The sequence below is a fragment of the Butyricicoccus porcorum genome (assembly GCF_051246315.1).
Lineage (GTDB): Bacteria > Bacillota > Clostridia > Oscillospirales > Butyricicoccaceae > Butyricicoccus_A > Butyricicoccus_A porcorum.
The window spans coordinates 2,297,125-2,411,381 of the sequence record NZ_CP178353.1 but is presented as its reverse complement, the minus strand read 5'-3'; the positions used below and the strand labels follow the sequence as shown (position 1 = coordinate 2,411,381).

Here is a 114,257-nt window from a genome sequence, read left to right as displayed (position 1 = left end):
CCTGTCAAAAGGTATCAGCAGTATTGAGCTGTCCATTGTGGACGAGTCGCTCACGGGCGCGGATATCGACGACATTCACGCCAGACAGTACGTGGTCTGCAAGTCCCCGCCCCATGGGCTGGATGATACTTTCTTGTGCACCGGAAGGACACGGGATTACCTGAACGCTTCGGGAAACACCATCACCATTGGCGCGGAGCGCGCCGGAATTGCGTCCGTTACAGCGAAGCAGAATCCGGAAAAGCTCGTGCAAAACGTAAAAATCGAGCTGGAAGAACAGATTTCCTCGATAGAGCGCAAACATCTGTACCGGGTCGAAATCACCACCAAAGGCTCGTATATCTTCACGGATAAAGGCATGGCAGCGGTACTGTCTGCCCATGTGTATGCGTGGAATACAGATGTCACTGCAAAGCTGGATGCGTCCTGTTTTGCCTGGCATCGCAGTTCTTCGGATGAAGCCGCCGACGCGGAATGGGACAGCTATCATGTCGGCATGAAATCCATCACAGTCACAACGGAGGATGTACAGGACAATGCGTCTTTCCGGTGTGAAGTCAATATTCAGGAGTGAAAATATGGCAGTTTTAACCTCATCTCAGCAGACATTCGTGGACATCACCGATCAGCGGAAGCTGTCCGCGTATATCACGTCCAACCTTCCGAAAACACAGGTGGAAGACCCGAATGTTTTGCCGCACACCTATGCGCCGAGCTGGGACTCCGGCAATCTCAAGCTGACACCGGTTATATTTCTCGATCAGACCAGCGTTGCGCTCGGATCGACCGGATTGACCATCACATGGAAGCGCAAAGACGGTGCGGGCGCGGAATCGGCGCTTGCGTCCGGGGAATCGGCATCCGGCGGTATTTTAACCGTCAGTGAAAACAAGCTGTCTGCGGCGGCTTCCGGCATGCTGACCTATCTCTGTTACATCAGCTATTACGATGCAGAGACGAAAAATACCGTCAATATTACCTCGGATATCACGTTTACGCTGGTTAAAAATGCGGAAAATGCACGGCTTGCCTATGTTACAGCGGACACTTATGTATTCAAATACAACACCAGCTCCACCCTCGTCGGCGCAACGCAGGCAACTCTGACCGCACAGGTGCAGGGCGTTTCCATCAGCAAGTGGCAGTACAAAAACAGCGCGGATGCTTGGGCGGATTATCCGACTACCACGGATAACACCAGCATTACCGGCGGCACGCTGGTAGTCAAGCCGTCCCACGCGGTATTTGTGGATAATGTCGCACAGATCCGATTAGTAACTGATGATGCGGATGTGTATGATACCGTCACGATCACGAAAATTTATGACGGCGCGAAGGGAGATACCGGTGCGACAGGGGACAAGGGAGATACCGGAACAGGCGGCCTTTCCGTCATCCTCGGCAACGAATCACAGACCATTGCCTGCACGAATGGAGGTCTGGTGCAGTCAGCTGTTGATGTGACCATCCCGTTTGTCGGGTATATCGGCATCACGCAGACCGCGTGCACCTGTGCCGTGGGCACCCTGCCGTCCGGCGTAACCACCAAATCCAACACAGCGGCAACGGCGAGTGCCGCAGGCTCTGTTGTGCTGACCTTTGCCGCAAATGGTACGCTGGGCGGCGCGAGCGTGATGAACGGCACGATTGACCTGACCTTTACTATCTCCGGCAAATCGGTAGTGAAGAAATTCGGCTGGTCAAAGTCCGTCAAGGGCAACACCGGTGCGAATGCCATTGTGTTTTCCGTCTATGCGCCGAACGGCACAGTCGTACAGAACCAGTCCGGCACGCTGACGCTGGCAACTGCGGCATACAACGGCAGTACGGAAATCACCAGCGGTGCGGCTTATCAATGGGCGAAATATGTATCCGGCAATTGGCAGGATATCTCCGGCGCTACCTCTTCCACATACACGGTCAGCGGCGCGGATATTGTGAATATCCAGTCATACCGCTGTACGATGACATACAACAGCAAGGCCTATGTCGATGTCATTACCGTGGAGGACAAATCCGACCCGTATGTGTCCGAAATGCTCTCCATTGGCGGCTTTACGGTCAAAAATAATCTCGGTGGTGTCGTGCCATACGTGATTGTGCGCACTAACCAGCAGGAGGTTGATGCTTTGAAGGGTGCGATTTCAGAAACTGCCCCGTCCAGCCCGGCATCTGGCGCGTTCTGGTACAAAATTGACCATACAGCAAAGACCGTCACCCTGATGAAATACAACGGCTCCGCGTGGGCGGCGGCAACCGAAACACAGGAGCTGACCTACACCTGGTACAAGCAGGACAAGGACGGCAATGCCGCCGCTTTCGATAAAACCGGGAAGGTCATCTATCTGTCCGCGGATGAGATCGACAGCCTTGCGACGCTGCAATGCGATGTGTCGAAGTAGGTGATTGGCGTGGCAATTTTAACCTCCTGCCAGTCGACCTTTACAGACATGACAGATATTGAAATCGGTGGCAGAAATTTGGTTCTGAACTCTGACACTGAGCTTTCAGTGAAAAATATGTACCGAACCTATGCACTTTCAGAGTATGGCAAAAAAGCTGTTTCCGGCAGGACAGTGACTGTTTCACTGGATACCTGCTCTGATATCGATGGAGTGACGATTGACGTATATATTCGGAAGGTCATAGACGGCACCGGAAGCAGCTGTAACAAAAAAGCAAGCATTCGGAATGTCGGGATGGAATATCAGCGTTTTTCCGTCGTGATTGATGTACAAACGAGTGATTTTATTGAACAGGTTGCTGTCCGCAGTAATTCCGCCAGCGGAACAGGATACAGCACCACTGCGACGGTATACGCTAAGAATATTAAAGTGGAAATCGGCAATGTACCGTCTGACTGGACGCCCGCTCCGGAGGATACCAGGCAGGTCATTGATACAACCGCAGAAGAACTCCGCGAAAGTATTGTGGAACAGAGCACCTCTCTGGTTAACACCTGTCAGGAAATACTTTTTTCTGCTCTGACGGATTACACCGAAACAGGTGATTTTACACAGTTCCGGGAATCCACCGAAGCACAGCTGAAGATTCTGTCAGATCAGATTTCATTGAATTTCTCTGATGTCACTTCGGAGCTGACCAGAATCAACGGTGATTTACAGGAGAAGTTCAATACAATCACGAAATATTTCACATTCAGCGTCAATGGTCTGACGATAGGACAGGTAGATAACCCATATAAGGTCATTATCGACAATGACCGCTACAGCATGACAGTCAATGATATGGAAGTGCTATGGATTGCAGGCGGCGAAGTGCATACGCCGGAGCTGACGGTCACAGACCGGCTCAAGCTGTTCGGCTATCAGCTTATGCTGGACAGCTCCGGCAATCTGAACTGCGAATATGTAGGAGTGTGATTGATATGGCAGCATCAGGAAGTTTTTCTAAGGTGTTCAGCACAGGCTATACGCTGCTTGTGGAGTGGACGGAAAGTAATGTGGACGCACCGAACAATCAGAGTGATATCACGGTTACGGCAAAGCTGAAAGCCACAGGATCATATCATATTTCTTCCTCTGCATCCAAAAGCATCAGCCTGACAATTAACGGAACAAAATATTCAGGCACCTGCACAGTGGGCATCAGTGGCGGCGAAACAAAGACGCTGATGACCAGGACAGTAGCAGATATCACACACGGCACAGATGGCAGCAAAACAATTTCCATCTCATGTTCTCTTGATATTCAGGTAACGCTGTCCGGCAGCTATGTATCGAATGTGTCAACCTCCGGCTCGGCAACTCTGACAAAAATTGCACGATCCAACACGTTATCTGCCAGCAACGGCACATTGGGAACAGCGCAGACATTGACTGTGACCAAGGCGGATTCCAGCTTTACACACACGATCACATATACGTGTGGTTCCGCATCCGGTACCGTCTGTACACAATCCGGCAGTACGAGTATCTCATGGACACCTCCGCTCACACTGGCTTCTCAGGCACCGTCCGGTACATCAGTGTCTGTGACGTTTACCATCCAGACCTATTCCGGCAGCACAGCACTGGGAAGCTCATCGAAAACAATTACCTGTGCTATTCCGGCGAGTGTGAAGCCGTCGATTTCCATCGCAGTTTCAGACAATAACGGCTATGCATCGACATATGGCGCCTATATTCAGGGATTGTCCTGTGTGAAGGTCACAGCAACGGTTACGATGCAGTACAGCGCGACAGCATCCGGCTATGACGTGACAATTGACGGGAAGAAGTATACAGCAGGAACGTCTGCGTCAGTGGTTTCTGATGCACTGACGAGTACGGGCAGTCTGACGATTACAGCCTCTGTCACGGATTCCCGTGGGCGCACGGCGAATACAACACAATCAATTACGGTTCTTGCATATTCGCCGCCGTCTATTACGGCATTTACCGCAAAGCGGTGTGATTCGTCTGGAAATTTGTCTGCTACAGGCACATATCTTAAGGTCACATTTTCGGCATCCATCACAGACTTTGGTGCTGCTGCAGGCAAGGCAAATACAGCCTCTTATGTGCTGAAATATAAAAAGACCTCCGCGTCCGCTTTCACATCCACCACTCTGTCGAGCTATTCCGGTAAATTCGCTGTCACGAGCGGCTCGTACCGGTTCTCTGCCGATAAAGCATCTGCATATGACATTGTGCTGACTGCAACCGATGCGTTTCGGTCTTTCACCTATGCTGGCAAAGGCCCGGCGGCGATGACGTTGTTTTCCTTCCTGAAGGGCGGCATGGGAATTGCATTCGGCAAGGTTGCGGATACAGAGGGCTTTGACGTCAATCTGCCTGCCATCTTTCGCGGAAAACTGGCGTTTGATTCCGATGCGGCAACCTCCATGCTGGATTACTGCCATCCGGTCGGCACGATCTATGAAACGGTGGATGAAAATTTCGATCCGGCAGACACTTGGGGCGGTAAATGGGAGCGCATCAAGGATAAATTTCTGCTTTCTGCCGGTGACACGTACACAGCCGGAAGCACAGGCGGCGAAGCGACACACAAGCTGACCACCTCTGAAATGCCGTCACATTCCCATCGGTCTTACGTGTACAACAGCTCCGGCACAACGAGCTGGACACCGACCTATGGAAGCTATGCGCTCACGGTAGGTTCTGTCAATAATTCGTCTCCGGTCAAAACATGGGGTGCGACGGTTGCGCTGGACAAAACCGGAGGGTCTTCTGCGCACAACAACATGCCACCGTATCTCGCGGTCTACGTCTGGAAGCGCACGGCATAACAACACAGGCGGCTGTCTTCGGATAGCCGCTTTTCAGATAGAAGAAATCAAATAATGAAGGAATTTTGGAATGGAATCCAGCTGGTATTCGCCGTCATTGGCGGCTGGCTGGGCTGGTTTCTGGGCGAATGCGATGGGCTGATGTATGCGCTGATTGCATTTGTCATTGCGGACCACGTCACCGGCGTGATGTGCGCCGTTTCAGACAAACGGCTGTCCAGCGAGGTCGGATTCAAAGGAATCTGCCGGAAGGTACTGATTTTTGTTCTGGTGGGCATGGCAAATATTCTGGATATGCATGTGATTGGCACCGGCTGCGTTCTTCGCACGGCGGTGCTGTTTTTCTATATCTCGAATGAAGGCGTGTCTGTGCTCGAGAACGCCGGTCACTTAGGCCTGCCGGTTCCGGCAAGGCTGCTGAATGTACTGGAACAGCTGCATGAGGACGCGGAACAGGAGGATATTGACAATGAGTAAAACAATTACAACTGGATGGATTTCGGATAAAATCAATGGAATCGCGGTGACACAGTCTGCCTGCTCGTCTCAGAATTATGCGGCTTGCGCGAGCCGCGTGGTTTCCTATATCGTGATTCATTACACGGGAAATTCCAGTGATACCGCAGCCGCGAACTGTAATTATTTCAAAACAGGCAGACGCGGCGCATCAGCACATTTCTTTGCGGATGATACGCATATTATGCAGTCCGTCAAGCTGAAGGATCGTGCATGGCATGTCGGCGCAAATTCTTATAAGCACAAGACCTGCCGCAACACGAATTCCATTGGTATTGAGATGTGCACCAGCGGCAGTTATAAAGTGAGCGCGAAAACAAAACAGAACGCGGCATATCTCTGTGCTTATCTTTGCAAGCTGCTGAGCATTACGGCAGGGCAGGTAGATACCTATGTGCTCCGCCACTGGGATGTCACCGGCAAAAACTGCCCGGCACAGATGGCAGGAAACGGCAATATGGAGTGGACGGCATTCAAGGCGGAAGTGAAATCGATTCTGAACGGTAAGCCGAATGCATCCAACAGCGCTCCCGTCTCAGCGTCGTCGTTCAAGGTTCAGGTCTCTATTTCGAATTTGAACATCCGCAAGGGACCGGGCACGAACTATGCCAGGACCGGAAAAAAGACGGGCAAGGGCGTGTTCACGATCACCGAAACAAAGTCCGGCACAGGATCAAAAGCCGGATGGGGCAAGCTGAAATCCGGCGCAGGCTGGATCTCGCTGGACTATTGCACCAGAGTATAGCCATAAACAAAACTTTACAAAAATAACCAGAAGAATATGATTGTTCTTCTGATTATAGGATTGATGGCCTGTGAGGGGATTTTTTTCCTTGCAGGCCCTTTTCCTTGCTCTTTTTCGTCCATAGACACTTCTAATGTCCAGAATGTAGTGAGGAAAGACCTTAGAACGGAGGAAATCATGAATACTACGGAAACAAAATCCATATTACACGAAGCTAATATTACAGATCATTTAAACCTCGCTTCAAGATCTATCACGCAGGAGGAATTGCAGCGAGACTATAACTACTACAGAGCCCAGAAGACGGCAGAAACCATGCTGGAGCGTGGACTTATTTCCTTGTCGGAATTCAACAAATTAACTCAGATAAATCGGGATACTTTCTCACCATTTTTGGCCGAAATCATGCCGGAAATTCGTTGATAATACACGATTTTAGAGCTAAAATGTGACACTGATCAAGGAGGTGAACGACCATGAAAAGGATTAGTAAAATCGAAGGTGTGCAGGGAACGCGGATCAAAAAGCGTAAGCTCCGTGTGGCCGCTTACTGCCGCGTTTCCACCGACAGCGACGCACAGCTGGAAAGTCTGGAAGCACAGAAAAAACACTATGAAAATTATATCACTGTTCGTGATGACTGGGAATTTGCTGGGCTTTATTACGACGAGGGCATCACCGGAACCAAGAAGGAGAAGCGTCCTGAGCTGATGCGTCTGATTGCGGACTGTGAGGCGAAGAAAATAGATTTCGTTATCACCAAGTCCATCAGCCGATTTTCCCGAAACACAACGGACTGCTTGGAACTGGTGCGAAAGCTGCAAACTCTGAACATCTCCATCTTTTTCGAGAAGGAAAACCTTAACACCGGATCGATGGAAAGCGAGCTGTTTCTTGCTATCCTCAGCAGTATGGCGGAATGTGAATCGGTATCCATTTCCGAGAACAGCAAATGGTCTGTGGAGCGCCGTTTCCAGAATGGCACATTTAAGCTCAGCTACCCGCCCTATGGCTATGATTGGGACGGAACAAATCTGGTTATCAATGCGGAACAGGCTGAGATTGTAAAGCGTATCTTTGCGGAAGCACTCTCCGGAAAGGGCGCTGATGCGATTGCTGCCGGATTGAACGCGGAAGGTATTCTGGCAAAGAAGGGGAGCCACTGGACGTCAACTACCATTCTGGGAATGCTGGCCAATGAGAAATATACCGGTGATGCGATCTTCCAGAAAACCTACACGGATTCCGGATTTAATCGCCATCGGAACATGGGGCAAAAGGATCAGTATATGGTAGCAAATCATCATGAAGCCATCATCAGCAAAGAGGACTTTGAAGCGACTGCTGCCATTATAGCCCAGCGCAGAGCAGAAAAGGGTGTAGTCAAAGGTTCCCGAAAATACCAGAATCGATACGCTTTTTCCGGCAAAATCTTCTGCGGCGAATGCGGTGGCAGTTTTAAGCGCAGAGTTCACAGCAGTATCGGTGGAAAATATGTAGCATGGTGCTGCGCAACCCACATCCAAGACAAGGATAAATGCTCCATGCTTTTCATCCGGGATGATGACCTGAAGCTGGCCTTTGTTACCATGCTCAACAAACTTATCTACAGCCACAAGCTGGTCTTGAGACCGTACCTGAAGGCCATTCAGGAGAATTCCAGTGACGAAAACCTGCACCGTATTCAGCATCTGGAGCACCTGTTGGAGCAGAACACCGAGCAGCGTGAAACGTTGACAAAGCTCATAGCGCAAGACTATATTGACCAGATTCTCTACAACAGAGAAAACAATGCACTGCTGTCACAAGCTGACGGTTTCCGGGCAGATATCGAAGCATTGAGAACGAACATGACCGGAGACATGTCACGGGTTAGGGAAGCAGAGCGCCTGCTGCACTTTACAGAAAAGGAACATATGCTGACAGCCTTTGACGATATTTTGTTTGCAAGATTTGTTGACCACATTGATGTGTACTCCCGACAGAAAATCGGTTTTGTCATGAAATGCGGTCTTACTTTTCAAGAAAGGCTTGGTGATTAAATAGCACATACACCGTTTGGCTACCGGATTCGGAAGGGAAAAGCGATAATTGACGAGCCTGCCGCAGAAAAAATCCGACAGCTCTATAAGAACTACCTGAGCGGAATGTCCATGGTGGCAGCCGCCAAAGAAGCCGGCATCGATACTTATCACGGAACCGTCAAGCGCATGATGGAGAATCGTCATTATATGGGAGATGATTTTTACCCAGCAATCATCGATGTGAACACCTTCACGGAGGCCATGCTGGAGCGCCAGCGCAGAGCAAAGAAGCTGGGACGCACGGATCGCATCAAGCCACCGGTCAAGAAAACCTCACCGACAACCTTCACACTTGGGACAATCAAGGAATTTTACGATGATCCAGCAAAACAGGCTGAGTACCTGTACAGCTTGATAGAAAGCGAGGCAACATAATGGGAAATGTAATGGTGATTCCTGCAAAACGACAAGTCGGAAACACCGCCCGACAGCAGGATATAAAGCCAAAACTCCGAGTCGCAGCATACTGCCGTGTCAGTACCGACAGCGATGAGCAGGCGACAAGCTATGAGGCACAGGTAGAGCACTACACAGATTACATTCAGAAAAATCCGGAGTGGGAATTTGCCGGGATATTTGCAGATGATGGAATCTCCGGTACCAACACCAAAAAGCGAGAGGAATTCAACCGCATGATAGGGGAGTGCATGTCGGGGCAAATTGATATGATTATCACCAAATCCATCAGCCGCTTCGCACGCAATACACTGGACTGCCTGAAATACATTCGTCAGCTCAAGGAAAAGAACATTCCGGTCTATTTTGAAAAGGAGTCCATCAACACGATGGACGCCAAGGGCGAGGTCCTGATTACCATCATGGCATCGCTTGCCCAGCAGGAAAGTCAGTCATTGAGCCAGAATGTGAAGCTGGGACTGCAGTTCCGCTACCAGAATGGGCAGGTGCAGGTCAATCACAATCGATTTCTCGGCTACACGAAGGATGCAGAAGGCCATCTGATCATTGACCCTGCGCAGGCTGAAGTGGTCAAACGCATTTACCGAGAATATCTGGAAGGGTACAGCATGGACAAGATTGCCGCCGGTCTGGAGCGTGATGGTATTTTGACTGGCGCAGGGAAAACAAAATGGTGGACAAGCACCATCAACAAGATTCTCCGCAATGAGAAGTATATCGGTGATGCGCTGCTTCAGAAAACCTACACTACAGATTTTCTGAACAAGACCAGAGTGAAGAACACAGGCATTGTTCCGCAGTACTATGTGGAAGCTGACCACGAGGCGATTATTCCAAAGGACATCTTCATGCGGGTGCAGGAAGAGCTGGTGCGCAGGCGAGTAGTCAAAGTGAGCGCCAATGGGAAAAAACGCACCTACAGCAGTAACCACTGCTTTTCACAGATTGTCATCTGTGGAGAATGCGGTGAAATGTTCCGCAGAATCCACTGGAACAATCGTGGCTGCAAATCCATCGTATGGCGCTGCATCAGCAGGCTGGAAGCAACCGGTTTGGAATGCCATGCGCGGACAGTCAATGAGCAGGAACTGGAACGGGTGGTAGTTGCTGCTCTGAATGAGCTGCTTGGTGACAGAGAAGGATACCAGCGCCAGCTCCAGAAGAACATCGCCGCAGTCATCCGCGCCGATGCTATTGCTCCGAACGATTCCATTGACGAGAAGCTGATAGAACTCCAACAGGAATTGTTGAAGAAGGCCAACAGCAAGGAAGCCTACGATGAGATTGCCGATGAAATCTTCCGGCTCCGGGAGCTGAAACAACAGACGGCGGTGGACACTGTCACAAGAGACGAGCAGATTGCCCGCATCACAGCGCTTCAGGATTTTATCTGTAGCCAGCCTGCTGAACTGACGGAATTCGATGAGGCACTGGTACGGCGCTGGTTCAAGCAGATCACGGTTTATGAGGACCATTACACGGTCGAGTTGAAATCTGACCTTAAAGTGGACATAGATGCGGAATAGTGATGTGGGAACAACAAAGCCCTCCTGACCACCATGATTGATGGCCGGGAGGGCTACTATTTTATTCAAAAATGACTATTCCCTTTGGCGTAATAATATTTCTCTCATGCTGGTAGAAAAGATTCTTCCCACAGCACTTTTTAAATTTGATCCCGCTACCACATGAACACAGGTGATTTCTGCCGACCTTAATAATATCGTTTCTCTCACGCGTTTCCATTACCGTTTCTATAGAAAATTTTTGAAGATGCGGAAGACTCAGCGTAAGAAACTGGTCGAGCTTTTCAAATTTCTCAGCTTCACTCCTATTATCGTCTGCTAATTCAATTATGCAGCGCTTGTCTTCTGGATGACTGACTAAACAGGCAGCCTGAAATTCCTGAATTTCATCAATAATCTCTATCGCAATATCCCCATAATATAGGTTTCCTTTGATATGTGGACATGCTAAGCTCTGCATAGAATTCCCACAAATGCTGCAGTGTGATTTGCTAATTATGTACTCACTACTAACAAACACTTTATATGGATAAAGTGTTTCGTAGTTTTCTAACAATTCATATAAGTCAGGGAGTTCTTTACGGGCATCGATTGCTAAAAACTTTCCAACAAACTTTATTTCATCAAAACAATCTTGCAATATATTCCAAGACGATTTATATTTATGTTCTTCTAATAGTCTAAAATAAGCAGAAAGATCACAAAACAGCTGAAAATAGTGTTTGTAAATAAGTTGCGCGTTAGCCAGCTGTTCATCATCGTTCCCGATAGCTTGTTGTTTTACAGCATCAAATAGGTCCTTGCATTCATCGTATTCTTTGCGTGGATTCTCATAGTTTCCAGACATGATGCGATGTTTTAACGTATCCAATTGAGAGCAAATGGCAGACACTTCAGGGATCGTCTGACGTTCATGAAAATAATTAAGCATCGTTTCCTCACAGTTTATTTAGGTCTATCTTTTCAAAACTCTCCTTGAAGGTTTTTGCATCTCCAGAATAATGGATGTATTTTTCTTCGTCACCTTTCTTTGTCAGGAAAGTCACATCCACTTGAGCAGGTTCATTTTCACGGCCTTTTAATTTTTCCCCAATATAGTTACTTACCATATTGATAGCAAATGGTAGCAATACGCTGGAAGCGACCCATACAACTGGCATCCATATGTCAAACGAATGAAGAGAACGAATTTGAATATCGTCTTTTGCCAATATATCGAAAGTGTGCTCAGAAGAAGTTTTTCTGCAGTACTTTAAGAAGTCGATAGTTTCCTGCGCGAAGTAAAATTCATGATTTTCATAAGCGGTAGGAACCGCCAAGATATCGACGCTTCCCAATTTTGACTGAACATCACATGGAATGCCCTTGCTTGTATAATAATCAGAAAAATCAATGTTTGTGTTCCTAATAGTAATTTTGTTATCCATTTTTCTTCCTTTCCTATGTCTGTCACTAGATCCGAACACTCAGTTTCCCAAACAGTCGGGTGTGCTGAACTGCTGTCAATCTGTGACATCTAATCCACTAACTCAATTTTTCTGCCAATTTTCCACTTCGGCAGATATGTTCTCTCGCACATTTCCGAACAGGTGAGTTGGTGATTTGGATGTCAGCCAATATTGCCGAAAATGCCGGAAATAAGCGGATTTCCGCACTTTATTCCTCAATTGTTAGAGAATAAATAATAATGCAATGGAAATAATATATAATACAATAAATATTATAAGCCAAATTTAAAAAGAGATGTTAGAATGTAAAAATATATTGCAATTATTTGCAAGCGGTGCTGTCAACAGATAATACAGCTGGACTGGAGGATGCAAAGCCGAAGCGTTTAGTTGCAGCGTATTGCTGCGTCATACTGATATTGTCAATATTGGTTGACACATTTATCTCAAAGATGTCAATACATACGCTGCCTGCATCAGTGATTCATAGTATCTCTGCCGCTTAACCATTGGAGGAAGACCATCATTGGTGGTGAATATTCTCCTATTGTTCCAGTAACTGATGAAATGCCTCCATATCAAAACCTTTAGTTCAGCGATGGTCATGCTTTCTGTATCATCGCGGTCGTAGAGCAATTCACTCTTCATGCGTGCCCACATGCTTTCACAGCGGGCATTATCGTGGCACCGTCCTCCGGCGCTGTTCATACTCTGTTGTATGCCATATTTAGCGATAGTTTTTCTGTATTGTTTACTGGTGTACTGTGTTCCGCGATCACTGTGGATAATCGCTCCTCTGAGATTCGGATATGCCAGCATAGCATTATCCAGGGTGTGTTCGCAGAGAGTTGCTTTCATATTCTTTTCCATGGCAAGGCAAGGACACCGGAATCAAAGCAGTCGAAGATGGCCGAAACATAGAGTTTTCCATCCTTAGTCTTGATCTCAGTTATGTCGGTAACACATTTTTTGAGAGGTTCGTCAGAACGGAAATCTCTCTTGAGGAGATCATCAGATTTTCTCGCTTCCCGATCTGCTTTGGTAATACCATTAGGCTTTCTCTTCGAGCAGTGAGTAAAGCCAATTTTATCCATTATGCGGTAGACTGTCCGTTCGCTCGGAATAGATATCCCTTCAGGCTGTTTAAGCTGTAATAGCTGATACATACGGAACCGTCCATACGTATCATTATCATTATGCGGTATTGCCCTAAATATCATGAAACCCTAATCCCTGCGTGAGATATTAGGGTTTTTCTACAGGCTGAAACTCCCTCTCATCGAGGGAGTTTCCAAATAAATCTTCTCATGCGAGTACCATCTGTACCGCGCCATAGATACCGGCATCATTTCCCAGCTCAGCAAGAACGAATCTCGTATCCTCTGTAGCAGGGAACGCATATTGCAGGAAATACTTGCGAATCCCGTCTGTAATGATGCTGCCGGCGCGGGAGACACCGCCGCCGATGACAACGACTTCGGGATCGGCAACACAGGAAACCATAGCCAAAGCCTTACCGAGCATACGGGTCATCAAATCAACGACCTGCATCGCCGCCTCATCGCCTTCCTTTGCACAGTCGATGACATCCTTGCAGGTAAGCGGATCAAAGCTGTTCATTTTGGAGGAAATGCTGTCATCTTCAAGCAGCTTTTTCGCGCGCAGAACGACACCGGTAGCCGAGGAAAAACGTTCTAAGCAGCCGGACTTGCCGCAGCCGCAAACATCGTCACCCGGCTCAGCGACCTTGATGTGCCCGATCTCACCGCCCGCACCATGTACACCGGCGATCAGCTTGCCATCGACGATGACGGCACCGCCGACACCGGTGCCAAGCGTGATCATAACGAGGTTCTTGTATCCCTTACCGCTGCCGTTTGCCATTTCACCGAGAGCCGCGGCATTGGCATCGTTAACAATCTTGACGGGCAGATCATGACAAAGAGCGGATAACTGTGCCGCAATCTCTCCTCCCCACTGGTCGAGATTGACGCAAGGCTTGACATAGCTGTCATGGAGCACCGCACCGGGAACGCCCATGCCGACACCGGCGACCTCATCCAAAGAAATGGACTTTTCGAGCATTTTCTCATGAATCGACTGTGCAATATCAGGCAGTAAATGCTCGCCATGATTTTCGGTACGGGTGACGATCTCCCACTTTTCGATGAGAGTGCTGTCGGTGCGAAACAGACCGAGCTTTACGGTAGTGCCACCCAAATCGACACCAAATGCATATGTTTTCATGTTGTTCAGACCTCCTGTGATTTTTGTGTCCTATCAGTTTTCGTTGTCGGATGCGCGCTGTGTGGTATGCCATTGCATACAACTGTTCCGTTTGAGCAAATAATGGGGAACGATAATTTTGGTTGCGGCTAGATTGGGATTTTCGATATGATTGATGAGCTGAGACGCGGCTTCGATGCCGAGCTGCAGGGAGTTGATGTCCATGGTAGTGAGCGGCGGGAGCGTCAGCCGCGAGAACAGCGAATTGTTAAATGCTACAACCGATATATCCTGCGGAATGGAATACCCGAGCTTGCTGCATAAGCAGAGAAAGGTGGTAGCGAGAATATCATCACTTGCGACGATGGCAGTCGGTCTGTCGGGATGAGAGAGCATTGCAGCGATATTTTGTTCTGTTTCCTGTGATAAGCAGCTCATTTCGATGCAGAGAGTAGGATCCGGCATAATATCATGGCGGAGCAAAGCGGTCTGATAGCCGGCTTTGCGGTCAGCAGAAAAAGCGAGTGAGGTGTCACTGCCGAGATATGCAATGCGGCGATGACCTAATTGATAGAGATATTCTGTTGCCTCCTGACCGGCGAGAACGTTGTCATTGTCGACGCAAATAGTCTGATTGGCATATTTTTGCGGCTTGCCGATGAGGACATAAAGCAAGCCCTCATCATAGAGCGCATCGACGATTTTGTCGTCCTGTCTGGAATAGAGGAGGATAAAACCATCGACCTTGTCATTTTGCGCGGCGAAATGGATGGCAGCCAGTGTCTCATCATCGTTTTGACCGGTGATGACAGAGGCAGAGTATTGTCTCGCGTTGCAGAACTGCGTGATGCCGCGGATGGTCTCGAGGTAGAAGGAATTCTCATAGACCTCGCGTGCGGAAGGCGGCAGAATGATGCCGATGTTTTTTAGCTCCTGACGAGAATGATTTCCTGTCGGAGGAGCTGCTTCATATCCAAGCTCAAGCATGGCTTGGCGGACGCGTTTTTTTGTTTCGGCACTGATCGAGGGATGGTCATTGCAGGTGCGCGATACCGTAGAGGGTGAAACGCCGGCATAAGCGGCGACATCTTTGATGGTAACAGACATAAGTATTTGCACTCCATTTGGAAAAAACAGTATATAGTGTGAGGTAATAAACATGCTAGGGAACCTCTGATTTAATTCTCACCACCATATAGGTTGGGGATATGATAAAATAAGACTATCAAAACAAAGGTGGTGCATGACAATAAAACAGGAAACATTTACAGACATGGAATACAGCTTCCGCAAGAAGAAAACCAAGCGGGAGGAATTTCTGGAAATCATGGACGAGATCATCCCCTGGAATGAGTGGGTAGGTGTCATTGCACCCTACTACCCCAAGGGAAAACGAGGCCGTCCTCCTATGGGAATTGAGAAAATGCTGCGGATGTATCTGCTTCAGATCTGGTTCAACCTGTCTGACCCGGCAACCGAGGATGCCATTTACGACAGCTATGCCATGCGGAAATTTACAGGCATTGACTTCATGACGGAAGCGGTGCCGGATGAAACGATGCTGTGTAAATTCCGCCATCTTCTGGAAGAAAATGGGCTGAATAAGCTGTTTTTTGACGCAATCAACCGGGTTATCGAAAACCGCAAATCCTCGGTGCGGTGCAAAGTAGAGCATGTGTTTCGGATCATCAAGTGTCAGTTCGGCTACAAGAAAACGATGTATCATGGAATGATGAAAAACGAGAATCGGCTGTACGCCATGTTCGCCTGTGCCAATTTGTACGCACTCGCCATCGCCGGGCGAAAACTTTCCACAACCTGATATAGGGGTAGTCTGCCCTTTTTCGGAAAAAGGAGCAGAAAAGCAGAAGAATAACGGCTATTTCGCTATGAAATCGCCTTAACCAAGCGCAAAAACGGCAATGTATCGAGTGGGAACAGAATAAAGGCTATTTATTCAGAGGTTCCCTAGTTATGACAAATCACAATAGTTTGATATAATTATACGAAGTCATAGTCGGAATGTCAAACAGAAGCGCAAATAAGTTGCGCAAAATTTACGCAATAAATTTTGGACGTTGTGCACATGATCGAAAATGTTACTATAAGTAATGCACAAAAAGTCGAATTAAATTTGTAAATAACGTAGAAATATGAAATATCTGTGAATTTTGCTTGAAAATAGAGAAAAAAAGAGCTATAGTAAACGCAACAGGAGCACAACTAAGCGCAATCACAGCGCAAACAAAGTGCAAACAATTGCGCCAATCAAGCAAAAGGAGTTGAGAAGGAATGAAAGGCAACAAGAAGGAGATTCTATCGCCGCTGAACGGACGAATCATTCCGCTCGAGAAGGTTCCGGATCCGGTATTTGCCGGAAAGGTTCTGGGCGACGGAATTGCGATCGAGCCGACAGACGGAAAGATCTACAGTCCGGTGGATGGCGAGCTTACGTCAGTGGCGGCAACCCAGCACGCATTCGGCTTTTGCACGGACGATGACGTAGAGGTACTGGTTCATTTCGGACTGGAGACAGTCAGCTTAAAGGGTGAAGGCTTCAAGGTCCATGTCACGGAAGGCACGAAGGTAAAGAAAGGTCAGCTGATTGCAGAGGCTGACATGAAGCTGCTCAAGGAAAAGGGCATCTGCACGACGACGCCGGTTTTGATCTGCAGCGACCTGGAGAATACCAAGCTCACGTGCGGAACGGGCACGGTCAAGGCAGGCAAGAGCACGGTTCTGACACTGGAGGAGTGTGCATCGGCAGCAGCACCGGTAAAGGCAGCATCCTCCACTCCTGCCGCACCGCAGCAGACGGAGGAGCCGAAGAAAAAGGGAATCAACTTTGATTTTCTGCAAAAGCTGGGCAAAGTGTTGATGACGGTTATCGCAGTTATGCCGGCGGCAGGACTGATGCTGTCACTCGGCAAGCTGTTGGAGATCGTGGGAGCAGATCTGCCTCTGATTATGACGATAGGCAGTACCATGGAGCAGATCGGCTGGGCGATCATCACGAATCTGCACATACTGTTTGCGGCAGCGATTGGCGGCTCGTGGGCAAAGGAACGTGCAGGCGGCGCATTTGCGGCAGTCATCGCATTTATTCTGATTAACCGAATCACCGGTGCTGTATTCGGCGTAACGAATGATATGCTCGCATCGAGCGACGCGGTGGTACATTCCCTGTTCGGACAGGAAATGCTGGTATCGAACTACTTCACCTCAATCCTGGGTGCACCGGCACTGAATATGGGCGTATTCATCGGCATCATCGCAGGCTTTGTAGGCGGTGTTGTATATAATAAGTTTTATAACTTCCGCAAGCTGCCGGATGCGCTATCGTTCTTCAACGGCAAGCGTTTTGTACCGTTGGCAGTCATTGCATACTCGGTAGTCATTTCGATGATTATGGCAGTTGTATGGCCGGTCGTCCAGTCGGGCATCAATGCCTTTGGCGTATGGATTGCAAACTCGTCGGATACCTCACCGATTCTGGCACCGTTCATCTATGGTACCTTGGAGCGATTGCTCCTGCCGTTTGGTCTGCATCATATGCTGACCATTCCGATGAACTATACATCCTTTGGCGGAACGTATACCATCATGACAGGCGTCAATGCCGGTTCACAGGTATTCGGACAGGATCCGCTGTGGCTCGCATGGGTCACTGACCTGATCAACTTCAAGGATGCAGGCGACATGGCAGCATATCAGAATCTGCTGACCACAGTCACACCGGCGCGCTTCAAGGTCGGTCAGATGATCGGCGCAACCGGAATGCTTCTGGGCTTTGCACTGGCGATGTATCGCCGTGTCGATGCCGATAAGCGTAAGAATTACCGTTCCATGTTCTTCTCGACAGCACTGGCAGTATTTCTGACGGGTGTTACCGAGCCGTTGGAATTCATGTTCATGTTCTGTGCATTGCCGCTGTATGTGGTCTATGCAGTTCTGCAGGGCTGTGCTTTTGCGATGGCAGGTGTCATCCCTCTGCGACTGCATTCGTTCGGCAATCTGGAATTCATCACGCGTGTTCCGATGTCGCTCAAGGCAGGACTTGGCGGAGACATCATCAATTTCATCCTCTGTTGTATCGCATTCTTTGTCATCGGCTATTTTGTCGCATATTTTATGATCGGCAAGTTCAAGTATGCAACACCGGGCAGACTGGGCAACTATACGGATGACAGCGACGAGAATGAGGAAAGCACATCCGCAGGCGCCTCTGCAGGCAAGGGCGGCAGCGGTCAGCCGGAGCGCATCATCGCTCTGCTTGGCGGACGCGAAAACATCATACTGGTCGATGCTTGTATGACCAGACTGCGCGTGACGGTAAAGGATGCGAGCCTAGTAGCCGACACAGCGGCATGGAAGGCAGAGGGTGCACTGGGACTGGTCAAGAAGGATACCGGTATTCAGGCGATCTACGGCCCGAAGGCAGACGTTCTCAAATCAGACATCAACGATATTCTGTAAGACCATTGTGCAGACTGAAAAAAAAGAAACTGTAATGTAACCTGCAATGCCGGAGGGAGTGAACACCTTCCGGCTTGCAGAGCATTTAAGGAGAGGTGCGTATGAAAATACTGACGATCAACACACATAGCCTTGTCGAGCAGGATTATGAGCACAAACTGATTCAATTTGTTGCATTCATCCTCAAGGAGCAGCCGGACATCATCGCGATGCAGGAGGTAAACCAGTCGATAGACGCACCGATTGCAGAAGAGCTTGCGGGATATTGTCCGTGTCCGAATGCTGCAGTGCCGGTTCGTGCGGATAATCATGCATTACAGGTTGCGCTGCGACTGCAGAACGTAGGAATCTCGTGCAGTTGGACGTGGGTATCCGCAAAAATCGGATATGGGAAATATGATGAAGGCGTGGCAATTGTCAGTCTGAGTCATGAGTTAGAGCATCCGCATTACCGATATATCAGCCGGATCACGGACTATGAGAATTGGAAATCTCGAACGATATTAGGTGCAAAGATTGCGAACGAATGGTATTATACGGTGCACATGGGCTGGTGGAACGATGAGGACGATCCATTTCAGCAGCAGTGGGAGGCAGCGCAGCAGACGCTGCGTCACGCGGAGACGGTGTGGCTGATGGGCGACTTCAATAATCCGGCAGAGCTGCCGCGCCAGGGCTATGAGCTGGTGCAGCAATCGGGCTGGTATGATACGTATTTGTTAGCGGAGGAAAAGGACAGCGGGATCACGGTACAGGAGGCAATCGACGGCTGGCGCAATCAGTTAGAGAATCCGGCATTGTGCGGCAACGGAATGCGGATCGACCAGATATGGAGCAGCCGCAAGGTACCGATTGCAAAATCGGAGGTTGTATTCAGCGGAGAGGATAAGATCTCGGATCATTTTGGTGTAATGATCACGTTAAAAAAGTAAGTGCTGGGAAAACGCAGCTAAGGACTGGAAAACCGCAGAGATAAGAAAAGGAGTGTAACGCAGCATGAACAGAGCAGCAGGAATATTGTTAGCAGTGAGCAGTCTGCCGTCGAAATATGGCATCGGCTGTTTTGATGAGGCAGCCTATCATTTTGTCGACTGGCTGAAGGAGGCGGGACAGACCTATTGGCAGATCCTTCCGGTTGGACCGACGAGCTATGGAGATTCCCCGTACCAGTCGTTCTCGACCTTTGCAGGCAACCCGTATTTCATCAGTCTGGACGCATTGATTGACGAGGGTGTCCTGACGCGCGAGGAATGTGATGCAGCAGATTTTGGCAAAAAGCCGCATGACATTGATTATAAAAAGCTGTATGAAAACCGTTATCCGTTGCTGCGCAAGGCATATGAGCGCAGTGACATCAGCAGGAACGAGGATTATCAGAACTTTGTGCGTGAGAACGAATGGTGGCTTTCGGACTATGCACTGTTCATGGCAGTAAAGGATCGCTTTGAGGGCAAGCCATGGACGGAATGGGCGCAGGATATTCGTCTGCGTTACCCGCCTGCGATGGATTATTACCGCAGAGAGCTGTATTTTGACATTGAATTTCATCAGTATTTGCAGTATAAATTTTTCCGTCAGTATGAGGCATTGCGTGCCTATGCGAATCAAAACGGAATTCAGTTGATCGGCGACATTCCGATCTATGTGGCGATGGACAGTGCGGATACCTGGGCACATCCGGAGCTGTTCCAGTTGGACGAGAACAATGTTCCGACCGCAGTTGCAGGCTGTCCGCCGGACGGTTTTTCGGCGACGGGACAGCTTTGGGGCAATCCGTTGTATCGTTGGGAGTACCATGCGCAGACGGGCTATGAATGGTGGGTCACTCGCCTGTGGCATTGTTTCCGTCTGTACGATGTGGTGCGCATCGACCATTTCCGCGGCTTTGACGAATATTATTCGATCCCATACGGCTCAGACAATGCCATTAACGGTTGGTGGAGCAAAGGTCCGGGCATAGATCTGTTCCGCACCGTGGAGCGGAAGCTGGGATGGCACGAGGTCATTGCAGAGGATCTGGGCTATGTCACAGATTCGGTGCGTCAGCTCGTGCGCGAGAGCGGTTTCCCGGGCATGAAGGTACTGGAATTTGCATTTGACTCCCGCGATACCGGATCGGCGAACGATTATCTGCCGCATAACTATCCGGAGAATAGCATTGCGTATACCGGCACACATGACAATGAAACGATCAACGGCTGGCTGGACAGCATCCTGCCGGAGGAGCGCGACATGGTGCGCGACTATCTGTGTGATTACCGCACCCCGAAAAAGCAGCTGCATCATTCGCTGATCGCACTGGTCATGCGCAGCAATGCAAAGACATGCATGATCCCGCTGCAGGATTATCTCGGCTTAAACAATCGAAGCCGCATGAATCAGCCGTCTACACTGGGCAAGAATTGGCGTTGGCGCGTCACAGCGGATGCCCTTTCGGACGAGTTAAAGGAGCACATACTGACAGTCACCAAGCGTTACGGCAGAATGAATTGGACAAATTCTTAAACTTCCCCTATTCCATTTCCGGTGCACGTTGTTCGGCGTGTACCGGAAAAACACCTCAGAACCTCCCCCGCGGAGGCAATAATCGTACTACCCTATAAGAGACGTGAGACTTGTCCTCTCACGTCTTTTTTTGTAGGTGTGGGACTGCGTGCTACGCACCTGCGAATCATTCCCTAATATCGCATAAATTTGTCCATTTAACAAAGATAGGCCGAAAAACGGGATGACAAACGGTTGCCGCTGTTGTCTAATGTACATAGAAGAGAACGGAAAGCTGGAGGGAATCACCATGAAGAGTACGCTGTTAAAGAGTACGATCATATATGTCATCGTGACGCTGTTTGCGATGTATGCAACGTATTACCAATATACATTAAATAGTGTCTACACGAGATCATGCCAAAATGGTGCACCAAATAGCGATGCACCGAATTTGAACAGCAGCAAGGAATGAAGCCGTATTTTTGGCGTATCGAGTGGCAATTCCGCGCCAGCGTTTCAAGTGCAAGGGGAGAATCCCCCCAGTTTGTGTAAACACCGTATAGAATATCAATGTTTTGTGTTATCCATTCCACATACTCAATCTACAAAACAGTTGTGACTGCGGAATTGTTGTCAAACCCGACATCTATTCCGAACACTCAATTCTTTCGTTATGTTAGAGGGCGCATAGATATGTTTCCATATACTGCGACCGATTGGTGAGTGGTATTGCTATCAGTCCTCAAAAGTATGTGAAAATACCGGAAATAGGCAGTTTTCCGCACTTTATTCCTCGATGCGAGACATCAACGCTACCGTCTCGACGTGCCCATACATAAAATGGCTATACTGAATTGCGCAACACAGGGGGAAACGGAGTGATTCAAAATTATCGACAAGCGGGCAACTGTATGAAAAAACAGGGACGATTTTGTGAGTAAAATTATATAGCGTTTCCATACAACAATCCAGAACAAATTAACTTGACATTGATCCTGACCAGAGTTTATATAGGGGTGTCAAAACAACCCGAAATGAGGTCGATATGTATGGAAAAGAAACAGATGCCGAGAGAAATGGTCTGCCGCCAGTGCGGAAAACCATTGGTGCAGAACAGGACAGGACGAAGACGATACTTTTGCTGTGATCCATGCCGGAGAGCATGGTGGCGGGAACATCCGGAAGAATTATACCACTCACCAGAAGCAACCTACATAATCACTTGCAGGCAATGTGGGAAAAAGTTTACTTCGTATGGAAACAGAAATCGAAAGTATTGTAGTCATAAGTGTTACATTTATCACCGCTTTTATCTGGAGCCGGAGGTAACAGAAGATGTTAAAAACGCGCTTGAGAATAAAAAGCTGTCTGAATTACCGGAGGAACTGAAGGAACAGATGATGAGAATACTCGAAGACAGCGGACATTAGTCGGTTGTCTTTTTTTGCAAATATTTTTCGGGAATAATGTCAAAACATTCGGGTATTTGCATAAAAGTTGTTAAAAAGAGTATAAATTGCAGAAATATATTGAAAAAATCGACATTATTGCTAGAAAAGGTTTGGCAAAGAGGATATTAAGTGCTATAATCAATAGAAGAACTGACAGAGTTAAAGGTAAAATGTGATGATAATTCACATTAGTATATAAATTTTAGCAGTTTATTCTTGGAAACTGCTGATCGAGGAAGTGGGATGTTTGTGACACTGACAAATTATTGGTGGTTGTTAATATGGATGTTTACCGGCGGCCTTTTTCTGAAGGTCTTTTCTTCAAGAAAGAGGGAATTGGTCGGCGGACAGGTTGAAACCCGGTGGCGGATGTTGCCAGCCATTATTATGGTTGTGCCATATATCATTTGGGCTGGCTATCGTAATGATATTGGAGATACTTATGCGTACCGCGAGGTTTTTAAGAACGCTCCTGCAACATTAGAACAGTTACCTATTTATTTAGATGAAATAACAAAGGACAAGGGCTTTTCTGCTCTTGTTGTATTGATAAAAGCTACTTTAGGAAATTCGGATGTGCTGTTTTTCTTGGTTCTTGCAGCTGTTCAAATTTTATGTATTTCAGTTATTTTTCGTAAATATTCTTCTGATTATTGGTTGAGTATTTTTTTGTTTATTGCATCTACAGATTACCTTTCTTGGGTATTTAATGGGATTCGGCAGTTTACTGCTGTTACTATTATATTTGCGGCTACTGGATTGATACTCAAGAGAAAGTATTTGCTATTGATTGTTGTCATTTTGCTTGCTTCAACAATACACGGTTCTGCTTTATTAATGCTTCCAGTGGTTTTTATTATACAAGGAAAGGCATGGAATAAGAAGACTGTTTTATGTGTTCTTATTGGTATTGGGGCACTAATATTTGTAGATCAATTTACTAATATTTTAGATATATTACTTTCTGATACACAATATAAAAATGTGGTAAGTGACTGGGAGACGTGGGGAGATGATGGTACAAATCCTCTTCGTATACTGGTATACTCGATTCCGATGTTATTGTCTTTGATTGGTTACAGGAAGATTAAGCAAGATAATAATGCGGTTATTAATATGTGTGTTAACGCCAGCATTATCTCGACTGTAATTGGTGCGCTTTCGATTGTAACATCAGGCATTTTTATTGGCAGACTACCGATTTATTGTAGTCTGTATTCCTATATTCTTCTTCCATGGGAAATTCGGCATCTTTTTAGAAAGCATACAGCAGAAATGATCTATGTAGCAACAATTATATGTTATATTATTTTCTTCTATTATCAGACTGTTATAACATGGGGTACATTTTGAGCAAACAGATTAAGTATGAAGCGTTGACATATTCGTAATATGTACTGGTTGCTTGTGAAAATCACTTTGAATTTGATTCCTCATTTTGGGTTGATAATAGAGCAGTATTTAATAAATCAGGAGATATATATGCCAATTTTCAGTATAGTAGTGCCTGTATATAATGCGGAGCAATATGTAGACAAATGCATAAATAGTATTCTTTATCAAACGTTCACAGATTTAGAGTTAATTCTTGTAGATGATGGTTCAAAAGATGATAGTTGTTCTCTCTGCAATGCTATAGCAAAGAATGACAAGCGTGTAAAGATCTTACGGCAAGAAAACCAAGGAGCTTCTGCTGCAAGAAATAATGGAATTACAGCTGCAGAAGGAGAGTATATTATTTTCTTGGATTCCGATGATTATTGGTTGCATTTAGATGCTCTTGACATAATATGGAAAAGATTATCTAAGACAACGCCAGATGTTTTAAGTTTCAATTACCGAAAAAACTACGGAACTAATATGAGCAAACCATATTTTTCGGAATGTGTTCCAATGCCTAAAGGATTATTAGGAATCGATTCATTGAAATATATAGTTTCTCATGATCTATGGGTTTCGTGCTCCTGGAATAAGGTGATTAAGCGTCAATTCTTTTTTGACAATCAATTAAATTTTTCTGAGGGCGTAACTTCAGAAGATATTGACTGGTGTGTTAGACTTGCGCTCTTGGCTAATAACTTTGATTACATCCCACTTGATGTTGTTGCTTATTTACAACAAAGTTCATCAGTATCTAAAACTGTTACAGTGAGTAAGGTTGAGTGCCTGATTGCAAATATAAAAAAGTCAATTGATATTCTAAATCAAAGTAAGAGCAAATCTAATAAAAATACTTTACTGTGGCCTTATATTGGTTATCAAGTTGGAACGCTCTTATTTACCTTGGCGCAGTTAGACAATAGAGTTCAACGACGCAAAATGACTGAGTTGGTCAATCCATTACTAACTTATATTCAGTATTCAAACAACAAAAAAGTTACGGCATTACGCTTTACCTCTTCGTTGATTGGAATCAATAGTACTGTAGAACTATTAAGAGCAAAGGGGCGGATACAGCATTAATAGAGCTGGAGGTGATAGAGATGAACCGCATTACAGTGTTTACACCAACATATAATCGCGCATACTGCCTTCATCAGTGTTATGAAAGCATGAAAAGACAGTCGTGCCAAGACTTTGATTGGTTAATTGTTGATGATGGCTCCATTGACGAAACTGAGAAATTAGTACGACAGTGGATGAGTGAAGATCATGGTTTTACAATTCGATATATATATAAGGAAAATGGTGGTATGCATACTGCTTACAACACAGCTTATGATATAATTGAAACAGAATTGGCAATGAATATTGATTCAGATGATTATCTAACAGACACGGCTATTGAAGATATTTTGGAGTTTTGGGACTCAAACAAAAGAGTAGGTGTTGGCGGTATATATGCACTTGACCAGTATAAAGATGGTACGATTGTTGGTTGCGCTTTCCCAAAAGACTTGACAGAATTTCATGGTTGGGGATATAAGACAATTTTTTATGATAGAAATGGTGTAAAAAAATGTCATGCTAATCAAGGCGATAAAAAATTTATAGGGGTTACAAATATAATTAAAAAATACCCACCTATTCCGGTTTTTGAAGGAGAAAAGTACTATAGTTTATATTATAAGCAGCATTTGATTGAAAGAGATTATACTATACTTATTATGAATAAGCCTGTTTGTGTTGTAGAATACATGGATGACGGAAGTTCAAAAAATATGTATTTTCAATATATTAAGAATCCTAAGGGATTTTGTGACGAACGAAAGTTTGTTATGAAGTACGCTCCAACTTTAAAGTTGCGTGTCGAGGCAGCAATTCATTATGTAGCAGAAAGTATGATTGCGGGTAATAAAAGATTCATTTCGGAATCCACAAATAAAGTTGTGACACTTGCTGCGACTCCTGCTGGGGCTTTACTCTATACATGGATAAGGAAGAAAACAAAAAGATGAAAGTAGCAATTATCGTTCCATATTTCGGTAAGCTGCCGAATTATTTTCAGGTATTCTTAGATTCGTGTAGCTATAATTCTGGATTTGACTGGATTATTTTTACTAACGATAGTACAAATTATAAGTATCCTACGAATGTGCATCCTATTACGATGACATTTGAGGAGTGTAGGGCTATTGTGCAGGATCATTTTGATTTCGTGGTGTCCTTATCATCACCGCAGAAATTGTGTGATTACAAGTGTGCGTACGGTTATATATTTCAAGCGTATCTAGCTGGTTTTGACTGGTGGGGATATTGTGATTTAGATCAGATTTTTGGCAATCTGGGAGCTTTTATTACCGAAGAAATGCTGAAGAAATACGACAAAATCGGTTCTCTAGGCCACTTGACTTTATATCGTAATACATCAGGAAATAATCTAATGTTTTTGTCGGATTTAAATGGACGCCCGCGCTATAGAGAGGTTTTTACCACTGAGAGAGGATGCGCTTTTGATGAGTGGTTGCCAGATAATATCAACGAGATATACTTGGAAAGTGGTCGCCCGGTGATGTTGGACAGTATAGGTGCGGATGTTAATGCCTATCGGACAACTTTCCAACTGTTTGATTTGGATGTGCAGAATAGATGTTATATTCAGAGCACAATAAAAAATTCTGTTTTTCTTTGGAATAATGGGCAGTTAACGCAGATTTATATGGAGAACAACGTCCTTCAGCAACGGGAATTTCCATATGTTCATTTGCAAAAGCGGCAGATGAAAGACTGTCGTACTGATAAAAATGCGGATTGCTTTTATATTGTGCCAAATCGACTTGTGGATGGAAAAGCGGATGTTAAACAACTTATTAGAAACAGCCGATATAAAGGAATTGTGAATATTCAGTATTTCAAGGTAAAGTGGAAGAGTTTGAAATACAGACTAAAAAGCGGAAACTGGAAATTTGATAATATATTTTGAAGATGATGTTAGAAGGAGAAACGGAGTATGGCATTAATTAACGTAATTATTCCAGTGTATAACGCACAGAAGTATTTGTACGATGCCGTAAATTCTGTTTTGGATCAGCCGTATAAGGGAATTGATATCATACTGGTGGATGATGGTTCCACGGATGATTCCAAGTACATTGTGTGATCAAATCGCTATGCACGAGAGCTGTGTAGCTGTAATCCATCAAGAAAACAGAGGTGTATCTGCTGCCAGAAATGCTGGAATTGAATATGTTCTGGCACACAATGCTGATAATCCCGAAGGATATATTGCATTCTTAGATGCAGATGATTTGTGGATTCCGAATACGATAACGACAAATATTAAGAAAATGCTTCTGAGTGATAATAAGATTGATGTATATGCGTTTGGGGGTGTGGGATGCGATCAATATGTCAATCGCTTTTCGGTACCGAAAACATATACCAAAAGACAATGTAATGGAGATTCACAGGTGATTTGGCAAATGGAGTGCCACTTTTGTGCGAATTTCTATTCAATTCGACTTTTTTTGAAATGGGATATTCGCTTTTTTAATGGGCTTAAATATAGCGAGGATAAAATATTTCAGATGCAATGCGTTTTTCTATCAGAAAAGGTACAGTTTATGCCGCAATTGTTGCATATTTACCGCAATAGCCTTGATTCTGCCATGGATAAAGCACGTTCAATTTCGCGCATAACATACTATATTCCGATTATTGACGGATGGATTAAGTCTGATGAGTTTATAAATAGTTGGGAAGGCATCTCACACAAGCATCTTCGCGCAGGGCACATTTTAGCAGGTATCTATTTTATGGATATGGCAGCAGACCACTATAAAACATATGGAAAACACGAAGATATTATGACAGTATTTCAAGAACATCCGTACTATTATTTGTTTGAACAGATGAAGCCTGAGGATGTTTCTGCTAAGCAGTATAAAAATCATTATTTATTATTGAAACATCCTCAGATATTCAAGTTAAAGTACAATATAATTGGAATGGCTGAATATGCATTTAGACTGATTCTAAAAATCCCCCTAATTAATAGCTTAAGAATGCAAAAGAAATACCCATTGCTGGTGTTACCATCTGATAAGTAAAAGGTAAGTCGAATGATAAAAATTTTATTTTTAATCCATGACTTGGGACATGGAGGAGCGGAAAAAGTTTTAGTGAATCTAGTTAACAATATGGAGCCGCGGCGATTTGATATTACGGTAATGGCACTCTTTGGCGGAGGTGTGAATGAGCAATTTCTGAAGCCTCATATTCGTTTTAAAACAGTGTTCCAGAAGTCATTTCCGGGTAATAGCTATGTTATGAAGTTGTTTTCTCCGAAGAAACTTTATGCTTTACTTATAAGAGACAATTATGATATTATTGTGTCTTTTTTAGAAGGCCCTTCTGCGCGAATTGTGAGCGGATGCCCGAAAAGTGAGACAAGAGTTGTTTCATGGATTCACTGCACTATGCATTCAGAGAATGAACTGGCAGCTTCTTTTCGAAGTTTTGCAGAAGCCAAGAAGTGCTATCAACGGTCAGATGCTGTGGTATTTGTATCAAATGAAGTGAAAACTTCGTTTCTTAATATATGTCCTGTTTCTTGTCGGACTGAGGTATTATATAATACAAATGAAAGTGCTAAAATTCGAAACAAGGCAATGCAAAATCCTAATTTAATTGCTCGGGAAGACGGGGTATTTTATTGGTGCGGTGTTGGAAAAATTGTTCCCAATAAAGGGTTTGATCGAATGATTCGAATTCAAAAACGGCTGATTGATAATGGATACAAGGTTCGGTTTTATGCACTTGGAAGTGGACATCAACAAGAAGCACTAAGCCTTTGGTGTAAGAAAAACGGGATACAAGATAGTGTTACATTTTTGGGGTATCAGACAAATCCGTATCAATATATTTCGAGATGTGATTTATATGTTTGCGCGAGTCATACAGAGGGCTTTTCGACGGCCGCAACAGAGGCATTATTACTTGGGATTCCTGTTTTGACCACAGATGTGTCTGGAATGGCAGAGATGTTAGGTGAAAATAACGAATATGGAATCATTGTAGAAAATAATGAGGAAGCACTATATAACGGGATTAAAGAACTAATTGAGAGACCTGAAATGCTTGCTTACTATCGAGAACAATCACGCATTCGAGGAAATGTTTTCCGTACTGAAAACACGGTGAAATCAACACAGGAATTCTTTGAATCTCTATTAGCGGGAAGAAATATAGTGCGATTTAAGCGTATACAAGATATGATATGAGAAAATGGTTTTGTCAAGCATGGTGTTGATAATAAAATTGTTGCAGCAGAAAAATTTGGATTGAACTGAATCGAGTGCTTTAATATTGAAGAGTTGACGGTAGCTAGTTATTGTAAACAAAACTAACTTTTGAACTCATATCAGCGGTAGAGTGTGTAAGAAATTGGGTATTCCAATTGATGTATTACAGTGCTTGCAAAATCGATTTGTCATTTATCAAGATTTTAGTCTCATGTTCTTTCATGTATATATAATTGTTACTTCCTTTTGGTGGAGACTAAAATTCTGTTTGAGCTCCCCAAAGTTGGCGTGACTGCAATATTCTTAAATTTTAGGAATGAGGAGCGTGTTATGAGATTTGAAAGAGTACGATATATGTTCCTTAGAAATTCAGCTGTAAAACGTGATGTTGATAATAAGATTATACGCGCTGAAAGGAACAAGGTAAATTTGAATACATGGACTGAGCCAGGAAGATCCATTCAAAATGTTGGAGATTGCTTGTCTGAGGTTGTCGTTAGAGATACAGCTGACTATTATGGAATTAATTATGACAAATATTTGACAAAAACCAAGCATCTGTATGCAATAGGATCAATTTTATTAGGCTATCAGGATGCAACTATTTGGGGATCTGGATTTCTTAATGATCCTACTAAATCTAAATCTTTTGGAATATACAAAACAATTCATAGAGTGTGGCATTCTACAGATGTTCGGGCAGTGCGAGGACCTGCAACCAAGAAGATTTTTGATACAATCGGAATTAAATGTCCTGCCATATATGGAGATCCCGCAATTTTAATGCCGTTATTTTATCAGCCAAGGATATCATACCCGAATAGAGAATATGTTATCATACCACATTTTAATGAGTTTTATAAATACAAAGATCAAGATAATGTTTTGTCTACATTCAGCAATAGTTATGAGAATTTTATTGATATGATAGTATCAGCAGAAGTTGTAGTTAGTTCAAGCTTACATGGAATTATACTGGCCGAAGCATATGGACGGCCAGCGGTACTGTTAAAACCTTCTATCACTGAAAATATGTTCAAGTATCAAGATTACTATGAATCTACACAACGAAATAGTTTTTTGACAGTTTCCACACTCAAAGAGGCGTTAAGCTTACATATTGAGAAACCGGATGACAAGATAATGAAATTAATGCAGCATAGCATTCTTCAGGCATTTCCATGTGATTTGTGGGATAACTGAGATTAATATATGAGGAAAATAAAAATGAAAATTCAAAATACCCCACTCTTTGCAGAAAGTTGGAATGCTGCCTATAGGAAAAAATCAATAGGCACAATTTTAGAGGATCATGACACACCATTTCACATTATCAAAAACTCATCGCGATTTTGGGCTGCAGATACGATGGTATACGAATACAATGGAGAGACATACCTTTTTGCAGAGTTGTATGACTATAAACTTTGTAGAGGAACATTAGGTGTTGCACTTTTTGATGGCATACAGTTTGGCGCTTGGAAACAAATCATTGTTGAACCGTTTCATCTGTCATATCCGTTGGTATTTGAAAGAGAAAATTGTATTTATATGCTACCAGAAACTAGTGAAGTTGGTCAACTAAGATTATATAAAGCTGTTCAATTTCCATATAAGTGGGAATTGTATAAGGTTATAAAAGATGGCGTTCATTGGGTTGATACGACTTTGTTTAAACAGAGAGATATTTTTATAGGATTCACACAGTCGTTGGATGGAGAAAGAGGAAATTTAAGGTTTGAACTTGATCAGAATTTTGATATTTACGATATTCAGAAGTTGCCTACAGAAAAAATAGAAACATATAGAAATGGTGGACGGTTTTTTGAACTACCAGATGGAATGATTCGGGTATGTCAAGATTGTGTTGATGACTATGGAGCAGCTTTGTTTTTTCGCAAATATGACAACCACTGTCACCATGAATTGAAAAATATACATATTTCTCCACAAGATTTGAAATTTGATCGCCATATTTTTCTCCAAGGAATGCATACATATACAGCAACAGATAAGTTCGAAGTTATAGATGTGAAAACTCGAAGGCTTAATTTGATAAATCTATTTTTTAGATTGAAAAATAAGATTTACAAATAGAATCAGCAACAATACGCAAGAAAGAAGTGAGTCTTGAGAATGATAAGTATAATTGTACCTGCGTACAATGTAGAGCTGACACTCCCAAAAACAATAGACAGTATTTTATTGCAATCATATCGAGATTTTGAAATTATTATTGTTGATGATGGGTCAACAGATATGACGCCAAAGATTGCAGATAAATATCAAGAAAAGTATCCCAATCAAATTAGAGTTATTCATTCGGTAAATCAAGGTGTTACTCATGCTCGATTAAAAGGAATCGATAATGCAATGGGCGAATGGATTGGTTTTGTTGATGCAGATGACTTTCTTGAACCCGATATGTATGAAATTCTTATCAAAAATGCAGAAGAATATGATGCGGATATCTCACACTGTGGTTATCAAATGAATTTTTCGGATGGTCGTACACACTATTTTTATAATACAGGTGTTCTACTGATTCAGAATTCACATGAAGCCCTTGCAACACTGTTAGAGGGTACGTTAGTTGAACCCGGTCTCTGGAATAAAATATATCGTAAACAACTTATTATATCGGCACTTGACAGCGAGCAAATGGATTGCTCACTGAAACAAAATGAAGATTTCCTGATGAATTTTCTTATATTTAAAGAAGCTAGATGTATTGTTTTTTTAGATGTTTGCAAGTATCATTATGTTGTTAGAGAAGGATCTGCAACGCGAACGGCATTAAATAAAAACATGATCTATGATCCGATTATTGTGAGAAAGCAAATTGTGCAAATAGCAGATGAATTATTAATAGATCAAGCCAAACGCACCTATATTAGCACCTGCTTGGATGTATATAACTTGATTCTAATGTCAGGAACAAAGGAGAATCGCGAAGATTTGAATGCTGTTTGGAATGAAATCCAGGTTCATAAGGAATGGGGAAACCTGCTAAATAGAAAGAGAAAGCTGCTCTTATGGACATTGCTTCACAGCAGAGTATTGTACAAAATTCTATATAGAGGTTATTCTAATTACATTCAGGTGAAACCGTATGAATGATTTAATAAGTGTTGTAGTACCTGTTTATAATATAGAACAATACATTGATAAATGTATTTCAAGCATTCTTAATCAAACATATAGGAATCTTGAAGTGATATTAGTTGATGATGGCTCTCCTGATAACTGCCCGATGATTTGTGACGCATGGGCAGTTAAGGATAACCGGATTACGGTTATCCATAAAGAAAATGGAGGGCTGTCTGATGCACGAAATGCAGGCATGGCTGCTTCATCGGGCAAGTATATCGCCTTTGTTGATGGTGATGATTATATCGAAGTTGAGTTATATCAACGACTTTTGCAGGCAATTCAGAACAATAATGCCCAGATTGCTATATGTTCCATTCGTAAAGAATGGTCAGATGGAAAAACAGAATTATTTGGTGACCAAGATTTTCATATATACGAAGCTGACGATGGCTTGAGAGCACTAATACAAGAGGAGATTCGACAAGTTGTTTGGAATAAGTTGTATATTCGTGATATGGTTAAAAATATTCCGTTTGCTGTAGGAAAATATCACGAAGATGAATTCTGGAGTTATCAGGTTATTGGTGAGGTGACGCGCATAGTTAAAATAGACTATGTGGGTTATTGTTATATGCAACGGGATAACAGTATTATGGGAGAAAACTTTTCACTTAAACGCTTAGATGCCATTGAAGCCAAGCGCCAACGTCAGGAGTACTTGGAGAACAACCATAAAGAGTTTGCGGAATTAGGGAAAAAGGACCTTCTTTTTTCGTGTCTTTATAGTGGACAGCATTCTTTGTTGGAGATGAAAGGTCAGGAACGTGATGAAGCAGTTATAAGCCTACGAAGAGTGGTAAAAGAGTGTTCCATAGACAAGGATTTGCTTAAAAAATGTAAAATAAAGCATAGGATTTGGCTGAGGTTAGAAAAAATTTGTTTTGTTGCTACATGTAGATTAAGAAATGCTTTAAAAATTGGTTTATAATCAAAAAATAGGAGTATCACATGGAATCATTGGTAAGTATCGTGTTGCCAGTTTATAATGGTGAAAAATATTTGAGAGAAAGTATTGACAGCATTTGTGCGCAAACATGGAGAAATTGGGAGCTCATCATTGTAGATGATGGATCAACAGACAAAACAGCTGAAATCGCAAAAGAGTATGCAGCAAAAGATCAGCGCATTTTCTATTATAAAAATGAACAAAATCTCCGCCTTCCTAAAAACTTGAATCGTGGATTTTCCTTGGCAAAAGGAGAATATTTAACATGGACTTCAGATGATAATATGTATTTGCCAATCGCTATAGAGAAAATGGTCAAGCAGTTGGAAGTATCTCATGCTGAATTTGTATTCGCTTCTTGCCGTATTATCGATAGTGATGGTAGAGAAGTTGAGTATAACATGGTGAATGAATCTAGTTTAAAAAGAATTGTTGGAAACAATCCGGTTGGTGCATGTTTCATGTATACCCGAAAGGTTTATCAAGAGATTGGAAAATATGATCCAGATTATACTCTTGTTGAAGATTTTGATTATTGGCAACGAATTGCTATGAAGTTCCCAATTACTACTATTGAAGAGATTCTTTACAAGTATCGTTGGCATAGTGGAGCATTGACTAGCACCATGAAGAAGGATACGTTTAATCGTATCTTAGAAAAGATGCTTCTAAAAAACCGTCCTGGTTTTGGCAAATTGGACTGGGAACAAAATTATTATTACTATAGCAGTTTGTCTTCATGTCGCAAGAACCTAGACGAAGAAAATCCGTATATATTGAAAGAAAAATGGTATTCATTTTTGTATTTTATTAAAAAGCGTGTGCCAAATAAGTTTAAGCGGATATTAGGAAGGATTTAGTATGTTGTGTTTTGCTATTGCGCTTAGAAGTAAAAGGACAACTAGAAACTGGAAGCAAGTGGTGAAGGACTTTAATTCTACTTTAAATTCCATATTCAATCAAAAAAATTCCAATTTTAGAGTTTTAGTTGCGTGTCATGAAATCCCTCCTTTGGAAAGAGAATATGATGACCGACTTAAATTCATCACGGTTGATTTTCCTGTTCCAAACGAGTGGGTTCAATATTGCAGAGACAGAGCAATGAAACTTATGGCATGCACTATGGAAATAAAAAAGCATTATTCCGATTATAGTGAAGAGGATGGGGGAGCTTTTGTGTTTCCTGTTGATGCGGATGATTTAATTAGTAATAGGGTATCGGAATTTGTGAATACACATCTTAATGCCAATGGATTTAGATCAAAAAAAGGGCTGGTTTGGAACAGAAGTAAAAATAGAAAAATAGTAATCAAGTCACCTTATTTTGGTGGAAGTTGCAATGTAATGAAATTGTATTACGATGAATTGCCAGATGCACTTCCTGAAGAATCAAAGTTTTTCCTGAAAGAAACAGGAGAATACTTGATAAAAAATTATAAAATATGTTGGGATGATCATGAAGTTGCAGAAAAATTTAGACAATTAGGTCGGCCTTTTACTATGTTCCCCTTTGCCTCTACTATATATGTGTTGGGTGCGGGAGAAAATATTTCAGATATTGATCCTAGAGAACAGAAATTAGATGGGAGTTTTTCGAAGCTAACAGGTATTAATTTTCATCCGGGAATTTTAGTTAAAAGAATAAACCCTTTAAATAAAAAAATATTATCCCCAAAATTAAAAAGGGAATTCTCTATTTATAGGGGGTATAAATGATGTTTCTATTGTATTATCACGGCGGTAGTACTAACCACGGCTGCGAGGCCATTGTTCGTTCGACTGCAAAGATTCTGAATACAGATCTGACTTTGTTCACAACTAGAATTGAATCTGACCGTTACTATGGTTTGGACAATATTGTCACAATAAAAGAAGATGCTCATATTCCTCCTAAAGGATTCAAATGGTTGAGAGCGGCAGTTGACTTTAAATTGTACAAGAATGATAAACGCTTTATTCGGTATGCTCGAGATACATTTTTCTCTCAGGTAAAGTGCGGAAGCGTAAATCTGTCAATTGGTGGCGATAACTACTGTTACACTGGCCAGGATATTCTGGGATATTACAATGAAATTATCCATCAAAAGGGAGGAAAAACCGTTCTCTGGGGGTGCTCTTTCGATCCGAAGTATCTGACTTCTGCTGTAGAAAGGGACATTGCATGCTATGATCTAATTGTTGCCCGGGAGCAACTGAGTTATGAGTGCCTAAAGAAAGTTAATCCCAATACAGTACTTTTTCCTGATCCTGCCTTTCAGTTGGATCAAGTAAAATTGCCGCTGCCGGATGGTTTTGCTGATGGAAATACAATTGGAATTAATGTTAGTCCATTGATTATGAAAGAAGAGGCATTTCAGGGAATTACAGAAGAAAACTATATTCACTTAATACAACACATCGTAGATATTACAGACTGCCAAATAGCGTTGATTCCTCATGTAGTTGAACCTGATAATGATGATAGAGAACTTTTAAATGTTTTGTTTCGGCGCTTTGCAAGAACAGGGCGTGTTGTAATGATTGGTGATTGTCGCGCACCAGAATTGAAAGGATATATTTCTAGGTGTCGTATCTTTATTGGGGCGCGAACTCATGCAACGATTGCGGCTTATTCTACTTGTGTTCCTACGCTGGCTGTGGGATATTCTATAAAAGCTAGAGGGATTGCCAGAGAACTCTTTGGTGAAGAAGAACACTATGTGTTGCCTGTTCAATCGATGAAGACTCCTGACGATTTGTCAAATGAGTTTGACTGGATTTATGCACATGAAACTAAAATTCGAAATCATCTACAAACATTTATTCCTGCTTATGTTGAGCGCTGTTGGGAAGCAGGAAAACTCGTTCGGGAAATGGAGCGGAGATGACTTTTATATTTTTTATTCTCGTTAGCATTATTTCATTTTGTGCATTAGTATTATGGGGGGTAGATTTTTATTATTTTATAATTAACCGCTATTGCCGATTTCATATTGGACGATGGGAATCGACGCAAGAGTGGCAACGTGCTGTTATCAAACGGGCCATTAAATGGACAAAAAAAACGCCAACAGTAAAAATTACAGATAATTCACGGTATTTGTTATTGGACATGATTCAGGGAAAATATAGGAGTCAAACTATTCAATCATGGCAGAATGCGTCTCTGATTTTGGGGCTGATGACTCTGGCTCCCCACGAAGCCAGAGAAAGTGCGAAGAAATATCTTAATGCTGAGGGGAACTGGAGAAAAAAACCTGTTGCTGTAGATGCTGGGATGCTTGCATATGCGGTGCTAAAAGTAGCAGATGAACCAGAATATGAATATGTGAAGCCTGCAATGGATGAGATTACCAATATTATTAAGAGGAATACAGATAAAAATGGCCTAATCTCTTATTGTGGTGGTATCCAAAATCCGGAACGATATGTAGATACATTGGGGTTGACTTGTCCTTTTTTGGCCCTCTATGCAAGAGTATATGATTGCCCGGAATATGCTAAATTAGCTTTTCGACAACTCGAATTCTATCATGATTTTGGACTGTACAAAGATACAGCACTTCCAAATCATGCAATTGACTGTGAAAGCAAGTTGCCCTTGGGCGTTTATGGTTGGGGGCGTGGGACGGTATGGTATGCACTTGGACTAATAGACACTTATCAAGAATTGCCAGATGGGAAGGATAAAAAGACTTTGAAACAGTGGATTTCAGAAGCAGCTAATTCTTACCTTAGATTTCAAAAAGAAGATGGTGGATTTGGAAGTAGCTTACATCGAATAAGTACATATGACAGTTCTGCGACTGCAGGTATGGCGTATTTTTTCCGAAGCTGTGCGCATGTGTTAAAAAATGATGAGTACCAACTGTATGCCGATTTATGTTTAGAATGTTTGAAACGAGTGACACGTATTACAGGAAGCATTGATTGGTGCCAGGGAGATACTAAAGGAATTGGAATTTTTGCACAGACTTATGATGTTATGCCTTTTGCACAAGGATTGGCAATTAGGGCCTTTAAATAAGATTACAATTGAGGAAAACTAGAATTGACATGGGAAAGAAAACAAGAACAGAATATTCGATTATAAATATTGTGACAGGCCTAGGAGGCTATGCGGTGAATACCCTCCTAGGTTTAATCTGTCGAATAGTTTTTACCCATACACTTGTGAGCGAGTATCTAGGGGTTAGTGGACTGTTTACAAACATCTTATCTATGCTTAGCCTAGCCGAATTAGGAATTGGCAGTGCAATTGTTTATGCTTTGTATAAGCCATTAGCAAAGCAGAATCATGAAAAAATAGCATCTCTGGTTAAATTTTACGGAAAATGCTATCAGGCAGTTGGAGTATTAATTGGAATACTGGGTGTTTTATTAATGCCATTTCTTCGCCTGTTGATTCATGACGTGCCCTCAATTCATGAGAATATCTATCTGATTTATGTAATTTTTCTTTTCAACACAGCAAGTAGCTATTTTTTTAGTTATAGAAGCTCTCTGTTAACGGCAGCACAGCAGAATTATTTAGTGATTGGGCTTAATTATGCAATAACTATTCTAGAAAGTGTTATACAAATGATTTGGTTGATAGCAACTCATAATTACCTAGGATATTTAATTATTCAAACAATAGGGACTTTGATCTATAATATTGTAATTTCGCATATTGCAGCAAAAAAATTCCCATATATCGCTAAAAAAAACATTAAACCTTTGGAAAAAGAAGAAAAGTTTGGACTGATAAAGAATATCCAAGCGTTGATTATTTGGAAACTTTCGGGTTTGCTCGTCAATAGTACAGATAATATTATCATTACATACTTTAGTGGACTGACGGCGGTTGGATTATCATCGAACTATACGTTGCTTTCAACTACAATCAACTCCTTACTTAATCAATTGTTTAGTGGAATTACGGCTAGCGTAGGAAATATGAATGCAATTGAGAGTAAAGAAAAGAAAATGGATATGTTCTACGCAATCAATTTAGCAAATTTTTGGCTTTTTGGCTGGTCTGCAATTGGAATCTTTGTTTGTTCTACAGATATGGTGCATCTTATGTTTGGCCAAAACTATATTTTACCAATTACTATCCCTTTCGTAATTGCATTGAACTTTTATATGGTAGGTATGCAAAATGCAGTATGGACTTATAAAAATACAATGGGCTTGTTTAGGCCAGGGAGATATCTATTAATTTTAACCGCTATAATTAATCTTGTTTGTTCAATATGGCTTGGAAAAGTATGGGGGCTTTTTGGTATTCTATTCGCTACAGCAATATCTAGAGCTTTTACAAACACTTGGTATGATCCGTATGCTGTCTTTAAATATGGATTTGGCGAAAAAGCATCGCTATATTTCTTTCGATATTTGTATTATGCCATAATCCTTGTACTAACCGGAGGAATATGTTACTGGAGTTGCTCGTTTGTTCGACTTTCGCTGCTTGCAACTGTTGTGGTAAAGTTTTTGATTTGCTGTATAATACCTAATGTGGTTTTCTTGTTGTGTTTTTATCGAAAAAAAGAATTCTTAATTATTAGAGAATTTTCACAACGAGTGGTCAATAAATTAAAAGAAAAGATTAAACGATGAGTGTTGTGGTCAAGCATTTTTGTAACGCCACCACCTAATTATATCAATCCATATCGCTTCTCAAATGGTGTCATGTAATCATGATATGAGTGAGGCCGAATCTGGTTGTACCATAGATATGCAAACTCCTGAACAGCATGATCCAATTCCTGATCTGTATGGAAATAATACTGATTGAATTAGCGGGAGTGTGAAAACTTTTCTGTAAATAGCCTTCTATGCTAAAGATTGGTTGTGGCTGACAGCAGAAACTGCTGTCAGCTCATGCTTAATGATTAACAAAAGGGTGTACGTAGATCTCGGTGCCTGCGATAGCAGGAAAATATTTCCGTTGGCATAAAGGCTTTTGTTATTCGGGCAGACGACCTTCGTACATGATGGCCAGTTCTCCATAGACTTTTCCCCAGTTTCGAATCGGCATCTTCCACTTTTTAGTGGCTTCGAATGTTGCCAGATAAAGGGCTTTCAGCAGCGCCTGATCGCTCGGAAATACACTTCTCTGGCGATTCAGCTTGCGGTAAGTAGAATTCAGGCTCTCAATAGCATTCGTTGTGTAAATGACGGTTCTGACGTCCGCAGAGAACTTGAAAATTGGCGTCAGAGCATCCCAGTTTGTGAACCAGGATTTCATAGCACGGGGGTATTTTTCGTCCCATTTTTCTGCAACATTATCGCGGATTTCCTGAGCTTTGGCCTCGGTCGGCGCTGAATAAATCTTCTTCAGATCAGCCGAGAACAGTTTTCTATCCTTGTCCGCTACATACTTGAGCGTATTGCGGACCTGATGAACGATGCAGCGCTGGTATTCTGTCTTAGGAAAGGCGGTTCCAATGGCTTCTCCGATGCCGGTCAGACCATCAGCGCAGATGATAAGCACGTCCTTCACACCTCGGTTTTTAAGGCCATTCATAACAGAAAGCCAATACTTTGCGCTTTCGTTGTCACCGACTTCAATCATCAACACTTCTTTCTTACCTTCAGTGTTGATGCCAAGAATGACATATGCCGCAAGCTTCCGGATGATACCATTGTCACGAACGGAGTAATGGATTGCATCAATAAACAGTACCGGATAAACCTCGTCGAGAGGGCGATTCTGCCATTCTTCAATCTGCGGCAGAATCTTATCTGTAACGTCTGAAATAAATCCTTCAGAGGCTTCAAATCCGTAGATTTCCTCCAAAGTTTCAGATATCTGGCGCGTAGTCATTCCCTTTGCATACATGGAGATAATTTTCTGATCAATAGAAGAAATATCCTTCTGACGTTTTTTGACTACCTTAGGCTGGAAAGTTGATTTACGATCCTGCGGCACATTGATATCCAAGCTGCCATAGCTGGAATTCACTTCTTTGGATTTGTATCCGTTGCGATAGTTTCGATCACTCTCTTCATCATGCGTGCGTTCAGATTTCGAGTAGCCGAGATGCGCATCCATTTCTGATTCCATCATTTCTTTGATTGTGCCACCAAGCAGATCCTTGAGTGCGTCCTGAATATCTTCAGCGGTCTGAATATCGTATTCCTCAAGTAATCCCTGGATGATAGCACGCTTACCATCGGTCATCTGGACACGATGTGCTGGTTTCTTCTTTCCTCTAGGCATAAAATCGACCTCCTGTGAATTGATCATATCATAAAAGACTATCTTTGGCGACTTTTACAGAGATTTTTTCACAGGCTCTGATTAGCTCCTGCTTCAATGTATTATAATAACGCTCCATCGGTGCATTATCATACGGACAACCGGCATGACTCATACTCTGAGTGATGCCATGATCCTGACAGAATAAAATAAATTCCAGAGATGTAAACTGACTCCCCTGATCAGAATGCAATATTAAATTCTGAGCGATACAACCGGTTGCTTTTAAAGCCTTTTTAAGGGTGCGAATTGCAAGCTCGCTGGTCATCCATTTTCCATTTTCACTGGCGACGACACTCCTGTCGTATAAATCAATGATTGTACAATTAAAGCGCGTAGTACCATTGGTAAGAAATAAATATGTAAAGTCTGTACACCAGACCTGATTGATCTTTTCAACTCTGAAGTTTTGCTCAAGAAGATTTGGAAATATTTTATGAGCATGCCCCTTTTTATATCCAGGTTTCTTTCGCCGACAGACACACTGCAGCTTGAGCTCTTTGTTCATATACTTATAAACTGTAGTTTTGCTGAGACGGATATCTTTTCTGGAAAGAAATACTCTCATAGGACGATGACCGATTATGCCACCCAGTTCATGATAGATATTTCTTATCTCGTTACAGATAAACTGTTTCTTTTCCAAATATGCAGCCTTAGAATGCTTTAGATAGTTATAATAAGCATTCGGACAGATTTTCATATGAGACAATAACCACCTGAGTCCAAATTCATTCTGATTTTCTTCAATAAATCGATAAGCCACTAATCGATTTCCTTCGCAAAGAATGCCGCTGCTTTTTTTAGGAACTGATTTTCCTTTTCAAGTTCAGCTTTTTCCTGACGGAGACGACGAATCTCCTGCATCAGTTCATATTGATTCATGGCTTCGTCATTTGTTTGGCATTCTTCGCGGTATGCACGTACCCAATTAGAAATAGTAGCTTTAGATACGCCATATTCAGCAGCCAGGCTGGCAAGTGTTCTGCCATCCTGAATATGCTGCCGGACAACTTTTTTCCGTGTTTCTGTGGTAATCTGTTGCATGTCTTTCTTCCTTTCCTAATAGTCATTATAACCTATTAGACGGAAGCGTTACAAATTTAATATACCACTACAAGTCCTGGTATCGGGTGTTTCCGATATCAGTTTTTCAGAACTGGTTACAAGGATGTTTTTGATACTCTTATAACTTGGCGATGCTGTATAGGATAATGCCTTTTTACAGGCAGCTTCAAGCAATGAATCTGAATACTTCTCAGCAAGCTTTAGAAGTCCCAAACAACTCCGATAGGTCTGCTGTTCCACACCTTTGAAGGTTAATATCGCGTTGACTGCAGTGTATGTATTTATACCAATCCGCTCAGCCCATTTACGGAATCGGTCGCCGTTCCATTCCAGATATTTCTGGTGATCTTCCGGCATATGCTCTGTAATGGTGCTGTACTGCCCGGGACGCCCTTTCAGGCGGCGATGGGAAGCAATGCGGTTATGGTTATAAAAAATCTCAATAGTGGTATCTGTTATCTTTACATCAACTTTCTTTTTGATGTATTCATATGGAACGGAGTATAGCATTCTGTCCACAGATATGTGATAATGGAACTGAACAGTGGCTGTTTTCCAGTCGCTCAGTTCAAAACGGGTAGCAGGTAATGGTGCCAACAATGGTTTTTCTTCCCCAAGAAATAAGCTTCGCCGACTACCCTCTTTCTTTTGAAAGAGCCTTTGGTTAAACAGTTCCAGCTTATCTCTGATTGCGCGGTTTAATTCGGCAAGGGAGAAGAACTGTTCATCCCGAAGTGCTGCTGTAATCCAGGTAGATATATTTCCTACCGTTCCTTCAGCATTCGGCTTATCCTTGGGTGCTCTGATACGTGCCGGAATAATAGCAGTACCGTAGTGTTCAGCCATTTCCTGATAAGTTTCATTGATCTGCTGGCCTTTAAAACCACCATTGTGAACAACAGCTGTTTTGCAGTTGTCCGATACGAGAATCCTGGCAACTCCGCCAAAGAATTCGTACATGTGGACATGAGCAGTGATCCATGATTTTTGCTTCATATCCAGAAAGGCTTCAACATAGGTGTACTGACTGTATGTCATTACACCTACAAAAATGTACGCTTTCATGGTTTCCCCGGTATCCGGGTCAATCATTATTGCAGGATCTCCTGCCCAGTCAACCTCAACCTGCTCTCCGGGCTTCCGGTTGATATGCATGGTTGCACGATGTTTCTGCTCATCCTGCTGGATGTGATAGCAGAACTGGGAATACATAAGTGGTTCTTCACCGTTAGCTCGGCAGTCCTCCATGTATTCGGTCCACAGGAGCTTCTTAGTGACTCCATTACGGAGCAGCTCCTTGCGGATGTAAGCGTAGTCAGGTTCTCTTTTGTGAGAGGTGACTTGCTTCGCAGAGGGAAATAGCTTTTCTGCGAGGACAGCATCAGTATCGTTTTCGTCAAGCGGCCAGGAAATATCTAACTCTTCGGCGCGCTTTAGAACACGATTGACAGTTTTCTTGGATACATTGCAGCTGTCAGCAATGTTCTGTTGGCTGAGACCTAAACTTTTAAGTCTAAGGATCTCTCGATATTTGGTCATAGTCATGACCTCCTTAGAATGTATTTACACTAAACAGTGCATGATTACATTCTAAGGGATTTATGGTAGGGGTTTCCACCACCGGAATGGCGGTTTCCTTAAAAACGGATTTGCGGTTTCCTGTCGCCGGACAGCAGCGACACGGGTGCCGGATTATTCAACAACAACTATTGCTTATACCATCATTTTGTATTATCATATAATCAGTATTTTATATAGATAAAGGAGAGAGTTTCAATGCCCGTTTGTTCTGCTTGTGGAAAAAGAACCATATTTCCAATGACTATCAAGGATAAAGTCTATTGTCAAAAATGCTTTCAATCGCTTGGCGTCAAAGGCATGATTTCTACCTGTAAAAATGATAATAAATCCTCTGATGAGATACACGCACAAATTACAGAAAATGCATCGGATCGAATTGTTGCTTCAAATGCTGCTGCTGAAATTAAAAGAAAACTTAAATCAACAGGAGTCGATATGGGTCCATTTTCTGGAATGAAAGTGGGCCCGCTTTCTGGTGGAAGCATAAAAGCAGTTGCTTCAATGGTTAGAAACGATGAAACAATTATTGGAGCACTCGATACATTTGCATCTATCGGAGAACCATCCGGAAGATTCAAAGGAAAATCTTTTACGCATAAAGGCAGAGATACTGGAGTTGTAGTTATTACTGATAAACGTGTTCTCTTTGCTTCCAGAGAAGCTGGTTTATCATCGTCTATATCTATGAATCTTTCTGATATCAATTCTATAACCGATACAAATAATACTGGGTTTAGTCTTCACGCTGGCCTTAATCTTCTTGAAACAAAAATGTTAATATCCACTTCCTCAACTTCATTAGCTATTTACAATACAAATGCATTTCTTAAACCTTTTAAGAAAGTTCTCATTGAAGCAATGGGTAATGTACAGGCCTACAAGCAAGCAGATACTGTTGTGATCAAGGAAAGTTTCTCAGCCGCAGATGAAATCGAAAAGTTCAAACAGCTGCTGGATCAAGGTATTATCACAGAAGAAGAATTTGATGCGAAGAAAAAACAATTGTTGGGATTATAAGCATATCTATTTTAGTGAAAAATAGATTGCAGAGAGCCACTAATCGCTAATTTGAACTGTACCCTATTTGTTAGATAGTATCATATACTATTTAACAAGTGGGGTATTTAACTACGTCAAAAGGAAAACGAAATAAACGATATTTACCAAGATTGTCAGCGTCGGGAATTTCGGGGAATATCCCATTATAAGCTGCTAAATTGAATAAATTACTTACTTTTTTACATCATAAATATCCTCAATATTTATCCTGATATCCCCGATCTGCGAAATTCTCCGATCTGGCTTGTAAATACCGGCTGCACCTTGCCATCTGCACGGACTTTTTCTGCCACCTCTCCGGAGAAATCCAGCCACCTTACCGCAGTTGTTTTCCACTTGTGGGATGATATTCTATAATGAAGTCAGCGCATGATATTGTCATGTGACTTCATCATAGGAGGTCCAAAATATGGATTACAGAGAAATCCTCAGGCGTCGTAGTATGGGGTGCAGTCAAAGGCAAATGGAACGCGATAAGCTCGTTTCAAGAGAGAAATCGAAAGCTATCTTTGCGGCGGCAGATCGTGTTGGTATACACTGGCCTATCGACCCAGAGATAACAAATCAGGAGCTTGAATTGTTACTTTTTCCGGACAAGTACAGAACTGTCAACATGTACGTTGAGCCAGATTATGTATACATCCATAAAGAGTTAGCAAAAACTGGTGTTACCATGACGCTGCTCTGGGAAGAATACTGTCAGAAGTGCTATGAAAATGGTCAAACGCCCTATATGAGTACGCAATTCAGTGAGAAATACCGCAAATGGGCCAAGGTGACCAAGGCAACTATGCGTATCCAACATAAGCCAGGTGATGCTATGGAGGTTGATTGGGCTGGTGATACAATTCCAGTATTTGATCCGGTAACGGGCGAAGAAACAGCAGCCTATCTGTTTGTTGCTGTGCTGCCCTGCAGTTGCATGATATATGCGGAAGCCTGCTCAGATATGAAGATGGAAAACTGGTTACTGTGTCATGTACATGCCTACAACTATTTTGGCGGTGTTACTCGGCTGTTAATTTCGGACAATTGCAAAACTGCAACGATTTCCAATACTCGATATGATACGATTCTGAACCGCAGCTATCAAGAGCTGGCAGAGCACTATGGCACAGCGATTGTTCCTGCTCGGGTTCGCAAGCCTAAAGATAAGAGTCATGCAGAAGGTTCTGTTCGATTTGCCGAAACGTGGATCATTGCTGCACTGCGTGATCAGAAATTCTTCTCTATCATTGAGGTTAAGGATGCGGTTGCACAGAAACTTGATGAATTGAATGACCGCAAGTTTAAGCAGAGAGTCGGTACTCGGCGCAGTGCCTATCAGGAAGAAGAAAAAGCATATATGCTGCCCCTTCCTGCCAGTGATTTTGAACCGGCAGTCTGGTCTGTATCAAAGGTCGGTGTGGACTATCTCATCTCGGATGGCCGTAATAAATATTCTGTTCCATCCAATTTGATTGGAGAACAGGTGGATATTCGCACAACCAGCACAATGATTGAAGTATTCTACCACGGCAGTCGTGTAGCAGCTCACCGCCGTTTTCAGACAAGACAACATGATCCAATTGTGAAGCCAGAGCATATGCCTCCGGAACATCGGAAATACCTGAACTACAACGCAGAAACCTTTACCAAATGGGCAACTGCCGTAGGGCCTATGACCACCAAAGTTATCCAGCATTTTCTGACTTCAGGAAAGGTTCCTGAACAGGGCTACAAGGCCTGTGCAAGTCTGACTAAACTAGCGAATCGCTACGGCGATTCCCGGCTGGAGAATGCCTGCAGACGGATTCTATCTTACAGTTCCACGCCCTCTGTACGCAATATTAGCAGCATTTTGAAAAACGGACAGGACAAACTGGAACTAAGAAAAGCAGAACCCAAACCAACCTCACTCAATAGCTATGGAATAACCCGTGGCGCCGCTTACTTCCGCAAGGCAGGTGAGCAAAAGTGATCTCTCAGGCAACTGTTGATATGCTGAAAGGTATGAAAATGAGCGCTATGGCCGCTGAATTGGAGCGTCAGTTGACTGATGCGTCCTACCGGGAACTCGGATTTGAAGACCGCCTGGGGCTGCTTGTGACAGCCGAATGGAATCGTCGCCAGACAAACAAAGTGAATCGATTCATTCGAAATGCTCATTTCTCTGCACCTTCTGCTGCTGTGGAATCGATTGAATACTATGAAGACCGCCAATTGGACAAATCTCAGATATTACGTTTCTCCACCTGTAAGTACATTGAGGAAGGTCACCATATTATTTTAAAAGGGGCCTCTGGAAACGGAAAAACTTACATTGCCTGTGCGCTTGGAAATGCTGCCTGCCGCCGATTTAAGTCGGTGCAGTACATCCGAATGCCAGAATTGCTGGATGAACTGAGCATTGCCAGAGGCTGCGGTGATCTACAGAAAATACTGAAATCTTACAAAAAATGTGATCTGCTTATCATCGATGAATGGCTAATCCGTTGTTTAACTCCTCAGGAAAGCTACGATTTACTGGAAATCATGGAAACCAGATGTGGGCAAACTCCCAGCAGATCTATGATCCTCTGCACCCAGTACGAACCGGAAGGTTGGTATCGACGAATCAATCCTGACCCGGAAAGCGATAGCCCTATTTCTGAAGCAATCATGGACCGTATTATCCATAATGCCTACGATGTGACGGTCGCTGGGCGAATTTCCATGCGCGAACGTCACGGGCTGAACAGTACCACACAGGACTGTGCTGAATAATAAATCATGATGAGATGATCCCTCCAGAACAGAGTTGCATTGTTGACATATACGACGATGCTGCGGGGTGAATCTTACAAGTGTATGACTTAACGAAGTCCATCCGATCTGCTGAGACTGGTTTTGCTGGTCTCGGCAGATTGCGATGAAGCGTAGCTCCACTCCAGAAAAGTAGGGCTCAAATACGGTTGGGTGTGGCCGAACCTCCGGCGAGGTGGAAAGAAAAGTCCGGCAGGGTGGCAAGTTTTTTCCGTGCAGGTGGCAAACCGACGCCGGTTTTTACATATGGGGACAGCGGCATAAACGCTACTTGAAAGAGCATAAACGGCTGTTTTATTCTAATTTGTTGACAAGCGGAAAACTGAACAGTTACCTTGCTGATATTGATCGACAGGCAGAGGAAATGTTTTCTCGGCTGGTAAAACAGATGGCAGAATGTGAGGGCGTGACAGAACAGCTAAAGGCAGAAAATCAGCTTGAATGGGTCGGGAAAATGAATAATATTCGTAGCAGAGCAGTAGAGATTATAGATGTAGAATTGATTTGTGTTTAGGAGGACAAAGCGGCAGATATAATGTTAAAAGGTGGTTGCGTGCGCACGCATATTGTGTTATAATACTGGTGGTTAGGAGGAATATATCTATGAAACTATTAAAATGGCTTTCAGTAACAGACCGATTTTACAAAATCTATTTGGACAAGCAACTTGCCCCCTATGGAATCAACAACAGTCAATATATGTTCTTAATCAAAATCTGTCGTTCGCCCGGTATTCTACAAGATTCTTTGTTGAATATGTTCTATGTTCATCCAAGCAATATTGTACGGACGGTTGCGACATTGGAAAAGCAGGGAATGATTACACGTTCTCCCAATGATAATGATAAGCGGACATGTAAATTGTATCCTACAGAAAGAGCATTGTCTATTATTGACGAGATACAGATGATATGCGAAAAGACAGAAGCTCTTTTATTGCAGGGTATGAGCGAATCCGAGCAGAACCTTTTTATGGATTTCTTAATACAGGCGGGCAGAAATATCACATCGGAACTCCATATAGAGAGAAAGGGGGAGGAGTTCAATGACTGAAAATCCTCTGGGCTATGAAAAAATTCCAAAGCTGTTGAAAAATTTTGCTGTTCCCAGTATTGTGGCGTCTCTTGTCGGTTCAATCTACAATATTGTGGATCAGATTTTTATTGGTCAAGGGGTCGGTTATTTGGGAAATGCAGCAACCAATGTTGCCTACCCGTTTTCTACCATCTGCCTTGCCATTGCACTACTGGTCGGAATTGGCAGTTCTTCCCGTGTTTCCCTCTGTCTTGGATGCAAAGAGCCGAAAGCTGCCGCCAAAGCAGCGGGAAATGGTATTGTTCTGATGGGAATTTTCGGAATTATTTATTTGCTGGTTGGAGAAACTTTTCTGCCTTTGCTCCTAAAGGCATTTGGGGCAACGACAGCTGTATTTCCATATGCAAAGCAGTATGCCAGCATAACATTGATTGGAATGCCGTTTCTCATTGTAACGAATGGTATGAGCAATTTGATTCGAGCAGATGGAAAACCAAAGTATTCAATGGCCTGCATGGTTGTGGGAGCTATTATCAATACCATTCTTGACCCCATTTTTATTTTTGTTTGCGATTGGGGAATTGCCGGCGGAGCTTGGGCAACGGTTATTGGGCAAATTTTTTCTTTCACACTCGCACTCCGTTATCTATGGCGTTTCCAAACAATCCATTTTGAAAAAAAGTCGTTTTTATTTGACATTAAAGAAAGCCTGAAAATTTGCAGCATGGGGATAAGCAGCTGCTCAAATCAGATTGCAATTACCGTGATTCAAATCATTCAGTACAATTCGTTGACTTATTACGGCGCATTAACAAAATATGGAACGGATATTCCCTTGGCAGCTTGCGGAATTGTTATGAAAACAAATGCCATAATCCTTGCGATTGTTACAGGAATCTCGCAAGGGATGCAGCCGATTATCGGTTTCAACTATGGAGCAAGGCAATATCATCGGGTACGGGAGGCTTACATGCTTGCAATAAAGTGGAATCTTGTTGTTTCCACTATTGCTTTTATCGCATTTCAATTTTTCCCGCGATCTATCATTTCACTATTCGGAGACGGGGACGAGCTGTATTTTGAATTTGCTGTTTTGTTCATGCGTACCTATATTTTCATGGTGTTGGTAAATGGTGTGCAGTTGCTTTCTTCCGACTTTTTTACCGCAATAGGAAAAGCGTTAAAAGGTGCTCTGTTGGCATTAACAAGGCAGACCTTTTTCTTGATTCCGCTTACCCTGCTGCTCCCGCTTCGTTTCGGAATTATGGGAGTATTGCTAGCGGGGCCTGTTGCTGATTTTTCAGCGTTTGTGCTATCTGTTGTACTGGTCGGTATAGAATTTAAAAAACAAAAAAAACTCGCTTATAATTTAAGCCATAGCATATAACTATTATCCACAGCTACTGAGCAAGTGTTATCAATACCGATAACAAAATGATAACATTAGCTTATATAGGCAGGATAATATGGATATATCAAATAATCAAAGGATTTACATACTCGGCAGAGAATAAATTCTAAACAAAATCAGTTAGGAAAAGTCGAATTTGAACAAAGGAACGGTGAGAAATCATGGCAAGAAGCTACGACAAACATTTTAAAGAAGAAGCATTGAAGCTCTCAGATGAAATCGGAGCAAAGAAGGCGGCGGACCAGCTTGGAATCCCCTACAATACAGTCACAACCTGGCGAGGTAAGCGAAAGAAATACGGAGATCAGGCATTTGTAGGAAGTGGACATAAACAGCTGACGGCAAGCGAGCAGGAACGAAGAATGCTTGAACTGGAGAAGGAAGTCAAAGAGCTCCAACGAGCTAACGATATACTTCAGGAGGCTCTTGTTTTTTTCGCAGCGCGCCGAAAGAAGTCAAAGCGCATGAGCGATACCGCTTTATCCACTCTATACAGACAGATTCACATAAAGAGTGGAGTGTGGAACTATTATGCAGAATTCTTCATGTAAGCGAATCCGGATATTATCGATATCTGAAGAATCTCAGTAAGCCGTCTAAGCACGCGCTTCTTTCGGCGGCAATAGACAGGATTATGAATGAATCCGATTATAATGACAATTATGGAGTGAAACGAATGCAGCTTGCTTTGGCGCAGAACAGATTCCACACAGGAAAACGTAGAATCAGGCGAATTGTGCACGAAAAAGGTCTGATTCACGGCAGACCCAGACGTCCACATGGTTTAACACACGCTGCCACCGAAATTCAAGAGAAGGAAAATCTGATCAAGCAGGATTTTCAGGCTGATGCTCCGTATCAAAAACTACTGGCGGATATCACGCAGATCGGCTGCCTGGACGGAAAACTCTATATTTCCCCGATTATGGATTGCTTTAACGGTGAGATTCTTTCTCTTCAGATGGATGACAATATGCGAAAAGAACTCTGTATCAATACACTCAAGGCAGTTGCCTGCTGGTATCCGATTCGAGGCGCGATACTTCATAGCGATCGCGGAAGCCAGTATACCAGCGAGGCGTTCAAGAAAAAACTCTCTGAATATGGTATGCTGCAGAGCTTAAGCGGTGTGGCACACTGCTACGATAACGCCCGAATGGAAAGCTTTTTCGCAACTTTGAAGAAGGAACTGCTCTATAGAATTCCTACTTACCGAATGCCAATGGCGGAGGTTAAATCTATTATCTTTCGATATGTGTTTATCTACTATAATCGGAAGCGAGTATATACGTCGAATCCCTTAGGACTTCCACCCGCTGTTTATAAGACACATTACCACAATATGTATCATTCATCTGCTGCTTAAAATTTGTGAGTTTTTAGACTGCACTTTTCTTGACAATTCCACAGGCTGACTTGAACGATTAATGTCAAACTTACATTTTGGATTGTCCTTGGGTAAATGGATACCAGAATGATTCAGTCTGAATTTATTGATATAAATATGAGGAGAAAATATTATGTTGCGATTCAAGCCAACAGAGCACCTGACCGGTGTTACCATTCAAGGAGACTTACAGGATTTCTATGAGCTTACGGAATCTATCTACCGTATAACAGGGATAGTAGATGATCCGACTTCTGCATATTATGGAGTGAGGAATACTCTGCTGGCGATTTGCTATGGTATTCGTCATGCTTATATGGGCGATCGCGATATTTTTACGGTTGAAAATGGAATGAATCAGGAAATAATGCGATGGCATAAAATGATTACTCCAACCAATAATGTTTATTACAGTGTAAATGTGCTGTTTCCACTGGCAATTTTTGCTGCTGTCTCTATGCAACAGGCGTTCCCAAGTGCAAGGAAGTTTTATGAATCGAAGAATATGAAAGAGGGAGAACATTTGCCGCCGTACTCTGATTATGTTCATGATAAGGCATATCTGAATCAGTTTGCTGCGGGAGTCTGGCAGGCGTTAGGTGAAGTAATCGGTGGCCTTGAATTAGAAAAGATCATTCGTTCATGGGAGAATTCTTATGATAGTTATGCCTGCTATGCGACACAGTATATTGATAAATGCAACATAGAATTATTGAAAGCACCGTTGGAAAAACGCAAAGATAAACTACGTAATATTGCGAAACGATTGGTGAAAGCACCACAGGCATATTATACGTTATTAAGAGATTTGCATGCTGCAGCGAAAGAGTATAACACAGATATTTATTCTCTCCATGATTCCAGACTGGAATATCCGGAGGAGATTGAGTGGTAACTGCAGTCAGTACAGGATTTTACATATACTGATATTACTCTACTGTGGTTAGCATCAGGAAAATACAGGCATATTTTTATGCGTGTCGACATTCCAGCGGAAAGAAGAGTTCACTTTTGAGACTACGAATATCGTTAATAGATATGGTGGTATTCGCAATTTGAAGAATCCTCCTTTCAGGCTCCAGCCTTGAAACCCTTCCGGTGATCTGCAAATATTCTCCGACATCAGAGCTGGCAAAGCGATGGAAATAATTGACTGTGACCAAATCGCCTTTTGCAATCATGTGAAGTTTTCGGTCTAATTCGGCCTGTGCTTCCTCGGATAGTTCGATGCGTGGAACAAGCACTTTCTCTTTAACCCGGAGCGCAGTTTCATATCCTTTGAGTGCGGCGAAGGGGGAGAACTGTTTTGCACGGTCTAAACGGCTCATTTTTGCATGTGATTTCATAATTTCCTCCATGTCAATCGCGTTATGCCTTGTGCCCACCGATCTGGCGGTTCCGATCCATTGTTGTGGCAGCGGCCTGCAGATTCATCCCTTTCAGGATGGCGTTTTTTCCATACCGTTTTTTGATGTTCAACACAGCCAGTTGCATGTTTCGCTCCCGTTCCAGCTTAATGGGATCGGAAAACAGGTCACACTGCTGGAAAGTTTCTTCGGATATATTGTTGAAGGTAAGATTGATCCGTCGAAGGGGAGCGGTTCGGCTCATAATTCTGCTGTACAGGTTGTCTACTGCGTACATAATTTTAGTTGTAGAACTGGTCGGCGTACCGAGGTGAATGCTGCCGTGTCCTGACTTCAGTTCCAGATGGTTGTCGTATCCCAGCTGGAGTGTGACGGATTCCGTAGCCAGACCTTTATCAACTAGATCGAGAACGAGCAAGTCTGTCATTTCATGGACAATCAGCCGACCTTCGTCGAAGCTGTAGTTTCGGGGAAGAACCTGCCCGCTGGATATGGAGTGAGACTGCGGCTTGTACGCTTTGATATCTGCGATGGTGGTGGGTTCCCGGCCCCATGCATGGTCAATCAGCAGCTCGGCGTCCACACCGAACAGGCGATACAGCAGGTCTTCGTTGAACTCGGACATCTGTGCGATGTCGCCCATCGTCCACATCCCATTGCGTTCCAGTTTGGCAGAAATTCCTTTGCCGATGCGCCAGAAATCAGTCAGTGGTCTGTGATTCCAGAGCTGTTCCCGATAGGTTTGCTCTGTCAGGATTCCGATGTGGTCATCTGAATGCTTTGCCATGATATCCATTGCGATTTTTGCCAGATATAAATTTGTTCCGATGCCTGCTGTGGCTGTAATACCTGTGGTTTGCAGCACATCATCCATGATGGCAACTGCCAGCTGCTTTGCAGTCATACGGTGAAAGACAAGATAATGGGTTACATCCATGAAAACCTCATCGATACTGTAGACATGAATATCCTCTTTTGAAACGTATTTCAGATAAACCGTGTAGATGTTGGCAGAATAATCGATATAGAGCTGCATTCGCGGCGGTGCCATGATATATTCGATATGTTTCGGTATCTCAAATACACGGCAACGGTTATGCACACCGAGCTTTTTCATGGAAGGGGAGACCGCAAGGCAGATTGTCTTTTCCCCTCGTTCCGGGTCAGCTACGACGAGGTTTGTGGTCAATGGATCAAGCCTCCGTTCCACGCATTCCACAGAAGCATAGAAACTTTTGAGATCAATACAAACAAATGTTCGATTCATAGCGGAAAAGAAAACGCCTCCTCCCGGCGAAAACAGATAAAGCGACAGCAGAGACAATATGCCGATCTGCAGAACCAAATCCGACGTATTGTCACTCAATAAATTCTTCCGGCAATTCACTGCCCTTGATATTGCGGAAAAAGCGGCTGTCTGGTGTATAGGGAATTTTGAAATGATAGTCGAGATGGTTTAATTCTTGTAGCTTAATCAGCATGAGATTGACATTTGATCCCAGCATCTGAGAAAGCTGTACGACGTCATAGCCTTCCCGTGCCAGTGAATACACCTGATCGCTGTCCAGAAGAATATGGGAGGCAAAGGCATTTGCCTCATATTCTGTTGTGTCCTTCATGTTGAACAGGACAAATTCCTGCAGGGCACCGCCTTTTGCCAGATCACGATGCCTGCAATCATGCCCGATTTCATGTGCCGCGACCATCTGGCGAAGCCGTGTATCCATTTTGGGATTGAGAAACATCATGCGATGATTCCAGCGGAACGTATACATCCCCAAGAGATCGGTAAACGCATCCTCATAATAAATTTTAATTCCGATCTCTTTGGCAATTCTAAGCGGGTCTCTTGTCCCACATTGCCGGACAAGGCTGTTCGCCTGTTTGAAAACTGAATAGGAATCCAAAATCTACACCTCCTGAACGTATTGCAGTTGTTTGTGACTGATTCAGTCGAAAATGCTGTCTTTGCGATATTTCTTGGGGGTGTATTTTTTGTTGTCCTCTTTACAGTCGAAGTAGGCCTTCTGCAGGGCAATCATGACCGCATCCCTATCTGCATCGGAAAGCTCACCGCCTGCAAACATGCCGGACAATTCGGCAACCAGTTGTTCTGCCTGCTGTCTGCCGCGGCTTCCATATTGCGCACCGGCCTGGGATACAAATTCCTCGTCTTCGGTCAGCAGATAATTGGTATCACAGCCGAGCTGTTCCGCCAGCTTGCCATACAGCTCACGCTTGCGCGGGTAGCGACCCTCCTGTTCATAGCTGGCATAGGTTCGGAGGCTGACTCCGACGGCTTTGGCAAGGTCTGCCTGCGTCAGTTTTTTTTCGGTGCGAAGGTACTTCAGCTTTTCCCCGAATTTCATGTTGGTCACCTCTTTGTACAATTAAATTGCATATTATTTCCAAAAACACTATTGACAAATGAAATTAAACTGCCTATAATCAGGCTATAACAAGCGATTGATTTACATATATTATACGTTAAATTTCATGTTTTGTCAAGAGACAGAGATGAATACGAAGAAATTTTTTCAAGAGTATGTAACTCAGTTGCTTTTATTGACTCAGAGAAGGGATGTGTGCTTATGATTTTATCGTATCAGGATTTGGATGTGATTGCTGATTCCATCCTCAGGGAATTTAAACCGGGACGGATCACACTGGATGCCATTGATGTGGAACGTCTTGCGCGGAGCTTTTTGGGCTTGACGATTCGATATGAACGATTGTCTGACGATTTCAGCATTCTGGGAGCAACCACCTTTTCGCCGGTGGAGCTGGAATTGCTCTGTCATGGAAAAACACAGGTCATTTCACTGCCTGCGGATACTGTCCTGTTGGAGGAACGACTGTTGTTGGATAAAAAACAGCAGTTGGGCCGCCGGCGGTTTACACTGGCACATGAATGTGCCCATCAGATTCTCCATCGGTATGAGAATGCCGACAATCCGACACCGGAGGTACAAAAGCGTACATACTCCCTCCGTGATCTCAAATCACAGGAGGACTGGAATGAATGGCAGGCAAATGCACTGGGTGCGGCACTGCTGATGCCAAAAGCAGTCATTGCAGGCTGTATGCGGAAATATGCCTGTGGCAGGAAGCTGATCTGCTATGAACACGCATTTTCTTACCATGATTACTGGGTGATGAAGAACATTTGTGAAATTCTGGAAGTATCCCGCAGTGCGCTGGAAATCCGGCTGCGTCAGCTGGGATATTTACTGGACAAACCATATACGGAATATCAGGGAACATTGGAGGTGTGGAACGATGAGGAGGACGTTTAAGCCGCTTACGCCGGAGATGATGCAGAAAATCCGATGCTCCAGCGACGAAGTCGCAGAACAGAAATCCAGATTTATCAAGTGTCCGTACTGCAACAGCAAATCCATCCGGGTATTCGAGGATACCCGCGGGCATGTACAGACAAAGTGCAAGGTGTGCGGGAAGGAGACCGTTTTCGATGTTCTTTCCATGCGCAGAGTATCCTTTCGCAGGATTTCGTAACCGGAAACGAAAAAAGAATAGAGCGAGCTGATGTAGCTGTGCTATAAGGGGCCGCATGATTGCGATGACTTCCTAAGCCGTAAAACTAACCAGACAGTCTTTTCAGGCTGTTGTTTACGGAACAGGTGGGCAATCATGCGGCTCTTTTTTTGTTTTCAATAAGACAAGCAAACCAATCAACAGAATAAAACAAAATATCGTGCCTGAGTTGCAATAGGGCAAAGGATATCTCATACGGTTCTGGAACACGGAATGATTTGACAATCAACCGTGTACAGACCGCAGGAAGTACCCTCAGCCTGTTGCGCTCATTTTTAAGACAGATATCGACCCGGTGGCTCTGTGTGTACTTCACATAGGGCCGTTTTTTATTGGCAGGAGGATTCTTTGCCCTAACCGCATGCAGAGCGGAAAGGACAGAGAATCATGAACAGAAACAGCAAAAACGAGCACATCACCTTTAAAACACTGCGCTCCATGGTCAGGAGTACTATTGGGAAAAACAAGCCTACGCCGAAATATCTCCGGGAAAACGAAGAACCTGTGGCAGTCAGTGCAGACGGAAGCATGGCGGTATATCCCAGCGGGTTTGTCACCTACAAAAGCGTGACCGGTTCTACGGTGGTCAATCTGGCGGAATGCGGTTCGTATACATATACCTTTGATGGCGGAAAAGACGGTCTGCGGGAGAAGCATACCATTTCTGCGGAAACGCTGGAGCAAATGGAATGGAGCGTGGTCGTGGCGCTCCGGGGCGAAGAGCGGGCCGCGGAAAACAATATGAACCGGAAAGGTGACCGCACGGGAAACCGGCAGTATGCATATGAAGATGGCACTGACCCGTGGGAACAGCTCGAAAATCAGACAGAAGATGATGTGCTGGAGCGCATGGTTCGGCAGGACAGCATTGCGGAATTGCTGGGCTGTTTGACTGACCGACAGCGCCAGATTGTGAAGCTGTATTTCTTTGAACAGCTGACACAGCAACAGATTGCGGACGCATTGGGCATCCGCCAGCAGTCGGTGACCGATGCCCTGCGTGCGGCGCTGAAGCGAATGCGGAAACTTTTTTAAAAAATTTTTCTGTGACTGCCTGTTATTTCCGATTTCCCACGACAGCAGGTGAATGGGGACAACTCCCTCAAATCCAACGGGAAGGAGGTCAGCGATATGAACAGGAAATTCCATGTGGACATCAACACGCCCGGCAATTCGGGTGAGCCGGTGCTGACAGCCAGACGCATCACGCTCCGCAATCGGTTTCTGAACGCTTTATTCGGGAAAAAACAGCAGTTTGTTATCATTCTGCCGGGCAGGATGGTGGACAGCTTCAGCGTGAAGGAAATGCCGGATGACAGCACATCTGACGGATAAACCAACCATTTTCGGACGCAGGATATCCTGCGAAGCAACGGAGGAAAACAAAAATGTCTGATAAAACAGGAACCTTTGATTCGGCAAAACTGGCGGGCGGTCTGAACATGGTGTTTAAGGGCTATGCAATGATCTTTGACGCGATGGCAGAACAGGCGAAACTGCTGGAAACGGCGGCGCAGGGCCCTGCCCCGATTGTCCCGGCGGAACAGCCGGACAGTAACACACCGCCCTGGGAGGATGCTCCGGAAACTGCCGTGGAGCAAGCCGAACCGAAAAAGCAGATGACCAAGCAGGAATTCCTTTACACCATTCAGTCGAAGGTCACCGACCCGACAGCCCGAATTCCCGCAGACAAGGTAAAGGCACTGCTGAACAAGCACGGGGCGAGCTCGCTTTCAGCGCTCCCGCCGGAGAAATACGAAGCGTTTCTCTATGACTTCAACCGGCTGTGACAGAGGGCAAAATGGGAAAACATGCACTGTTATCCGCATCCTCCAGCCACAGATGGCTGAACTGTACGCCATCCGCACGGCTGGAGGAGCACTATCCGGACACATCCACGCGCTATGCGGAGGAGGGCACCGCCGCACATGAACTGTGCGAGTACAAGGTGAAGCACTATCTGCATGGGCGGATGCCGCGCCCGCAGTCGGAGTTCTACACGGAGGAGATCGAACACTACACCGATGTGTACCTCCATTTCTTTGCGGACACGCTGGAGGAAGTCAAAAAGACCTGCCCGGTGCCGATGGTGATGGTCGAGAAACAGCTGGATTATTCCAACTATGCCCCCGACGGCTTCGGCACAGCCGACTGCATCATTGCCGCAGACGGAACGATGCATGTCATCGACTTCAAGACCGGATTCCAGTATGTGGAGGTTCGGGAAAATCCACAGCTGATGCTGTACGGGCTCGGCGCACTGAATGCCTGTTCATGGATGTATGACATTCAGCAGGTGGCGCTTTCCATCGTACAGCCGCGGGTGGAGAATGTGGCGACTTATACCTGTTCCGTAGAGGAGTTAATCCGGTGGGGCGATACGTATGTCAAGCCCAGAGCCGCGCTGGCATATCAGGGAAAAGGCAAGCTGGTCTCCGGCGAACACTGTAGATTCTGCCGCCATCAGGCGCACTGCGTTGCCCGTGCGAAGGAAGCACTGCATCTGGCACAGAAGGAATTCTGCGAGCTGGACGGCACAGACAAAACCGATGCTGTCCCCAATGTGCGATTTAAGAATCCCGCCACGCTGGATCACAGCGAGATAGAAGCGCTTCTGCCGATGCTCAGCCGCATTTCCAAGTGGATTGACGAGGTTTTTGCTTATGTGTCGGAGGAAGCGATTCAGCACGGCGTCATCTGGAAGGGCTATAAAGTCGTGGAAGGGCGCTCGGTCAGACGATTTACAGACGAGAAGCAAGTGGAACAGGTAGCTGTCGCCGCAGGCTATCTTGATATTTATAAAAAAAGCCTGATCTCACTCACGGAGTTTGAAAAACTTATGGGAAAGAAGAAATTTCAGGAGATTCTGGGCGGTCTGGTCTGCCGTCCGCCGGGAAAGCTGACACTCGTGCCGGAGACAGACAAGCGTCCGGAGGTCAACGTAACTGCGGCGCCGGATGAATTTACGGCACTGGATTAAATCACGAAAAGGAGTTTATTATGGCAAACAATCAGAACAACAACGCAACCCGCGTACACATTCCCTGCCGCATTTCGTTTGCAAATATCTGGGAACCGAAGTCAATCAACGGCTCGGATGAGAAGTATTCCGTATCCCTGATTATCTCCAAGGAGGACAAGCAGACATTGCGCGCCATTCACGAAGCGGTTCAGACCGCCAAGGAAAACGGCAAGGGAAAGTGGAACGGCAAGATTCCCGCAAACCTCAAACTGCCGCTGCGCGACGGCGATATTGACCGCCCGGATGACGAGGCATATGCAAATGCGTATTTCATCAACGCCAACAACAAAGAGAAGCCGGGCATCGTAGACCGCCGTGTCCAGCCGATTACAGACCCGTCTGAGGTATACTCCGGCTGTTACTGTATCGTGTCGGTGAACTTTTATCCGTTCAATGCCAATGGCAACCGCGGCGTTGCGGCTTCGCTGGGCAATATCCAGAAGGTGAGCGACGGTGAACCGCTGTCCGGCCGTGTGAGCGCCATGGCGGAATTCGAGGCGCTGGAGGATGAGGAAGAGCTTATGAAGGAAGAACTGCCGGATTATCTCCGGTAAGACGGCGGTGCAGGAGGACGGCTGGCATTCGCCGGCCGCTCTCCAATTTGGAAGGGAGGAAGCTCGCTGTGAGACAACGCATTGTCCATATTGATATCGAAACCTTTTCTGATGTGAACCTCGGAAAATGCGGCGTGTACCGCTACGCCGAGTCGGACTGCTTTCAGATTTTGCTCGTTGCCTATGCCTTCGATAACGGCCCGGTTCAGATTGCAGACCTTGCCAGCGGCGATCCATTCCCACAGGAATTGCTGGACACCTTTTTCGATTCCGGTACCACCTGTATGGCGCACAATGCACAGTTTGAGCGCGTCTGCTTTTCCAGTTATCTGAAACGGCAGTATCCCGGAACGTATTTGCAGGAGGGCGAATTTTTGAACCCGGACGGTTGGTACTGCACCATGATCCAGGCGGCTGAGCTGGGCTTGCCGTTTTCGCTGGACGGTGTGGCAACCGTGCTGAAAACCGGGGAACAGAAGGACAAACGGGGCAAAGACCTGATCCGGTACTTTTGTGTTCCGTGCAGGCCGACAAAAGCCAATGGCGGCAGAACCAGAAACCTGCCGGAGCATGCCCCGCAGAAGTGGTCAGAGTTTAAAGCCTACTGCGTGCAGGATGTTGCGACTGAGCGGGACATTCACCGGAGGATGCAGCATTTTCCGCTGTCAGAAACGGAATTGGCGTTTTATCACATGGATCAGCGCATCAATGACCGCGGCTGGAAAATAGACCTTCCGTTTGTCCGGCAGGCGATTGCCTGCGACATGCTGCACAGCGAGCAGATGACCGCGCGGGCATATGAACTGACCGGATTGGAAAATCCAAACTCGGTATCTCAGCTCAAGGGCTGGCTGGAAGCGCGGGGTATCCGGCTGGACAGCCTGTCCAAAAAAGCGGTTGCGCAGGCGGTAAAGGAACTGGACAGCGGCGGGTGCGATGCGGAGGTACTGGAAATGCTCAAGCTCCGGCAGAAGCTGGCGAAATCGTCCGTAAAGAAATACGAAGCCTGTGAGCGGGCAGTCTGCAAAGACGGCAGGGCAAGAGGGCTGTTCCTGTTCTACGGTGCCAATCACACGGGACGTTTTACCTCCCGCCTGATTCAGGTGCAGAATCTGCCGCAAAACCATCTGGAACCGCTGGAAATTGCGCGTAATTTGGTGAAAACAGGACAGTTTGGCGCGCTGGAGTATTTTTTTGGCAATACGCCGCAGGTGCTTTCCGAGCTCATCCGCACGGCGTTTGTGCCGAAGGAGGGTTGCCGCTTTATCGTCGCGGACTTCTCTGCGATTGAAGCGCGCGGACTAAGCTGGCTGGCGGGAGAGGAATGGCGCATGGAGGTTTTTCGGACGCATGGCAAGATTTACGAAGCGACCGCCGCCAATATGTTCCACATTCCCATGGAATCCATCAACAAAACCAGCCCGGAGCGGCAGAAAGGCAAGCAGGCGGAGCTGGGGTGCGGGTATGGCGGTTCGGTCGGCGCTCTGATCAGCATGGGCGCACTGGAAAACGGGCTGAAGGAATCCGAACTGCAAGATATTATCGACGCATGGCGGCAGGCAAATCCCAAGATTGTACAGTTCTGGTACGATATTGACCGCGCGGCACACAAGGCAATTCGCACCGGACAGCCGCAGACCGTCGGCAAAATCTGTATCACGTATCAGGGCGGCATGATGCTGATCCGCCTGCCGTCCGGCAGAAGACTGGTGTACATCCGTCCGAGGCTGAAGCCCAACCGGTTTGGGCACATGTCAATTACCTATGAGGGCATCGGTGTTGGAAACAAGTGGGAGCGATTGGAAACCTATGGAGCGAAGCTGGTGGAAAACATCACACAGGGCATGTGCCGGGATATTCTGGTCGAAGCCATGCGGCGCGTGGAACAGGCAGGCTTTGATATTGTCGCTCATGTGCACGATGAAATGATCGTAGAGGTGCCCGACGGCGTGAGCAGTGTGGAAGAAATCTGCGGCATCATGTCCATCCCGCCGGAATGGTGTGCAGACCTGCCGCTGCGGGCGGACGGCTATGAATGCTGGTTTTACAGAAAGGACTGAGTGAGATGACAATGGCAGAGAAGGACAGATGGTATATCCGGATGAAAACCGATGCCGTACAGTATACGCCCTGCCGCGGGCGCAGTGACCCAACCGCGTGCATGGCAATTGCACATGTTATCCGGGAAGAAAAACAGAGAAAGCAGAGGTCGGCAAAGCACCGATATCCCAGAGTCGGTGTCTGGCGTGCGCCGGAGCTTCGAGGTGGCAGATATGCGGGAAAGTAAGATTGAGCGAGCCCTTGTGGATGCCGTGAGAAAACAGGGCGGCATTGCATTCAAATTTACCAGCCAGACCATGAACGGCGTACCGGACAGGCTGGTTCTGCTGCCCGGCGGACAGATCGGCTTTGTGGAGCTGAAAGCGCCGGGAAAACAGCTGCGGCTTTTGCAGAAAAAGCGCAAAGCACAGCTGGAAGCGCTCGGTTTCCCTGTGTTTGTGGTGGACAGGCCGGAACAGATCGAGGAGACCATACACGCCATTGCCCATGGGAGAAAGAGAGGGGATGTCCCGTGATATTTAAGCCGCATGCGTATCAGCAGTTCTGCATTGAATATCTCAAAGAGCATGAAATTGCCGCCCTGTTTCTGGACATGGGACTGGGCAAGACGAGTATCACGCTGACTGCAATCCATGACCTGATGCTGGATTCCTTCGAGGTGAGCCGGGTGCTGGTTGTGGCACCGGTCCGGGTGGCAAAGGACACCTGGCCAAAGGAGCTGGAAAAGTGGGATCACCTGCGGCACATGACTATGGCAGTGGCAGTAGGAACACCCAAACAGCGGGAAGCCGCAGTCCGGCAGGATGCGATGATTACTGTCATCAACCGCGAAAATCTGAAATGGCTGACGGAATTTCTGCATCAAAATCGCATGCCATTTCGATATGACATGCTTGTGATTGACGAGATGTCCGGCTTCAAATCGTATAAAAGCCAGCGATTCAAACTCATGCGCCAGCTGCGGGCAAAGGTGCACCGGATTGTGGGGCTAACCGGAACGCCTGCACCCAATGGTCTGATGGATTTGTGGGCGGAAATCGGGCTGCTGGATCGGGGCGAACGGCTCGGCAGGTTTATTGGCCCGTACCGGGAGCGATATTTCAGGGCGTCTTCCTATAATCCGCAGACCGGAATCGTCTATCGCTACGAACCAAAGCCAGATGCGGAGCAGGAAATCTATGACCGGATTTCCGATATCAGCATTTCCATGAAAGCCCTTGACTATTTGGACATGCCCGCGTGCATCAGGAACACCGTGCCGGTATATCTGGATGACAGCGAGCGCCGGGTGTATGAACAGCTGAAAAAGGAATGTATTCTCCCGATGGCAGAAGGTGGGGATGTGGATGCCGCCAATGCCGCGGCTCTTTCCGGCAAGCTCCTGCAGCTGGCGGGCGGCGCGGTGTATGATGAATGCCACCATGTGAGGGAATTCCACAGCCGGAAGCTGGACGCGCTGGAGGATTTGATTGAAGCGGCAAACGGACAGCCGGTGCTGGTGGCGTACTGGTATCAGCACGAACATGACCGTATCCATGCCCGGTTTGCGAAAGCCGGGGTGCGTGATCTGCGATCGGAAACAGATATCAGCGACTGGAATGACGGGAAAATACCGGTGGCGCTGATCCATCCCGCCGCGGCTGGACACGGATTAAATTTGCAGGAGGGTGGGCACATTCTGGTCTGGTACAGCATGATCTGGAATCTGGAGCTGTATCAGCAGACCAACGGCAGGCTCTGGCGGCAGGGACAGACGGAACGGGTATCCATTCACCACATTGTCACGGCGGATACCATGGATGAAGATGTGATGGAAGCGCTCAGGCAAAAGAACATGACACAGGAAAGGCTGATGGCTGCCGTCCGGGCACGGGTCAGCTGAGGAAAAACGTCAGCCGGAGGAGGAATAACAAATGGGCAGACCAAAGAAACAAAAAGTTGAAATTTATGAGGGTTATATGCAAAAAGCCCGCCATCTGGCTGACGTTTATCCTGATTTACTGCAACAGCGGGAGGAATACCGGCAGGCATTTCTGGACAGGCCCGTGTGTACATGGGAGGATGCCTTTACTCTCCTGACCAGTGCCGGAAACAATAATGACGGACGGGTTCAGACCAGCGGCACATCCGACCATACGGCACGTATTGCCCTGAACATTGATTCGGTCATGGAACGGGAGAACCGGGATATTGTTCAGGCGTATCTGGCACCATATCAGCGGGTGTCAGATGAAATTGAGATGTTCGAGATGGGCATGAACCGGCTGAACGGGCGGACGCTGTGTGTCGCCCGACAGCTTTTTGTGGAGCGAAAACGCTGGGATGATATTACAAATGAGGAAGGTTATCCGCTGGGACGTTCCTCTGTGCAGTTCGAACGCAACCGCGCGCTGGAGACCATCGCCGCTGCGATTGCCGACTGGACGGAACGCAGGCTGTATGCCATATACGGGTAAAAACAACTGTACTGTAAGGCATTTTACTGTACTAAAACTGTGGTGGAAGTGTACGGAAGCGCGTGCTATGATTATCATGCGAGAAACAGACAAGAACAGCTGTGCGAAACGGAGCAGGAGCAATCCTGACTCCGTTTTTTGATGCAAAAAATCATCCGAAGGGAGGAAACAGCTCGTGGGCAGAAAGAACAGGGCAAGGAGAAAGCCCAATGGAAAAAGATATAAGCGGATACATCACATTCCATATCTGGAAGGTGTGGCGTGCCAGCGCTGGCTCGACCGGAGACAGCACAAAGCAAACAGCTATGAAGAGGAACAGATTGTTTTTCGCGGCGAAGTGTGGTATGCAGATTTGGGCGCGCATCCGGATACCAGCATTCAGGAGGGCTGCCGCCCGGTGCTGGTCGTCAGCAACAACGCCAACAACAGCAATGCGCGCACACTGACGGTCGTCCCGCTCACCGCGAGACTGAAAAAATTGTCGCTCGCAACGCATGTTTTGATAGAAACAGTGGAAGCGTGCCCACTGGAGCACGATTCGATGGCTTTGGTTGAACAGATCACGATCATTGATAAATCCATGCTCCGCGAAAAAATTGGACAGTTGGATGGCGGTACTATGCGACGGGTGGACTGCGCCATTCGTGTTCAATTGAGCCTGCTTCCATCGGATTCTCCGAGGGGAGGCGGTGCAGCGTGAAGTACGTCAATCTTACTGCATTGGAGCATATCCCTTCAGAACTGCGGGAATCCGGGCAGTTTTGCGTATGGAAATACGAGCAGCGTGACGGGAAAATGACAAAAGTCCCGTACAATCCGAAAAACGGAAAATATGCGATGGTCAACCGTCCGAGCACCTTTTCTTCCTATGAGCAGGCAGTGCAGGCGCTGAAAACTGAAACGGACGGCGCTCCCATGTATAACGGTCTGGGCTTTCGCGTGTCCGGTTCGGTCGGTGCGCTCGATCTGGATCACTGCTTTGCAGAAACCGAACAGAGCGGCATGGATATGGAATTTCGGGAGCTGTTCGGCGATGATGTGCTTTTTGATGCGTGCCGGCAGGTAGCCGGGCTTAGGCCTTGGGCGGCGGATATTGTCCGGACAATGGATGGCTGTTATATGGAGAGATCCCCGTCGGGTACTGGGCTTCGTATTCTGCTGTCGGTACCCGGATTTTCCTTTGATAAGGAACGGTATTATATCAACAATCGCAGGCTCGGACTGGAGGTCTATGTTCCAGGTGCGACCAAACGGTTTGTGACGCTGACCGGAGATGTGTTCCGGGAAGGCGGTCTGTCGGACAAATGCCGCGAACTGCAAACGATTCTGGATCAATATATGAAGCGTCCCACGGTGGAAACCGAACACGAACCGATCGAACCGCATTCCTATTTGCAGGATGACGAGGTGATTGCGAAAGCATCGGCATGCGCCAGCGGCGCAAAGTTCCGCGCGTTATACGCCGGAGATTTGACGGGCTATGATTCGCCCAGCAATGCCGACATGGCGCTCTGTGCCTACCTTGCATTCTGGTGCGGATGCGATGAGGAACAGATGGATCGCTTGTTTCGATCCTCCGGTTTGTACCGGGAAAAGTGGGACAGACCGCAGTCCGGCTTAACATATGGCGCACTGACGATTCAAAAGGTCATCCGGCATTGCCATGACTGCTACAATCCGGTCGGGCATCTGGTGCCGCCGGAGGATGAATTTCAGAAGCCGTTGGATGACGGGCATTCAACATCCAGAGAGGATATTCCCCTGACGGAGGAAGAAAAGCGCTCATTGGCACAGACGATCCATCTTGTGGATATGGATTTGCAGCAGATGAAGCCGCATTCCAATCCCAGATATTCGTGGAGCGAAATGGGCATGGGCAGGCTGTTCGCGGATTACTACCGCAGAGTGACACGGTTTGTCCCGGAACGCAGGCACTGGTATGTATTCAACGGAAAGGTCTGGAAGCACGATCAGGGCGGCCTGTTGGTCATGCAGCTCGCCAAGCATCTGGTCGATGAGCTGCTCCGGTATTCGCTCACAATTGAGCGCGATGTGGAGCGCGCGGATTATATTGCGTTCATCAGCAAGATGCAGACCCGACGGAAGCGGCAGATCATGGTGGACGATGCACAGGATGAGAATTTTGCTTCCATGCAGATGTTTGACCGCAGTCGCTATCTGTTTAACTGCCAGAATGGGACGTTGAACCTCAACACAATGGAATTTCATGCACACCGGCCGGAGGACATGCTGACCATGCTGGCGGGTGTTATCTATTCGCCGGATACGGTCTGTGAGCGGTGGAATACCTTCATCACGGAGGTCATGGTCGGAGATGCGGAACTGGCAGACTTTCTCCAGCGTGCGCTCGGCTATACCCTGACCGGAGATACCAGTCTGGAATGCATGTTTATCTTGTATGGCGCGACCTCCAGAAACGGAAAGGGCACAACCATGGAGACCTTTTTGAAGATCATGGGCGATTATGGCAAGACCTCGAACCCGGAAATGCTGTCCGCAAAGTTTGGCTCCAGCAACAATGGCGGGCCGTCGGAAGAGGTGGCGCGTCTGGCAGGCGCACGCTTTGTCAACATTTCCGAGCCGGAGAAGCGGATTTCCTTCCATGCCGCGCTGGTCAAGCGGCTCACGGGCAACGACACGATCAATGCGCGGTATCTGCATGAAAACAGCTTTGATTTCAGCCCGATGTTCAAGATTTTCATCAACACCAATTATCTGCCGAATGTGAGCGATATGACGCTGTTTGATTCCGGGCGCTTAAAAATCATCCCGTTCAAACGGCATTTTTCCGAAGCGGAACAGGACAAGGGCTTAAAGCAACTGTTTGCTGAGCCGGAATCGCTGTCCGGCATCCTCAACTGGTGTCTGGAAGGGTATCGGAAATTCAAAAAACACGGTCTGGAAGCCCCGCCTGCCGTGCTGGAAGCGACAGGCGCTTACCGCAGGGAATCCGACCGTATTGGGCAGTTCATCGAAGCGTGGCTGGAACCGGGCGAAAGCTATGAAGTTCGTTCCGCTGCGGCATACCGGATGTATTGCCGCTGGTGTGCGGAAAATGGCTTCAACCCGGAGAATGCAAAGAACTTCAACCGCGCTATGGCAACACATTTCGAACTGGTGAAGAAGCGTCCGAAGGATGGCGGTAGCGCTACCACAATGCTTGTCGGATGCAGGCTCCGCGCGGAAGAGGACGGCATCATTCCGGAGGACTGACAGAGCATAGGGGAGAAACTGCCCGTTGTAGCGGCTGGTTGCCGGTGCAAACCGTAATTTTCTTATATTCTTCTTACGTGAGAAAGAATAGAAAAAACCTGCTACGTATTGCTACACTTAGCGGAAGAGGACGGTATCATTCCGGAGGAGTGACAGGGAATAGAGGAAAACTGCCTGTTGTAGCGGCTGGTTGCCGGTGCAAACCGTAATTTTCTTATTTTCTTCTCACGTGAGCAAAGACAGAAAAAACCTGCTACGTGTTGCTACACACAGCGGAAGAGGACGGTATCATTCCGGAGGACTGACAGGGCATAGGGGAAAACTGCCTGTTGTAGCGACTGGTTGCCGGTGCAAACCGTAATTTTCTTATGTTCTTCTCACGTGAGCAAGAATAGAAAAAACCTGCTACGTGTTGCTACGCATACCGGAGAGGAGGAAACAGATGCCATACAGACCAAACACACCTTGCAAACATCCCGGGTGTCCGGCTTTGGTTCCATACGGACAGAAATACTGTGCAAAACACCGGGCACTGCATCCGGAAGAGGTTCGGTCAGCGTCCAGGCGCGGCTACAACAGCCGATGGCAGAAGGCCAGCAGGGCATACCTGCAGACGTATCCGTTGTGTGTCATCTGCATGAAACAGGGGAGATACACCAGAGCCACTGTGGTTGACCACATCGTGCCGCACCGCGGTGATCCAAAGCTGTTCTGGGATCAGACGAACTGGCAAAGTCTTTGCAAGCAATGCCACGACAGAAAAACGATGACAGAGGAACGATATCCGGTCTACCACTATTAAATTTTTGCCCCCCCGGGGGCGGTCGGAATCTCTGTGGCATGCAAACAGCAAGACCGGCGCCCCCTCAAACGTGCAAAACCGCGAATTTGATAGCCAGGGGGTCAGACGATTCCGGCGCGGAAGGAAAGCGGCAAACTGAGGGAATGCTGGAAGCACCTGCACTGCGGCTGAAAATAGATAAAAAAGGAGACAAAATCAGATATTTTTCCTGAAATTTGCGGGCAATCTGTGTAATTTTGTTTGCTCTGAAAAAAGAAAACAGCAATTTAAAACTTATTTTCTATGTAGGAACGCTCGATGAAGATGATATGTGAAAATCTGGTCATTTTCAGGGCGTTTTTTCCTGCTTTTCGCAAAAAGCACAGGGGTTTTGCTGCAAAATGAAGCATCCGAGGGGAAACACGATGGAACAAAACGAACAGAAATTTCTGGATGGCGTGGTGCATCAGTTCTGCCCGCAGTGCGGCAGAGCCATTGTGCAGAACCGGACGGGCAGGCACAGGAAATTCTGCTCCGACGCATGCCGCAGGCAATGGTGGAATCACCACCCGATGCCGGAGCATTGGAAATCTGCGCGCAAGGCAGTATGCCCGGTCTGCGGGAAGGAATTTCTCGCCAGCCGGGAATACGGCAAATTGAGAATCTATTGCAGTCACGCCTGCGCGAACCGCGGCCGGTCTGCACGCCGTCCGCCGAAAAACAAAAAAGGAGAAGATCATGCGCAAAACAGCTGAATTGAAAATCCTGCCGGTTCATGTACTCAAACCGGCGGCATACAATCCTCGAAAAAAGCTGAAGCCGGGGGACAAGGAATACGAAAAAATCCGGCAGTCCATCGAAGAATTCGGGTTTGCTGATCCGCTTGTGGTCAATGCGGATATGACGATAATCGGCGGACACCAGCGGCTGACGGTTGCCGTTGATCTGGGCTATACCGAAGTGCCTTGTGCGGTGGTGGACGTAGACAAGGTGAGGGAAAAGGCGCTGAACATCGCGCTCAACAAAATAACCGGCGCATGGGATGACAATCTGCTGGCAGAGCTGTTGCAGGACATCGAAAACAGTGACTTCGATGTCGGCAAGACAGGCTTTGACCCGCCTGAGATTGAAACGCTGTTCAATAAGGTGCACAGCCGGGAGGTCGAAGAGGACAACTTCGATGTGGAATCCGAGCTGAAACAGCCTGTGTTTTCCAAACCGGGCGATCTGTGGACACTCGGACGGCATCGTGTGCTCTGCGGCGATGCTACGCTTCCGGAGAGCTATGCAGTCCTGATGGATGGGGTGAAGGCAAATCTCGTCCTTTCCGACCCGCCGTACAACGTGGATGTGGAAGAAACCGCCGGAAAGATTCTGAATGACAACATGGGAGATACGGAGTTTTATGAATTCCTGTTTGCCGCCTTTCGGCAAATGAATGAACACCTTGCCAATGACGGTTCGATTTATCTGTTCCATGCAGATACTGAGGGGTTGAACTTCCGCAGGGCGTTCAAAGATGCCGGGTTTTATCTGTCCGGGTGCTGTATCTGGAAGAAAAACGCGCTGGTGCTCGGGCGGTCGCCGTACCAGTGGCAGCATGAACCCTGTCTCTATGGCTGGAAGCAGGGCGGAAAGCATCAATGGTATTCCGACCGGAAGCAGACAACCATCTGGGAGTATGACCGCCCGAAGTCCAACAAAGATCATCCCACCATGAAGCCTGTAGGCCTGATGAGCTATCCCATCCGCAACAGCACCATGACCAATGGCATTGTGCTTGAAATAAAGACTCGCTATTTAATACAATTTAACGCTGCCTGAGCTTGGGGTGTCGGGGTATCGTTTGGGGTGTCGGTTTTGCAGACCGGCTTTTTTATTATGTGGGAGGTGATTTTGTGCCGACGATAACGAAGAAGGAACTCGAGGATTACAGAAAAATGTGCTACGATAGAGAGCATGGAAGAATACTAACACCAGATGGATTACGTTTCATCTGTGAAGCAAACGGATATGACCCAGAGGCCATCGGAAAGCACATGCTTGAGGTACTGGCTAGGATTGGTTTGAAAGAAGGAAAATTTAATGGATGATAATCAGTTAGGAAGAAATATTCAGCATTTACGAAAAATACACGGTGAAACTTTAGAGAAATTAGGAAACGTAATAATATGTGCGAAATCGACCGTAAAAGGATATGAGAATGGAAGCCGAAAACCGGACTTAGGAACGATTCAATTACTAGCATCTCATTATAATAAATCTGTCGATGAGCTGCTTTATACAGACTTAACAGAACTAGGTAGTATGGAGATGGATTTGAATTCACAGGAACACATGATTGAATTGTTCAATGTCATAATACCGCTATTTACATCTGAAGCAGCCATGAAAAATGAAGATTTCAAAAAGGGGTATGAGCTATCGCAAAGTTTATTAAACAGCTTTGCCAAAGCGGAAAATTTATCAGGGAACATAATCGTTAGAATTTTTGAAGCTTATGCGAGAGCTGTAGATAACACAGAGTTGCCTGAAGCCCTAGCTAATCTTATGTGGAGTATTTTTGTTTGGTGGAGTCAATTGTATGATACAAAGGAACTTCTATCTATGCAAAATAAGCTGCTTTCGAAGAAGTTAAGCATCAAAGATTATATGCAGCTCAAAGATACGACTAGCAAAGAAATCAAAGAGAAACGGCTCAGATTTGTAGCAGATTTCGACGACATAATCAATGAAGCACTAAGAGCGCTAAAGTCTGAACAGGAATGGGCAGATTTGGCAGACTACTATCTTGCGCTTCGATATGTGCATGGACTAGTTGATACAGAGTTATCAAACGAAATGAATGCTGCAGTTGGGATGCAAATGATGCTATCGTTTATGACTTTGGGGAATGGCTATGCCTTTAGATTTTGCAAGACGTGTATGTCCGAAGATTGATAGTTCTCAAAATGCGAACACCGGCCTCTAAATTCTCTGGTATACTTTAGTTAAACCAGAAATCGGAGGTAGTAGTCATGCAAGAAAAAAATAGTTTTATTCGCTGGGTGAAAGCTCATAAAAAAGAACTCATTATCGCAGGGGTAAGTGCCGCAGCGATTGCAGCCATCATATTAGGTTACAAGAATAGAGAAGAACTGATTTCTATTTGGAGTAAGCTAGATAGGAAGGCGAATACCCTGCCACAGCCTGATGCTTTACCTTTATCTACTCCGGTAGTTGGTACAACAAAAGTTGAACCGAGTATAAATGTTCCAGAAGTAACTCCACATATCATTTCCGATATCCCGCAGGAAATCAAGTCTCATTTACGCAATTTACCTGATGGATGGAATGCCTCTGCAGAAAAGATTGCTACGGCAGCTGAGAATGGATATTCACTTCTTCCGGGACAGACTTGGGTAGACAGCTACACCAAGAATCGGATTGCAGCGTAATAAGTCAGGAGGTGAAAGTATGCAGATGTGCCCTAACTGCGACAGAGTGTATGATGAATCGGAATATTCCAGATGCCCGCATTGTCATCCAGATTATGATGGTGGAAGAGAAAGAACTGTGATTGTTTACGATAGAGATGAAGGTCGTGCCAAGTACGTTCCAGAGTCTGAAGCAGAAAAATACAACTATAAAGATTAAGAACAAAGCGCCTCACCGCTGGCATGCAAAACCAGTAGTGAGGCGTTCGTGTATCTTAGGCCCGGATTTCCTGACCGTTCTTAAAGGTAAAGCGGATGTCGTCAACACCGTAGACGGTGGCGAAATCCACCAAGCTGTGCCAGCTCTCTGGGGAAAACTCCGTCAGTGCATCTGGTAGCTGTTCAAAGGCTTTGAGGAAGGCATCGATTTCAGCTCGCTTGGTCTGGAGTTGTTGCAGCTTATCCATGACGGTTTCTAGTCGGGTCTTGGCCTTTTCAAATCGGGCGGTGAGCGTGGAGTAGCGTTTCAGGTAATCGGTCTGGTCAAGTGCGATGCGGGCATTTTCCTGAATGCACTGTTGCACCATATCGGAAACCAGCTGCGTCTCTTGCAGGAGCTCGTCCTGTTCCTGTTCCAGTGCAGTGGTGTCAAAGAGCAGCTCCATCATTTCCTTTGCATCGGCGATGACCGTTGCCTTAGTCGCTAGCATACTGTTTGCCGCTGCAAGGAAGGCTTGCTGGATTTCTTCATCGGTCAGGTGGGGTGTGTTGCAATGCTCATCGTTCTGGAACTTGTGATTGCATTGCCAGATGACCTTGCGGTATTTGCTGGTGGAGTGCCAGACCTTGGAACCGTACCAGCTTCCGCAGCAGCCGCATTTGATTTTGGTGGAAAAGGTATGGGCACCACTATGGTACTTTTTGCCCCTGCCACGCTTTTGGATTTCACGCTGTACCATCTCGAACACGTCCGGCTCTATGATGGCCTCGTGGTTATCTTCTACATAATACTGTGGGATTTCACCCTCATTGACCTTGGTCTTTTTGGTCAGGTAATCAAGGGTGTAGGATTTTTGGAGCAGTGCATCGCCCTTGTATTTCTCGTTGCTGAGGATGCTTTTGACGGTGGACTGGCTCCATTTCTTTTTGCCACCCGGTGTTGGGATGCCATCGGCAGTCAGGCGGTCAGCGATTCCGTGGTAGGTCACACCTTGCAGGAACATGCTGTAGATGCGCTTTACGGTGACTGCCTGTTCTGGATTGACGACCAGATTTCCATCCGGGCCACGGTCGTAGCCGAGGAAGCGATGGAATGGAACGGACACCTTGCCGTCTGCAAAGCGTTTTCTCTGGCCCCAAGTGCAGTTCTCGGAAATGCTGCGGCTTTCTTCCTGTGCCAATGAGGACATGATGGTCAGCAGCAGCTCGCCCTTGCCATCGAATGTCCAGATGTTTTCCTTCTCGAAATAGACCTCAACACCGGCTTCCTTGAGCTGGCGGATGGTAGTCAAGCTGTCTACCGTGTTTCTGGCGAATCGGCTGACCGACTTGGTGACGATAAGGTCAATCCTGCCGGAAAGCGCATCGTCAATCATACGGCGAAAGCCCTCACGACGCTTGGTGCTGGTGCCGGAGATTCCTTCATCGGTGTAGACTTCTACGAACTCCCAATCGTCACGGCCCTTGATGTAGTTGGTGTAATAATCAATCTGTGCTTCATAGCTGGTGAACTGGTCGTCGTGGTCAGTGGAAACACGAGCGTATCCAGCGACCCGACGCTTTTTCTGTTCTGCTATCGGTGCTGCTGTAAATTGTGTCAGTGTGGCCGGTATGGTCTTTACTTTCTTTTTGACGCCCAAGATTTCTCACTCCTTATCCGTTTCATATTTTCGCTCATGGCCTTGCGGCGCTCTGGTGTATAGCCGTCCTTAATGGATTCCATGAACTTGGCACGTTGCTCATCTGACCACTTGCAGCCTTTTCGTTTGGTGGAATACTCAGCGGTCTGGGTATGCCCGTCAAGGAAGGTGAACTCTAGCAGGCCAGTTTTCACCAGTGTGATATGGTCGATTTGCTCCTTGAAGGCATCGCCGTCAAATTCCGGTGTGCCCATGACCTGAGCAGTAATCTCCATCAGCTCAGGCTCTCGGATTCCCTTGATGCCGCAGTTGGTCTTGCTGCCACCGGAACAGCGCCAGTAGGACATTTTGCCGGTCTCACTTGTTTTGCTGTTCTGGGTCTGTCGCCTACAGGAATTGCCGCAGCAGCCACATACGATTCTTGTAGTGAAGGGTGAATACTGACTGCTCGTTGCCATGTGCTTTCGCATCCATGTACGCTGGCGGTCTTTGAACTCATCCGTCCAGCAGTCCTTTCCAGCGGTAGATTCCCATTTTTCACAGGCAACGGAGCCGTCATAGAAGTGAAACTCTAAGGTTTGGTCTTTCATGACCGTGATGTAATCCACTCTATCGAGGAACACATCCTCATTAAATTCATCCAGCCCAAGGACGGAAGCGCAGGTCTTTCGTAGGGCGTTCTCAGGAATATCCTTACTGTCGCAGCGGCCACCTTTCTTTTTGGTGGCTCCGCAGACCCAAGTGATGACGGTATCGCCGTAGGTGGAAGTGTACTTACTGCGATTGGTGCGGGTGTTCCTTACGTAGCTGCAATTGCAATCACAGCATTTCAGCTTGCTGGTAAAGCAGGTGATGTTCAAGCTCTTGTTGGCAAAAGGCCCCAGCTCTTTTCTGCGGGCAATCTCACTCTGCACATATTCAAAGGTCTCCATGTCGATGATGGCTTCGTGGGTCTCCTCGACGTAGTATTGAGGAAGCTGGCCACGATTCTTCCGACGCTTTTTGGTAATCGGGTCTTCGATGAATTCCTTTTGCAGCAGAAGATTGCCGGTGTAGGTGATATTGGTGAGTACACTTTTAATATTGGAATCCACCCAACGGCAGCCGTTTCTGGTAGTGATGCCCTCGGCTTCAAATTCACGCTCAGTCTCCAGTCTGGATTTACCGTCAAGGAAGTTCTGAAAAATGCGGCGGACAATGGCGGCTTCTTCTGGAACAATGACCAGCTGGTCGTCCTCCCAACGATAACCGTATACTCGGAAGCGTCCGTTGGGAATCCCCTGTTCGAAGCGTTTACGAGTACCCCATTTTACATTATTGCTCAAGCTGGTGATTTCTTCCTGTGCAAAGGAAGCCAGCAGGGTCAGCATCACTTCACCGTCACCGGACAAGGAGTTGATGTTCTCCTTTTCAAACCGGACTTCAATGCCCAGCTCCTTTAGGTGGCGGACGGTCTCCAGCAGGTCTACGGTGTTTCTGGCAAAGCGGGAGATGGATTTGGTAAGAATGATGTCGATTTTTCCCGCTTCGCAGTCGTTGAGAAGACGCTGGAATTCTTCTCGATTTGATTTGGTGCCGGTGATACCATCATCAGCGTACACGCCAGCGTATTCCCATTCCGGATTACACTGAATCAGCTCGCTATAATAGCTGACCTGAGCTGATAAAGAATGGTGCAGGCGCTCGGTCTCAACGGAGACTCTGGCGTAGGCTGCGACCTTCTTCCGGGTCGGCAGGACTGGCAATGTCGGCTCGATTTTGTTGATTTTTCGCATAAAATCAGCTCCTTTCCGCTACTATACATCACTCTAAAAGGCCATTAAGTCAACGGCTGTGCGGCAAATAATGTACCCAATAATGGCTGGTATTTTTGCAGCATCTTTGTATCAATTATAGTGTATTGCTCCTCGGTGATGAGGCCCTTTTTCAGCATGGAACGGAACATATTCATGGTCGCTTGGTAGAGCTTTTCACGCTCGAACTGGTCTTCATTCATGACCATCACCGCCTCTGAAGCGGTCTGCGATGTAGCAGACGTGGGAGCAGTATTTTCTGTGCGCATTTCCATAAGCCGTGAACTCCTTTCTGCAGCAAGCGCAGGTAAAATGGTAGATGGCCTTTTTGTTCACCATTTCAGGATGCGCGTTCCACCAGCGGACACGGCAGCTATCGGAGCAGAACTTGACCGGCTTTCGTCCGGGAGTCTGCATCAGCGACTTGCCGCAGCAACGGCAGCAGTTGGCATCCAGCCTTTCTTTTGTGTTGGTCTCCGCCTTGGTACCGGACAGTGCATTCCTTCGGCAGAAAGCGGATACCTGATTCTTGGTGAGGCCCAGCGCCTCTGCAATGGTCGCGTATCCGTAGCCGGACTGGCGGAGCTGTTTGATTTTAAGTTTTTGTTCATTCGTCATATCAAAACACCTCCACTACCCAATGGAGATGAGCTGGGATTTTGAGCCACAAAATAAAAAAAGACCTGCAGGCTCCCGAAGGAACCCACAGGTCAGGAATGAATGTTGAGTATCAGATTCTGGTCGCGTAGTCGAGGGAAATCCATCCGGCACCGGACTTTAAGCGGCCCCATCCAGCAGTGGAGCCTTTACCGGCTTTCACTTCCATGATGGTGAACACACCCTTGCCGGTGTACTTGCCGATAGTGGCATAGTTCGTACCAGCACCCTTGCGGATATTCAGATTGGAGATGGACACACGGACGAGGAACGGAGTCGCGGCAGGCTTGTCCGCAGCAGCTGCCGATGCATCATACTGAGTGAGCTTCCAGCGCTCGATGATATTGCAGATGCTCTCCACATAGGTCGGAGATGTTGCATAGCCGCCGTCCTTGATGAGCTGGACTGCCTTCTTGTAATCCGTGCAGCCCTTCAGGCAATCATAGCGGAGCTTGCTGCCGTTCTTAGCACCGAGCAGATATGCGGAATGGTCTGCGATGGACTTTTCCACGGACGGATACTTGCGGAAGTCGGCAGTGATGGTCACATACTGGCCGTTCTCATATTCCTGCGTCTTCTTGGTGTAGACGGAACTGCCATCCCAAGTGGAGCCAGACCAAGTATTGCCAGAGAGGGACTTCTTCATGCCGAAGCAGTTGTTGGCGTTCTGGGCCAGCTCGGACTTGCCATAGCCGGACTCCAGAATGAACTGCGCCAGAGAGACAGATGCGAGGATGCCGCTGGACTTCTGGTCGGCAGTGAAGAGTGGGCCGACTTTGGCGATGATATCAGCTTCGGACATATCCTTAAAGGCAGTCGCCTGAAGACCGGAAGGTGCAGGAGTTACCGCACCAGCCATCTTAGCCTTCACCGCCTGACGGAACGTGTTCATCGTATAATTCAGACCAACTCCCTTCCAGAGATGCTCTGGGTCGCCATGATTGGATGCGATGCCCTTGGCATGACCTTCCTTATGGGAAATAATATTGGTCATCGGATTCAGACCGTACTGCTTGCACAGCATCGCAAACAGTTCCACAGCCGCCTCATAGGTACGCTTCACACAAGCCTGTGCCTCTGCCTTATTGGATACCGTGAAACCGGAACCGGATGTATAGTGGATACAGGCAGGCTCACACATTTCCACACCGATATGCGTATTGTTGGCAGAGCCTCCTGCGTGCCAGCCTCGATGATTCCACGGAAGAGTCTGATATACAGTGCCGTCATTGCCGTCAATAAATGCGTGGACACATGCTCTGCTGTACGATGCCCTGTTCCACGAATTGATAAAGACCGATGCTTTCGGCTGAGAACAGCCAACCGAATGAAGCATCAGTCCCTTAACAGCAATCTTCTTCCCTGCTTTGTAGCAGGGATTTTTTGTCAGAATAGATTGTACGAGTTTCATGTTATTCCTCACTTTCCGAGCGGTCATGTAACTGCTCTAAGACAATTTTGATTTTTTCCGGCACAGGCAAGCCGAGATGTGCTGCATTCTCTAAAAGGGATACACCTTCATTGGAAATGTAGAAAAATATGACGGCTGTCCGCAGAACGCAGCCTGTACCGATGACATTGATATCCAGAATGTTGGCGATGCCGACCAACAGGAAAATCAATACCTTCCTGAAAATCCCCCGAAAGCCAACCTCACTGGACAGTGTGTGGTCATTGATGGCACACATGATACCAGTGATGTAGTCGATGACCACAAAAGCAATCAGCGTGTACAGCAAACCATCACATCCTCCGAGAAACCATCCAAGCCATCCACCGAGTGCGGTGAATACCATTTGAATCGTGTTCCAAAATTCTTTCATGCGTAGAACCTCCAAATAAATTTTATACTTATTTCCATCTTCCACGAATCATCATTCCGACTGATACGCTACAGCTTTTTGCGCCTGACTCCAGACAGGCAATCCAGAATTTTGCCTGTGTTGTTGTCGGCTGTCCTGTTGGTGTGACGAACGTAATATAGCTTGTACAGCCGCCCGAGTACGTGCCCACCGGAGCTGCGGCAAATGTAAACGGCAGATTGACCGAGATGCCACTGCTGTAATAAAAGCCGCTGTAGTGATTCGCAGTAAGATTGACACCGCTTGCAGAATAAATACCCCAGCACTCAGCAACACCGCTGTTCCACTTGCGATATGTCCAGATACCGGATGTGCCCTGCGCTACAACATAATCCGCACAAACGCCGCCCACAATCGAGGACGGTGTGCAGGCTGTAATCGTGCCGCCGCTCATGTAGACAGGTGTGGATGCACTGCCGACCGTAGCGGAGCAGGCTGAAATCGTACCGGAACTCATATACACGGGCTTTGCCGTACCGCCGACCGAACCAGAACAGGCTGTCGGTACACCGCCGCTCAGATAGATTGGCTTTGCTGTTCCTCCGAGATTGGATGTGCCGAGATAGGTCGTGCCATTGAACTTTGCCGACCATCCGCTTGCTACCTCAAAGCAGTTGTTGGTTTCTGCGACCTTGCCGATTGCGACACCCTTACCGCCGGATTTGAAGTCCATCACAACAGATGCCGTTGAAACCGTATCTTGAATCGCAATGGTCGTGAATGCATCGGTCAGCGTATATTTGATGTCATAGGTGTACTCTGCGGACAGATTGCCACCGCCAAACGTGAACGCTGTACCGGACGAAAAGCTCTTGCTTGCATTCGTCCAAGTCGAAGTATTCGTCCGCTTGTAATAGGTGGCACGGGTGACGCTGTTCTTACTCGAACAGGAAGAATAGCTGTAGCTGACCGTGCCTTTTGCATATGTTCCCGCATCCGACACCGTACCGGAGCTGCTGCATCGCTGTGTCAGATACGAAGAGAACGAAGGCGGGCTGTATGCCGTCACAGTAATGCTGACCGTTGCGGCTGATGAAGTCCGACCTCTGGAATCTGTCACGGTTGCAGAAAATGAAATCGTACCGGACGTATTCAGAAATCCCGTTGTCAGACTGGAACTTGTGCCGGAGAAACCGCCTCCTGTGATGCTGTAGGATTTGATAGTCGAGCCGTAGCTTCCTGCCGCACCGCTAATCGTCAAAGTCGCTTTGGATTTGGTCTGTACATAGATGCCCCATGCACCCGGTACATCTCCGTCCACCCGTGTTGCTGTTAAACTCGAAATTGTAGGCTTAACAGATGATGGAACATTGAGTGTCACCGTAATGCTTTTACTTCCAATTGCCGTACTTCCGCTGTAGGTCGTGCAGTTCAGTGTTGCCGTGCCGGATGTTGCATTCGGCACTTGGTTTGCCAGTGTCAGTGCAGGTGTCCATGAAACCGAGGTATCTGTTGTTTTAGCTACAATCGTACCCGAAGCACTGCCGAAAGCATACGTGATGGTATGCGTAAATGAGCTTGCCGCTCTGGAAATGGAAATTGTCGATGCACTTCCCATCGTTCCCGCACTCATGCTGATACTCGATGCTCTCGGAATGGAATCCAAGGTAATCGCTGCACTTGCATTGATGTTGGCATAATATGTGCCGGAAAGCGTAGCCGCAATATTGAACACACAGCTGATGGTCAGCGACTTTGAGCCGTCACTCGCATGACTGACCGTCTGCGTGACGGTATTTAACAAGTGTGTGCCTTGCGATGAAATCGCAGAGGATGAAAAGCTCTGCTTCGTCCCGTCAATCGTGATGCTGTTTGTCGTTCGGCTGCTGATACTCAAATTCCATGTGTTAATGAGATAAATCTTGCAAGTAATCGTGCTGGTATTAGCAGACACATTTTGCGTCTGTGACCAGTCAACACGCACGGTATAATGTCCGTCCTTAATCGAGCCGGAAAACGAGCCGCTTGATGCCATAAAATCGTCCCTCCTTTACTTTGTCGCATCTCTCCATACAATGGACAGATTGCCGGATGTTCTTGGAATAAAATCAAACCAGCCACGGGATTCATCACCGAGAGACAGCCTGTAGCGAATCTCTGCATTTGTGATGACCAGTGACTGGTTTGAAATAAATGCGATGGTTTGTCCATTCTCCTTGAACGCAAGCTGTTCATTGGACAGCTCTGCCGTGAAAGCATTGCCCACACGACCGAGTTCAATGAGTGCACCCTTAAATCGGATATACTCCTCTAACAGATTCTGATTGACGGAAACTTGGTTAGAAATAACGTCCAGTGAGCTTTGAAAATCCATACGAATTTCCGTACTGCTGTGCGTAATGCTTGCCTCAAAATCCTGCTGGAGTGTCTCCAGAGCGGCCTTTGTGATGTATTCCTCACGAACGGCACTGATAATCTGGTCAGATGTTTTGGTGATTTCGGAATAGCATTCATGTACCTGTACTTGAAGCTCTGCGACATCATCTATTGCTTGCTCATAGCCAGTCACATTCTGGAATGTCTGCTGACAGCAGGTCAGAAGTGCCATGTGAATACCTCCTCACTTTGAAACATCACATTGCAGTGTCATGATGCTGTCGATATCTGCGGCAGACAGATAGATAACCTTGCCCGTCTTACCGAACGTGACCGCATTGCCATCCTTGTCCTGTGCGTACCAAGTGTAGGTCAGGCTTTGGGTTTCCGTGGCAGTAGCCCAAGCAGTGCCATTGTATTTCTTCAGAGTTACCGTTTTTGCTGTGTGGTCGACCTGATACCAGAAATCACCGGATTTTGGACTGGAAGGAGCTGTCTCGCTAATGTTACCCATCAGGGCATCGACTTCATGCTGATTGGTACGAACGATGATATAGGGAACCACACCTCCAAGATTGTTCTTTACCGTGAAGCCACCGATGGAGAGCATTTCAGAAACATACGGGTCTGATTTATCTTCGACTGTGATGACATCCACATAGTTCTTGCTGGAGTAGGTCATGGTACAGCGGTAGGACTGGATGTTCACGATATCTGAACCGGAGACCGTCAGCGTAGAGGAAGTCGCACCACTGATGTTTGTCCATGTACCATTCACATACTTGGCCCACTGATAAGTTGCGCTGGTGATTGCAGTTGTGCCGCTGTAAGCAGAGGTCGCCAAGGTAAGGGAGCCGGACTGATTCTGAACCACAGTACCGTTCGGCGCATAGACAGAGAACACGACAGCGGAAGTACCATTACTGCCAGCTTTGGATTTTGTCCAAGTGAACACTTTAGTGACAGTCTGACTGGAAATCGTAAAGGTCAAAGTGATATCGCCCGTCAAAGTTGCATCTGCACCGAGGTTAGAGGACGTAGCAACAGATAGCTCCAGCTTTCCGGCAGCGGAGGCTGTTGCGGCAGTATTGGATTTTACTGTGATACCTGTAGGCAGAGTTCCAACGGTGCAGGAGCAGGCTGTCTGTGTAATCCCTACATAACCGGTGAACGGAATGGTGATGGTCGCAGCAACAGAAGTCTTACCAGCACTGGTGCAGGCAAGGGACTGATTTTCATTGCCGAGGATGACAGAAAGACCGCCACTTCCCGTAGCACCCGTATCACCCTTACCACCGGTATCGCCCTTGGCACCGTCATACATCTTTGTGATTGTGATGGTGTCATAAACGTTAGAATCGCTGGTCGCCAGCTTGATTTGTGCCACATTGTTATTAAAAACAGCGTGGGTCGGTTTGACCACCAGAGTGCCGCTGGTGATGTTAGTGTTGTCCGAGGTAGTCGGATAATCGGCCCAATTACCAGAGCTGTTCTTATACTGCCATTTACTGATGGCCACGCCCTGAACCTGACCGGTCAAAGTCGCCTGAGTGGCTCCGACTAAGGTGCTGGAAGTGTTGTACTTGAACACATAGGTATCCGCAGTTACATAGGCCAGCTTTGCATTTTCTGCATTCTTCACCAAGGTATAGGTGATATCAGAGGAAATATTGACCGTGTTCTTGGTCTCGGAATCGAAGTAGTTGATATAGCAAATGTAGGTAATCATGCCAGAGGTCGAAGCAGCCAGCTTGTCTTGTGTGACCTTCAGAACGCCGCCGGTGACCGTCTCGCCGGTAGTCAGGTTTGCTTCAGCGCTGGTTCCGTCCTTACGTTTCCATGTGATAGTCAAGCCAGTAGCGTTCAGGGCCAGACTGGTCTGGTCGAGGAATACGACGGGAGTCAGCACCAGATTGGTTGATGCCCAACTCGGTGCGTAGGTATGAGGCAGGACATTCGGGTCTTCGCTCTGGGTCTTAGGCAGATTAGAAGTGATATAAGCAGACAGTTTTCGCTGGTCGGTAATGTCAACGAAGGTCTGTTGACTGGATGTTAATACCGTAGGCATTAGAAAATCCCTCCTTATATGATGACTTCACAGAAGAAGGAGGCGTTGTCCTGCACATCTTCCGTTGAGATTGTGATAGTTTTCATGCCGCTGTGGGACGCATCCCATTCTGCATCCGCAGCATCGTCGTTGGAGCGCCGGTGCCAGATGAAGCAGGCCGCAGCCAAGGTGTCGGTGATGTCCTTATCCCAAGAGTAGACCTTGCAGCGCATCAGGCTCTGCTGGCCTTTGTTGCGGAAGATGCTGACACCTTCGACGACCAGCTCTGTGCGGTACATCTTGGAAGCATTGATGTCATCCACCTTTCCGGAGATTATTTCAATCTGTGCGGTCTTTCCCAACAGGTCATCTTCCAGCGCGGAAATGTTCTGACCCTGCTTTGCTGTAGCAGAAGTGAGGGTCACACCGGATGCACCGATGGTGATGGTGTTACCAGAAGGATTCAGGTAATCCCTCGTGCGACTGACGCAGAGATAGGTGCCGTCGATGCCGTGTGGTTTGGACAGACATTTTACATACATCCTTGCGCGGATATCTCCGATATCGGCTCCGGTATCCGATTCGTCAATGATGGTCAGTTCCATACTGGTGATTCCCTTGGACAGCTCCATCATTCGGGTGCTGGCCTTTCGCAGAAGATTTCCGGGAAGTGTAACATCCTCCCAAATCTCACTCGTCCAAATCCAGCCGATTTCTGCCACGGCATCATCATCGCAGACATAGTTCTTACCGGCATTCACAGATGTGATATCCACACGCTTGTCGGTCTCGACCTCATTGCCGTCCTCGTCAGTCTCCGTGATGACAGCACCGAGCGGGATGAGTGCGGTGGCCCGTTCCGTATGGTCGCGGGTAATCTTCACATCCAGCAGGTTTTTGCCGAACTCCACTGTCTGCAAAGAGGTCATATTGAAATCAGCAAGGTAGTCCAGGTATTTCATGCCACCGGAATAGCGCACCTGCAGGTAACCGCCATGCGTATTGATGAGCTTTTCGCGGATGGCGTCCATCGTGACGGAATACTCACTGTTGCTGTAGGAGATGTAGTCGTTGTCGTCCTTTACGGTGATGTTGCCGAGGTGGAACTGCTTCTTTGCTTCGACCGCAGCATTATGGACAGTGATGAACTGTTCCAGAAGGCCCTTCAAGGTTCCTTTGTAGGAGTATGGCGGCTGGATGGTATCCTTCAGATAGGCTAAGCAGGATTCACAAGTCCAAGTGTGGGTGTTGTAAAAATCACTGCCGTCATCCAGCGCACGGCCCTCGAATACGACCTCCTCATCCTTTTTACAGACGATAGTCGAGGCCATCGGTCGAATGGATGCGATATAGGGATGATTGTGCGGAGCGGACAGCGTCAGGCTGTCGATATTCTCTGCATCCTCGGATACCTGCGCCTGCGTAATTGCGAGTTTAGATAGGTTCGGATGATAGAAAATCGCATCATCCACGTAGATACGAAAGATGCTCATAAGCGGCCCTCCCTATAGCGGAAGGAAGTGCTACCGGAGCCGCTGATAGTGATGCTGTTCGCGCCCTGTTGGAGTTCCAGCTCAGGGAATACCCATGTACCAGCGCCGACAGATTTGCGGAACGTGTCGGTACCTACCTTCCAAGAGAGCGCAGTCTCTGCAGTGGTCGTCACGTTGGGAACCACAGGCATATAGTCGTTTGTCAGCGTTATCGTGCCGCTTCCGGATTTTGTGACCTCCGTCTCCACAACATGGTAGCGGTAGGAGTCACCGTCCGAGCTGGAGAGCACCAGCTGGCCTTTGTGGGTCATAGGGTCATAGGTGGGTGTAGCTTGCAGCGTTCCTACCATATAAAAATCTGGCTCCTCGCTGTAAACGACAGAAACGAGATGGCCAGCAAAGCGGTTGACCACCTCACTGACCATCTGATTAAAGTGTTCTCGGCTGCCCAGCATGGACAGCGTGATTTCAAAGGTGCGAGGCTGGTAGGACACGCGCCCAAGGGCCTCGGAAAAACGGATAGGAGTATTGCGACCGGGAACCACGACGGTCTCGGTCTGGGACTGCGGTGTTGGTAGATTGACTGTCTCACGCAGCCAGCCCATGCTGCTCATAGAAACAGATTCGATTGTTACGTCTGGCTTCATAGGCTCAACCTCCTGTTCAGTTTCTGTGCCTGACCGAGCTTGCTATCGATGGCCGGGAGTAGGTGTCCCACCAGAGTGCCATCCTCCAGATAGATGCCCTTGCTGCTGTTGGCAGCGATGACTGCGAGATACTTCTCCATACCGGACATATCCAGTCTGTTGGTCAGGATATTTTCGAGATTATCGTAGAAGCCCTTCAAAGGAAGGATTGCTTCTGCACCGGCCTCACCACCAGCCATGAGCGAGCTTCCGTTCATGCCGAAGATGGTCGGATTTGTCATGATACCACCGTTCTTGTACCACGAGATGGAAAGGTGCGGTACGCTCGGAGGGCTGATAGACAGACTGCCAGAAATGCTGAAGTGCGGCAATTTGATATGCGGCAGCTGCAGCTTGCATCCGGAGAAGAAGCCGCTTATCTTATCGAGCGCTCCCTTGACCGTATTCTTGGCGGCCTCTATCGGAGTCGTGATAGCGGATTTGATACCGTTCCACACAGAGGTCGCGGTGGACTTGATACCATTGAACACGGAGGAAACGGTCGATTTCACGCTGTTGAACACGGTGCTGACCTTGGTCTTGATTCCATCCACCACGGTGGAGATGGCACTCTTGATTCCGTTCCATACTGTAGTGGCTGTGGATTTGATGGCATTGAACACGGTCGTGACGGTGGTCTTTATCGAGTTGATTACCGTAGAAACCTTAGTGCTGATGGCCGTCCATATTGTGGAGAACACATTCTGGATATCGGTAAGCACCGTGGAGATAACGCTGGCAATCGCATTGATGACGGTGGAGACCGTGTTCTTTATCGCATTCCAAACAGAAGTGATGGTCTCCTTGCAGTTCTCCCAGATGAAGCGGAACGGCAGCGTGATGATGTCAAAGGCCGCTTCAAGTATGGAACCGAGGAACATGATGCCGGTCTGTACCACATTCTTGATGGTCTCCCATACACCGGAGAGGAAGCTGGTGATACCGTTCCAGATGTTCGAGAAGAAGGTGGAAACAGAAGTCCACAGCTCGCTCCAGTTGGTGCCGAACCAGCCGAGGAATACATCAGCGATACCGCGCAGGGTGTTCAGGATATTGGTGAAGGAGTTTTTGATGAAGTCCCAGATGGAACCGAAGATTTCCTTCACGCCTGTCCATGCCTGCGACCAGTTCCCGGTGAAGATGCCGATAAAGACATCGAGCAGGCCGGTTATGACATTCAACACCACAGAGAGGATGTTTGAAATCTGCTGGAAGGCACCCTCGAATACTGGTGCGAGGATAGCGCAGAATCCATCCCATATCGCTTTTATCACGTCTATGATGCTGCCGAATTCAAAGCCGAGCGCATTCAGACGGTCAACGATGCCCTGACAGAAGCCGGAGATGGTATCCTTTATCTTGCTCCATGTGCCGAGTATCGCTTCCCGGAAGCCGTCATTGGTATTCCAAAGATGTACGAAGGCAGCGACGAGGACAGCGATGACTGCAACGATAGCGAGTATCGGAGCGGACATACCACCAAGTGCGGTGCCGAGCTTACCGGCAAGGCCGATGCCGTTCTGGAAGTTATACGACAGCTTCAGCACACCCTTGCCCAGAGAAGAAAAGGTGTGGAGCGCTGTACCAGTCTTGGAGATGACCGTACCCAGAGCGATAAGGAACGGGCCGATGGCAGCGACCAGAAGTCCAATCTTTACGATGGCTTCCTTGGTGCCTTCATCCATGCTGTTCAACTTATCCACGAAGGCCTGAATCTTTGTAACGATGCTGCGGACAGCGGGCATCAGTATCTCACCGAAGGAAATGGCAAGTTCCTGAAGCTGGCTCATCAGGATGGTGAGCTGACCGGAAAGGTTATCCTGCATGACATTCGCCATGTTCTCAGCGGCACCATCGCAGTTGTCGATGGCACTACTCAGCTTGTCGATGTCCGCAGGCGCTGCATTCATCAGAGCAAGGAAGCCGGACATGGCATTCTTACCGACCAGAGATTCCGCTGCATTGGCCTTTTCAGATTCGGACAGGCCAGCAAAAGCAGTACGGCAGTCAGCGAGGATATCCGAAAGGCTCCTCATACTTCCATCCGCATTTGTCGTAGCGACAGTGACGTCACCGATGGCGGCACCACTGATTTTGACCTCACCGGTCAGGTTATTCATGATGGTACGGAGTGCGGTACCAGCCTGAGAGGACTTGATACCCGCGTTGGCCATCAAGCCGATAGCCTCAGCAGTGTCTTCGGCGGTAAATCCAAGCGCACCAGCAATAGGCGCACAATAACTGAAGGTTTCGCCCATCATGCTGACATTGGTGTTTGCGTTGCTGGATGCGGCAGCGAGGATGTCAGCGAAATGGCTAGAGTCAGATGCGGAAAGGCCAAAAGCAGTCAGGGCATCGGTTACGATGTCCGAGGTGGTCGCCAAGTCCTCGCCGGAGGCAGCGGCCAGATTCATGATACCGTCAAGGCCGCCCAGCATATCCTCAGTCTTCCAACCGGCCATCGCCATGTAGTTCATCGCTTCGGCTGCTTCTGATGCAGAGAACTTGGTCTTTTCACCCATCTCACGAGCCTTGTCCCGAAGGGCCTGCAGGTCGTCACCAGTAGCACCAGAAACGGCAGCGACCTGACTCATCGCTGAATCGAAGTCTGCTGCCGTCTTGACTGCTGCGATACCAAGCCCACCGATAACGGCAGTGAGCGGCATCATCTTTTGGCCTGCGCTGCTGATAGAATTACCAACGGACTCCATCTTGGAGCCGATGACATCCATCTTTTCCAGTGCCGCGTTTGTCGTAGCTGCCTGTTCTTGCAGGCGTCGGAGTTCCTGTTCGGTCTCGATTATCTCACGCTGCAGGGCGTCATATTTATCTTGTCCAAGGGTGCCGTTCTCCAGCTGCTGCTTGGCCTGTTCCTGTGCCTGCTTCAGAGAGTCCAGCTTTTCCTTGGTGGCACCGATTGCATCCTTCAGGAGTTTCTGCTTCTGAGAGAGCAATTCGGTGTTGGAAGGGTCGAGCTTCAGTAGCTTGTTGACATCCTTCAGAGCGGACTGTGTAGACTTGATGGTCGTATTGACCGACTTGAGGGCCTTTTCCAGTCCTGTGGTATCGCCGCCGATTTCAACAGTGATACCCTTGATTCTGTTAGCCATAAGGCGACACCTCCTTTAGAATTTGTCGAAATCCTCCTGCGTAGCGACCTTCTGATAAGTAGCGCCATCATTGCCTTTTTCCGTCCACATATCCAGCACGAGGCCGATAGTGAGCAGGTCGAGGTCAGAGATGGAGATGCCTATCTCAGTGCAGCGCAGGAGGAATAACGGCGTTGTCATTTCCCGGCTACTGCGGCTAAGTTTTTTTTAGACTCGACCTCCGTCATGAGATTGGTTCCCCACAGTTCCAGAATCTCAGGGAGGACTTCATAGATGGAGAACATCTCGAACTGGTCGAGCCACTCATCGATGGTGCCGGGGATGCTGTGGTCTGCATGGAACGCCATGATGTAGGCGACGTTCTCGAAAATCTCCAAATCCTCAATCTCCAGAGCGGAGCCGTCCTCGCTGGCCTTGTCCTTATAGGATTTTTCCAGCTTGGCGAGGTCTTTGAAGATGTCGCGTTTGAACTTGATGCGGTAGAGGCGAGGCACCGTTGCAGAGGAACGGAACCTGACCTCCTTGCCGCTGATAGTGAGAGTCTTTTCCAACATAGGTCAGCCCTCCTTAGCCTGCGGCCTGTTCCACAGGAGTGTAAACGGTCTTGTACCAGTTCTGATAGGTCTCGGCCTCGGTGTTATCACCGGTGCGGCTCTTGACCAGACCATCACTGCGAGGGTCGGCAGTGAGGGAAAGTGTTTCCGTGCCTGGCTCGATGGTATCTTCCTTTGTTTCGGACTCGATGGAAGGACGAGATGCAGAGCAGTTGTACAGAACGTGACGGATGGCCCTGATATCACCATCGAACTCGAAGAGGAGTGCGAACTTCTCCGTCTCGGCGATGTCAGAATGCTCCACAAGGACGCCGTTGGTATCGAGGACTTCCTTCAGGATTTCAGTGCGGAACCACTCAGGGATGAGTGCGATTTCTAAATCACCGCTGTAGCCGTTGTTGGAAGTGGAGCGGAAGTAGACGATGCCGTCCGCATAGAAAGGAGAGCTGTCGCCCTCTGCATCCAAGCTGATGCTGACTGCGCCGGGGATGGCCTTCGGAGTGTCGTAGGTAAAGGAACCATCTTCACCGACAGTCAGCTTGGCAGCATGGACATTTTTCAGGTTGTATTTGACCTTATTGCTTTTGTTATTAGCCATGATTTATGCCTCCATTTCAAATGTGAATAGGACTTCATAGAGCTTTTCGCTCGGAATCCATGTTTCGGACTTCTCATAAAAAATGCCGTACTCATCCAGCACGGCCTCTACCTTCTGTTCCACCGACAAGTCCTTGAAATCGGTGTACAGTTCGATATGCACTTCATTGACTTTGAAGTAGACCGCTCCATCTGCAGCGAAGTTGTCACTGGCTGGGAGCAGATAACAGATAAAAGGCGGTTCCGGTGATTCACCCTCTGCAAAGTGGTCATATGCAAAAGGAATACCGGTCGCCTGTATGATTTCCAGTAGCTTATCCATCCTTCAGGCACCTCTCAATCTCTTGTTCCAGCATCTCGATGCCATGCTGTTCGGCGGGAGCGATATGCGCACGACCGGCGACGCGGCCACCTCCACGTTTGGCATGACCAAATTCAAGAAGGTGCGCCAGTTGATAGCGGTTCCGGGAATATACTGTGACCTCCAGTCCATTGGAGGATTCCTTTGTATTCTTCACAGCCCAGCTCTTGGCATAGGCGCCAGTCCGTTGAGGAGCGGAGGCCTTAATCTCATCCCGGACAGTGTTACCGGTCTTTTTGACTGCGGCCTTTACGCCCTCATTGGTCAGTGCAGCATATTCATCCAGCTGCTCCATCACGGCAGCAGCGAGACCATCGATAGAAACCTTCTGTGACATGGTCATCGCCTCGCTTTCTGGCAGCAGAGCTTGATGCTCTTGCGCTTGTAGTTCATGTGGTCGACAGCGATGATGTCATAAAGCTCACCACCGAACTGGACGCGGAAGCCGGTGGAGGTGATGGCCGCGGCCTTTTTGCACCAGCGAATAGTGAAATCGACCTTGCTGTCATCGACGACCAGTCCGGCATCTGTTTCTTCCTTACCAGCTTCGGCACTTACGGTCGCATAGCAGGTGTAGTATTCTGTCCAGAGATTTTTGTGGTTGCCGATGGCATCTGTGACAACATCGTTCTTGGAGATGAAGATGCGGACGTTCAGTAATTCGATGTTCATCAGAATCCCTCCTGTCTGCATCCGAACAGTAAAGCTCGGAGTGTGAGTGTCAGCGTTTTATGGTCAGCTTCCTCACGATGTTCATACATATAGGCCACGGCGTACATGACCGCGATTCGGGCATTTGGCTCAGCCTCAAAGACTGCGACGTCTGTGATGCGAGCTACATCCATGCACAGCTGCTGGCCGGAAGCGAGGAATGCTGTGAGCAATTCATCATCGTCATCGAAGTCCACACGGAGGTAGTTCTTGATTTCATCCAGTGTTATCAACATAGCGATACCTCCACAAAATGGTGGGCAGCACCATTAAAATAACAGTGCTGCCCTCAAAATTACTCAGACCTCAGTTTCAAAATCTGAACAGCTTCAGGAAGGATGAGCTTACCGTCGACACGCTCCTTAGCAACAAAACCAATCATACCGTTGCCTGCGAAGAGCTCAGTGAGCTGCTTGAAGGAACGGGTACCACGGTCGCCAATGTTGTAATAGCTATAATCACCGAAGGCGATAGCATCTTCCGGAGCATACTCGGAAGTGTAAACGTTATAGCCCAGAATCTTGTCAGGTTCACCTGCCTGATAAGAAGGCTGCCAGATGTATGCGCCATTGCTGTCTTTGAACTTACGAACCAAAGCAATGGTACGGTCATTCATGATGAAGGCAGCGTTCTTACGGTAAGGACGCTTCAGTGCATATACCAAGTCAAACAGGTCATCTGCCTTCAGTGCTGCAGTGAGAGTTCCAGCCACCTGACCACCACCAGTCGCAGCGAAGAGACCGAGAGGCTGGCCGACGCCAGTACCATTCAGGAAAGCATCTTCCTCAGCATTGGAGAGTGCCTTGCCGAATTCCTCGATGATGTAGTTTTCCAGATTGAAGGCATTGTCGTAGAGAAGCTCTTCAGTTACCTTGATAGCAACATGGAGCTTGTGGGCGTCGAGCAGAATCTGAGCGAAGGATGCATCAGAGAACTGGAGAGCACCGCCTTCTTCAATCCATGCTGCTGCAGGCTCAGTAGCAGCGATGTTGATTTTATGCTCGCCGGAAGTAGTGATGATGTGACCGAGATGACGCATGATGTTACCATCCTTCAGTGTCTTGATGAGACGATGGTCGTACTCTTCAGGAACGAGATAGCCACCATCGGCATCGACACCTTCCTGAAGGACATCGCTGACCTTGCGGAAATTGGTGCGGAGCGCAGTGAGCATGCCGGACTTGTAAGCGTCGGAAGCACGACCGGACTTTTCTTCCTTCTGCTTGCCAGTGGCAGGCTTGGAAGTGAGAGGAGTGTTTACAGGCTTAGAAAGTTCAGCTTCCATTGCCTCCTGACGCTCCAGACGAGAGATTTCCTTGCCAAGGTCAGCGATGTGCTGCTCCATCTTGGAGTAGGCGGCGTCATCCTCAGCAGTGAGAGTACCGTTCTCGGTACGATGGGAATCGAGAAATGCCTTAGCAGCATTCCATGCAGTGTTACGCTTTTCGCGCAGTTCAAGAATAGTCATAATGAAATACCTCCATTAAATGTGATTTCGGATAAGGTTCAGTCGCTCCATCAGAGTGTCTACGGAGCGTTCGTTTACAGCAGGTTTCTGCTGGATGCGGCATTTGGCAGCCAGCTTGTCCATGAGGGAATTGGTGACGGCAGCGCGGGAGAACAGCATCGGGCCATCGGCCTTGTTCTCCACAGGTGTCTCGCCCGGACGCATCAGGATTTCATCGGCAAAGCCTAAATCGACTGCGGTGTGTGCATCCATCCAAGTCTCAGCGTCCATCATGTGGGACAGCTTGGCACGGCTCATACCGGTCTTAATCTCATAGGCGTTGATGATGGATTCCTTGACCTCGTCCAGCATGGCGATGGCCTTCTGCATCTCAGTAGCGTCGCCCATCGCAACAGTGGCGGGATTATGAATCATCAGCATGGACACCGGAGAGACCATGACCTTGGTACCGGCCATAGCGATGACAGAGGCTGCCGAAGCTGCGATGCCATCGATTTTCACGGTGACGTTGCCCTTGTAATCCATCAGCATGTTGTAAATCTGTGCTGCGGCTACGCAGTCGCCACCGGGACTGTTAATCCATACGGTGATGTCGCCGCTGCCGGAAAGCAGCTCGTCCTTAAAGAGCTTCGGAGTGACATCATCGTCAAACCAGCTCTCTTCGGCGATGGTGCCGTTCAGAAACAGTGTTCTTTCCACCATCGGTTCCTGTGTCTCCTGATTCGTCACCGTCTGATTCTTCCACTTCCAGAACTTCTTCATCGGTTTTTTCCTCCTTTCCTGCAGCGGATGAGGCTGCGAATATACCAGCGTCCTGCAGCTTGGTCATGTTGCCGTTGATGAGGTACAGGTTTCCTCCAAGCTCGTCAGGAATCAGGTCGAGATTTTCAAGCTCGCGGATATCGTTTGCAGACATCCAGCCGTTCTGTCTCGCAGTGGCGTAGCCGTTCATGCGGCTCTGGTAGTCACCACGGAGCAGGCCGTCGACATTGAACTTGATAAAATAAGCAGCCTTCTCGGTCTCCGTGAGAAGTGCGCGGTTCAGGGACTGTTCCCAACGGACAATCCACGGTTCCAGCGTGTACTTCACGAATTCCAGCGATTGCTGCTCGATATTAGAAAAGCTCGACTTTTCCAAGTCACCGACCATGTGAGGAGGCACTCGGAAGATTCGAGCTATTTCATCAATCTGAAATTTTCGGGTCTCCAGAAACTGTGCTTCATTCGGAGAGATGGCAATCGGTGTGTACTTCATGCCTTCCTCCAGCACAGCGACCTTGTGGGCATTGGAGCTGCCGCCGAAGCCTGCGTTCCAGCTCTCACGTATCGCTTCTGGATTTTTTACGGTTCCGGGATATTCGAGGATACCGCTCGGTGTAGCACCGTTCGCAAAGAACTTAGCACCATATTCCTCTGTCGCTATGGACAGGCCTATCGCATTCTTGGCCATCGCAATCGGCGAGTAACCGACGAGACCATCAAAGCCGAGGCCCGGAACATGAAGGACATCGGCAGGCTTTAGGATGACCGTGCCGCTCTTGGCAGTCGGAGCATCGGAATCCTGCATCTGATACTGATAGAACAGATGTCCCTTATCATCGCGGTCAACGGACATACGATTTGGCATCAGCGGGTAGAGCGCTACGACCTGACCTTTTCCATTACGGATTATCTGGGCGTAGGCATTGCCCCACAGGAGCAGATGCGTCATCAGTGTCTCACGGAACACGAAGGAGGTCATCTCCGGATTCGGCTCATCGTGCAGGAGTCGGTAGAGCGGATGCTCCAAGGCCTTCTGCTTACTGCCGGAATCCACATATTGATACAGATGCACCGGAAGGCCAGCGATGGATTCGGACAGGATTCGGACGCAGGCATATACGGCGGTCATCTGCATAGCGGAGCGCTCATTCACGTTCTTGCCGGAATTACTGCCGCCGAACAGGAAGCGATAGCCGCTGCCGTTGGTACTGTTGGTAGGCTTGTCCCTCGAACGGAACAGACCAGAAATGAGACTCATAAAATCACCGTCCTTTCCTTATAAAAACAAGATGCCTCTGTTGTCATACACAGAAGCACCAGCATCATTGCCACAGCGAATCGCTCTGTCCAGCCCCATGATGGTGGCGATGGCACCGTCGATTTTCTCTGTGGATTTTTCTTTGTCAGCTTTGATGTTGCCAGCCGGGTCAGTACGGATGAAGATGTTATCCATCATCCAGCGCAGTACCGGATGTCCACCGTGAGCCAGTTTCTGTTCCAAGGTCAGCTTCATGAGTTCCTTGGTCGGAGGAGACATATCCTTGAAGCCCTGACCGAAAGGCACGACTGTAAAGCCCATGCCCTCCAAGTTCTGAACCATCTGGACAGCTCCCCAGCGGTCGAAAGCAATCTCTCGGATATTGAAGCGTTCGCCCAGCCGCTCGATGAATTTCTCGATATAGCCGTAGTGGACGACGTTTCCTTCGGTCGTCTGCAGGAAGCCTTGTCGTTCCCAGACGTCATACGGTACATGGTCTCGCCGGACTCGCAGGTCGAGCGTATCCTCCGGCACCCAGAAATAAGGAAGGAGGACATATTTGTCATCCTCATCCCGTGGCGGGAACACCAGCACAAAGGCTGTGATATCCGTAGTGGAGGAAAGGTCGAGGCCACCGTAGCAGACACGGCCTTCGAGGTCATCCTCATTTACACGGAAGGAGCAGGCATCCCATTTCTCCATCGGCATCCAGCGCACGGCCTGCTTGACCCATTGGTTCAGACGGAGCTGCCGGAAGGAATTTTCCTCACCAGGATTTTGTTTCGCTGACTCACAGGCAGCTTTGACCTTGTCGATGCCGACCGTGATGCCAAGAGAAGGATTCGCTTTCTTCCAGACCTTCGGGTCAGTCCAGTCGTCCGTTTCATCGGCACCGTAGATGACCGGATAGAAGGTCGGGTCAATCTTGCGGCCCTCCAGAATATCTTTTGCTTTCTGGTGGGTCTCATAGCAGATGCTGTTCGTGTCCGTACCGGCTGTTGTGATAAGGAAGTAGAGCGGCTGCATACGGGCATCACCGGAGCCTTTGGTCATAACATCAAAGAGCTTTCGGTTCGGCTGGGTGTGCAGCTCATCAAAAACGACACCGTGAATATTGAAGCCGTGCTTGGAATAGGCCTCAGCGGACAGCACCTGATAGAAGCTGTTGGTCGGTGTGTAGACGATACGCTTCTGGGAAGCGAGTATCTTCACGCGCCGGTTCAGCGCAGGACACATACGCACCATATCAGCGGCAACATCGAAAACGATGGTCGCCTGCTGGCGGTCAGCTGCGCAGCCATATACTTCAGCTCGTTCCTCCCCATCACCGCAGGTAAGGAGCAGGGCCACGGCAGCAGCGAGTTCGGATTTTCCCATCTTCTTGGGAATCTCCACATAGGCAGTATTGAATTGTCTGTAGCCATTTGGTTTTAAGGTTCCGAACAGGTCACGGATAATCTGTTCCTGCCAGTCGATGAGTTCAAAGGGCTTTCCGGCCCATGTTCCCTTGGTGTGACAGAGGCATTCGATGAAGTTTACGGCGTAATCTGCAGCGGCCTCGTCATAATGGGAATCCTTAGCCTTGAACTTGGTCGGCTTGTATTTCTTCATTTTTCGCACATTCTCACCTCCAAAAGGGCATAAAAAATAGCCGCCACCTGATGGTGCGACTTCTGTAACGAGATACAGGGCCTTGCGGCTCTGCATTCGGGAATATCTGATTCCGGGTCTTCTTAGTTGTAGTTTTCGAGCAGGATGCAGTAGGCCATCTGCGTCGGCAGGTCGTCTGCAGGCTCGATGTCCCAGCCTCTGTCGTAGTTGGCGGTAATCTTGCCGTCAATCTTGATGGTCAGCTTGGAGATGCAGCCTTCGTTGATGCCGTACATGCTGCCTTCCTCATAGGACTTTACCCAGTAGTGGGCAATCTTGTAGCCGCCGTCCTTCATCGGGATGCCAATCGTTCCTTCGTGCCACATGGTCTCGTCCCTCCTTATGCCTCAGCCTTGAGGACGTCCACCAGCCATTCGGCTTCCTTGTGGTACTCGCCGGTTGCCTTTTCAAGGATGCTGCTGTCCTCGTCGATGTAGTGCAGGTGCTTGCCGACCTTCACGAAGCGGGCGTTTTCGTAGCCCTCGATGTCAGTGCGGTAGACCGTTGCCTTGCGGCTCTCGCCGTCGTAGCTCTTACCGTCCCAGCCGTTGAAGGTGAAGCGGATGCTCTCGCGGGTCTTGGTGAAGTGGGCCTCGAAGTCGGCTCAGGTAATCGCGGTGTTGTACACCTTGAGGTCGAATGCGTTTCTCAGCTGGTAAATGTTCATCATGGTAGGTTCCTCCGTTTGTTGTGTTTTCCCTTTCGGTGTACATATATTCGCTCTAAAAGCACATAATAGCAAGTCAATCTGGAGGAATATATCTGACAAATATCTGCCCGGAATACTGTGCATATACGACCAAAAGAGCCAAGCGGCTCAGTTGGTTTTGTGGGCGGGTCTGCAAGTTTACTGGATGCTGAAAAGGTAGGCGTGGGCCTTTTCCTGTTCACCGGTGAAGATGTCCTTGTGGTGGCTGTTGATTTCGATGAGGCCTTCCAAGCGGCATCCGTTCTTCTGGAAGAGCCAAGCAGTCTCTACTGCGCTGCTCCAGCCGGAGGAGAAGGTGAAGTGGTCGATGCCGGTGTCCCTCATGCAGGAAATCAGGCCTTCCACATCCTTGTCCCAAACCACATCGTTGATGTCAAGGTAGGTGTTGCCGCTGTCTCTGGAGATCTCGTATTCTCTCCAGATGCGGCAGGCGATGCCGCCGAGGGCTTCGATTGCGTCGGTAGCTTCATGGTAGATGGCTCTTGCGCGTTCCTTGTCCGCCTCAGTGGTAGCTGTTTCGTAAACTCGGTTGGCTTCCTGAACCTGTGCGTAGGTCTTTTCAAAAATGTTCATCATGGTGTTGTCCTCCTGAAAAAGTGTAGTGTTCCTTTCGGTGTACACATATTCGCTCTAAACGGACACTATATCAAGTGTAATGCGTGTCATATAACCGCCAAATATAGTGCTTGAGAATTGTGTACCTTACAGCTTTTTCACCCGGTCGACACCGTAGATGACGTTCAGGCCGGAGCCGTTATCCCAGCTCACCATGAGGCTGCCGGTATCATCCACGCCGTAGACGGTTCCTTTGGTACCGACCGGAGGAGCCTGAACATCCTCCATCTGGAGAAGCTCCACTCGTGTTCCAGCCGGGTAGGTCTGGCGCAGATATTCGATAATCGCCTTATTCGGAAATCGCATCGTCAGCCACCTCCTTGGTCACTTTCTTCGCACCGGACTTGAAGGCGGCGCTGCCGGTCAGGTTCTTCAGCAGGATTTTGCGGTAGGTCTTGTATTCGTTGCCAATAAAGCCGAGGCGAAGGAGGAAGCAGCGGAAGGCGTACTTCTCATTGTCGGTAGGCTTCTCGGTGGCGGTCACGCGCTTGGCTTCCTTGGCCATCGCGCAAAGGCTGGTGATGAAGTGGATGTAGGCCTGCGTACTATCCGGATCAAGTGTTCCGTGGAACCAAGGGAAAGAAACGCGGTCATCGGTCACTTCAATCGGAAGCTCGTCCGTACCGAGGGCCTTCTTAATGAGGCTCTGCTTGCTGTCCACCAGCTTGCGGAGATTGTCGAGGGCGCTCTCAGTGAAACCATCCAGCGGCATGGAAACTACCAAGCCGTCCAGTTCTTCCTCCGGTGTTGCCTCCTCAGCGGGTTCCTCGTTCAACAGTTCCTCCGGGATGCTCTCAGCCTTGAAGCCTGCAGTCTCGACTGCTTCCAGCACCTTGCGGATGGTATCGACGTCGGTACGCTCGTCTGCGTGGAGTGTGCCTTCCTTGTCGATGGTCAGATTGTCGATGACGAATGCGCAGGTAGGCATGAACTTGTAAACGGCCTTCATGCCGATGACCTCCGAGATGATGCCGACCATTTCTTTGCGGCGGTTTCCGGTTACATTAAATCTGATTTCCATAGTGTAGTCCTCCTAAATGTGTTCCCCTTGGGGTACTACATATATCACTCTAAAGGCACATAATAGCAAGTTGATTCTCGGAATAAACCTACCAAATATGTGCCCGCAGGAGTGTGTAGTTTGGACAATCAGGAGTCGCTTTCCATCTGGGCCATAATCTCTGCGTAAGAGTAGGTCAGGCCATCGCGGATAACAGAAATGCCATCGTCAGAGCCGACCTGCTCAAGGTAGCGCTTCACGATGACATCACAGAATTTTTCATCCAGTTCGATAGTGTGGCAGATGCGGCCCGTCTGTTCACAGGCGATAAGAGTGCTGCCGGAACCGCCGAACGGGTCGAGGACGATGCAGTTGCTCATGCTGGAATTCATGATGGGATAAGCGATGAGAGGGATAGGCTTCATCGTCGGATGGTCGCCATTCTTCTTGGGCTTATCAAATTCCCAGATGGTCGTTTCCTTGCGGCCAGCGTACCACTGGTGCTTGCCGGATTTCTTCCAGCCAAACAGGCAAGGCTCGTGCTGCCACTGATACGGGCTGCGGCCCAGCACCAGCGACTGCTTTTTCCAGATGCAGGTGCCGGAGAGATAGAAACCGGCATCAGAGAAGGCCTTACGGAAATTGAGACCCTCGGTGTCTGCATGGAAGACGTAGATGCTGGCGTCATCTGCCATAGCAGCTTCCATTGCAGTGAAGGCATCCAGAAGGAACTGGTAAAAAGCATCGTTCGCCATGTTATCGTTCTTAATCTTTCCGGCGCTGCCCTGATAGTTCACGTTATAAGGCGGGTCGGTCACGACCAGATTTGCCTTCTTGCCAGCCATCAGGAGTACATAGCTTTCGGCCTTGGTGCTGTCGCCACAGAAAAGGCGGTGAGAACCGAGGCACCACAGGTCACCGGCCTTGGAGAAGGTCGGCTTCTGCAGCTCGGCATCCACATCGAAATCATCATCCTTGACCTTATCCTTGGTGGATTCCTTGAACAGGTCATCCAGCTCAGCAGGCTCGAAGCCGGTCAGGGAGACATCGAAGTCCGCACCCTGCAGGTCTGCGATGAGCAGAGCCAGCTTGTCGTTGTCCCATTCACCGCTGATTTTGTTGAGGGCGATGTTCAGGGCCTTTTCATGCTCCTCGTCCAGAGTGACGACTACGCAATCGACCTCGGTCATGCCCATATCGGTCAGTACCTTCAGACGCTGGTGGCCACCAACGACGCGACCGGTCGTGGCATTCCAGATGACAGGTTCCACATATCCGAACTGCTCGATAGAGCGTTTCAGCTTTTCATATTCCGGGTCACCGGGCTTCAAGTCCTTACGGGGATTGTAGTCCGCAGGCAGAAGCTCGGCGATGTTCTTTTTCTCAATCTGCATATTTCTTCACAGCCTCCTCAAAAGAGATGTCCTCACGGATGCGCAGGCTGCTCTCCCAAGTGCGCAGGCCATTGAAATGTCCGTAGGTGGCGGTGTCCTCATAGCCGGGATTGCGCAGGCACAGCTTTTCGATGATGGCGGCAGGACGCATATTGAAGATGTCCAGACAGGCCTTGCGGATAGCTTCATCCGGATACTTGCCGGTTCCAAAGGTGTCGATGGTAAAAGAAACAGGGTCAGCCTTGCCGATTGCATAAGAGATGCTGACCTCGCATTCCTTCGCCAAGCGGCTGGAGACGATGTTCCTTGCGATATATCTGGCCATGTAGGCACCAGAGCGGTCGACCTTAGTCGGGTCTTTACCGGAAAGAGCGCCACCACCGTGATGTGCGAGACCGCCGTAGGTATCGACCATGAGCTTTCTGCCAGTCAGGCCGGTGTCAGCATCCGGGCCACCCTTCACGAAGCGACCGGAAGGATTGACGAGGATTTCGGTCTCCTTATCGAATGGGAACTTCTCGAATACGGGCCAGAGGATGTTTGATACAATCTCGCTGCGCAGCTGTTCGAGTTCTACACTTTCCTTGTGCTGGATGGAGACCACGATGGTCTTTACACGAGCAGGCTTTCCGTCGTGGTATTCGATGGTGACCTGTGCTTTTCCATCCGGGAGGATGCCGTGGACGAGACCGGACTTGCGGCATTCATCCAGCTTCTTGCAGATGGCATGGGCATAAACGACAGGCAGAGGCATGTATAGATAGCCGCCTTCGTCGATGGCATAGCCATAGACCGTGCCTTGGTCACCGGCACCCAGAGAGGAGTACCAGCTATCATCACCGTTGCGGCTCTCCAAGGAGTAGTTCACTCCGCCAGCGATGTCAGGACTCTGCTTTCGCACATAGACCTGAACGAAGCGCCAGAAGGAGGTCATGCCGACCTTGTCCAGCACACGCCAGACAACGGACTGGATGTTCACCTTCGCAGTGGAGCTAATCTCACCGGCGACGATGATGCGGTGTCCCACGGCCATGACCTCCACAGCAACATGAGCGCCCTTGTCCTTATACAGATAGGCATCGAGGATAGCATCAGCGATTTTATCGCACAGCTTGTCAGGATGCCCTTCGCAGACAGATTCTGCGGTCTTGAAAGTAATATTCATATCAATTTCCTTTCCGTGCCCGTAGCAGTCGCTCCATTGCATCGTCCATTGGAGTAGCGCCGCTGTATTCCGAGGCACAATTTTCTTTTACGATTTGATAGATTTCCATCCAGAGCCTGTTGGTTTGGCTCATGAAGTTCTGGCTCATAGCCACATAGGGCGACTGTATCGCATTTCCGGTGGTCGGATGCTTGGCGAGGAAACCGAACTCGGTGATAGCTTCTTCGCACTGAATCCATCGGGCAACGCTCATGGAGTAGCGTTCCAGCAGCTGCGGTGATACCAGCGAGGCGCATTTGCGCTCCGCCAGCCACTCCCATGTCGCTTGGTAGACATCGGCAGCGACCAGTGTCTTTCCGTCCTTCTGAGTAGCGGATAGCATTTTGGATGGTTTGGGCATCGGCTGACCTTCTAAATCGGCTGCTTTGTTTTCAAAGTCGATGACAGTCAACGTTCTCTTGCCCGGATTTCCCTCAGCAATCTTGTCAGCTAAGGGCTTCTTTTTGGCTCCGGCACCGATGCGAGCGCCGCCACGATTAGTACCGTCCTTAGCCATTTCAAACACCTCCTTGTCTGGGGCCTTATATACCCCGTTTGAAACCGCGATTTTGTGCGCGAGACCCCACGCCCGTTCCCCGGTGGGAAGGCCGTAGAGATTTGACCCGCCCCTGGGGTCAGTGATTGTGCCATCTGTCACCGCGCTCCGCATGGATTCTGGCATGGCACGGCTTGCAGAGGGCAATCAGATTCTCCCGTGCGTGTGTACCGCCTTCGGACAGCGGTTTGATGTGGTGAATCTCCTCCGTCTTGACATAGCGGCCTTCCTTCAGACACAGTTCGCACAGCGGATGGGCGGCGGCATAGCTGTCGCGGATGCGCTTCCAGGCTCGACCATACCGGCGCTTGGTTTCCGGGTCGCGACCATATCTTTCATACCGTTTGGCTTCCAGCTTGGCGTGTTCCTCACAAAATCTGCCGTCTGTCAACTTGGGACAGCCTGGGTAGGAGCAGGGGCGCTTTGGTTTTCTTGGCATCTGTTCACCTCCATCCGGGCATGAGAAAAGCCCCACGGGATTGCTCCCATGAGGCCCGGCCCATGTATCATTTTCGCTTTTCGCTATTGTAATAATATCATAAGAAGCGGCTGTATTACTATGGACGTTACTGTACACCTTCCGGTACAACCACACAGGCCAGCGCCTTTTTGTGGAGCTTGAAGATGTTGTCGATGCCGTAGTTCATGTCTACCGCAATCTGCGCCCAGTGCAGGAAGCAGAGGTAGCGCTTCTCCAGAAGAGTCTGATATTCGGGATTATCCACAGCCTTGACGACCGTCATGATTTCCCGCTTCAGGTCCACCAGCCGGTCGATGTCCCGGTTGATTTCAGCCTGCAGGTCAACAATCTTATCAATGGTATCCGCCATCGGTGAAGTGGAGCGGCTGGGATTATGGGGCATCCCGGAAATGGTCGCTGTACACTTGGTAGCAAGGTCGTTCAATGAGGCGACCTGTTCAATCTTGCTGTCGATCCGCTGGTCCAGCCGGTAGGCCTGGCTCAAATAGTCCTTTGCCGTCATCTCTGCACCTCCAATTCTGCCTTGACTGCATCAATCAGTCCGGACTGTATCTTTTCCTTGCTCTGCAGCGCCTTCAACACCCGGTTGTCGATGGTGCCGTCCGCGATGATGTGGTGAATGACCACCGTGTCCTTCTGGCCCTGTCTCCAGAGGCGAGCGTTGGTCTGCTGGTAAAGCTCCAGCGACCAGGTCAGCCCGAACCAGATGAGAGTGGAGCCGCCTGCCTGCAGATTGAGGCCGTGGCCAGCAGACGCAGGATGAATCACGGCCACCGGGATCTTGCCCGCGTTCCAGTCGCGGATATCTGCAACGGTCTTGATTTCCCGGACGGTGAACCGCTGCTTTATCCGCTCAAGGTCATGCTTGAACCAGTACGCCACCAGAACCGGTTTGCCATTAGCTCCTTCAATCAAATCCTCAAGGGCATCCAGCTTTCGGTCGTGAATGTGGATTTGATTTTTGTCCTCATCGTAAATGGCGCCGTTTGCCATCTGCAGGAGCTTCCCGGACAGAGCCGCGGCATTGGCGACAGAAATATCGGTCTCCGGTAGCTGTAGCACCAGCGTTTGCTTCAGCTCCACATATCGCTCCCGCTCGGAATCAGAGAGCTCCACGGTGTAATTGTTCATCACCAGTTCCGGCATCTTCAGGTGATCACCGGCCTTCATGGAAATCGTAATGTCCGAGATCTGCCTGTATATCTGCTCATCGGCACCGGGCAGAAGACGGTAGGAGTAGATGATCTGGCCGTTTCGCTTGTCCGGCATAAAGTAGGTGTTCCGATACACACCGATGAAGCGTCCCAGGCGCTTGCCCATGTCTATAGCAATCCAACGAATTACTGCACATAGCCACATGAACGAAACCAACCAAAGCAATCGGATTGGCGAATAGTAGAAAATGCCCGCTTAATTGCCTCAGGAAGTTGTGCTGCAATACGTATCTTCTGCTTTCTGAGATTGGCCTTGAGTTTTGACCACATCTTCTCAATTGGATTCAGATCGGGACTGTATGGCGGCAGATACAGATACCGGACGCCGGCCCTATCCAATAGCTCTTTTACAATCTTTGCATGATGAGAACGCATATTATCCATTACAATGATATCTGTTTCAGACAGCGTTGGCAGAAGAGTAGAGCTCAGATATTCCGCAAAACGTTCTGCTGTCGTTCCACCTTGATAGATTGTATATGCAGTCTCTCCGGTAATGCGGACAGAAGACAAAATAGTAGTATTGGCCGGCGTATTGACAGGAGTGCTGTCAATTGCTCGTCTTTCTTTCCGGGCACGGGCATAATGCCTTGTCATATTTGTGTTGACTCCGCTTTCATCAAGAAATACCAGGCTGTTTGCGGCGTTCTCCGGTATAAGCTGCTCCCAATTTTTCCGTTTTTGCTGTACATGGGGACGCTCCTGTTCCGAAGCATGCAGAGACTTCTTTTTATAGACATATCCAAGCTTCAAAATTGTTTTACGTACCGTTTCATCACTTACATGGAGTTGGAGTGTATCAATAATCTCATTAATTGTAATATCCGGCTGTTGCTGGATCAAACAGTCAATATTCTGAATATCTTTCCGGCTCAGAGAAGGTTTGCGTCCACGCAGGGAAGTCCTCGTTTCAACAGAACCGGTCTCTCTCATCCGCTTTACCAAACGGTAGACTGTGCTTGTATTTACACCAAAACATTCTGCTACTTCTTTTGCATTATGCGTTCTATTCCATGCTTCAATCAACAATTTTCTGGCTTCGTTGTGCAACATAATAATCACCTCTTGATTTAATCATAATACCTTTGTCAAGAGAGTGCACTATTTATTTGGATTGCTATAGTAGCTTGAACTCGGCCCACAGGTCCATCAGTCCGTTGGAGGACGGTGTACCGGTCAGGCCGATGATCCGACGGATGCCGGGCCGTACCTTCATCAGAGACTTGAAGCGCTTGGACTGGTGGTTCTTAAAGGACGAGAGCTCGTCGATCACCACGGTATCGAAGTCAAACCGGAAGCCGCTCTGTTCCACCAGCCACTGTACATTTTCGCGGTTGATGATGTAGAGGTCGGCGCTCCGGGAGAGGGCAGCCTTTCGCTCTGCCTCGGTTCCGACTACAACGGAATAGGTCAGCAGCTGCAGATGCTGCCATTTCTCAATTTCCGCAGGCCAGGTATCGCGGGCCACACGCAGCGGCGCGATGACCAGAACGCGGCGGGCCTCAAAGCTGTCAAACAGCAGGTCCATCATGGCGGTGAGAGTGATGCTTGTTTTGCCGAGACCCATATCCAGCAGCACCGCCGCTACCGGATGGGTCTTGATATACTCGATTGCATATCGCTGATAATCATGTGGCTCGTATTTCATCAAGGATGCCTCCAATCTGGCTGATGTCGTCCAGGACATACACGGCGAAGCCAAGCTGCCGCAGCAGTCGGTGTCTGGCTTCCTGCAGAGGGCGTGGCACCTTCCCGGGAGCCTTGACCTCCACGAATCCCATATGTCCACCCGGCAGAAGTACGATCCGATCCGGCATGCCATCAAAGCCCGGGCTCGTGAATTTCGGTGCCAGACCGCCGGACTGCCTGACTGCATCAGCAAGGTGTTTTTCTATGATCTTTTCTCGCATAATTGCCTCCTGCATCAGGTCGTAATAGCCGGAGGGTTAACCTCGTGACACGTCATATCTAAAACTTTTCTTAGGCTTTATTTTTTAGTCCTAAGAGACTTTTTGTATATGACCTTAATCGAGGTTAACCCTCAGCTGTATCAGCTCAGGAAATCCTCGAAATCTCCATCGTCAGCCTTCAGGCGCAGGCCCTTAAAGAACCGCTTGTTCTTCACCTTGACACGCTCGAACCCGGCATTCTCCAGCGCGAAATAGAAATCTGCCGTGCTGCGGATATACTCATTGGTGTCGGTGCAGTAATTGCGATATGCCTGATACAGCGCAGAGGAGCTTTCTCTGTAGCTGCTGTCGGTCTCGCACTTGTCCTCCATGAAGTGACCGAACCAATCGTTCTGGCTGCGGTATTCATCAATGGCCTTCTGCACGCACTCCGGCACCGGGATATGGTAGTCCAGCTCAATGACCTTTTTGGCACCCTCAATGACCCACGCCAGAATGCTTTCACCGGCATTGTCATACAGGAACTCACTGTAATTTTTGATGTCGCTCTTTCCGGTGATTTTGGCATTGAACGGGATCACGATCAGACGACGCCAGATCCCATCATCGGATGCGCTGACGCGAGGCAGATGGTTGGTATACAGCACCAGCGTGTGGCAAGGCTTGAAGGAGAACGGGTCTTTGTACTTCTTTTCCGCAAAAACATCGTCGGTGGAGCAGAGCTGCTTGACGGTGGAATCGTTCAGACGAGCGCCTTCCTGCATCTCCGCTGCAATGAGCAGACGCTTGCCCTTGACCTCAGCCATTTCCGGTTTAATGTTTCGGCGGCACCCAACCGTCAGCGTATCTGCGGAGATGTTGCCGGAGTAGAGCCCCAGCACACGGGAGATCGCATTCCAGAAGGTGGACTTACCGTTGCGGCCATCGCCGTAAGCGATTATCAGAGCCTCCACATATACCTTGCCGATAGCAGCCAGTCCGCAGATCATCTGAACATAGTCGATCAGCTCCTGATTGTTCTGGAAAATGAGATTTAAGCTGTCCAGCCAAATCTTCTGACCCTTCTGGCCCGGAGAAACACTGGTGATTTTGGTGATGAAGTCCTCTGGCGAATGCTCTCTGGCACCGGCCATACCCTTGCGCAGATCATAGGTTGCCTCCGGCGTACACAGGGCAAAGCAGTCAGCATCCAGATCACGCGGCGAAATCTCCAGCATTGGGTGGGATTCCTTCAGCGTGGAAGTGATGTACTTGGAGTCGCGGCGCTTAATCGCAAATGCCTGATATGCCTTTGCCGCCAGAAAATCCTGATAGGCGGCAAGCTGGTCGTCGTTCATCAGCTGCTCAGCCTTGGACTTGGAGGTGCCGTCAAGGATAGTCTGCGCACCACAGTTTTTCATCTTCTCCAGCGCCGCCATCAAGTCATTGCTTGCTTCCTTCATCTGGCGGCGGGTCAGCTCATGGGCAACAGCCTGTGCGCCCGGTTCGCTTTCCTGCCAGTAGTGATCAGAGTAGCGGATAAAGTGGGTGGCCGGAGAGTAGCGCAGCTCCTTGGAGAAATACTTCGCCAGCACCTCGGCCTGTCCGACATCGGAGTAGTCGCCGGGTTTATAGCTGGACGGATCGTTATAGACCTCCGGTGCCACATAGCCCTCCTGCTTGGAGAGCCTTGCATAAAAACGCTGGGCGCTGTGCCAGATGGTGGCAAGCTCGCTATGATCCAGTGGCGGCTGACATTTTGCCGCTTCTTCTAAAAATGCCTGGTACGCCTGATCGCTGTCACCGTATTTCTTGATGACCTTACCGGCGAAGCGGGACATGGTAGCGTTACGGCTTCCTTCCGGGATGACGGAGCTGCCGTATTGACCCTGAGCCATATCCGCATCAAAGATGTCCTCATCGAGATATTCCGTCAGATTCATGCGACCCGGATACAGAGCGACCTCGGCTGCAGCAGTTCCAAAGAAGAAACGAGCAGCATCCAGCGCCTTGGTATCGAAATAAGGAAAGATGGAATTGACCAGCTTCTTCATATCGCTGTAGAGCGTAGCATCGGTGACCTGCTCGATTGGGAACAGGACATGGAACTTCGGTCTTGCAGGTTTGCCGTTCTTCTCGCGATTGTGGAAGCGGCTGTAATGGATGGCGAAGGTCACGCCGGGAAATGCCTGCATGACATCATCGGGAGTGACCCAATCCTCCGGCTTCTCGGAGTGGTCATTGTCGCAGTCTACGGGAAGGCAATCGCTGCCAATGAAATTGTCGCCGTTGCGGTAGCTGTTCTTGTATTCGGCGCAGACGTAGTCGTGGCAGATAGCTGCCTTCAAACTGGCCTCGTCCAAGATGACACGTTTATGCGGATAGGAGCAGTTACCGGGATTACCGGTGACCTCCGCGCTGTAGAGAGTAAACATCAGTCGAATACCTCCTTGGATTCTTCCTCCAGTACCTTGGTGATGAACTTGAGGGCACGGATGGTGGTCTCCAGCTCACAGTCGCCGCCGAGGGAGACTTCAAAACCGGTGCAATCACCAAAGCGGTCTCTCAGGACACGGACATCCATATCTGTGCAGGCTGCGTCCTTGATACTGAAGTAGGTGCGTCCGCCGTGGCCGGTGTCGCCACCCATATAGCCGGTGGTACCAGCTTCCACTTCGAGGATGTTGCAGCTCACCACATCACGGGAGTAGGTAGTGATTTCAGTGCCGTCCTTCAGGCGACGGCGATTTTCCTTGATTCCATACATAGTCTTAGACCTCCTGACATTCTTCGGTGAAGTAGCGCAAGCGGTAGTTCTTCCACTTGGCTCGGTTGATTTCAGCTTGCATCCCGGCAGAGATACGCTTGCCGAACACCCAGACCTCAGAGCACTTGCTCATCAGGGCGTTACCGAAGAACAATCCAAGCTGGCGCTCGTTCGGGTCGGCATCGTTCAAGAACTGCGGGAACAGCAAATGTGGTGCGATGGGGATATATCCGGTATCCACAGCATGGCGGCAATATCGTCTGGCAGCGGCCACATTCTCTTCGATGTCTCCTGCATAGGGAGAGCAGATGTAAACGATGGGCCTGAAAGCACGAAGGGAGCGCTGCTCCTGTTCGATGGTCTGCATAGCGCCGTAGGCTGTTGGGTCGTAATAGCCCTCGCTGTTGTACTTGCTGACACTCATTGCACGATTCCTCCTTTCCGGGCAGACTAAAAAGGGCGTCCACCTCTACTTTCCAATGGAGATGAACGCCCGGTTTGAGCCAGATATCTTTAATCTTTTTTATAGAACGGTGTGGCATAGCCATCGGCACGGAGCAGCAGGCCCTTTGCCCAAGGAGGAGTACGGCCCATTTGCTCACAGACCGCATCCAGAGAGACCTTCGGGTCAGCCTCGATGACCAGTTCGTCGTGGATGTGCATCACGATGGAGCAGCAGCGCAGGGTGCGCATGGCGTAGCAGAGGATATCACGGGCAGTGGCCTGAACGATGTTCTCGACGAACTTCGGCCCATAGGAATCGAGACGTTCCCACTTCTTGGTGCAACCGACACCTTCATAGGTAATACATTCGCCGCCGAATTTGTTAGTGCCGACCTTCGGTTTCACATAGGCCAGCTTCCTTCCGGAGGGCAGCGTGATGAACAGCATCCCGCTCCTGCAGGCGAAGGTCAGACCGTAATCGGTGGTGGTGTGCTTATACTTCACAGCCTCCATGACCGCTCGGTCAACATCCCACCAGAACTTGACGATGTTCGGATTGGCCTGTCGCCAAGCATCCACCAGCGGAGGAAGTTCCTCTTCGGTGAGGCCCATCTCGATAGCGCCCATCGCCTTGAGCGCACCGGTGGACCCGCCGTAGCCGAGGGCCAATTCAGCGATTTTGCCTTTCTGGCGGAGGTGGCCGTTGATACCATGCTTCTCGACCGGAACCTTGAACATCTGGGATGCACTGGCGCAGTAGATGTCGCCGCCATTAGCGAAGACCTCCTGTCGCCAGCGCTCATCCGCGAACCATGCGATGACACGGGCCTCGATGGCAGAAAAGTCCGCCACCAAGAACTGTGTGCCCTCACGCGGGATAAACGCGGTGCGGATGAGCTGGGACAAGGTATCCGGCACATCTTCATATAGAAGTTCCACACCAGAAAAGTCACCGATGCGGACAAGGGCACGGGCCTCAGCTAAATCCGGGAGATGATTCTGAGGGAGATTTTGCAGCTGGATGTTACGACCTGAGAAGCGGCCAGTACGATTGGCACCGTAGAACTGGAACATACCACGGGCACGACCATCATCACAGACGGTCTTTTCCATCGCCTGATATTTACGGACGCTGGACTTGGCGAGCTGCTGCCGAAGGGTCAATACATCGCAGAGTTCCGGTGGCGCAGTCTTCAAAAGCTCGGCCACAGACTTTTTATCCAGACTTTCGGTCTCCAAACCTTTGTCGGAGAGCCACTGCTTCATCTGCTGCACGGAGTTCGGATTTTCGAGAGCGGTCAGATGCTTCATGGCCTCGGTCAGCTCCTCACGGGAGCGGGTATCCATTTCGATGGCCTGATGTACCAGCTCCATATCCAGTCGGACGCCACGGTCGTTTATTTCTTGGTCGATGTGGTATTCCTCCCAGACCGAGTCCGGCACCGGAAACTTGCGTAGCTTCTGCTGGATGCCCATCTCGGTCTCGACATCACGGACGTTATAACGCTTGAAGGCGGCCCACTTGTCAGGTGCATGGAAGGGCCGGTTTCTGGTGCGCTGCCCGTTGGTCTTCGTCGGAGTGCAGGGCTGGCAGAAGTATTTGATGAGGTCTTTGCCCTCTGTGAGCTTCTGCTTTTCCAGACCAAGGACTGCACCGACACCTTCCAAGGAAAGCGGCAGGCCCATCGTGGCAGACCATATCATGGAGCAGCGCCAGCTCTCCGGGCCGAGATATTCACCAGTCGGATAACCGAGGAAACGGGAAAGACAGATGCGTTCAAAGGAAGCATTGAAGGCCCATTTGATAACGTTCTCATCCTCCAAGGCCACCAGTACCTCTTCGGGAATCTTCTCACCGCAGGCAAGGTCGACTACTTCCACCGGAGCGTTATCGACACTGTAGGCAAAGAGCAATATTTCAAAATTGGGAGACTCGCAGTAACGATAGACACCGGTCTTTTGGAGCGGGACGTCACAGTAGGTCTCGATATCGATACTGAGTGTTTTCATAGAATCAGTCCTTTCAATGACACAAGCGGCAGAGAACGAATCCCTGCCGCCTGCTTTGGTTTACTGGTCGTCCTTCTTATCCGGATGCCATGCCTTCCAGTCAGCCTTCACCCTGCGGTAAGCGGCGGTGAGAATCCTCACGATGAACTTACCGATGTTGTAGAGGGCGTAGCCGTAGATGATAAAGAAGAAGCAGTAGCACACGGAATAGATGACAATCTGGTTTGCAATAGAAATCATATCGTTCATATGGGTTACCTCATATTTTCATAAAATGGTGCTGGCGGCAGTGTTCCCACCGCCAGCATGGTGGATTGGGTCAGGGATTAGTCGAGGAAATCCTCATCCTCGTCCGTTGCGAAGTCGGACTCAGCAGATGCCTTGCCGCCGAGAGGCTGACCGTCGCGCACCTTCTGCAGGTTGTTCAGGCCGCAGGCGATACCCTTGTTGCCGGAGCTGTTGAAGGCATAGAAGGTGATGCTGGCACGACCATACACACCGGAGTAGACCTCGGAACGGGTCATGATAGGATTCAGGTCAGCATCCACGATACCGGGAGCAGAGGTCGCATTGGCGTTGATGAAGTAGGCGTTCGCATAGGCTGCGTCGTCAGGTCTCTCAAGGTCGCCGTCGCGGAGCGGAGTCTTGATGACAGAGAGAGCAGGCACGGACTTTCCGTTGCCCTTCAGCTTGGATTCGCCCTCGTGGTAAGCGGCCTCGATAGCAGCCTTGACCTTAGCGACGGTCTTGGTATCGGACTTAGGGATGATGAGGCTGACGCTGTACTTAGGTGCGCCGCCGTTGATGCTCTTAGGCTCCCAGACGTTGGCGTAGCTCCAACGAGTGTCCGGGCCAGTGATAACCTTCATGGGATTGCTCATTTTTACATTCTTACTCATATTAGTTGTCCTCCATAAAATCTGATTGTGCGGTGTTCATTGCCGGACGCTTATCGGATTCCGGCACGAGAGTCGGTTTGCCCTGCGGCTTTTCGATGAAGCCTGCAAGGAGTTCTTCAAAGCGGGCCTTGCCGAGGAGCTTCTGCATCGCGGTGATGCCGAGCAGCTTCTTCTCATACGGGTCAAAGCCTGCATCTTCGACTGCCTGAATGACAGCAGTCTCATTTGTGTACTTACGGTTCGAGCGGCCTTCGACCAGCTTGAAGCCGTGCCATTCCTTTCCGCTGACTGCCTGCTGCAGAGCGTACTCCTTGATATCGGAGGCCCACGCCACAAGCTCGTCCACACGGGAGAGGATGACTTCGATTTCCGAATCCTCCAACAGAGGCGGCAGCTTGAAGTCGTGCTGTGCCAGAAGAAGGTTTGCTTCCGCTCTGGCCCTGCATTCATGTTTGGCCTTACAGAAACCACACCATTCTCCGCAGAGGAAGTTGCCATCACCGGCGAAGGCCAGCTCAGCGGTAGGCTTCAGGATTTCATCGGCCCAAGCGTACAGGGCTTCCTTTTCCAGCTCGAAGGTGCTGACGTTCTGGCGGCGAGGCTGGTAGATGGTCATGCTGACGTTGTCGATGTCGTAGATGTCATCGAACAGCTCCAGCGCACCGAGGGCGTAGCACTTCATCTGGGGATTGTCCTCCGAGGAGACCAGAACACCAAGGCCGTGCTTGTAATCGACGATGCGGAGTGTGCCGTCAGCGATGATGATGCAGTCGGCGGTTCCGAAGCCCTGTTCTACCCAGCGGGAGAAGTCCACACGCTGTTCGATAAGGACGACCGGGTCGGAACAGGTCTCCTTGGCTGCTTCCACCTGTTCCATGATGAAGGCTGCATAGCCGTTGGCGCAGTCCTCCATCTCGACGTTGTACCAAGTGAGGTGTTCGGTCGGGTCTTTGACTGCCATGCCCAGCGCCTTGCGGAGCTTGTACTCGCAAAGGCTGTGAGCGTCGGTTCCTTCGGCAGCGTAGTCGCTACCTTTATCCTCATAGGTCTCACACAGTCTTGCGGAAGGCGGGCAATGGAGCCAACGTTCCGAAGACGATGCGGAGAGGATTGCATGTCCTTTAGGCGGCATCACAGCACCTCCACTTCCTGAAGCAGGGCCTCATAGTGCTGAGGGTCGATGCCGGAGAGCTTGCTGGCACCATACTTCTGAAGCAGGGTACGGATAGCAGCGGTGTGCCCAGCGCGGGACTTTTCTGCTAAGACAGCGCGTACCTGTTCCAAAGTGAGGGCAGGCTTCTTTTCAGGCTTGGCCTCCTCGACGGGAGCTTCTTCGGAACCACTGAACTGCTGAGCAAGCCAGTTAGCGGCCTCGTTAATAGCAGCAGCGGCACTGCGCAGCTCTTCGATGGTCGCGGCCATATCGCTCATTCTGCTCATAGTGTTTTCCTCCTTCCTCGGTTTGTCTCTGTGCGGCGAGGATACTCATGTTCCTTGCCAGTCTGCCGGATACGACGCTGATTGCGGTCAAGACCTGAATCACTTCTGCATCGTTGCGGCGGTCGTTGTAATAGGACTGCTTCACGGTGTTCACCTCCATTCTGTAAGGCGGTTTGTTCTGTGCCTTACACTTCCCAATGGAGATGAGCCACCGGGTTGAGCCACATTTTTTAGAAAAAATATCTGGCTGCCGGAAATGCAGCAGCCAGACGGTGTACCTTCCTATTTAATAGCCACGCACCTTACGCAGCTCATTACGATAGCGCTGCATCTGGCGGGCAAAGGTACGCTGCGGTCTGCCAAGCTCCTCGGCGATGGAACGGTCGGATTTCTCCTCACCGAGCATCTGGAGGATGAGGTCGGCTTCCGGGTCGAGTTCACGCAGACGCTGAATCAGCTGCTCCAGCAGGAGCTTGTCCGCTACGACATCTGCCATAAGCGGAGCCGGGTCAGGGACACTGTCCAGCGGAGAGCAGGTGTCGCCGTCCTCGTTCTCGTTTTCGTAGTCGAGGGACAGCATATCTCCGGCACGACGGAACTCGCAGTTGAAGCAGTCGCCGTCGCAGAGCCAGAACTTGCTCTTCGGGCAGATGCACTGACCGTGATACTGAGCCTTCTTGCGGAAGGTGTCGTAGTAGCTGGTCTGCTCACGATAGAATTCTTCAGGAACCTCCACCCATTCCTTGGTGGACTTGAGGTAGATACGGTAGGTCTTCTGACCATTTTCTTTGATTGCCATAATTCTTTACTCCTTTGGTTGGCTTATTTGCGAGCCAGCGCAGGAGTAAAAAAGAGACCCTGCGACTAACTCACAGGGTCTATCCAATCGTTCGCAAGGTCGGGTGCTATGGTTCGTAAGGTTCTTAAGGTTCGGGATTGCAAGAAAAAAAGAACCTGACTACGCTAATGTTCACATTTGCGACATTGATAATTAAATAGTTTTCTGATATAATGGGGTTTAGTGGGGTTTGTTGGGTGTTGCCACGAATCACTGACCACGGACAACTGAGACAAAATGTGTAAATCGGAGGCAATCTATGACAAATAGTAATTACCCGCGTCTGAGCGGAGGAACATTCTTTATACTGGTCTTGCAAGCTCTCCGTCAGAGAATAAAAGCGCGTGAACACTACAAGGGAGAAAGCGACGGACTGAAAGACCCGAATGTTCTGATTGGCCTCATAAAGGTTATCAATCCCGATTACGTTGCTCCCGCCGGAGATGCGCTCAAGACAAAGACAAACGATTTCAAATCCTGCAAGCTGTCGAAAGGTGAATACTTACCCTTCGGCAAAACAGCGGAGATTGAGGAATTTGACAATAGAATCCAGAATGACTACGGTTCCGCATTAAGCGCGATGGTTGGCTTTGTGGAGCAGTTCTTAGAAACCGGTACAGCCGCTAAGAAGGATGTGCGTTTGGTAAAAGCATTGATGGAGTTGATTCAATCTGACGACAGCATCGGTGCTGATGAGGAATTTTATATTTCTGAGAATGGAGACAAAATAAAAAAGGCCGCATTCGGCGACCTTACAGATATCTGCCTACCAGCATTTCTGCTTGGTGTATGGCACTATGTGGTTGTAAATAGAAAAGACAATAAAGTGGGTCAGGATACCTACAACAAATGGTGTCCTCCAGCCGGGGGCGGCCCGCGTGAATATAAAAGTAACATAGGCAAGGCAATCACTCGTGACATCAGCGTTTATACCGTTGATATTTCGGACAGCCAAGAGGAGGAGCCACAAGACGATGAACCAGAAGTTCATGCGCAGGAAGATACCGCACAGACTCCGCCACCTTCGCCTGCATCTGTGTATAACAACAATCCGCTCTTTATTCAGCAGAACGGTGATGGCAATGTAGTCATGCCGAACTATGGAACAATCAATATTACATTCGGGAAGAAATAAGGAGGCTGCTGAATGGACGACAAACTCCAAGCTGTACAGACTGGCGTTCAGGCAGTTCCGCAGCAGGGCCAGTTCACTCAGACTGGAAATGACAATATGATGGTTCCGAACTACGGAACCGTTAACATCACTGTGCAGCAGATGCCGCAGATGATGCCGTATCAAATGCCTACGATGCCCGGATGCTTTTATGTTCCTCTTTCCATCAACAGAGAATACTATAATCTGTTCGTCCTTGGTATTGAGGAATTCGACAAGCCGTATATCAAGGTTCCGAGAGACCGGGCCTTGAATCAATACATGACCAAGGAAACAATGGCGGCATTTGATGCACTGACACCCGAAATGATAGCTCGTATTAAGACGATGCCTTCGTTGTTCATGGCCGAGAACCGTCAGTATGGACACCCGGACGATGACCAGAAAGTTATATACGGATTCGTTTCTGACATTAAAATTTACGACAACGACGTGAAGATTTATTACTGCGGATACAAGAATGATATCTTGCAGAGCATTATCAATGAGTTGCAGGATGAGCTGGGCATCATCGGCAACAGAAGTTACAGTGAACTAAACCGGACTCATTGGTCTATTAAAAGGGCCGACCTGATTCAGGAGCTTTACGAAGCACAGGTACAAGTTCCGGTTTTCAATATGCAAAGTACCACCTAAGCGATGGAGGATAGACATGAGTAATGAATTAGAAAATCAGGTAGCTGAACAGATGCCGGAGAAATGGGTAAACCTCGAAGACATCGCTGAGCATCTCAGCGTCAGCACTGATACCGTTCGTACTTGGATTAAAAATGGAAAACTACCATTTTACCGTGCCGGTAAGAGATACAAATTTAAAATCTCTGAAGTCGACGAGTGGCTCAGAAGTGGAAGAATAACAGAGTAATAGGGGTGAACGTTTATTATATGAAAGAAAAGCAGAAATCGTTAATTGAAAAAGTCGTTCTGAACTCTGCTACATTCCGTGAGGAATCTTTCGAGCCGACCTTCGTAAACTTCTTCTTTGGTAAGAATGGCGCAGGTAAATCGACGATTGCTAAGGCTTTTGTTGA

General features: G+C 47.8%; 121 protein-coding genes and 3 pseudogenes (2 of these 124 only partly in view). 63 read left to right on the top strand and 61 right to left on the bottom strand.

The features are described from left to right. The 10 genes from ACLM7Z_RS11930 to ACLM7Z_RS11885 all read left to right on the top strand — a co-directional run. A protein-coding gene (locus tag ACLM7Z_RS11930; RefSeq protein ID WP_435645172.1) for a phage tail spike protein crosses the window boundary here: on the top strand, positions 1–574 show its end. 866 nt of this gene lie to the left of the window's left edge; 574 of the gene's 1,440 nt are visible here — the last part of the coding sequence; the start codon falls outside the window, past its left edge; the stop codon is at positions 572–574. 4 nt (positions 575–578) lie between these two features. Further along, positions 579–2,402 carry a hypothetical protein gene (locus ACLM7Z_RS11925; protein WP_435645171.1) on the top strand — a complete coding sequence of 608 codons (1,824 nt, stop codon included), beginning with the start codon at positions 579–581 and terminating at the stop codon, positions 2,400–2,402. 9 nt (positions 2,403–2,411) lie between these two features. After that, the gene (locus tag ACLM7Z_RS11920; protein WP_435645170.1) at positions 2,412–3,383 is read left to right on the top strand and encodes a hypothetical protein; all 972 of its coding nucleotides are present in this window, start codon (positions 2,412–2,414) and stop codon (positions 3,381–3,383) included. Positions 3,384–3,388: 5 nt separating this feature from the next. Continuing rightward, positions 3,389–5,251, top strand: coding sequence for a DUF859 family phage minor structural protein (locus ACLM7Z_RS11915; protein WP_435645169.1), 1,863 nt, complete (start codon positions 3,389–3,391; stop codon positions 5,249–5,251). Between the two features lie 54 nt (positions 5,252–5,305). Next, positions 5,306–5,728: a phage holin family protein gene (locus ACLM7Z_RS11910; protein ID WP_435645168.1), complete on the top strand. Its 423-nt coding sequence runs from the start codon at positions 5,306–5,308 to the stop codon at positions 5,726–5,728. Further along, positions 5,721–6,512, top strand: a complete 792-nt coding sequence (locus ACLM7Z_RS11905) for an N-acetylmuramoyl-L-alanine amidase (RefSeq protein ID WP_435645167.1) — start codon at positions 5,721–5,723, stop codon at positions 6,510–6,512. Before ACLM7Z_RS11910 ends, ACLM7Z_RS11905 begins: the two co-directional genes overlap by 8 nt. A 177-nt stretch (positions 6,513–6,689) precedes the next feature. Next, positions 6,690–6,935: an SHOCT domain-containing protein gene (locus ACLM7Z_RS11900; protein ID WP_435645166.1), complete on the top strand. Its 246-nt coding sequence runs from the start codon at positions 6,690–6,692 to the stop codon at positions 6,933–6,935. Between the two features lie 53 nt (positions 6,936–6,988). Then, the gene (locus tag ACLM7Z_RS11895) at positions 6,989–8,554 is read left to right on the top strand and encodes a recombinase family protein (protein WP_435645165.1); all 1,566 of its coding nucleotides are present in this window, start codon (positions 6,989–6,991) and stop codon (positions 8,552–8,554) included. Positions 8,555–8,659: 105 nt separating this feature from the next. Then, positions 8,660–8,971 carry an integrase gene (locus ACLM7Z_RS11890; protein WP_435645164.1) on the top strand — a complete coding sequence of 104 codons (312 nt, stop codon included), beginning with the start codon at positions 8,660–8,662 and terminating at the stop codon, positions 8,969–8,971. Next, on the top strand, positions 8,971–10,539 hold the full coding sequence (locus ACLM7Z_RS11885; RefSeq protein WP_435645163.1) for a recombinase family protein: 1,569 nt from the start codon (positions 8,971–8,973) through the stop codon (positions 10,537–10,539). The genes ACLM7Z_RS11890 and ACLM7Z_RS11885 overlap by 1 nt, the downstream gene beginning before the upstream one ends. Before the next feature lie 61 nt (positions 10,540–10,600). On the opposite strand, the gene ACLM7Z_RS11880 is transcribed toward ACLM7Z_RS11885, so the two are convergent. The 6 genes from ACLM7Z_RS11880 to ACLM7Z_RS11855 all read right to left on the bottom strand — a co-directional run bounded on the left by ACLM7Z_RS11880 (position 10,601) and on the right by ACLM7Z_RS11855 (position 15,320). Then, positions 10,601–11,470: a YecA family protein gene (locus tag ACLM7Z_RS11880; protein WP_087021956.1), complete on the bottom strand. Its 870-nt coding sequence runs from the start codon at positions 11,468–11,470 to the stop codon at positions 10,601–10,603. 7 nt (positions 11,471–11,477) lie between these two features. After that, complete coding sequence (locus ACLM7Z_RS11875) at positions 11,478–11,966, bottom strand: hypothetical protein (RefSeq protein WP_087021953.1); 489 nt, start codon at positions 11,964–11,966, stop codon at positions 11,478–11,480. Between the two features lie 462 nt (positions 11,967–12,428). Then, complete coding sequence (locus ACLM7Z_RS11870; protein ID WP_407922974.1) at positions 12,429–12,857, bottom strand: transposase; 429 nt, start codon at positions 12,855–12,857, stop codon at positions 12,429–12,431. Beyond that, positions 12,842–13,153, bottom strand: a complete 312-nt coding sequence (locus ACLM7Z_RS11865) for a hypothetical protein (RefSeq protein ID WP_407922973.1) — start codon at positions 13,151–13,153, stop codon at positions 12,842–12,844. The genes ACLM7Z_RS11870 and ACLM7Z_RS11865 overlap by 16 nt, the downstream gene beginning before the upstream one ends. A gap of 139 nt (positions 13,154–13,292) precedes the next feature. After that, the gene (locus ACLM7Z_RS11860; RefSeq protein WP_087021949.1) at positions 13,293–14,234 is read right to left on the bottom strand and encodes an ROK family glucokinase; all 942 of its coding nucleotides are present in this window, start codon (positions 14,232–14,234) and stop codon (positions 13,293–13,295) included. A gap of 33 nt (positions 14,235–14,267) precedes the next feature. Further along, positions 14,268–15,320, bottom strand: a complete 1,053-nt coding sequence (locus ACLM7Z_RS11855; RefSeq protein WP_087021946.1) for a LacI family DNA-binding transcriptional regulator — start codon at positions 15,318–15,320, stop codon at positions 14,268–14,270. Between the two features lie 142 nt (positions 15,321–15,462). On the opposite strand from ACLM7Z_RS11855, the gene ACLM7Z_RS11850 reads away from it, so the two are divergent. The 4 genes from ACLM7Z_RS11850 (at position 15,463) to malQ (ending at position 21,194) form a co-directional block, all read left to right on the top strand. Beyond that, the gene (locus ACLM7Z_RS11850) at positions 15,463–16,035 is read left to right on the top strand and encodes a transposase (protein WP_087022010.1); all 573 of its coding nucleotides are present in this window, start codon (positions 15,463–15,465) and stop codon (positions 16,033–16,035) included. A 470-nt stretch (positions 16,036–16,505) separates the two neighbouring features. Further along, complete coding sequence (locus tag ACLM7Z_RS11845; RefSeq protein ID WP_087022003.1) at positions 16,506–18,689, top strand: PTS transporter subunit IIBC; 2,184 nt, start codon at positions 16,506–16,508, stop codon at positions 18,687–18,689. A 101-nt stretch (positions 18,690–18,790) separates the two neighbouring features. Further along, positions 18,791–19,621: an endonuclease/exonuclease/phosphatase family protein gene (locus ACLM7Z_RS11840; RefSeq protein WP_087022000.1), complete on the top strand. Its 831-nt coding sequence runs from the start codon at positions 18,791–18,793 to the stop codon at positions 19,619–19,621. A gap of 64 nt (positions 19,622–19,685) precedes the next feature. After that, entirely contained in the window at positions 19,686–21,194 is a 1,509-nt protein-coding gene (gene malQ / locus ACLM7Z_RS11835; RefSeq protein WP_087021997.1) for a 4-alpha-glucanotransferase, read from the top strand. 394 nt (positions 21,195–21,588) lie between these two features. On the opposite strand, the pseudogene ACLM7Z_RS11830 reads toward malQ, so the two are convergent. Continuing rightward, a pseudogene (locus tag ACLM7Z_RS11830) lies at positions 21,589–21,702 on the bottom strand (IS5/IS1182 family transposase); the annotation flags it as partial. 1,174 nt (positions 21,703–22,876) lie between these two features. On the opposite strand from ACLM7Z_RS11830, the gene ACLM7Z_RS11825 reads away from it, so the two are divergent. The 16 genes from ACLM7Z_RS11825 (at position 22,877) to ACLM7Z_RS11750 (ending at position 38,992) form a co-directional block, all read left to right on the top strand. Then, on the top strand, positions 22,877–23,980 hold the full coding sequence (locus ACLM7Z_RS11825; protein ID WP_435645162.1) for an EpsG family protein: 1,104 nt from the start codon (positions 22,877–22,879) through the stop codon (positions 23,978–23,980). Positions 23,981–24,109: 129 nt separating this feature from the next. Beyond that, entirely contained in the window at positions 24,110–25,090 is a 981-nt protein-coding gene (locus ACLM7Z_RS11820) for a glycosyltransferase family 2 protein (protein WP_435645161.1), read from the top strand. 20 nt (positions 25,091–25,110) lie between these two features. After that, positions 25,111–26,025 (top strand): glycosyltransferase family 2 protein, encoded by a 915-nt coding sequence (locus ACLM7Z_RS11815; protein ID WP_435645160.1) that lies wholly within the window; start codon positions 25,111–25,113, stop codon positions 26,023–26,025. Beyond that, complete coding sequence (locus tag ACLM7Z_RS11810) at positions 25,998–26,990, top strand: DUF6625 family protein (RefSeq protein WP_435645159.1); 993 nt, start codon at positions 25,998–26,000, stop codon at positions 26,988–26,990. The genes ACLM7Z_RS11815 and ACLM7Z_RS11810 overlap by 28 nt, the downstream gene beginning before the upstream one ends. 27 nt (positions 26,991–27,017) lie before the next feature. Next, a complete protein-coding gene (locus ACLM7Z_RS11805) occupies positions 27,018–27,167 on the top strand; it encodes a glycosyltransferase (protein WP_435645158.1) in 150 nt (49 codons plus the stop codon). Beyond that, positions 27,145–28,116 (top strand): glycosyltransferase family A protein, encoded by a 972-nt coding sequence (locus ACLM7Z_RS11800; protein WP_435645157.1) that lies wholly within the window; start codon positions 27,145–27,147, stop codon positions 28,114–28,116. Before ACLM7Z_RS11805 ends, ACLM7Z_RS11800 begins: the two co-directional genes overlap by 23 nt. Before the next feature lie 12 nt (positions 28,117–28,128). Then, the gene (locus tag ACLM7Z_RS11795; protein WP_435645156.1) at positions 28,129–29,289 is read left to right on the top strand and encodes a glycosyltransferase; all 1,161 of its coding nucleotides are present in this window, start codon (positions 28,129–28,131) and stop codon (positions 29,287–29,289) included. 351 nt (positions 29,290–29,640) lie between these two features. Beyond that, positions 29,641–30,513: a polysaccharide pyruvyl transferase family protein gene (locus ACLM7Z_RS11790; RefSeq protein WP_435645155.1), complete on the top strand. Its 873-nt coding sequence runs from the start codon at positions 29,641–29,643 to the stop codon at positions 30,511–30,513. Between the two features lie 24 nt (positions 30,514–30,537). Beyond that, complete coding sequence (locus ACLM7Z_RS11785) at positions 30,538–31,407, top strand: glucosamine inositolphosphorylceramide transferase family protein (RefSeq protein WP_435645154.1); 870 nt, start codon at positions 30,538–30,540, stop codon at positions 31,405–31,407. A gap of 39 nt (positions 31,408–31,446) precedes the next feature. Then, positions 31,447–32,430 carry a glycosyltransferase family 2 protein gene (locus ACLM7Z_RS11780; RefSeq protein ID WP_435645153.1) on the top strand — a complete coding sequence of 328 codons (984 nt, stop codon included), beginning with the start codon at positions 31,447–31,449 and terminating at the stop codon, positions 32,428–32,430. Next, positions 32,423–33,391, top strand: coding sequence for a glycosyltransferase family 2 protein (locus tag ACLM7Z_RS11775; protein WP_435645152.1), 969 nt, complete (start codon positions 32,423–32,425; stop codon positions 33,389–33,391). Before ACLM7Z_RS11780 ends, ACLM7Z_RS11775 begins: the two co-directional genes overlap by 8 nt. A 20-nt stretch (positions 33,392–33,411) precedes the next feature. After that, entirely contained in the window at positions 33,412–34,269 is an 858-nt protein-coding gene (locus ACLM7Z_RS11770) for a glycosyltransferase family 2 protein (RefSeq protein ID WP_435645151.1), read from the top strand. 1 nt (position 34,270) lies between these two features. Further along, a complete protein-coding gene (locus ACLM7Z_RS11765; protein ID WP_435645150.1) occupies positions 34,271–35,125 on the top strand; it encodes a hypothetical protein in 855 nt (284 codons plus the stop codon). Further along, the gene (locus tag ACLM7Z_RS11760) at positions 35,122–36,276 is read left to right on the top strand and encodes a polysaccharide pyruvyl transferase family protein (RefSeq protein ID WP_435645149.1); all 1,155 of its coding nucleotides are present in this window, start codon (positions 35,122–35,124) and stop codon (positions 36,274–36,276) included. The genes ACLM7Z_RS11765 and ACLM7Z_RS11760 overlap by 4 nt, the downstream gene beginning before the upstream one ends. Further along, positions 36,273–37,415 carry a glycoside hydrolase family 88 protein gene (locus tag ACLM7Z_RS11755; RefSeq protein ID WP_435645148.1) on the top strand — a complete coding sequence of 381 codons (1,143 nt, stop codon included), beginning with the start codon at positions 36,273–36,275 and terminating at the stop codon, positions 37,413–37,415. The genes ACLM7Z_RS11760 and ACLM7Z_RS11755 overlap by 4 nt, the downstream gene beginning before the upstream one ends. Before the next feature lie 29 nt (positions 37,416–37,444). After that, positions 37,445–38,992, top strand: coding sequence for a lipopolysaccharide biosynthesis protein (locus tag ACLM7Z_RS11750; RefSeq protein ID WP_435645147.1), 1,548 nt, complete (start codon positions 37,445–37,447; stop codon positions 38,990–38,992). A gap of 349 nt (positions 38,993–39,341) precedes the next feature. On the opposite strand, the gene ACLM7Z_RS11745 is transcribed toward ACLM7Z_RS11750, so the two are convergent. The 4 genes from ACLM7Z_RS11745 to istA (ACLM7Z_RS11730) all read right to left on the bottom strand — a co-directional run bounded on the left by ACLM7Z_RS11745 (position 39,342) and on the right by istA (ACLM7Z_RS11730) (position 43,244). Then, positions 39,342–40,559, bottom strand: coding sequence for an IS256 family transposase (locus tag ACLM7Z_RS11745; protein WP_435645775.1), 1,218 nt, complete (start codon positions 40,557–40,559; stop codon positions 39,342–39,344). Positions 40,560–40,626: 67 nt separating this feature from the next. Then, a complete protein-coding gene (locus ACLM7Z_RS11740) occupies positions 40,627–41,403 on the bottom strand; it encodes an IS3 family transposase (protein WP_435645146.1) in 777 nt (258 codons plus the stop codon). Then, positions 41,403–41,684, bottom strand: coding sequence for a transposase (locus ACLM7Z_RS11735; RefSeq protein ID WP_435645145.1), 282 nt, complete (start codon positions 41,682–41,684; stop codon positions 41,403–41,405). The genes ACLM7Z_RS11740 and ACLM7Z_RS11735 overlap by 1 nt, the downstream gene beginning before the upstream one ends. A gap of 48 nt (positions 41,685–41,732) precedes the next feature. Beyond that, a complete protein-coding gene (istA, locus tag ACLM7Z_RS11730) occupies positions 41,733–43,244 on the bottom strand; it encodes an IS21 family transposase (RefSeq protein ID WP_435645144.1) in 1,512 nt (503 codons plus the stop codon). A gap of 237 nt (positions 43,245–43,481) precedes the next feature. On the opposite strand from istA (ACLM7Z_RS11730), the gene ACLM7Z_RS11725 reads away from it, so the two are divergent. The 9 genes from ACLM7Z_RS11725 (at position 43,482) to ACLM7Z_RS11685 (ending at position 51,857) form a co-directional block, all read left to right on the top strand. After that, positions 43,482–44,303 carry an SHOCT domain-containing protein gene (locus ACLM7Z_RS11725; RefSeq protein WP_435645143.1) on the top strand — a complete coding sequence of 274 codons (822 nt, stop codon included), beginning with the start codon at positions 43,482–43,484 and terminating at the stop codon, positions 44,301–44,303. A 451-nt stretch (positions 44,304–44,754) separates the two neighbouring features. Further along, positions 44,755–46,305 (top strand): IS21 family transposase, encoded by a 1,551-nt coding sequence (istA, locus tag ACLM7Z_RS11720; protein WP_435645142.1) that lies wholly within the window; start codon positions 44,755–44,757, stop codon positions 46,303–46,305. Then, on the top strand, positions 46,302–47,090 hold the full coding sequence (locus ACLM7Z_RS11715; protein WP_435645141.1) for an ATP-binding protein: 789 nt from the start codon (positions 46,302–46,304) through the stop codon (positions 47,088–47,090). Before istA (ACLM7Z_RS11720) ends, ACLM7Z_RS11715 begins: the two co-directional genes overlap by 4 nt. Positions 47,091–47,304: 214 nt before the next feature. Beyond that, on the top strand, positions 47,305–47,643 hold the full coding sequence (locus ACLM7Z_RS11710; RefSeq protein WP_435645140.1) for a TnpV protein: 339 nt from the start codon (positions 47,305–47,307) through the stop codon (positions 47,641–47,643). An 89-nt stretch (positions 47,644–47,732) separates the two neighbouring features. After that, entirely contained in the window at positions 47,733–48,182 is a 450-nt protein-coding gene (locus ACLM7Z_RS11705; protein ID WP_087018021.1) for a MarR family winged helix-turn-helix transcriptional regulator, read from the top strand. Beyond that, on the top strand, positions 48,175–49,551 hold the full coding sequence (locus ACLM7Z_RS11700) for an MATE family efflux transporter (RefSeq protein WP_087018023.1): 1,377 nt from the start codon (positions 48,175–48,177) through the stop codon (positions 49,549–49,551). Before ACLM7Z_RS11705 ends, ACLM7Z_RS11700 begins: the two co-directional genes overlap by 8 nt. Positions 49,552–49,736: 185 nt before the next feature. Beyond that, complete coding sequence (locus tag ACLM7Z_RS11695; RefSeq protein ID WP_242969782.1) at positions 49,737–50,126, top strand: transposase; 390 nt, start codon at positions 49,737–49,739, stop codon at positions 50,124–50,126. Then, positions 50,096–50,941 (top strand): IS3 family transposase, encoded by an 846-nt coding sequence (locus ACLM7Z_RS11690; RefSeq protein WP_087018025.1) that lies wholly within the window; start codon positions 50,096–50,098, stop codon positions 50,939–50,941. Before ACLM7Z_RS11695 ends, ACLM7Z_RS11690 begins: the two co-directional genes overlap by 31 nt. A 154-nt stretch (positions 50,942–51,095) precedes the next feature. Beyond that, positions 51,096–51,857, top strand: coding sequence for a DUF6904 family protein (locus tag ACLM7Z_RS11685; protein WP_435645139.1), 762 nt, complete (start codon positions 51,096–51,098; stop codon positions 51,855–51,857). A 76-nt stretch (positions 51,858–51,933) separates the two neighbouring features. Here the strand turns inward: ACLM7Z_RS11685 and ACLM7Z_RS11680 are convergent, their stop codons facing one another. From ACLM7Z_RS11680 to ACLM7Z_RS11665, 4 genes are all read right to left on the bottom strand, one after another. Then, positions 51,934–52,308, bottom strand: a complete 375-nt coding sequence (locus ACLM7Z_RS11680) for a YolD-like family protein (RefSeq protein WP_435645138.1) — start codon at positions 52,306–52,308, stop codon at positions 51,934–51,936. Between the two features lie 22 nt (positions 52,309–52,330). Then, entirely contained in the window at positions 52,331–53,596 is a 1,266-nt protein-coding gene (locus ACLM7Z_RS11675) for a DinB/UmuC family translesion DNA polymerase (RefSeq protein WP_435645137.1), read from the bottom strand. A 91-nt stretch (positions 53,597–53,687) separates the two neighbouring features. Then, entirely contained in the window at positions 53,688–54,236 is a 549-nt protein-coding gene (locus ACLM7Z_RS11670; RefSeq protein ID WP_242969775.1) for an ImmA/IrrE family metallo-endopeptidase, read from the bottom strand. Between the two features lie 42 nt (positions 54,237–54,278). Further along, positions 54,279–54,698: a helix-turn-helix domain-containing protein gene (locus ACLM7Z_RS11665; RefSeq protein WP_435645136.1), complete on the bottom strand. Its 420-nt coding sequence runs from the start codon at positions 54,696–54,698 to the stop codon at positions 54,279–54,281. Between the two features lie 222 nt (positions 54,699–54,920). Here ACLM7Z_RS11665 and ACLM7Z_RS11660 point away from each other — a divergent pair, with 222 nt between their 5' ends. The 20 genes from ACLM7Z_RS11660 (at position 54,921) to ACLM7Z_RS11565 (ending at position 71,429) form a co-directional block, all read left to right on the top strand. Continuing rightward, a complete protein-coding gene (locus ACLM7Z_RS11660) occupies positions 54,921–55,625 on the top strand; it encodes an ImmA/IrrE family metallo-endopeptidase (protein WP_435645135.1) in 705 nt (234 codons plus the stop codon). Beyond that, positions 55,609–55,845: a hypothetical protein gene (locus ACLM7Z_RS11655; protein ID WP_435645134.1), complete on the top strand. Its 237-nt coding sequence runs from the start codon at positions 55,609–55,611 to the stop codon at positions 55,843–55,845. The genes ACLM7Z_RS11660 and ACLM7Z_RS11655 overlap by 17 nt, the downstream gene beginning before the upstream one ends. Before the next feature lie 426 nt (positions 55,846–56,271). Next, positions 56,272–56,919 carry a sigma-70 family RNA polymerase sigma factor gene (locus tag ACLM7Z_RS11650; protein WP_435645133.1) on the top strand — a complete coding sequence of 216 codons (648 nt, stop codon included), beginning with the start codon at positions 56,272–56,274 and terminating at the stop codon, positions 56,917–56,919. Positions 56,920–57,015: 96 nt separating this feature from the next. Beyond that, positions 57,016–57,219 (top strand): hypothetical protein, encoded by a 204-nt coding sequence (locus ACLM7Z_RS11645; RefSeq protein ID WP_435645132.1) that lies wholly within the window; start codon positions 57,016–57,018, stop codon positions 57,217–57,219. A gap of 53 nt (positions 57,220–57,272) precedes the next feature. Continuing rightward, positions 57,273–57,674, top strand: coding sequence for a hypothetical protein (locus ACLM7Z_RS11640; RefSeq protein ID WP_435645131.1), 402 nt, complete (start codon positions 57,273–57,275; stop codon positions 57,672–57,674). Positions 57,675–57,685: 11 nt separating this feature from the next. Continuing rightward, a complete protein-coding gene (locus ACLM7Z_RS11635; RefSeq protein WP_435645130.1) occupies positions 57,686–58,864 on the top strand; it encodes a DUF2800 domain-containing protein in 1,179 nt (392 codons plus the stop codon). Between the two features lie 20 nt (positions 58,865–58,884). Then, positions 58,885–59,460: a DUF2815 family protein gene (locus ACLM7Z_RS11630; RefSeq protein ID WP_435645129.1), complete on the top strand. Its 576-nt coding sequence runs from the start codon at positions 58,885–58,887 to the stop codon at positions 59,458–59,460. A 68-nt stretch (positions 59,461–59,528) separates the two neighbouring features. Beyond that, the gene (locus ACLM7Z_RS11625; protein ID WP_435645128.1) at positions 59,529–61,520 is read left to right on the top strand and encodes a DNA polymerase; all 1,992 of its coding nucleotides are present in this window, start codon (positions 59,529–59,531) and stop codon (positions 61,518–61,520) included. Next, entirely contained in the window at positions 61,496–61,747 is a 252-nt protein-coding gene (locus tag ACLM7Z_RS11620) for a hypothetical protein (RefSeq protein ID WP_435645127.1), read from the top strand. The genes ACLM7Z_RS11625 and ACLM7Z_RS11620 overlap by 25 nt, the downstream gene beginning before the upstream one ends. Beyond that, on the top strand, positions 61,734–62,036 hold the full coding sequence (locus ACLM7Z_RS11615) for a VRR-NUC domain-containing protein (RefSeq protein ID WP_435645126.1): 303 nt from the start codon (positions 61,734–61,736) through the stop codon (positions 62,034–62,036). The genes ACLM7Z_RS11620 and ACLM7Z_RS11615 overlap by 14 nt, the downstream gene beginning before the upstream one ends. Beyond that, positions 62,033–63,403: an SNF2-related protein gene (locus tag ACLM7Z_RS11610; protein ID WP_435645125.1), complete on the top strand. Its 1,371-nt coding sequence runs from the start codon at positions 62,033–62,035 to the stop codon at positions 63,401–63,403. The genes ACLM7Z_RS11615 and ACLM7Z_RS11610 overlap by 4 nt, the downstream gene beginning before the upstream one ends. A gap of 31 nt (positions 63,404–63,434) precedes the next feature. Beyond that, on the top strand, positions 63,435–63,977 hold the full coding sequence (locus tag ACLM7Z_RS11605; protein WP_435645124.1) for a hypothetical protein: 543 nt from the start codon (positions 63,435–63,437) through the stop codon (positions 63,975–63,977). A 175-nt stretch (positions 63,978–64,152) separates the two neighbouring features. Next, complete coding sequence (locus ACLM7Z_RS11600) at positions 64,153–64,677, top strand: type II toxin-antitoxin system PemK/MazF family toxin (protein WP_435645123.1); 525 nt, start codon at positions 64,153–64,155, stop codon at positions 64,675–64,677. Beyond that, positions 64,674–67,211, top strand: coding sequence for a phage/plasmid primase, P4 family (locus ACLM7Z_RS11595; RefSeq protein ID WP_435645122.1), 2,538 nt, complete (start codon positions 64,674–64,676; stop codon positions 67,209–67,211). Before ACLM7Z_RS11600 ends, ACLM7Z_RS11595 begins: the two co-directional genes overlap by 4 nt. Before the next feature lie 637 nt (positions 67,212–67,848). Beyond that, on the top strand, positions 67,849–68,013 hold the full coding sequence (locus ACLM7Z_RS11590; protein ID WP_435645121.1) for an HNH endonuclease: 165 nt from the start codon (positions 67,849–67,851) through the stop codon (positions 68,011–68,013). Between the two features lie 404 nt (positions 68,014–68,417). Beyond that, on the top strand, positions 68,418–68,747 hold the full coding sequence (locus ACLM7Z_RS11585; RefSeq protein ID WP_435645120.1) for a hypothetical protein: 330 nt from the start codon (positions 68,418–68,420) through the stop codon (positions 68,745–68,747). Further along, complete coding sequence (locus ACLM7Z_RS11580) at positions 68,731–69,816, top strand: site-specific DNA-methyltransferase (RefSeq protein ID WP_435645119.1); 1,086 nt, start codon at positions 68,731–68,733, stop codon at positions 69,814–69,816. Before ACLM7Z_RS11585 ends, ACLM7Z_RS11580 begins: the two co-directional genes overlap by 17 nt. Before the next feature lie 74 nt (positions 69,817–69,890). Further along, on the top strand, positions 69,891–70,085 hold the full coding sequence (locus ACLM7Z_RS11575; protein ID WP_435645118.1) for a cytochrome C: 195 nt from the start codon (positions 69,891–69,893) through the stop codon (positions 70,083–70,085). Beyond that, positions 70,078–70,932: a helix-turn-helix domain-containing protein gene (locus tag ACLM7Z_RS11570; RefSeq protein ID WP_435645117.1), complete on the top strand. Its 855-nt coding sequence runs from the start codon at positions 70,078–70,080 to the stop codon at positions 70,930–70,932. The genes ACLM7Z_RS11575 and ACLM7Z_RS11570 overlap by 8 nt, the downstream gene beginning before the upstream one ends. Before the next feature lie 77 nt (positions 70,933–71,009). Then, positions 71,010–71,429, top strand: coding sequence for a hypothetical protein (locus ACLM7Z_RS11565; protein WP_435645116.1), 420 nt, complete (start codon positions 71,010–71,012; stop codon positions 71,427–71,429). A 254-nt stretch (positions 71,430–71,683) separates the two neighbouring features. Here the strand turns inward: ACLM7Z_RS11565 and ACLM7Z_RS11560 are convergent, their stop codons facing one another. The 46 genes and pseudogenes from ACLM7Z_RS11560 to ACLM7Z_RS11335 form a co-directional block, all read right to left on the bottom strand. Continuing rightward, positions 71,684–73,267, bottom strand: coding sequence for a recombinase family protein (locus ACLM7Z_RS11560; RefSeq protein WP_435645115.1), 1,584 nt, complete (start codon positions 73,265–73,267; stop codon positions 71,684–71,686). Next, on the bottom strand, positions 73,246–75,042 hold the full coding sequence (locus ACLM7Z_RS11555; RefSeq protein WP_435645114.1) for a recombinase family protein: 1,797 nt from the start codon (positions 75,040–75,042) through the stop codon (positions 73,246–73,248). The genes ACLM7Z_RS11560 and ACLM7Z_RS11555 overlap by 22 nt, the downstream gene beginning before the upstream one ends. Positions 75,043–75,086: 44 nt before the next feature. Further along, positions 75,087–75,263: an SHOCT domain-containing protein gene (locus ACLM7Z_RS11550; protein WP_435645113.1), complete on the bottom strand. Its 177-nt coding sequence runs from the start codon at positions 75,261–75,263 to the stop codon at positions 75,087–75,089. Then, positions 75,256–75,678, bottom strand: coding sequence for an RNA polymerase subunit sigma-70 (locus ACLM7Z_RS11545; RefSeq protein ID WP_435645112.1), 423 nt, complete (start codon positions 75,676–75,678; stop codon positions 75,256–75,258). The genes ACLM7Z_RS11550 and ACLM7Z_RS11545 overlap by 8 nt, the downstream gene beginning before the upstream one ends. A gap of 112 nt (positions 75,679–75,790) precedes the next feature. Next, positions 75,791–77,128 (bottom strand): glucosaminidase domain-containing protein, encoded by a 1,338-nt coding sequence (locus ACLM7Z_RS11540; RefSeq protein WP_435645111.1) that lies wholly within the window; start codon positions 77,126–77,128, stop codon positions 75,791–75,793. A gap of 1 nt (position 77,129) precedes the next feature. Continuing rightward, positions 77,130–77,540: a phage holin family protein gene (locus ACLM7Z_RS11535; protein WP_435645110.1), complete on the bottom strand. Its 411-nt coding sequence runs from the start codon at positions 77,538–77,540 to the stop codon at positions 77,130–77,132. A 28-nt stretch (positions 77,541–77,568) separates the two neighbouring features. Beyond that, positions 77,569–79,554, bottom strand: a complete 1,986-nt coding sequence (locus tag ACLM7Z_RS11530) for a DUF859 family phage minor structural protein (protein ID WP_435645109.1) — start codon at positions 79,552–79,554, stop codon at positions 77,569–77,571. A gap of 15 nt (positions 79,555–79,569) precedes the next feature. Continuing rightward, complete coding sequence (locus tag ACLM7Z_RS11525) at positions 79,570–80,127, bottom strand: hypothetical protein (RefSeq protein WP_435645108.1); 558 nt, start codon at positions 80,125–80,127, stop codon at positions 79,570–79,572. Positions 80,128–80,139: 12 nt separating this feature from the next. Continuing rightward, positions 80,140–81,963 (bottom strand): hypothetical protein, encoded by a 1,824-nt coding sequence (locus ACLM7Z_RS11520; protein WP_435645107.1) that lies wholly within the window; start codon positions 81,961–81,963, stop codon positions 80,140–80,142. Positions 81,964–81,977: 14 nt separating this feature from the next. Continuing rightward, positions 81,978–83,435, bottom strand: a complete 1,458-nt coding sequence (locus ACLM7Z_RS11515; protein WP_435645106.1) for a phage tail spike protein — start codon at positions 83,433–83,435, stop codon at positions 81,978–81,980. Then, positions 83,432–84,082, bottom strand: a complete 651-nt coding sequence (locus tag ACLM7Z_RS11510) for a hypothetical protein (RefSeq protein WP_435645105.1) — start codon at positions 84,080–84,082, stop codon at positions 83,432–83,434. The genes ACLM7Z_RS11515 and ACLM7Z_RS11510 overlap by 4 nt, the downstream gene beginning before the upstream one ends. Next, entirely contained in the window at positions 84,079–87,231 is a 3,153-nt protein-coding gene (locus ACLM7Z_RS11505) for a phage tail tape measure protein (protein ID WP_435645104.1), read from the bottom strand. The genes ACLM7Z_RS11510 and ACLM7Z_RS11505 overlap by 4 nt, the downstream gene beginning before the upstream one ends. A gap of 15 nt (positions 87,232–87,246) precedes the next feature. Beyond that, positions 87,247–87,411, bottom strand: coding sequence for a hypothetical protein (locus ACLM7Z_RS11500; protein WP_435645103.1), 165 nt, complete (start codon positions 87,409–87,411; stop codon positions 87,247–87,249). Beyond that, on the bottom strand, positions 87,408–87,785 hold the full coding sequence (locus ACLM7Z_RS11495) for a hypothetical protein (RefSeq protein ID WP_435645102.1): 378 nt from the start codon (positions 87,783–87,785) through the stop codon (positions 87,408–87,410). The genes ACLM7Z_RS11500 and ACLM7Z_RS11495 overlap by 4 nt, the downstream gene beginning before the upstream one ends. A 13-nt stretch (positions 87,786–87,798) precedes the next feature. Next, positions 87,799–88,383, bottom strand: a complete 585-nt coding sequence (locus tag ACLM7Z_RS11490) for a major tail protein (RefSeq protein ID WP_435645101.1) — start codon at positions 88,381–88,383, stop codon at positions 87,799–87,801. Positions 88,384–88,386: 3 nt separating this feature from the next. Next, the gene (locus ACLM7Z_RS11485) at positions 88,387–88,704 is read right to left on the bottom strand and encodes a hypothetical protein (RefSeq protein ID WP_435645100.1); all 318 of its coding nucleotides are present in this window, start codon (positions 88,702–88,704) and stop codon (positions 88,387–88,389) included. After that, the gene (locus ACLM7Z_RS11480) at positions 88,697–89,080 is read right to left on the bottom strand and encodes an HK97 gp10 family phage protein (RefSeq protein ID WP_435645099.1); all 384 of its coding nucleotides are present in this window, start codon (positions 89,078–89,080) and stop codon (positions 88,697–88,699) included. Before ACLM7Z_RS11480 ends, ACLM7Z_RS11485 begins: the two co-directional genes overlap by 8 nt. Positions 89,081–89,082: 2 nt before the next feature. Then, a complete protein-coding gene (locus tag ACLM7Z_RS11475; RefSeq protein ID WP_435645098.1) occupies positions 89,083–89,415 on the bottom strand; it encodes a phage head closure protein in 333 nt (110 codons plus the stop codon). Further along, positions 89,415–89,690, bottom strand: coding sequence for a head-tail connector protein (locus ACLM7Z_RS11470; RefSeq protein WP_435645097.1), 276 nt, complete (start codon positions 89,688–89,690; stop codon positions 89,415–89,417). Before ACLM7Z_RS11470 ends, ACLM7Z_RS11475 begins: the two co-directional genes overlap by 1 nt. Positions 89,691–89,749: 59 nt before the next feature. Continuing rightward, positions 89,750–90,922, bottom strand: coding sequence for a phage major capsid protein (locus ACLM7Z_RS11465; RefSeq protein WP_435645096.1), 1,173 nt, complete (start codon positions 90,920–90,922; stop codon positions 89,750–89,752). A 15-nt stretch (positions 90,923–90,937) separates the two neighbouring features. Beyond that, positions 90,938–91,684: a head maturation protease, ClpP-related gene (locus ACLM7Z_RS11460; protein ID WP_435645095.1), complete on the bottom strand. Its 747-nt coding sequence runs from the start codon at positions 91,682–91,684 to the stop codon at positions 90,938–90,940. Continuing rightward, a complete protein-coding gene (locus ACLM7Z_RS11455) occupies positions 91,569–92,942 on the bottom strand; it encodes a phage portal protein (RefSeq protein ID WP_435645094.1) in 1,374 nt (457 codons plus the stop codon). The genes ACLM7Z_RS11460 and ACLM7Z_RS11455 overlap by 116 nt, the downstream gene beginning before the upstream one ends. Positions 92,943–92,960: 18 nt before the next feature. Then, on the bottom strand, positions 92,961–94,562 hold the full coding sequence (locus ACLM7Z_RS11450; RefSeq protein ID WP_435645093.1) for a terminase large subunit: 1,602 nt from the start codon (positions 94,560–94,562) through the stop codon (positions 92,961–92,963). Between the two features lie 113 nt (positions 94,563–94,675). Beyond that, positions 94,676–94,918 (bottom strand): DUF7678 domain-containing protein, encoded by a 243-nt coding sequence (locus tag ACLM7Z_RS11445; RefSeq protein WP_435645092.1) that lies wholly within the window; start codon positions 94,916–94,918, stop codon positions 94,676–94,678. A gap of 521 nt (positions 94,919–95,439) precedes the next feature. Continuing rightward, positions 95,440–95,877: a DUF7698 family protein gene (locus ACLM7Z_RS11440; RefSeq protein ID WP_435645091.1), complete on the bottom strand. Its 438-nt coding sequence runs from the start codon at positions 95,875–95,877 to the stop codon at positions 95,440–95,442. A gap of 126 nt (positions 95,878–96,003) precedes the next feature. Continuing rightward, complete coding sequence (locus ACLM7Z_RS11435; protein WP_435645090.1) at positions 96,004–96,222, bottom strand: DUF4314 domain-containing protein; 219 nt, start codon at positions 96,220–96,222, stop codon at positions 96,004–96,006. After that, a complete protein-coding gene (locus ACLM7Z_RS11430) occupies positions 96,206–96,937 on the bottom strand; it encodes a virulence protein (protein WP_435645089.1) in 732 nt (243 codons plus the stop codon). The genes ACLM7Z_RS11435 and ACLM7Z_RS11430 overlap by 17 nt, the downstream gene beginning before the upstream one ends. 128 nt (positions 96,938–97,065) lie before the next feature. Next, positions 97,066–98,310, bottom strand: a complete 1,245-nt coding sequence (locus ACLM7Z_RS11425; RefSeq protein WP_435645088.1) for a site-specific DNA-methyltransferase — start codon at positions 98,308–98,310, stop codon at positions 97,066–97,068. Beyond that, positions 98,300–99,475 (bottom strand): methionine adenosyltransferase, encoded by a 1,176-nt coding sequence (metK, locus tag ACLM7Z_RS11420; RefSeq protein ID WP_435645087.1) that lies wholly within the window; start codon positions 99,473–99,475, stop codon positions 98,300–98,302. Before metK ends, ACLM7Z_RS11425 begins: the two co-directional genes overlap by 11 nt. Before the next feature lies 1 nt (position 99,476). Further along, positions 99,477–100,031 (bottom strand): P27 family phage terminase small subunit, encoded by a 555-nt coding sequence (locus ACLM7Z_RS11415; RefSeq protein WP_435645086.1) that lies wholly within the window; start codon positions 100,029–100,031, stop codon positions 99,477–99,479. 118 nt (positions 100,032–100,149) lie between these two features. After that, positions 100,150–100,509, bottom strand: a complete 360-nt coding sequence (locus tag ACLM7Z_RS11410) for an HNH endonuclease (protein WP_435645085.1) — start codon at positions 100,507–100,509, stop codon at positions 100,150–100,152. Between the two features lie 127 nt (positions 100,510–100,636). Next, the gene (locus ACLM7Z_RS11405) at positions 100,637–101,053 is read right to left on the bottom strand and encodes a hypothetical protein (RefSeq protein WP_435645084.1); all 417 of its coding nucleotides are present in this window, start codon (positions 101,051–101,053) and stop codon (positions 100,637–100,639) included. Continuing rightward, positions 101,050–101,877, bottom strand: a pseudogene (locus ACLM7Z_RS11400) (ATP-dependent helicase); the annotation flags it as partial. The gene ACLM7Z_RS11405 and the pseudogene ACLM7Z_RS11400, both read right to left, overlap by 4 nt. Before the next feature lie 14 nt (positions 101,878–101,891). Further along, on the bottom strand, positions 101,892–102,818 hold the full coding sequence (locus ACLM7Z_RS11395; RefSeq protein ID WP_435645083.1) for an IS630 family transposase: 927 nt from the start codon (positions 102,816–102,818) through the stop codon (positions 101,892–101,894). A 67-nt stretch (positions 102,819–102,885) separates the two neighbouring features. Continuing rightward, positions 102,886–103,413: pseudogene (locus ACLM7Z_RS11390) on the bottom strand (SNF2-related protein); the annotation flags it as partial. Then, positions 103,394–103,675, bottom strand: coding sequence for a VRR-NUC domain-containing protein (locus tag ACLM7Z_RS11385; protein WP_435645082.1), 282 nt, complete (start codon positions 103,673–103,675; stop codon positions 103,394–103,396). The gene ACLM7Z_RS11385 and the pseudogene ACLM7Z_RS11390, both read right to left, overlap by 20 nt. 140 nt (positions 103,676–103,815) lie before the next feature. Beyond that, positions 103,816–106,089: a phage/plasmid primase, P4 family gene (locus ACLM7Z_RS11380; RefSeq protein ID WP_435645081.1), complete on the bottom strand. Its 2,274-nt coding sequence runs from the start codon at positions 106,087–106,089 to the stop codon at positions 103,816–103,818. Continuing rightward, complete coding sequence (locus ACLM7Z_RS11375) at positions 106,089–106,421, bottom strand: hypothetical protein (protein WP_435645080.1); 333 nt, start codon at positions 106,419–106,421, stop codon at positions 106,089–106,091. The genes ACLM7Z_RS11380 and ACLM7Z_RS11375 overlap by 1 nt, the downstream gene beginning before the upstream one ends. A 4-nt stretch (positions 106,422–106,425) precedes the next feature. Further along, positions 106,426–106,845: a DUF7768 domain-containing protein gene (locus ACLM7Z_RS11370; protein WP_435645079.1), complete on the bottom strand. Its 420-nt coding sequence runs from the start codon at positions 106,843–106,845 to the stop codon at positions 106,426–106,428. 89 nt (positions 106,846–106,934) lie between these two features. Beyond that, on the bottom strand, positions 106,935–108,875 hold the full coding sequence (locus ACLM7Z_RS11365; protein ID WP_435645078.1) for a DNA polymerase: 1,941 nt from the start codon (positions 108,873–108,875) through the stop codon (positions 106,935–106,937). Between the two features lie 60 nt (positions 108,876–108,935). Then, positions 108,936–109,124: a hypothetical protein gene (locus ACLM7Z_RS11360; RefSeq protein ID WP_435645077.1), complete on the bottom strand. Its 189-nt coding sequence runs from the start codon at positions 109,122–109,124 to the stop codon at positions 108,936–108,938. Positions 109,125–109,201: 77 nt separating this feature from the next. Beyond that, complete coding sequence (locus ACLM7Z_RS11355; protein WP_435645076.1) at positions 109,202–109,774, bottom strand: DUF2815 family protein; 573 nt, start codon at positions 109,772–109,774, stop codon at positions 109,202–109,204. A gap of 1 nt (position 109,775) precedes the next feature. Beyond that, on the bottom strand, positions 109,776–110,906 hold the full coding sequence (locus ACLM7Z_RS11350; protein ID WP_435645075.1) for a DUF2800 domain-containing protein: 1,131 nt from the start codon (positions 110,904–110,906) through the stop codon (positions 109,776–109,778). Continuing rightward, positions 110,906–111,214, bottom strand: coding sequence for a DNA ligase (locus ACLM7Z_RS11345; RefSeq protein WP_435645074.1), 309 nt, complete (start codon positions 111,212–111,214; stop codon positions 110,906–110,908). The genes ACLM7Z_RS11350 and ACLM7Z_RS11345 overlap by 1 nt, the downstream gene beginning before the upstream one ends. Next, positions 111,150–111,359 carry a hypothetical protein gene (locus ACLM7Z_RS11340; protein WP_435645073.1) on the bottom strand — a complete coding sequence of 70 codons (210 nt, stop codon included), beginning with the start codon at positions 111,357–111,359 and terminating at the stop codon, positions 111,150–111,152. Before ACLM7Z_RS11340 ends, ACLM7Z_RS11345 begins: the two co-directional genes overlap by 65 nt. A gap of 141 nt (positions 111,360–111,500) precedes the next feature. Then, a complete protein-coding gene (locus ACLM7Z_RS11335; RefSeq protein ID WP_435645072.1) occupies positions 111,501–112,013 on the bottom strand; it encodes a hypothetical protein in 513 nt (170 codons plus the stop codon). Positions 112,014–112,311: 298 nt separating this feature from the next. On the opposite strand from ACLM7Z_RS11335, the gene ACLM7Z_RS11330 reads away from it, so the two are divergent. The 4 genes in view from ACLM7Z_RS11330 to ACLM7Z_RS11315 are tightly spaced (at most 20 nt apart) and all read left to right on the top strand, a layout consistent with a single transcriptional unit that may run on beyond the window. Further along, the gene (locus ACLM7Z_RS11330; protein WP_435645071.1) at positions 112,312–113,187 is read left to right on the top strand and encodes a hypothetical protein; all 876 of its coding nucleotides are present in this window, start codon (positions 112,312–112,314) and stop codon (positions 113,185–113,187) included. A gap of 12 nt (positions 113,188–113,199) precedes the next feature. Next, positions 113,200–113,862 carry a hypothetical protein gene (locus tag ACLM7Z_RS11325; protein WP_435645070.1) on the top strand — a complete coding sequence of 221 codons (663 nt, stop codon included), beginning with the start codon at positions 113,200–113,202 and terminating at the stop codon, positions 113,860–113,862. 16 nt (positions 113,863–113,878) lie between these two features. Beyond that, on the top strand, positions 113,879–114,091 hold the full coding sequence (locus ACLM7Z_RS11320; protein WP_435645069.1) for a helix-turn-helix domain-containing protein: 213 nt from the start codon (positions 113,879–113,881) through the stop codon (positions 114,089–114,091). 20 nt (positions 114,092–114,111) lie between these two features. After that, positions 114,112–114,257, top strand: partial view of an AAA family ATPase gene (locus tag ACLM7Z_RS11315; RefSeq protein ID WP_435645068.1) — the beginning only. 2,137 nt of this gene lie beyond the right edge of the window; the window shows 146 of its 2,283 coding nt (coding positions 1–146); the start codon lies at positions 114,112–114,114; its stop codon lies beyond the right edge, outside the window.

What these genes read in the sequence shown, in the direction of transcription:
- ACLM7Z_RS11925 (WP_435645171.1), top strand. Translation starts at nt 579, where the DNA reads ATGGCAGTTTTAACCTCATCTCAGCAGACATTCGTGGACATCACCGAT.
- ACLM7Z_RS11915 (WP_435645169.1), top strand. Translation starts at nt 3,389, where the DNA reads ATGGCAGCATCAGGAAGTTTTTCTAAGGTGTTCAGCACAGGCTATACG.
- ACLM7Z_RS11910 (WP_435645168.1), top strand. Translation starts at nt 5,306, where the DNA reads ATGAAGGAATTTTGGAATGGAATCCAGCTGGTATTCGCCGTCATTGGC.
- ACLM7Z_RS11905 (WP_435645167.1), top strand. Translation starts at nt 5,721, where the DNA reads ATGAGTAAAACAATTACAACTGGATGGATTTCGGATAAAATCAATGGA.
- ACLM7Z_RS11900 (WP_435645166.1), top strand. Translation starts at nt 6,690, where the DNA reads ATGAATACTACGGAAACAAAATCCATATTACACGAAGCTAATATTACA.
- ACLM7Z_RS11895 (WP_435645165.1), top strand. Translation starts at nt 6,989, where the DNA reads ATGAAAAGGATTAGTAAAATCGAAGGTGTGCAGGGAACGCGGATCAAA.
- ACLM7Z_RS11890 (WP_435645164.1), top strand. Translation starts at nt 8,660, where the DNA reads ATGTCCATGGTGGCAGCCGCCAAAGAAGCCGGCATCGATACTTATCAC.
- ACLM7Z_RS11885 (WP_435645163.1), top strand. Translation starts at nt 8,971, where the DNA reads ATGGGAAATGTAATGGTGATTCCTGCAAAACGACAAGTCGGAAACACC.
- ACLM7Z_RS11880 (WP_087021956.1), bottom strand. Translation starts at nt 11,470, where the DNA reads ATGCTTAATTATTTTCATGAACGTCAGACGATCCCTGAAGTGTCTGCC.
- ACLM7Z_RS11875 (WP_087021953.1), bottom strand. Translation starts at nt 11,966, where the DNA reads ATGGATAACAAAATTACTATTAGGAACACAAACATTGATTTTTCTGAT.
- ACLM7Z_RS11870 (WP_407922974.1), bottom strand. Translation starts at nt 12,857, where the DNA reads ATGGAAAAGAATATGAAAGCAACTCTCTGCGAACACACCCTGGATAAT.
- ACLM7Z_RS11865 (WP_407922973.1), bottom strand. Translation starts at nt 13,153, where the DNA reads ATGTATCAGCTATTACAGCTTAAACAGCCTGAAGGGATATCTATTCCG.
- ACLM7Z_RS11860 (WP_087021949.1), bottom strand. Translation starts at nt 14,234, where the DNA reads ATGAAAACATATGCATTTGGTGTCGATTTGGGTGGCACTACCGTAAAG.
- ACLM7Z_RS11855 (WP_087021946.1), bottom strand. Translation starts at nt 15,320, where the DNA reads ATGTCTGTTACCATCAAAGATGTCGCCGCTTATGCCGGCGTTTCACCC.
- ACLM7Z_RS11845 (WP_087022003.1), top strand. Translation starts at nt 16,506, where the DNA reads ATGAAAGGCAACAAGAAGGAGATTCTATCGCCGCTGAACGGACGAATC.
- ACLM7Z_RS11840 (WP_087022000.1), top strand. Translation starts at nt 18,791, where the DNA reads ATGAAAATACTGACGATCAACACACATAGCCTTGTCGAGCAGGATTAT.
- malQ (WP_087021997.1), top strand. Translation starts at nt 19,686, where the DNA reads ATGAACAGAGCAGCAGGAATATTGTTAGCAGTGAGCAGTCTGCCGTCG.
- ACLM7Z_RS11820 (WP_435645161.1), top strand. Translation starts at nt 24,110, where the DNA reads ATGCCAATTTTCAGTATAGTAGTGCCTGTATATAATGCGGAGCAATAT.
- ACLM7Z_RS11815 (WP_435645160.1), top strand. Translation starts at nt 25,111, where the DNA reads ATGAACCGCATTACAGTGTTTACACCAACATATAATCGCGCATACTGC.
- ACLM7Z_RS11810 (WP_435645159.1), top strand. Translation starts at nt 25,998, where the DNA reads ATGGATAAGGAAGAAAACAAAAAGATGAAAGTAGCAATTATCGTTCCA.
- ACLM7Z_RS11805 (WP_435645158.1), top strand. Translation starts at nt 27,018, where the DNA reads ATGGCATTAATTAACGTAATTATTCCAGTGTATAACGCACAGAAGTAT.
- ACLM7Z_RS11800 (WP_435645157.1), top strand. Translation starts at nt 27,145, where the DNA reads ATGATTCCAAGTACATTGTGTGATCAAATCGCTATGCACGAGAGCTGT.
- ACLM7Z_RS11795 (WP_435645156.1), top strand. Translation starts at nt 28,129, where the DNA reads ATGATAAAAATTTTATTTTTAATCCATGACTTGGGACATGGAGGAGCG.
- ACLM7Z_RS11790 (WP_435645155.1), top strand. Translation starts at nt 29,641, where the DNA reads ATGAGATTTGAAAGAGTACGATATATGTTCCTTAGAAATTCAGCTGTA.
- ACLM7Z_RS11785 (WP_435645154.1), top strand. Translation starts at nt 30,538, where the DNA reads ATGAAAATTCAAAATACCCCACTCTTTGCAGAAAGTTGGAATGCTGCC.
- ACLM7Z_RS11780 (WP_435645153.1), top strand. Translation starts at nt 31,447, where the DNA reads ATGATAAGTATAATTGTACCTGCGTACAATGTAGAGCTGACACTCCCA.
- ACLM7Z_RS11775 (WP_435645152.1), top strand. Translation starts at nt 32,423, where the DNA reads ATGAATGATTTAATAAGTGTTGTAGTACCTGTTTATAATATAGAACAA.
- ACLM7Z_RS11770 (WP_435645151.1), top strand. Translation starts at nt 33,412, where the DNA reads ATGGAATCATTGGTAAGTATCGTGTTGCCAGTTTATAATGGTGAAAAA.
- ACLM7Z_RS11765 (WP_435645150.1), top strand. Translation starts at nt 34,271, where the DNA reads ATGTTGTGTTTTGCTATTGCGCTTAGAAGTAAAAGGACAACTAGAAAC.
- ACLM7Z_RS11760 (WP_435645149.1), top strand. Translation starts at nt 35,122, where the DNA reads ATGATGTTTCTATTGTATTATCACGGCGGTAGTACTAACCACGGCTGC.
- ACLM7Z_RS11755 (WP_435645148.1), top strand. Translation starts at nt 36,273, where the DNA reads ATGACTTTTATATTTTTTATTCTCGTTAGCATTATTTCATTTTGTGCA.
- ACLM7Z_RS11750 (WP_435645147.1), top strand. Translation starts at nt 37,445, where the DNA reads ATGGGAAAGAAAACAAGAACAGAATATTCGATTATAAATATTGTGACA.
- ACLM7Z_RS11745 (WP_435645775.1), bottom strand. Translation starts at nt 40,559, where the DNA reads ATGACCGATGGTAAGCGTGCTATCATCCAGGGATTACTTGAGGAATAC.
- ACLM7Z_RS11735 (WP_435645145.1), bottom strand. Translation starts at nt 41,684, where the DNA reads ATGCAACAGATTACCACAGAAACACGGAAAAAAGTTGTCCGGCAGCAT.
- istA (WP_435645144.1), bottom strand. Translation starts at nt 43,244, where the DNA reads ATGACCAAATATCGAGAGATCCTTAGACTTAAAAGTTTAGGTCTCAGC.
- ACLM7Z_RS11725 (WP_435645143.1), top strand. Translation starts at nt 43,482, where the DNA reads ATGCCCGTTTGTTCTGCTTGTGGAAAAAGAACCATATTTCCAATGACT.
- istA (WP_435645142.1), top strand. Translation starts at nt 44,755, where the DNA reads ATGGATTACAGAGAAATCCTCAGGCGTCGTAGTATGGGGTGCAGTCAA.
- ACLM7Z_RS11705 (WP_087018021.1), top strand. Translation starts at nt 47,733, where the DNA reads ATGAAACTATTAAAATGGCTTTCAGTAACAGACCGATTTTACAAAATC.
- ACLM7Z_RS11700 (WP_087018023.1), top strand. Translation starts at nt 48,175, where the DNA reads ATGACTGAAAATCCTCTGGGCTATGAAAAAATTCCAAAGCTGTTGAAA.
- ACLM7Z_RS11695 (WP_242969782.1), top strand. Translation starts at nt 49,737, where the DNA reads ATGGCAAGAAGCTACGACAAACATTTTAAAGAAGAAGCATTGAAGCTC.
- ACLM7Z_RS11685 (WP_435645139.1), top strand. Translation starts at nt 51,096, where the DNA reads ATGTTGCGATTCAAGCCAACAGAGCACCTGACCGGTGTTACCATTCAA.
- ACLM7Z_RS11680 (WP_435645138.1), bottom strand. Translation starts at nt 52,308, where the DNA reads ATGAAATCACATGCAAAAATGAGCCGTTTAGACCGTGCAAAACAGTTC.
- ACLM7Z_RS11675 (WP_435645137.1), bottom strand. Translation starts at nt 53,596, where the DNA reads ATGAATCGAACATTTGTTTGTATTGATCTCAAAAGTTTCTATGCTTCT.
- ACLM7Z_RS11665 (WP_435645136.1), bottom strand. Translation starts at nt 54,698, where the DNA reads ATGAAATTCGGGGAAAAGCTGAAGTACCTTCGCACCGAAAAAAAACTG.
- ACLM7Z_RS11660 (WP_435645135.1), top strand. Translation starts at nt 54,921, where the DNA reads ATGATTTTATCGTATCAGGATTTGGATGTGATTGCTGATTCCATCCTC.
- ACLM7Z_RS11655 (WP_435645134.1), top strand. Translation starts at nt 55,609, where the DNA reads ATGAGGAGGACGTTTAAGCCGCTTACGCCGGAGATGATGCAGAAAATC.
- ACLM7Z_RS11650 (WP_435645133.1), top strand. Translation starts at nt 56,272, where the DNA reads ATGAACAGAAACAGCAAAAACGAGCACATCACCTTTAAAACACTGCGC.
- ACLM7Z_RS11645 (WP_435645132.1), top strand. Translation starts at nt 57,016, where the DNA reads ATGAACAGGAAATTCCATGTGGACATCAACACGCCCGGCAATTCGGGT.
- ACLM7Z_RS11640 (WP_435645131.1), top strand. Translation starts at nt 57,273, where the DNA reads ATGTCTGATAAAACAGGAACCTTTGATTCGGCAAAACTGGCGGGCGGT.
- ACLM7Z_RS11635 (WP_435645130.1), top strand. Translation starts at nt 57,686, where the DNA reads ATGGGAAAACATGCACTGTTATCCGCATCCTCCAGCCACAGATGGCTG.
- ACLM7Z_RS11630 (WP_435645129.1), top strand. Translation starts at nt 58,885, where the DNA reads ATGGCAAACAATCAGAACAACAACGCAACCCGCGTACACATTCCCTGC.
- ACLM7Z_RS11620 (WP_435645127.1), top strand. Translation starts at nt 61,496, where the DNA reads ATGCTGGTTTTACAGAAAGGACTGAGTGAGATGACAATGGCAGAGAAG.
- ACLM7Z_RS11615 (WP_435645126.1), top strand. Translation starts at nt 61,734, where the DNA reads ATGCGGGAAAGTAAGATTGAGCGAGCCCTTGTGGATGCCGTGAGAAAA.
- ACLM7Z_RS11605 (WP_435645124.1), top strand. Translation starts at nt 63,435, where the DNA reads ATGGGCAGACCAAAGAAACAAAAAGTTGAAATTTATGAGGGTTATATG.
- ACLM7Z_RS11590 (WP_435645121.1), top strand. Translation starts at nt 67,849, where the DNA reads ATGAAACAGGGGAGATACACCAGAGCCACTGTGGTTGACCACATCGTG.
- ACLM7Z_RS11585 (WP_435645120.1), top strand. Translation starts at nt 68,418, where the DNA reads ATGGAACAAAACGAACAGAAATTTCTGGATGGCGTGGTGCATCAGTTC.
- ACLM7Z_RS11580 (WP_435645119.1), top strand. Translation starts at nt 68,731, where the DNA reads ATGCGCAAAACAGCTGAATTGAAAATCCTGCCGGTTCATGTACTCAAA.
- ACLM7Z_RS11570 (WP_435645117.1), top strand. Translation starts at nt 70,078, where the DNA reads ATGGATGATAATCAGTTAGGAAGAAATATTCAGCATTTACGAAAAATA.
- ACLM7Z_RS11565 (WP_435645116.1), top strand. Translation starts at nt 71,010, where the DNA reads ATGCAAGAAAAAAATAGTTTTATTCGCTGGGTGAAAGCTCATAAAAAA.
- ACLM7Z_RS11555 (WP_435645114.1), bottom strand. Translation starts at nt 75,042, where the DNA reads ATGCGAAAAATCAACAAAATCGAGCCGACATTGCCAGTCCTGCCGACC.
- ACLM7Z_RS11550 (WP_435645113.1), bottom strand. Translation starts at nt 75,263, where the DNA reads ATGAATGAAGACCAGTTCGAGCGTGAAAAGCTCTACCAAGCGACCATG.
- ACLM7Z_RS11545 (WP_435645112.1), bottom strand. Translation starts at nt 75,678, where the DNA reads ATGACGAATGAACAAAAACTTAAAATCAAACAGCTCCGCCAGTCCGGC.
- ACLM7Z_RS11540 (WP_435645111.1), bottom strand. Translation starts at nt 77,128, where the DNA reads ATGAAACTCGTACAATCTATTCTGACAAAAAATCCCTGCTACAAAGCA.
- ACLM7Z_RS11535 (WP_435645110.1), bottom strand. Translation starts at nt 77,540, where the DNA reads ATGAAAGAATTTTGGAACACGATTCAAATGGTATTCACCGCACTCGGT.
- ACLM7Z_RS11530 (WP_435645109.1), bottom strand. Translation starts at nt 79,554, where the DNA reads ATGGCATCAAGCGGCTCGTTTTCCGGCTCGATTAAGGACGGACATTAT.
- ACLM7Z_RS11525 (WP_435645108.1), bottom strand. Translation starts at nt 80,127, where the DNA reads ATGGCACTTCTGACCTGCTGTCAGCAGACATTCCAGAATGTGACTGGC.
- ACLM7Z_RS11520 (WP_435645107.1), bottom strand. Translation starts at nt 81,963, where the DNA reads ATGCCTACGGTATTAACATCCAGTCAACAGACCTTCGTTGACATTACC.
- ACLM7Z_RS11515 (WP_435645106.1), bottom strand. Translation starts at nt 83,435, where the DNA reads ATGAGCATCTTTCGTATCTACGTGGATGATGCGATTTTCTATCATCCG.
- ACLM7Z_RS11510 (WP_435645105.1), bottom strand. Translation starts at nt 84,082, where the DNA reads ATGAAGCCAGACGTAACAATCGAATCTGTTTCTATGAGCAGCATGGGC.
- ACLM7Z_RS11505 (WP_435645104.1), bottom strand. Translation starts at nt 87,231, where the DNA reads ATGGCTAACAGAATCAAGGGTATCACTGTTGAAATCGGCGGCGATACC.
- ACLM7Z_RS11500 (WP_435645103.1), bottom strand. Translation starts at nt 87,411, where the DNA reads ATGACAACGCCGTTATTCCTCCTGCGCTGCACTGAGATAGGCATCTCC.
- ACLM7Z_RS11495 (WP_435645102.1), bottom strand. Translation starts at nt 87,785, where the DNA reads ATGTTGGAAAAGACTCTCACTATCAGCGGCAAGGAGGTCAGGTTCCGT.
- ACLM7Z_RS11490 (WP_435645101.1), bottom strand. Translation starts at nt 88,383, where the DNA reads ATGGCTAATAACAAAAGCAATAAGGTCAAATACAACCTGAAAAATGTC.
- ACLM7Z_RS11485 (WP_435645100.1), bottom strand. Translation starts at nt 88,704, where the DNA reads ATGGATAAGCTACTGGAAATCATACAGGCGACCGGTATTCCTTTTGCA.
- ACLM7Z_RS11480 (WP_435645099.1), bottom strand. Translation starts at nt 89,080, where the DNA reads ATGTCACAGAAGGTTTCTATCGATGGTCTCGCTGCTGCCGTGATGGAG.
- ACLM7Z_RS11475 (WP_435645098.1), bottom strand. Translation starts at nt 89,415, where the DNA reads ATGAACATCGAATTACTGAACGTCCGCATCTTCATCTCCAAGAACGAT.
- ACLM7Z_RS11470 (WP_435645097.1), bottom strand. Translation starts at nt 89,690, where the DNA reads ATGTTGATAACACTGGATGAAATCAAGAACTACCTCCGTGTGGACTTC.
- ACLM7Z_RS11465 (WP_435645096.1), bottom strand. Translation starts at nt 90,922, where the DNA reads ATGACTATTCTTGAACTGCGCGAAAAGCGTAACACTGCATGGAATGCT.
- ACLM7Z_RS11460 (WP_435645095.1), bottom strand. Translation starts at nt 91,684, where the DNA reads ATGAAGAAGTTCTGGAAGTGGAAGAATCAGACGGTGACGAATCAGGAG.
- ACLM7Z_RS11455 (WP_435645094.1), bottom strand. Translation starts at nt 92,942, where the DNA reads ATGAGTCTCATTTCTGGTCTGTTCCGTTCGAGGGACAAGCCTACCAAC.
- ACLM7Z_RS11445 (WP_435645092.1), bottom strand. Translation starts at nt 94,918, where the DNA reads ATGTGGCACGAAGGAACGATTGGCATCCCGATGAAGGACGGCGGCTAC.
- ACLM7Z_RS11440 (WP_435645091.1), bottom strand. Translation starts at nt 95,877, where the DNA reads ATGATGAACATTTTTGAAAAGACCTACGCACAGGTTCAGGAAGCCAAC.
- ACLM7Z_RS11435 (WP_435645090.1), bottom strand. Translation starts at nt 96,222, where the DNA reads ATGCGATTTCCGAATAAGGCGATTATCGAATATCTGCGCCAGACCTAC.
- ACLM7Z_RS11430 (WP_435645089.1), bottom strand. Translation starts at nt 96,937, where the DNA reads ATGGAAATCAGATTTAATGTAACCGGAAACCGCCGCAAAGAAATGGTC.
- ACLM7Z_RS11425 (WP_435645088.1), bottom strand. Translation starts at nt 98,310, where the DNA reads ATGCAGATTGAGAAAAAGAACATCGCCGAGCTTCTGCCTGCGGACTAC.
- metK (WP_435645087.1), bottom strand. Translation starts at nt 99,475, where the DNA reads ATGAATATTACTTTCAAGACCGCAGAATCTGTCTGCGAAGGGCATCCT.
- ACLM7Z_RS11415 (WP_435645086.1), bottom strand. Translation starts at nt 100,031, where the DNA reads ATGGCTAAGGACGGTACTAATCGTGGCGGCGCTCGCATCGGTGCCGGA.
- ACLM7Z_RS11410 (WP_435645085.1), bottom strand. Translation starts at nt 100,509, where the DNA reads ATGCCAAGAAAACCAAAGCGCCCCTGCTCCTACCCAGGCTGTCCCAAG.
- ACLM7Z_RS11405 (WP_435645084.1), bottom strand. Translation starts at nt 101,053, where the DNA reads ATGACGGCAAAGGACTATTTGAGCCAGGCCTACCGGCTGGACCAGCGG.
- ACLM7Z_RS11395 (WP_435645083.1), bottom strand. Translation starts at nt 102,818, where the DNA reads ATGTTGCACAACGAAGCCAGAAAATTGTTGATTGAAGCATGGAATAGA.
- ACLM7Z_RS11385 (WP_435645082.1), bottom strand. Translation starts at nt 103,675, where the DNA reads ATGCGAGAAAAGATCATAGAAAAACACCTTGCTGATGCAGTCAGGCAG.
- ACLM7Z_RS11380 (WP_435645081.1), bottom strand. Translation starts at nt 106,089, where the DNA reads ATGTTTACTCTCTACAGCGCGGAGGTCACCGGTAATCCCGGTAACTGC.
- ACLM7Z_RS11375 (WP_435645080.1), bottom strand. Translation starts at nt 106,421, where the DNA reads ATGTATGGAATCAAGGAAAATCGCCGTCGCCTGAAGGACGGCACTGAA.
- ACLM7Z_RS11370 (WP_435645079.1), bottom strand. Translation starts at nt 106,845, where the DNA reads ATGAGTGTCAGCAAGTACAACAGCGAGGGCTATTACGACCCAACAGCC.
- ACLM7Z_RS11365 (WP_435645078.1), bottom strand. Translation starts at nt 108,875, where the DNA reads ATGAAAACACTCAGTATCGATATCGAGACCTACTGTGACGTCCCGCTC.
- ACLM7Z_RS11360 (WP_435645077.1), bottom strand. Translation starts at nt 109,124, where the DNA reads ATGAACGATATGATTTCTATTGCAAACCAGATTGTCATCTATTCCGTG.
- ACLM7Z_RS11355 (WP_435645076.1), bottom strand. Translation starts at nt 109,774, where the DNA reads ATGAGTAAGAATGTAAAAATGAGCAATCCCATGAAGGTTATCACTGGC.
- ACLM7Z_RS11350 (WP_435645075.1), bottom strand. Translation starts at nt 110,906, where the DNA reads ATGCCGCCTAAAGGACATGCAATCCTCTCCGCATCGTCTTCGGAACGT.
- ACLM7Z_RS11345 (WP_435645074.1), bottom strand. Translation starts at nt 111,214, where the DNA reads ATGAGCAGAATGAGCGATATGGCCGCGACCATCGAAGAGCTGCGCAGT.
- ACLM7Z_RS11335 (WP_435645072.1), bottom strand. Translation starts at nt 112,013, where the DNA reads ATGGCAATCAAAGAAAATGGTCAGAAGACCTACCGTATCTACCTCAAG.
- ACLM7Z_RS11330 (WP_435645071.1), top strand. Translation starts at nt 112,312, where the DNA reads ATGACAAATAGTAATTACCCGCGTCTGAGCGGAGGAACATTCTTTATA.
- ACLM7Z_RS11325 (WP_435645070.1), top strand. Translation starts at nt 113,200, where the DNA reads ATGGACGACAAACTCCAAGCTGTACAGACTGGCGTTCAGGCAGTTCCG.
- ACLM7Z_RS11320 (WP_435645069.1), top strand. Translation starts at nt 113,879, where the DNA reads ATGAGTAATGAATTAGAAAATCAGGTAGCTGAACAGATGCCGGAGAAA.